Origin of the sequence: Streptococcus caballi DSM 19004 (assembly GCF_000379985.1) — a bacterium.
GTDB lineage: Bacteria > Bacillota > Bacilli > Lactobacillales > Streptococcaceae > Streptococcus > Streptococcus caballi.
This window is the reverse complement of record NZ_KB904062.1, coordinates 102829-218171: the sequence shown is the minus strand read 5'-3', so window position 1 is coordinate 218171 and position 115343 is coordinate 102829. Positions and strand designations below refer to the sequence as shown.

At 40.7% G+C, this 115343-nt stretch carries 110 protein-coding genes, 1 tRNA gene and 5 pseudogenes (1 of these 116 running past the window's edge); 102 read left to right on the top strand and 14 right to left on the bottom strand.

What is annotated here, in order from left to right; all coding sequences use genetic code 11:
- From A3GS_RS0101055 to A3GS_RS0101030, 6 genes are all read left to right on the top strand, one after another.
- Positions 1 to 122: the 3' portion of a TVP38/TMEM64 family protein gene (locus A3GS_RS0101055; RefSeq protein ID WP_018363578.1), read on the top strand. It extends 559 nt beyond the left edge of the window; only the last 122 of its 681 coding nucleotides appear in the window; its start codon lies beyond the left edge, outside the window; the stop codon is at positions 120 to 122.
- A gap of 7 nt (positions 123 to 129) precedes the next feature.
- Complete coding sequence (locus A3GS_RS0101050; RefSeq protein WP_018363577.1) at positions 130 to 396, top strand: chorismate mutase; 267 nt, start codon at positions 130 to 132, stop codon at positions 394 to 396.
- Between the two features lie 14 nt (positions 397 to 410).
- On the top strand, positions 411 to 1631 hold the full coding sequence (locus tag A3GS_RS0101045) for a voltage-gated chloride channel family protein (RefSeq protein WP_018363576.1): 1221 nt from the start codon (positions 411 to 413) through the stop codon (positions 1629 to 1631).
- 134 nt (positions 1632 to 1765) lie between these two features.
- Entirely contained in the window at positions 1766 to 2113 is a 348-nt protein-coding gene (gene rplS / locus A3GS_RS0101040) for a 50S ribosomal protein L19 (protein WP_018363575.1), read from the top strand.
- A gap of 49 nt (positions 2114 to 2162) precedes the next feature.
- Positions 2163 to 2234, top strand: a tRNA-Arg gene (locus A3GS_RS0101035).
- Between the two features lie 332 nt (positions 2235 to 2566).
- Entirely contained in the window at positions 2567 to 3781 is a 1215-nt protein-coding gene (locus tag A3GS_RS0101030; RefSeq protein ID WP_018363574.1) for an FtsW/RodA/SpoVE family cell cycle protein, read from the top strand.
- A gap of 52 nt (positions 3782 to 3833) precedes the next feature.
- Here A3GS_RS0101030 and A3GS_RS12140 read toward each other — a convergent pair.
- A pseudogene (locus A3GS_RS12140) lies at positions 3834 to 5185 on the bottom strand (IS3 family transposase).
- 142 nt (positions 5186 to 5327) lie between these two features.
- On the opposite strand from A3GS_RS12140, the gene A3GS_RS0101015 reads away from it, so the two are divergent.
- From A3GS_RS0101015 to hisE, 15 genes are all read left to right on the top strand, one after another.
- Entirely contained in the window at positions 5328 to 5888 is a 561-nt protein-coding gene (locus A3GS_RS0101015; RefSeq protein WP_018363571.1) for an HAD-IA family hydrolase, read from the top strand.
- Complete coding sequence (gene gyrB, locus A3GS_RS0101010) at positions 5888 to 7840, top strand: DNA topoisomerase (ATP-hydrolyzing) subunit B (protein ID WP_018363570.1); 1953 nt, start codon at positions 5888 to 5890, stop codon at positions 7838 to 7840. Before A3GS_RS0101015 ends, gyrB begins: the two co-directional genes overlap by 1 nt.
- 87 nt (positions 7841 to 7927) lie before the next feature.
- On the top strand, positions 7928 to 9652 hold the full coding sequence (ezrA, locus tag A3GS_RS0101005; protein WP_018363569.1) for a septation ring formation regulator EzrA: 1725 nt from the start codon (positions 7928 to 7930) through the stop codon (positions 9650 to 9652).
- Between the two features lie 398 nt (positions 9653 to 10050).
- Positions 10051 to 11106, top strand: coding sequence for a histidinol-phosphate transaminase (gene hisC, locus A3GS_RS0101000; protein WP_018363568.1), 1056 nt, complete (start codon positions 10051 to 10053; stop codon positions 11104 to 11106).
- Positions 11103 to 12086, top strand: coding sequence for an ATP phosphoribosyltransferase regulatory subunit (locus tag A3GS_RS0100995; protein WP_018363567.1), 984 nt, complete (start codon positions 11103 to 11105; stop codon positions 12084 to 12086). The genes hisC and A3GS_RS0100995 overlap by 4 nt, the downstream gene beginning before the upstream one ends.
- Positions 12079 to 12726, top strand: a complete 648-nt coding sequence (hisG, locus tag A3GS_RS0100990; protein WP_018363566.1) for an ATP phosphoribosyltransferase — start codon at positions 12079 to 12081, stop codon at positions 12724 to 12726. The genes A3GS_RS0100995 and hisG overlap by 8 nt, the downstream gene beginning before the upstream one ends.
- The gene (gene hisD, locus A3GS_RS0100985) at positions 12723 to 14006 is read left to right on the top strand and encodes a histidinol dehydrogenase (protein ID WP_018363565.1); all 1284 of its coding nucleotides are present in this window, start codon (positions 12723 to 12725) and stop codon (positions 14004 to 14006) included. The genes hisG and hisD overlap by 4 nt, the downstream gene beginning before the upstream one ends.
- Positions 13993 to 14640, top strand: coding sequence for a phosphoserine phosphatase SerB (gene serB / locus A3GS_RS0100980; RefSeq protein ID WP_018363564.1), 648 nt, complete (start codon positions 13993 to 13995; stop codon positions 14638 to 14640). The genes hisD and serB overlap by 14 nt, the downstream gene beginning before the upstream one ends.
- Complete coding sequence (locus tag A3GS_RS0100975) at positions 14637 to 15275, top strand: RpiB/LacA/LacB family sugar-phosphate isomerase (protein ID WP_018363563.1); 639 nt, start codon at positions 14637 to 14639, stop codon at positions 15273 to 15275. The genes serB and A3GS_RS0100975 overlap by 4 nt, the downstream gene beginning before the upstream one ends.
- Before the next feature lie 2 nt (positions 15276 to 15277).
- Positions 15278 to 15862: an imidazoleglycerol-phosphate dehydratase HisB gene (gene hisB / locus A3GS_RS0100970; RefSeq protein ID WP_018363562.1), complete on the top strand. Its 585-nt coding sequence runs from the start codon at positions 15278 to 15280 to the stop codon at positions 15860 to 15862.
- The gene (gene hisH / locus A3GS_RS0100965; RefSeq protein ID WP_018363561.1) at positions 15859 to 16470 is read left to right on the top strand and encodes an imidazole glycerol phosphate synthase subunit HisH; all 612 of its coding nucleotides are present in this window, start codon (positions 15859 to 15861) and stop codon (positions 16468 to 16470) included. The genes hisB and hisH overlap by 4 nt, the downstream gene beginning before the upstream one ends.
- Before the next feature lie 139 nt (positions 16471 to 16609).
- Entirely contained in the window at positions 16610 to 17329 is a 720-nt protein-coding gene (gene hisA, locus A3GS_RS0100960) for a 1-(5-phosphoribosyl)-5-[(5-phosphoribosylamino)methylideneamino]imidazole-4-carboxamide isomerase (RefSeq protein WP_018363560.1), read from the top strand.
- A gap of 3 nt (positions 17330 to 17332) precedes the next feature.
- The gene (hisF, locus tag A3GS_RS0100955; RefSeq protein WP_018363559.1) at positions 17333 to 18091 is read left to right on the top strand and encodes an imidazole glycerol phosphate synthase subunit HisF; all 759 of its coding nucleotides are present in this window, start codon (positions 17333 to 17335) and stop codon (positions 18089 to 18091) included.
- On the top strand, positions 18088 to 18417 hold the full coding sequence (gene hisI, locus A3GS_RS0100950; protein ID WP_018363558.1) for a phosphoribosyl-AMP cyclohydrolase: 330 nt from the start codon (positions 18088 to 18090) through the stop codon (positions 18415 to 18417). Before hisF ends, hisI begins: the two co-directional genes overlap by 4 nt.
- Before the next feature lie 1148 nt (positions 18418 to 19565).
- Entirely contained in the window at positions 19566 to 19880 is a 315-nt protein-coding gene (gene hisE / locus A3GS_RS0100940) for a phosphoribosyl-ATP diphosphatase (protein WP_018363556.1), read from the top strand.
- Between the two features lie 364 nt (positions 19881 to 20244).
- On the opposite strand, the gene A3GS_RS11250 is transcribed toward hisE, so the two are convergent.
- Entirely contained in the window at positions 20245 to 20574 is a 330-nt protein-coding gene (locus tag A3GS_RS11250; protein ID WP_240430878.1) for an NUDIX domain-containing protein, read from the bottom strand.
- Positions 20571 to 20714 (bottom strand): NUDIX hydrolase, encoded by a 144-nt coding sequence (locus tag A3GS_RS13000; protein WP_240430877.1) that lies wholly within the window; start codon positions 20712 to 20714, stop codon positions 20571 to 20573. The genes A3GS_RS11250 and A3GS_RS13000 overlap by 4 nt, the downstream gene beginning before the upstream one ends.
- A gap of 70 nt (positions 20715 to 20784) precedes the next feature.
- Between A3GS_RS13000 and A3GS_RS0100930 the strand changes: the two genes are divergently transcribed.
- The gene (locus tag A3GS_RS0100930) at positions 20785 to 21903 is read left to right on the top strand and encodes a glycerate kinase (protein ID WP_018363555.1); all 1119 of its coding nucleotides are present in this window, start codon (positions 20785 to 20787) and stop codon (positions 21901 to 21903) included.
- 12 nt (positions 21904 to 21915) lie between these two features.
- On the opposite strand, the gene A3GS_RS0100925 is transcribed toward A3GS_RS0100930, so the two are convergent.
- Positions 21916 to 22371, bottom strand: a complete 456-nt coding sequence (locus A3GS_RS0100925) for a YueI family protein (protein ID WP_018363554.1) — start codon at positions 22369 to 22371, stop codon at positions 21916 to 21918.
- A gap of 263 nt (positions 22372 to 22634) precedes the next feature.
- Here A3GS_RS0100925 and eno point away from each other — a divergent pair, with 263 nt between their 5' ends.
- Positions 22635 to 23933 (top strand): surface-displayed alpha-enolase, encoded by a 1299-nt coding sequence (gene eno / locus A3GS_RS0100915; RefSeq protein ID WP_018363552.1) that lies wholly within the window; start codon positions 22635 to 22637, stop codon positions 23931 to 23933.
- A 230-nt stretch (positions 23934 to 24163) separates the two neighbouring features.
- A pseudogene (gene tnpA / locus A3GS_RS11245) lies at positions 24164 to 24596 on the top strand (IS200/IS605 family transposase).
- 137 nt (positions 24597 to 24733) lie between these two features.
- Here the strand turns inward: tnpA and A3GS_RS0100900 are convergent.
- Together A3GS_RS0100900 and A3GS_RS0100895 are read right to left on the bottom strand one after the other, a co-directional pair.
- The gene (locus tag A3GS_RS0100900) at positions 24734 to 25300 is read right to left on the bottom strand and encodes an NAD(P)H-dependent oxidoreductase (protein ID WP_018363551.1); all 567 of its coding nucleotides are present in this window, start codon (positions 25298 to 25300) and stop codon (positions 24734 to 24736) included.
- Positions 25297 to 25893: a TetR/AcrR family transcriptional regulator gene (locus tag A3GS_RS0100895; RefSeq protein WP_018363550.1), complete on the bottom strand. Its 597-nt coding sequence runs from the start codon at positions 25891 to 25893 to the stop codon at positions 25297 to 25299. The genes A3GS_RS0100900 and A3GS_RS0100895 overlap by 4 nt, the downstream gene beginning before the upstream one ends.
- 114 nt (positions 25894 to 26007) lie before the next feature.
- On the opposite strand from A3GS_RS0100895, the gene hemW reads away from it, so the two are divergent.
- From hemW to A3GS_RS0100875, 4 genes are all read left to right on the top strand, one after another.
- The gene (hemW, locus tag A3GS_RS0100890) at positions 26008 to 27138 is read left to right on the top strand and encodes a radical SAM family heme chaperone HemW (RefSeq protein ID WP_018363549.1); all 1131 of its coding nucleotides are present in this window, start codon (positions 26008 to 26010) and stop codon (positions 27136 to 27138) included.
- Between the two features lie 3 nt (positions 27139 to 27141).
- The gene (locus tag A3GS_RS0100885) at positions 27142 to 27870 is read left to right on the top strand and encodes an acyl-ACP thioesterase domain-containing protein (protein WP_018363548.1); all 729 of its coding nucleotides are present in this window, start codon (positions 27142 to 27144) and stop codon (positions 27868 to 27870) included.
- Positions 27871 to 27954: 84 nt separating this feature from the next.
- On the top strand, positions 27955 to 28725 hold the full coding sequence (locus A3GS_RS0100880) for a TIGR01457 family HAD-type hydrolase (protein ID WP_018363547.1): 771 nt from the start codon (positions 27955 to 27957) through the stop codon (positions 28723 to 28725).
- Positions 28715 to 29368, top strand: coding sequence for a TIGR01906 family membrane protein (locus tag A3GS_RS0100875; RefSeq protein WP_018363546.1), 654 nt, complete (start codon positions 28715 to 28717; stop codon positions 29366 to 29368). Before A3GS_RS0100880 ends, A3GS_RS0100875 begins: the two co-directional genes overlap by 11 nt.
- A gap of 433 nt (positions 29369 to 29801) precedes the next feature.
- Here the strand turns inward: A3GS_RS0100875 and A3GS_RS11240 are convergent, their stop codons facing one another.
- Complete coding sequence (locus tag A3GS_RS11240) at positions 29802 to 29984, bottom strand: transposase (RefSeq protein ID WP_018363545.1); 183 nt, start codon at positions 29982 to 29984, stop codon at positions 29802 to 29804.
- 27 nt (positions 29985 to 30011) lie between these two features.
- Complete coding sequence (locus tag A3GS_RS0100860) at positions 30012 to 30218, bottom strand: hypothetical protein (protein ID WP_018363544.1); 207 nt, start codon at positions 30216 to 30218, stop codon at positions 30012 to 30014.
- Positions 30219 to 30730: 512 nt separating this feature from the next.
- On the opposite strand from A3GS_RS0100860, the gene gorA reads away from it, so the two are divergent.
- From gorA to A3GS_RS0100805, 11 genes and pseudogenes are all read left to right on the top strand, one after another.
- Positions 30731 to 32083: a glutathione-disulfide reductase gene (gene gorA, locus A3GS_RS0100855; protein ID WP_018363543.1), complete on the top strand. Its 1353-nt coding sequence runs from the start codon at positions 30731 to 30733 to the stop codon at positions 32081 to 32083.
- Between the two features lie 560 nt (positions 32084 to 32643).
- Entirely contained in the window at positions 32644 to 32880 is a 237-nt protein-coding gene (locus A3GS_RS0100850; protein WP_026216213.1) for a DUF1146 family protein, read from the top strand.
- Positions 32881 to 32941: 61 nt separating this feature from the next.
- Positions 32942 to 34213 carry a UDP-N-acetylglucosamine 1-carboxyvinyltransferase gene (gene murA, locus A3GS_RS0100845; RefSeq protein ID WP_018363541.1) on the top strand — a complete coding sequence of 424 codons (1272 nt, stop codon included), beginning with the start codon at positions 32942 to 32944 and terminating at the stop codon, positions 34211 to 34213.
- 1 nt (position 34214) lies between these two features.
- Complete coding sequence (locus A3GS_RS0100840) at positions 34215 to 34403, top strand: DNA-directed RNA polymerase subunit beta (protein WP_018363540.1); 189 nt, start codon at positions 34215 to 34217, stop codon at positions 34401 to 34403.
- A gap of 31 nt (positions 34404 to 34434) precedes the next feature.
- On the top strand, positions 34435 to 35313 hold the full coding sequence (locus A3GS_RS0100835) for a DNA/RNA non-specific endonuclease (RefSeq protein ID WP_018363539.1): 879 nt from the start codon (positions 34435 to 34437) through the stop codon (positions 35311 to 35313).
- Between the two features lie 274 nt (positions 35314 to 35587).
- Positions 35588 to 36628 carry a phenylalanine--tRNA ligase subunit alpha gene (gene pheS / locus A3GS_RS0100830; RefSeq protein WP_018363538.1) on the top strand — a complete coding sequence of 347 codons (1041 nt, stop codon included), beginning with the start codon at positions 35588 to 35590 and terminating at the stop codon, positions 36626 to 36628.
- A gap of 3 nt (positions 36629 to 36631) precedes the next feature.
- Positions 36632 to 37153 (top strand): GNAT family N-acetyltransferase, encoded by a 522-nt coding sequence (locus A3GS_RS0100825; protein WP_018363537.1) that lies wholly within the window; start codon positions 36632 to 36634, stop codon positions 37151 to 37153.
- A gap of 295 nt (positions 37154 to 37448) precedes the next feature.
- Positions 37449 to 39854 (top strand): phenylalanine--tRNA ligase subunit beta, encoded by a 2406-nt coding sequence (pheT, locus tag A3GS_RS0100820; protein WP_018363536.1) that lies wholly within the window; start codon positions 37449 to 37451, stop codon positions 39852 to 39854.
- A 99-nt stretch (positions 39855 to 39953) separates the two neighbouring features.
- Positions 39954 to 40451: a YkgJ family cysteine cluster protein gene (locus A3GS_RS0100815; protein ID WP_018363535.1), complete on the top strand. Its 498-nt coding sequence runs from the start codon at positions 39954 to 39956 to the stop codon at positions 40449 to 40451.
- Between the two features lie 74 nt (positions 40452 to 40525).
- Positions 40526 to 40831: pseudogene (locus A3GS_RS12605) on the top strand (ABC transporter permease); the annotation flags it as partial.
- Positions 40832 to 40852: 21 nt separating this feature from the next.
- Entirely contained in the window at positions 40853 to 41491 is a 639-nt protein-coding gene (locus A3GS_RS0100805) for a TetR/AcrR family transcriptional regulator (protein ID WP_018363533.1), read from the top strand.
- A 454-nt stretch (positions 41492 to 41945) separates the two neighbouring features.
- Here the strand turns inward: A3GS_RS0100805 and ypfJ are convergent, their stop codons facing one another.
- A complete protein-coding gene (gene ypfJ, locus A3GS_RS0100800; RefSeq protein WP_018363532.1) occupies positions 41946 to 42851 on the bottom strand; it encodes a KPN_02809 family neutral zinc metallopeptidase in 906 nt (301 codons plus the stop codon).
- 243 nt (positions 42852 to 43094) lie between these two features.
- Between ypfJ and A3GS_RS0100795 the strand changes: the two genes are divergently transcribed.
- Positions 43095 to 43721, top strand: coding sequence for a nitroreductase family protein (locus A3GS_RS0100795; protein WP_018363531.1), 627 nt, complete (start codon positions 43095 to 43097; stop codon positions 43719 to 43721).
- 563 nt (positions 43722 to 44284) lie between these two features.
- Complete coding sequence (pynA, locus tag A3GS_RS0100790; protein ID WP_018363530.1) at positions 44285 to 44971, top strand: pyrimidine 5'-nucleotidase PynA; 687 nt, start codon at positions 44285 to 44287, stop codon at positions 44969 to 44971.
- A gap of 32 nt (positions 44972 to 45003) precedes the next feature.
- On the opposite strand, the gene A3GS_RS0100785 is transcribed toward pynA, so the two are convergent.
- Entirely contained in the window at positions 45004 to 45510 is a 507-nt protein-coding gene (locus tag A3GS_RS0100785; RefSeq protein WP_018363529.1) for an HdeD family acid-resistance protein, read from the bottom strand.
- Positions 45511 to 45700: 190 nt separating this feature from the next.
- Here A3GS_RS0100785 and A3GS_RS0100780 point away from each other — a divergent pair, with 190 nt between their 5' ends.
- The 19 genes and pseudogenes from A3GS_RS0100780 to A3GS_RS0100695 all read left to right on the top strand — a co-directional run bounded on the left by A3GS_RS0100780 (position 45701) and on the right by A3GS_RS0100695 (position 64085).
- Positions 45701 to 47551 carry an APC family permease gene (locus A3GS_RS0100780; RefSeq protein WP_018363528.1) on the top strand — a complete coding sequence of 617 codons (1851 nt, stop codon included), beginning with the start codon at positions 45701 to 45703 and terminating at the stop codon, positions 47549 to 47551.
- Positions 47552 to 47742: 191 nt separating this feature from the next.
- Entirely contained in the window at positions 47743 to 49095 is a 1353-nt protein-coding gene (gene gdhA, locus A3GS_RS0100775) for an NADP-specific glutamate dehydrogenase (RefSeq protein ID WP_018363527.1), read from the top strand.
- Between the two features lie 201 nt (positions 49096 to 49296).
- Positions 49297 to 49440, top strand: coding sequence for a GNAT family N-acetyltransferase (locus A3GS_RS13265; RefSeq protein ID WP_018363526.1), 144 nt, complete (start codon positions 49297 to 49299; stop codon positions 49438 to 49440).
- A gap of 186 nt (positions 49441 to 49626) precedes the next feature.
- Complete coding sequence (locus A3GS_RS11230) at positions 49627 to 50130, top strand: phosphoglycerate mutase family protein (RefSeq protein WP_205617695.1); 504 nt, start codon at positions 49627 to 49629, stop codon at positions 50128 to 50130.
- Positions 50131 to 50347: 217 nt separating this feature from the next.
- Complete coding sequence (locus A3GS_RS12995; RefSeq protein WP_420805149.1) at positions 50348 to 50539, top strand: GNAT family N-acetyltransferase; 192 nt, start codon at positions 50348 to 50350, stop codon at positions 50537 to 50539.
- A 115-nt stretch (positions 50540 to 50654) separates the two neighbouring features.
- A complete protein-coding gene (locus tag A3GS_RS0100755; protein ID WP_018363523.1) occupies positions 50655 to 51065 on the top strand; it encodes a peptide deformylase in 411 nt (136 codons plus the stop codon).
- Positions 51066 to 51238: 173 nt separating this feature from the next.
- Positions 51239 to 51679, top strand: a complete 441-nt coding sequence (locus tag A3GS_RS0100750) for a MarR family winged helix-turn-helix transcriptional regulator (RefSeq protein ID WP_018363522.1) — start codon at positions 51239 to 51241, stop codon at positions 51677 to 51679.
- A gap of 3 nt (positions 51680 to 51682) precedes the next feature.
- The gene (locus tag A3GS_RS0100745) at positions 51683 to 53497 is read left to right on the top strand and encodes an ABC transporter ATP-binding protein (protein WP_018363521.1); all 1815 of its coding nucleotides are present in this window, start codon (positions 51683 to 51685) and stop codon (positions 53495 to 53497) included.
- Positions 53487 to 55265: an ABC transporter ATP-binding protein gene (locus A3GS_RS0100740; RefSeq protein ID WP_018363520.1), complete on the top strand. Its 1779-nt coding sequence runs from the start codon at positions 53487 to 53489 to the stop codon at positions 55263 to 55265. Before A3GS_RS0100745 ends, A3GS_RS0100740 begins: the two co-directional genes overlap by 11 nt.
- 150 nt (positions 55266 to 55415) lie before the next feature.
- Complete coding sequence (locus A3GS_RS0100735; protein WP_018363519.1) at positions 55416 to 56378, top strand: zinc-binding dehydrogenase; 963 nt, start codon at positions 55416 to 55418, stop codon at positions 56376 to 56378.
- 2 nt (positions 56379 to 56380) lie between these two features.
- Positions 56381 to 56830 (top strand): MarR family winged helix-turn-helix transcriptional regulator, encoded by a 450-nt coding sequence (locus tag A3GS_RS0100730; protein WP_018363518.1) that lies wholly within the window; start codon positions 56381 to 56383, stop codon positions 56828 to 56830.
- A pseudogene (locus tag A3GS_RS12990) lies at positions 56823 to 57383 on the top strand (ABC transporter permease); the annotation flags it as partial. The gene A3GS_RS0100730 and the pseudogene A3GS_RS12990, both read left to right, overlap by 8 nt.
- Positions 57384 to 57482: 99 nt before the next feature.
- Entirely contained in the window at positions 57483 to 58403 is a 921-nt protein-coding gene (locus A3GS_RS12985; RefSeq protein ID WP_026216211.1) for a glycine betaine ABC transporter substrate-binding protein, read from the top strand.
- A gap of 27 nt (positions 58404 to 58430) precedes the next feature.
- Positions 58431 to 59189 carry an ABC transporter ATP-binding protein gene (locus A3GS_RS0100720; RefSeq protein WP_026216210.1) on the top strand — a complete coding sequence of 253 codons (759 nt, stop codon included), beginning with the start codon at positions 58431 to 58433 and terminating at the stop codon, positions 59187 to 59189.
- Positions 59182 to 59808: an ABC transporter permease gene (locus A3GS_RS0100715; protein ID WP_018363515.1), complete on the top strand. Its 627-nt coding sequence runs from the start codon at positions 59182 to 59184 to the stop codon at positions 59806 to 59808. The genes A3GS_RS0100720 and A3GS_RS0100715 overlap by 8 nt, the downstream gene beginning before the upstream one ends.
- A gap of 145 nt (positions 59809 to 59953) precedes the next feature.
- Positions 59954 to 60583 carry a GTP pyrophosphokinase gene (locus A3GS_RS0100710; RefSeq protein ID WP_018363514.1) on the top strand — a complete coding sequence of 210 codons (630 nt, stop codon included), beginning with the start codon at positions 59954 to 59956 and terminating at the stop codon, positions 60581 to 60583.
- Complete coding sequence (locus A3GS_RS0100705; RefSeq protein WP_018363513.1) at positions 60584 to 61276, top strand: response regulator transcription factor; 693 nt, start codon at positions 60584 to 60586, stop codon at positions 61274 to 61276.
- Positions 61269 to 62495: a sensor histidine kinase gene (locus tag A3GS_RS0100700; RefSeq protein WP_018363512.1), complete on the top strand. Its 1227-nt coding sequence runs from the start codon at positions 61269 to 61271 to the stop codon at positions 62493 to 62495. The genes A3GS_RS0100705 and A3GS_RS0100700 overlap by 8 nt, the downstream gene beginning before the upstream one ends.
- Before the next feature lie 195 nt (positions 62496 to 62690).
- Positions 62691 to 64085, top strand: a complete 1395-nt coding sequence (locus A3GS_RS0100695; RefSeq protein WP_018363511.1) for an amino acid permease — start codon at positions 62691 to 62693, stop codon at positions 64083 to 64085.
- A 557-nt stretch (positions 64086 to 64642) separates the two neighbouring features.
- On the opposite strand, the gene A3GS_RS0100690 is transcribed toward A3GS_RS0100695, so the two are convergent.
- Positions 64643 to 65488, bottom strand: coding sequence for an aldo/keto reductase (locus A3GS_RS0100690; RefSeq protein WP_018363510.1), 846 nt, complete (start codon positions 65486 to 65488; stop codon positions 64643 to 64645).
- Positions 65478 to 66398, bottom strand: coding sequence for a LysR family transcriptional regulator (locus A3GS_RS0100685; RefSeq protein ID WP_018363509.1), 921 nt, complete (start codon positions 66396 to 66398; stop codon positions 65478 to 65480). Before A3GS_RS0100685 ends, A3GS_RS0100690 begins: the two co-directional genes overlap by 11 nt.
- 236 nt (positions 66399 to 66634) lie before the next feature.
- Between A3GS_RS0100685 and A3GS_RS0100680 the strand changes: the two genes are divergently transcribed.
- The 22 genes from A3GS_RS0100680 (at position 66635) to A3GS_RS0100580 (ending at position 91334) form a co-directional block, all read left to right on the top strand.
- A complete protein-coding gene (locus A3GS_RS0100680) occupies positions 66635 to 67780 on the top strand; it encodes an amidohydrolase (RefSeq protein WP_018363508.1) in 1146 nt (381 codons plus the stop codon).
- Positions 67773 to 68825 carry an iron-containing alcohol dehydrogenase family protein gene (locus tag A3GS_RS0100675; RefSeq protein ID WP_018363507.1) on the top strand — a complete coding sequence of 351 codons (1053 nt, stop codon included), beginning with the start codon at positions 67773 to 67775 and terminating at the stop codon, positions 68823 to 68825. The genes A3GS_RS0100680 and A3GS_RS0100675 overlap by 8 nt, the downstream gene beginning before the upstream one ends.
- A gap of 3 nt (positions 68826 to 68828) precedes the next feature.
- Entirely contained in the window at positions 68829 to 70001 is a 1173-nt protein-coding gene (locus A3GS_RS0100670; RefSeq protein ID WP_018363506.1) for an aminotransferase class I/II-fold pyridoxal phosphate-dependent enzyme, read from the top strand.
- An 11-nt stretch (positions 70002 to 70012) separates the two neighbouring features.
- Positions 70013 to 71338, top strand: coding sequence for an MmgE/PrpD family protein (locus A3GS_RS0100665; RefSeq protein WP_018363505.1), 1326 nt, complete (start codon positions 70013 to 70015; stop codon positions 71336 to 71338).
- 13 nt (positions 71339 to 71351) lie between these two features.
- Positions 71352 to 71903: a GNAT family N-acetyltransferase gene (locus A3GS_RS0100660; protein ID WP_018363504.1), complete on the top strand. Its 552-nt coding sequence runs from the start codon at positions 71352 to 71354 to the stop codon at positions 71901 to 71903.
- Complete coding sequence (locus A3GS_RS0100655) at positions 71893 to 72582, top strand: amino acid ABC transporter permease (protein WP_018363503.1); 690 nt, start codon at positions 71893 to 71895, stop codon at positions 72580 to 72582. The genes A3GS_RS0100660 and A3GS_RS0100655 overlap by 11 nt, the downstream gene beginning before the upstream one ends.
- Positions 72569 to 73336, top strand: coding sequence for an amino acid ABC transporter ATP-binding protein (locus A3GS_RS0100650; RefSeq protein WP_018363502.1), 768 nt, complete (start codon positions 72569 to 72571; stop codon positions 73334 to 73336). The genes A3GS_RS0100655 and A3GS_RS0100650 overlap by 14 nt, the downstream gene beginning before the upstream one ends.
- Before the next feature lie 15 nt (positions 73337 to 73351).
- On the top strand, positions 73352 to 74701 hold the full coding sequence (gene purB / locus A3GS_RS0100645) for an adenylosuccinate lyase (protein ID WP_026216209.1): 1350 nt from the start codon (positions 73352 to 73354) through the stop codon (positions 74699 to 74701).
- A 19-nt stretch (positions 74702 to 74720) separates the two neighbouring features.
- Positions 74721 to 75530, top strand: coding sequence for a transporter substrate-binding domain-containing protein (locus A3GS_RS0100640; RefSeq protein WP_018363500.1), 810 nt, complete (start codon positions 74721 to 74723; stop codon positions 75528 to 75530).
- A 187-nt stretch (positions 75531 to 75717) separates the two neighbouring features.
- Entirely contained in the window at positions 75718 to 76164 is a 447-nt protein-coding gene (locus A3GS_RS0100635) for a MarR family winged helix-turn-helix transcriptional regulator (protein WP_018363499.1), read from the top strand.
- Positions 76165 to 76377: 213 nt separating this feature from the next.
- The gene (locus A3GS_RS0100630; RefSeq protein ID WP_018363498.1) at positions 76378 to 78129 is read left to right on the top strand and encodes an ABC transporter ATP-binding protein; all 1752 of its coding nucleotides are present in this window, start codon (positions 76378 to 76380) and stop codon (positions 78127 to 78129) included.
- A complete protein-coding gene (locus tag A3GS_RS0100625; RefSeq protein ID WP_018363497.1) occupies positions 78129 to 80006 on the top strand; it encodes an ABC transporter ATP-binding protein in 1878 nt (625 codons plus the stop codon). Before A3GS_RS0100630 ends, A3GS_RS0100625 begins: the two co-directional genes overlap by 1 nt.
- 566 nt (positions 80007 to 80572) lie before the next feature.
- Positions 80573 to 81541 (top strand): thiamine pyrophosphate-dependent dehydrogenase E1 component subunit alpha, encoded by a 969-nt coding sequence (locus tag A3GS_RS0100620; protein WP_018363496.1) that lies wholly within the window; start codon positions 80573 to 80575, stop codon positions 81539 to 81541.
- 35 nt (positions 81542 to 81576) lie between these two features.
- A complete protein-coding gene (locus tag A3GS_RS0100615) occupies positions 81577 to 82575 on the top strand; it encodes an alpha-ketoacid dehydrogenase subunit beta (RefSeq protein WP_018363495.1) in 999 nt (332 codons plus the stop codon).
- 98 nt (positions 82576 to 82673) lie between these two features.
- Entirely contained in the window at positions 82674 to 84071 is a 1398-nt protein-coding gene (locus A3GS_RS0100610; RefSeq protein WP_026216208.1) for a dihydrolipoamide acetyltransferase, read from the top strand.
- A gap of 30 nt (positions 84072 to 84101) precedes the next feature.
- The gene (gene lpdA, locus A3GS_RS0100605) at positions 84102 to 85853 is read left to right on the top strand and encodes a dihydrolipoyl dehydrogenase (protein WP_018363493.1); all 1752 of its coding nucleotides are present in this window, start codon (positions 84102 to 84104) and stop codon (positions 85851 to 85853) included.
- Between the two features lie 201 nt (positions 85854 to 86054).
- Positions 86055 to 86282: a hypothetical protein gene (locus A3GS_RS12600; protein WP_156808848.1), complete on the top strand. Its 228-nt coding sequence runs from the start codon at positions 86055 to 86057 to the stop codon at positions 86280 to 86282.
- Between the two features lie 32 nt (positions 86283 to 86314).
- Entirely contained in the window at positions 86315 to 86500 is a 186-nt protein-coding gene (locus A3GS_RS12120; RefSeq protein ID WP_040807261.1) for a hypothetical protein, read from the top strand.
- 73 nt (positions 86501 to 86573) lie between these two features.
- Entirely contained in the window at positions 86574 to 86687 is a 114-nt protein-coding gene (locus A3GS_RS13215; RefSeq protein ID WP_338062730.1) for a hypothetical protein, read from the top strand.
- Positions 86688 to 86874: 187 nt separating this feature from the next.
- A complete protein-coding gene (locus A3GS_RS11960; protein WP_018363491.1) occupies positions 86875 to 88788 on the top strand; it encodes a CAP domain-containing protein in 1914 nt (637 codons plus the stop codon).
- A 404-nt stretch (positions 88789 to 89192) separates the two neighbouring features.
- Positions 89193 to 90182 carry a lipoate--protein ligase gene (locus tag A3GS_RS0100585; protein WP_018363490.1) on the top strand — a complete coding sequence of 330 codons (990 nt, stop codon included), beginning with the start codon at positions 89193 to 89195 and terminating at the stop codon, positions 90180 to 90182.
- A gap of 336 nt (positions 90183 to 90518) precedes the next feature.
- Complete coding sequence (locus A3GS_RS0100580) at positions 90519 to 91334, top strand: hypothetical protein (protein WP_018363489.1); 816 nt, start codon at positions 90519 to 90521, stop codon at positions 91332 to 91334.
- A 49-nt stretch (positions 91335 to 91383) separates the two neighbouring features.
- Here A3GS_RS0100580 and gatD read toward each other — a convergent pair whose 3' ends face one another.
- A complete protein-coding gene (gene gatD / locus A3GS_RS0100575) occupies positions 91384 to 92172 on the bottom strand; it encodes a lipid II isoglutaminyl synthase subunit GatD (RefSeq protein ID WP_018363488.1) in 789 nt (262 codons plus the stop codon).
- On the bottom strand, positions 92172 to 93515 hold the full coding sequence (murT, locus tag A3GS_RS0100570) for a lipid II isoglutaminyl synthase subunit MurT (RefSeq protein WP_018363487.1): 1344 nt from the start codon (positions 93513 to 93515) through the stop codon (positions 92172 to 92174). Before murT ends, gatD begins: the two co-directional genes overlap by 1 nt.
- Positions 93516 to 93614: 99 nt before the next feature.
- Between murT and cdaA the strand changes: the two genes are divergently transcribed.
- The 20 genes and pseudogenes from cdaA to A3GS_RS0100465 all read left to right on the top strand — a co-directional run bounded on the left by cdaA (position 93615) and on the right by A3GS_RS0100465 (position 115117).
- Positions 93615 to 94463: a diadenylate cyclase CdaA gene (gene cdaA, locus A3GS_RS0100565; protein ID WP_026216206.1), complete on the top strand. Its 849-nt coding sequence runs from the start codon at positions 93615 to 93617 to the stop codon at positions 94461 to 94463.
- Entirely contained in the window at positions 94460 to 95416 is a 957-nt protein-coding gene (locus tag A3GS_RS0100560; RefSeq protein WP_018363485.1) for a CdaR family protein, read from the top strand. Before cdaA ends, A3GS_RS0100560 begins: the two co-directional genes overlap by 4 nt.
- A gap of 60 nt (positions 95417 to 95476) precedes the next feature.
- Positions 95477 to 96829, top strand: coding sequence for a phosphoglucosamine mutase (glmM, locus tag A3GS_RS0100555; protein ID WP_018363484.1), 1353 nt, complete (start codon positions 95477 to 95479; stop codon positions 96827 to 96829).
- A 492-nt stretch (positions 96830 to 97321) separates the two neighbouring features.
- Positions 97322 to 97840 (top strand): ribosome maturation factor RimM, encoded by a 519-nt coding sequence (gene rimM, locus A3GS_RS0100550; RefSeq protein ID WP_018363483.1) that lies wholly within the window; start codon positions 97322 to 97324, stop codon positions 97838 to 97840.
- Positions 97830 to 98567 carry a tRNA (guanosine(37)-N1)-methyltransferase TrmD gene (gene trmD / locus A3GS_RS0100545; RefSeq protein ID WP_026216205.1) on the top strand — a complete coding sequence of 246 codons (738 nt, stop codon included), beginning with the start codon at positions 97830 to 97832 and terminating at the stop codon, positions 98565 to 98567. The genes rimM and trmD overlap by 11 nt, the downstream gene beginning before the upstream one ends.
- A 51-nt stretch (positions 98568 to 98618) precedes the next feature.
- Positions 98619 to 99128 (top strand): GrpB family protein, encoded by a 510-nt coding sequence (locus tag A3GS_RS0100540; RefSeq protein WP_018363481.1) that lies wholly within the window; start codon positions 98619 to 98621, stop codon positions 99126 to 99128.
- Entirely contained in the window at positions 99129 to 100130 is a 1002-nt protein-coding gene (locus tag A3GS_RS0100535) for an NAD(P)/FAD-dependent oxidoreductase (protein WP_018363480.1), read from the top strand.
- Positions 100131 to 100581: 451 nt separating this feature from the next.
- Positions 100582 to 101574 (top strand): tryptophan ABC transporter substrate-binding protein, encoded by a 993-nt coding sequence (trpX, locus tag A3GS_RS0100530; protein WP_018363479.1) that lies wholly within the window; start codon positions 100582 to 100584, stop codon positions 101572 to 101574.
- Positions 101575 to 101734: 160 nt separating this feature from the next.
- Complete coding sequence (locus tag A3GS_RS0100525; RefSeq protein ID WP_018363478.1) at positions 101735 to 102604, top strand: ABC transporter permease; 870 nt, start codon at positions 101735 to 101737, stop codon at positions 102602 to 102604.
- Positions 102601 to 103359 (top strand): ABC transporter ATP-binding protein, encoded by a 759-nt coding sequence (locus A3GS_RS0100520; RefSeq protein ID WP_018363477.1) that lies wholly within the window; start codon positions 102601 to 102603, stop codon positions 103357 to 103359. Before A3GS_RS0100525 ends, A3GS_RS0100520 begins: the two co-directional genes overlap by 4 nt.
- Positions 103360 to 103549: 190 nt before the next feature.
- Positions 103550 to 105211, top strand: coding sequence for a ribonuclease J (locus A3GS_RS0100510; RefSeq protein ID WP_018363475.1), 1662 nt, complete (start codon positions 103550 to 103552; stop codon positions 105209 to 105211).
- 87 nt (positions 105212 to 105298) lie between these two features.
- On the top strand, positions 105299 to 106093 hold the full coding sequence (locus A3GS_RS0100505; protein WP_018363474.1) for an alpha/beta hydrolase: 795 nt from the start codon (positions 105299 to 105301) through the stop codon (positions 106091 to 106093).
- A gap of 314 nt (positions 106094 to 106407) precedes the next feature.
- The gene (locus tag A3GS_RS0100495; RefSeq protein ID WP_018363472.1) at positions 106408 to 107121 is read left to right on the top strand and encodes a M57 family metalloprotease; all 714 of its coding nucleotides are present in this window, start codon (positions 106408 to 106410) and stop codon (positions 107119 to 107121) included.
- 10 nt (positions 107122 to 107131) lie between these two features.
- Complete coding sequence (locus A3GS_RS0100490) at positions 107132 to 107515, top strand: hypothetical protein (protein ID WP_018363471.1); 384 nt, start codon at positions 107132 to 107134, stop codon at positions 107513 to 107515.
- 772 nt (positions 107516 to 108287) lie between these two features.
- Positions 108288 to 112421 carry a type II CRISPR RNA-guided endonuclease Cas9 gene (cas9, locus tag A3GS_RS0100485; RefSeq protein WP_018363470.1) on the top strand — a complete coding sequence of 1378 codons (4134 nt, stop codon included), beginning with the start codon at positions 108288 to 108290 and terminating at the stop codon, positions 112419 to 112421.
- Entirely contained in the window at positions 112421 to 113287 is an 867-nt protein-coding gene (cas1, locus tag A3GS_RS0100480; protein WP_018363469.1) for a type II CRISPR-associated endonuclease Cas1, read from the top strand. Before cas9 ends, cas1 begins: the two co-directional genes overlap by 1 nt.
- Positions 113284 to 113628: a CRISPR-associated endonuclease Cas2 gene (gene cas2 / locus A3GS_RS0100475; protein WP_026216204.1), complete on the top strand. Its 345-nt coding sequence runs from the start codon at positions 113284 to 113286 to the stop codon at positions 113626 to 113628. The genes cas1 and cas2 overlap by 4 nt, the downstream gene beginning before the upstream one ends.
- Positions 113618 to 114280, top strand: a complete 663-nt coding sequence (csn2, locus tag A3GS_RS0100470; RefSeq protein ID WP_018363467.1) for a type II-A CRISPR-associated protein Csn2 — start codon at positions 113618 to 113620, stop codon at positions 114278 to 114280. The genes cas2 and csn2 overlap by 11 nt, the downstream gene beginning before the upstream one ends.
- Positions 114281 to 114561: 281 nt before the next feature.
- Positions 114562 to 114734: pseudogene (locus A3GS_RS12115) on the top strand (type II toxin-antitoxin system HicA family toxin).
- Positions 114728 to 115117: a type II toxin-antitoxin system HicB family antitoxin gene (locus tag A3GS_RS0100465; protein ID WP_018363466.1), complete on the top strand. Its 390-nt coding sequence runs from the start codon at positions 114728 to 114730 to the stop codon at positions 115115 to 115117. Before A3GS_RS12115 ends, A3GS_RS0100465 begins: the two are co-directional and overlap by 7 nt.
- The last annotated feature ends 226 nt before the right edge of the window (positions 115118 to 115343 follow it).

Below are 115343 nucleotides of genomic sequence, written 5' to 3'. Positions count from 1 at the left end.
TCTATGCCCTAGGCGGCGATGCTATTATCGCTGGAAATGTTAAGCGTCTCTTGATCTTGTTAAGTATTGTTGTACTAGCCTATCTACTTGTGATGCTGTTCAAAAAAAGAAAAAAGGAATAGAATAAAGATGGATTTAAACCTCATTCGTCAGGATATTGATGCCTTGGATAAAGAATTGGTGGCGCTGCTGGAAAAACGCATGGACTTGGTTACTCGGGTCACGGCCTTTAAGAAAGAAACGGGAAAACCGATCTTAGATACGGCGCGTGAAGAAGCAGTGCTGGCAAAAGTTGCCAGCCGCGTTGTCAACAAAGACTTTGAAGATACCATTGTCAACACCTTTGCGGACATCATGAAGAACTCCCGTGATTACCAGCAGTCCAAGTTGAATTGAGAGAGAGTGCCGGCATGAATTTAAAAAATATTAAAGAGAGCACAAGACCCTCTTCTCTTGTTTATGTACAGCTGGTTTTCTCAGCTATCTTGGTAGGGCTGGCTGTCGGGGTCGTTGATACCATTTTTGGTCGGACACTTTTGTGGCTGGGAGATGTGAGAAGTCAGTATTTTCCTTACCTGATTCCTTTTTTGGGGCTAGCCGGTTTGGTGATTGTTTATCTTTATCAGCGATTTGGTGGGAAGGCCAGTCAAGGCATGGGCTTGGTCTTCAAGGTTGGTCATGAGGAAGATGACGAGATTCCTCTGCGCCTCATTCCGCTGGTAACCCTGACAACCTGGTTGACTCATTTATTTGGTGGTAGTGCTGGCAGAGAAGGTGTTGCGGTTCAGCTAGGTGCTGCCCTTTCTCATCATCTCAGTCGCTATATCAAGGTGCCCAATAAATCCCAGATTTTCTTGCTGACAGGGATGGCAGCTGGTTTTGCAGGACTATTTCAAACACCCATAGCAGCTGTATTCTTTGCTCTTGAAGTCCTTGTTCTAGGCAATCTAAATCTAGTAGCTCTGCTGCCTGCGGTGCTAGCTTCCTTTGTTGCTAGCTGGACCTCGCACGCCTTGGGACTGGAAAAATTCTCCTACCTTGTCTCGACATATCTCACTATGGATGCTGTGACTTTTTCCAAAATGGCAGTGCTGGGTTTGATTTTTGGTCTGGTCGGGTCACTCTTTGCTTCTTTTTTGGCCTATGCCAAACAAAAGGCCACACTGGTCAAAAATCCCTACTACCGTATTTTGGCAGGAAGTCTTGTTTTAAGCGCGATTTTCTTCCTGCTCTTTAAAGGGCGTTATTCTGGTTTGGGAACTAACCTGATTGATGCGGCTTTTGGCGGACAGCCTATTTTTGCTTACGATTGGCTTTTTAAACTGATTTTGACTGTTCTGACACTTTGTCTAGGCTTCCAAGGCGGTGAGGTAACGCCACTCTTTGCTACTGGGGCGTCTCTGGGAGCCTTCTTGGCAGGCTATTTTGGTTTACCAGCAGAGCTGGTGGCTGCAGCGGGCTACATCAGTGTCTTTGGTGCGGCGACCAACACCCTCCTAGCCCCTATTTTCATCGGAGGAGAGGTCTTCGGCTTTGCCAACACCCCTTACTTTTTCATAGCGGTGGTTTTTGCTTATTTGGTTAATTGCAGAGCTTCTATCTATGCAGGGCAAAAAATCCGCGAAAATTGAAAATATTGTTAGCTTTGACTTTACAGCGCCAGCCATTTTTGATAAAATGTTAAAAGTGTGTAATGGACACACGAAAATAACCGCTAATCCGCTGGGACAAGCACCTTATGATTAGTAAGATAGGAGAAAAATAAATGAATCCATTAATCCAAAGTTTGACTGAAGGTCAACTTCGTACTGACATCCCATCATTCCGCCCTGGTGACACTGTCCGCGTTCACGCGAAAGTTGTTGAAGGTACTCGTGAACGTATTCAGGTCTTTGAAGGTGTGGTTATTTCACGCAAAGGTCAAGGGATCTCAGAAATGTACACAGTTCGTAAAATTTCAAGCGGTATCGGTGTAGAACGTACTTTCCCAATCCACACTCCACGTGTTGATAAGATTGAAGTAATTCGCTACGGTAAAGTCCGCCGTGCTAAACTTTACTACTTGCGTGCCTTGCAAGGTAAAGCTGCACGTATCAAAGAAATCCGCAAATAATTTGATTATTTCGGTAAAGGATCTGTCCTCGTGGCAGATTTTTTCATAAGACCCCTTAGTTCAATGGATATAACAACTCCCTCCTAAGGAGTAATTGCTGGTTCGATTCCGGCAGGGGTCATGGTAAACAGCTTCTGAGCCTTGGTTTTCAAGGCTTTTTTTGGTTACTAGCTAATAACATCTCCAAATCGTGACAGTTGAAAATACCTTAAGACTGATAGAATGAATGCTTACAGCATCATGAATTCTTAGCTTGTTTTCGCAAGTCATTTTCATCAGAAAGCACCCCAAATCTTAGATTTTTTGTCTACCTTTCGGGGTACTTTTATTTTTCATGAGCTTGTATTTATTGGGAATTATTGGAAACAATTTCAGAATAAAGTCTGTTTATTTTTGGTTCAGTCAAGTCAAAACGTGGTATAATATTTTCTATCAGAAATTAAAGGATATGTTATGGCGAAAAAGAGATATTCAATTGATAACAGGATTGATTATTCAATAATTCTACCTGTTTTTTTTCTACTCCTGATAGGATTGGCAGCACTTTATGTCGCGACCTTGCATGATTATGCATCTAGTTTGGGCACTGTCATGATACAGCAGGTGGCTTGGATTGTTTTGGGAGTGATAGTTGCCTTTGTTGTTATGCTTTTCAATACAGAGTTTTTATGGAAATTGACGCCCTATCTCTATGGATTAGGGCTATCCTTGATGATATTGCCTTTGGTTTTTTACAGTCCAGAATTAGTTGCTTCGACAGGCGCCAAAAACTGGGTGACCATTGGTTCAGTGACCCTTTTTCAGCCGTCAGAATTTATGAAAATCTCTTATATTTTGATGTTGGCTAGAATCACGGTTTCCTTCCAACAAGGGAAAGATCGTGAGATGCTTCAAGATGATTGGAAGTTGCTGGGTTGGTATTTTCTTGTAACGCTGCCTGTTATGCTTTTTCTGGGACTACAGAAGGATTTGGGAACGGCTTTGGTCTTTCTGGCCATTCTAGCAGGGATGATCGTCGTTGCGGGAATTTCTTGGTGGATTATCTTGCCAGTTGTCTTGGTCGCAGGTTTGAGTCTAGGAATCTTCCTGTTTATCTTTTCTACCGATCAGGGGAAGACTTTCCTCCATCAGCTTGGAATGGATACTTATCAGATTAACCGGATTGCTGCTTGGCTAGATCCTTTTAGTTATGCCAAAACGATCGCTTACCAGCAGACGCAGGGCATGATTTCGATTGGGACAGGTGGCTTGACAGGGAAAGGTTTTAATCAATTGGATTTGTCAGTTCCGGTCAGAGAAAGTGACATGATTTTCACTGTCATTGCTGAAAATTTCGGTTTTATTGGTAGCGCAGCAATTTTGATGCTGTATTTGCTTTTAATCTACCGTATGTTGCGCGTGACTTTTCTGTTCAATAATCGTTTTTATACCTTTATTTCAATAGGCTTTATCATGATGATCCTCTTTCATATTTTTGAAAATATCGGTGCGGCTATAGGAATTTTACCGTTGACTGGCATCCCCTTGCCTTTTATTTCCAAGGGTGGTAGTTCCTTGATTTCTAACTTGATAGGTGTGGGCTTGATATTATCCATGGCTTACCAACGTGAAAAGGCTAATGAGCTAAAGATAAACGCCAAAATGAGTCGCCGCCGCAAGTATAACTAATAGATAAAAGAACTGCTGGATGTACTGACCCCGAAAAGTTAGACCAAAAATATTAGTGAAAGGATTTAGTTCTGTATTGAACAGGACTAAGTCCTTTTAGTTTTGCTTTAATGCGTTTATTGTTGTAGTAAAAAATATAATCAGTGATAGCTTGCTCTAGTTGATCCAGAGACTTGAAAGTCTTCTCAAAGCCATAAAACATCTCTGTTTTCAAGATACCAAAGAAGGATTCCATCATGCCGTTATCCGTGCTTGTCCCTTTTCTAGACATAGATGGACGTATGCCTTTGCTGTCAAGAAAATGATGGTAGGCCTCATGCTGGTACTGCCAACCTTGGTCACTATGGAGGATGGTATTTGGGTAAGCTGCTTCAGGAAAGGACTTCTCAAGCATGGACTTGACCTGCATGAGGTTGGGAGAGCGGGACAAGGTAAAATCAATAATTTCGCTATTATAGCCATCCAGAACAGGCGACAGATAGAGTTTTTCAGAGCCATTTGGCAGAGCGAACTCCGTCACATCTGTATAGCACTTCTCAAAAGGTTTCGCCCCCTCGAAGCTGCTGTTAATCAGATTAGGAGCTTTCTTGCCCACGTCCCCTTTATAGGACTTGTATTTCTTACGCTTACGGATGCGAGCTGACAAGCCTAGCAACTGCATCAGGCGCTGCACCTTTTTATGATTGATAACATAGCCACGGTTGCGCAACTCCAGGTAAACTCTTCGATAGCCATAATTGCCCTTGTGTTCCCCAAAGATAGCTTGGATATCCGCTTTTAGTGCTTTGTCTTTGTCCTCTTTAGCCAGTTGTTTGAGCTGGTAATAGTAGGTGGCACGAGCTAACTTAGCTATTACTAGAAGGAGGTCTAGTCGGAATCCTCTATCAGCCAATTCTCTAACGATTTGAGCCTTTCGCGCGCTAAGGCTTCGTCCCTTAAACGAAGCTCTTTCAACTTTTTTAGGTAAGCTACCTCAGTGCGTAAGCGTTCATTTTCCTCCTGAAGTCTCCCCAACTCCGTCATCTCTTCTCAGGTCTTCTTTGGTTGACGCCCCATTTTTGGTGGCCTCCCTCTTGTTTTCTCAACAATAGTATACCCGTTTTTCTTGTATTGTGCTATCCAGTTTGGAAGAGTTCCACGATTTGGCAAGGTATAGGCAAGTGAGACGGAGAGAGCTGACTGCTTATCAAGAAGTACTTTGTCAATCATTTCCTGCTTGAGTTTTGGAGAATAATAGGTGTTCTTTCCTTTCTTGACAATGTTTATTCCATACCTATCGATCAGTCGAAGCATATATTGGATAACAGATTCTGCAATATTAAACTGTTTTGACAAGGACTTGATAGACTGACCACTTTGACGTAGTTCATAAATCTTGATTTTATCTTCATAGCTCAATTTCATAAAAATAACACCCCAAAAGTTAGATTTTTTCTGTCTAACTTTTGGGGTGCGGTTCACCAGCAGTTCTTTTTTACTTTTAAAATACAGGCATAGGACGTTTTGATGCTATAAAAATTTGCAGAAATGTGCTATAATTGAGAGTATGAATTATCATGACTATATTTGGGATTTGGGTGGCACCTTACTGGATAATTATGAATTGTCAACCCAAGCATTTGTAACAACCTTAGCATCTTTTGGCATCTCAGCTGAGCATGATAGTGTTTACGAGAAATTAAAAGACTCAACGGCTGTTGCAATTGCTTATTTTATTCCCAACCAACCGACTTTTTTGACCAGTTATAAGAAAAATGAGGCTAAACTGCTGGAGTATCCCATTTTGATGGAGGGAGCTCAGGAGATTTTGGCTAAAATAGTTGCTCAGGGAGGCCGAAACTTTTTGGTTTCTCACAGAGATGCTCAAGTGTTTTCCTTGATTGAAAAAACAGGTATTGCCGGTTATTTTACTGAAGTAGTGACATCGGCTAATGGCTTTGCTCGTAAGCCTAATCCTGAAAGTATGCTGTATTTAAAAGAAAAATACCATATTGTCAGTGGTTTGGTTATTGGTGATCGTGATATTGATTGTCAGGCTGGTCAGGCTGCCGGGCTGGACAGTTTGCTTATTGATGGAAAAAAATCCTTATTGGAGATAGTAAAATAATGGTAGAAGAAGATAAAAATATGGAAGAATTGGCACAGGAGTACGATGCCAGTCAAATTCAAGTTTTAGAAGGTTTGGAAGCCGTTCGTATGCGTCCAGGAATGTATATCGGATCAACTTCAAAAGAAGGTTTGCACCACCTTGTTTGGGAAATCGTGGATAATTCTATTGATGAAGCCTTAGCAGGTTTTGCGACTCACATTGAGGTTTTTATTGAAGAAGATAATTCAATTACAGTTATTGATGATGGACGCGGTATTCCAGTTGATATTCAGAAAAAAACAGGTCGTCCAGCGGTAGAAACAGTTTTTACAGTGCTTCATGCCGGTGGTAAATTTGGCGGAGGTGGCTACAAGGTTTCAGGTGGTCTGCACGGTGTAGGCTCCTCTGTTGTTAATGCCTTGTCAACTCAGTTAGATGTGCGTGTCCATAAAAATGGAAAAATCCATTATCAAGAATACCGTCGCGGTGTGGTCGTTGACGATTTGACTGTTATCGGAGATACAGACCGTCACGGAACAACAGTTCACTTCACACCAGACCCAAAAATCTTTACTGAAACAACTGAATTTGATTTTGATAAATTAGCCAAACGTATTCAAGAATTGGCCTTTCTTAACCGTGGCTTGCGTATTTCGATTACGGATAGACGTTCAGGTTTGGAACAGAGCAAACAATTCCATTATGAAGGCGGTATTGCAGAGTACGTCCAATTTATCAATGAAAACAAAGAATCCATCTTTGATCAACCTATCTACACAGAAGGTGAAATGGACGGCATCTCTGTTGAAGTTGCTATGCAGTACACAACTGGCTACCATGAAACAGTCATGTCTTTTGCCAATAACATTCATACCCATGAAGGTGGAACGCACGAGCAAGGTTTCCGTACCGCATTGACCCGGGTTATCAATGATTATGCTAAGAAAAATAAAATTCTTAAGGGAAATGACGACAACTTATCTGGTGAGGATGTCCGTGAAGGCTTGACGGCGGTTATCTCCGTTAAACACCCAAATCCTCAGTTTGAAGGACAGACCAAGACTAAGTTGGGCAATTCAGAAGTGGTGAAAATTACTAATCGTCTTTTCAGTGAAGCCTTCAGCCGTTTCCTTTTGGAAAATCCACAAATTGCTAAGAAAATTGTGGAAAAAGGCATTCTAGCATCAAAAGCGCGTATTGCTGCTAAGCGTGCGCGTGAAGTAACCCGTAAAAAATCAGGTCTTGAAATCTCAAACCTCCCTGGTAAGTTGGCTGACTGTTCATCGAATAATGCTGAAATGAATGAGCTTTTCATCGTTGAAGGAGATTCTGCTGGAGGCTCCGCTAAGTCAGGGCGTAACCGTGAATATCAAGCTATTCTACCAATTCGTGGTAAAATCCTTAACGTTGAAAAAGCCAGCATGGATAAAATTCTTGCTAACGAAGAAATTCGCAGTCTCTTCACAGCTATGGGAACAGGTTTTGGTGCTGATTTTGATGTTACTAAAGCCCGCTATCAAAAATTGGTCATCATGACCGATGCTGATGTCGATGGAGCCCATATTCGCACCCTCTTGCTAACCTTGCTCTATCGATTTATGCGCCCTGTTCTGGAAGCAGGCTATGTTTACATTGCGCAACCACCAATTTACGGTGTTAAGGTTGGTTCTGAAATCAAGGAATATATTCAACCAGGAAATAATCAAGAAGAAGAGTTGCGCTTGGCTTTGGAACGTTATAGTGAGGGGCGTTCCAAACCAACTGTTCAGCGTTACAAAGGTTTGGGAGAAATGGATGACCACCAATTATGGGAAACAACCATGGATCCTGAAAATCGTTTGATGGCTCGAGTTTCTGTAGATGATGCTGCTGAAGCTGACAAGATTTTTGATATGCTCATGGGAGATCGCGTAGAACCTCGTCGCGAGTTTATCGAAGAAAATGCCGTTTATAGTACGCTTGATATTTAATAAGGATTTTTTTGAAAATAGCGTAGAAGTATGGTATACTCTTATAGTTACAGAGTATTTTACGAAAAATATTTGAAGGAGTTTAAGATGTCAAGCGGAATTATCCTGCTGCTTGTGGCGATAGTCCTTATCGTGATTATTGCTTATTTAGTTGGCGTTATTGTACGAAAGAGAAATGACTCGTTGATTACACAGTTGGAGGAGCGAAAGCAAAAACTGTTTGATTTGCCAGTCAATGATGAAATTGAAGCTGTTAAAAATCTGCATTTGATTGGGCAAAGTCAAAATACTTTTCGTGAATGGAATCAAAAATGGGTAGATTTGACACTAAACTCATTTTCTGATATTGAAAATCATATTTTTGAGGCTGAAAATCTTAATGACTCCTTCAATTTTATCCGTGCCAAACATGAGATTGATAGTGTTGAAAGTCAGCTAAATCTGGTTGAGGAAGATATCAAATCAATTCGCGATGCGCTTTCCGTCCTCAAAGTTCAGGAAGAAAAAAACAGTGCTCGTGTTAGCCATGCCTTAGATTTATATGAGCATCTTCAAGCTTCTATTTCTGAGAAGGAAGATAATTTTGGAACGACCATGTCAGAAATCAGCAAGCAATTGGAAAACATTGAAGCTGAATTTTCTCAATTTGTGACTCTTAATTCGACCGGTGATCCAGTTGAGGCGGCTGAAGTATTAGATAAGGCAGAGGAACATACGATTGCTCTTGGCCAAATTACTGAGCAAATTCCTGCTATCGTTGCTAAGCTAGAAGATGATTTTCCAGATCAACTAGATGACTTAGAATCAGGTTACCGCCGTCTGCTAGAAGAAAACTATCACTTTGTTGAAAAGAATATTGAGAAACGTTTCCAAGATATTCGTGATGCTATTCGTGGTAATTCTTCTGAATTGATTAGTTTGGATTTAGACCGTGCTCGTGATGAAAATGAGCATATTCAAGAAAAAATCGATCTCTTGTATGAATTGTTTGAACGTGAGATTGCAGCTCACAAGCTTGTCATCAAGAATAAGAAAATTATTCCAAAATATTTGGAGCATGCTAAAGCCAACAACCAACAGCTTTTGTCAGAAATCAATCGTTTGTCACATAAGTATATTTTAGGTGAAAATGAAGGGTTGAGCGTTCGTTCATTTGCAAAGAAATTGGATGAAATTGAAGAAAATATTCTGCCAATGATTACTGATTTTGATAATCAAGAGAAAGCATTTTCAGAATTGCAAATTATTTTTGACAAAACGGTCAAAGATTTAGGAGAGGTTGAAAAAGGTCAGCTGGAAGTCTTTGAAACGGTCAAAGATATTGAAAAGATTGAATCGACAGCGCGTGCTAAATTGGATGATTATGTTAACAAATTGCATATGATTAAGCGTTATATGGAAAAACGTAATCTTCCAGGCATTCCACAAGATTTCCTAAGCACTTTCTTTACGACAAGTTCCCAATTGGAGCTTCTTATGGATGAATTGAGTCGAGGGCGAATCAATATTGAAGCTGTTTCTCGTTTGACAGAAGTGGCTACAGCTGCTATTGCTAATTTGGAAGAAACAACTTACCAAGTTGTTCAAGATGCAGAGTTGACCGAACAATTGTTGCAGTATTCAAATCGTTATCGTAGCTTTGAGCCAGGCGTTCAAACAAGCTTTGAATTAGCTTTGCGTTTATTTGAAGTTGAGTATAATTATAAAGCTTCCTTTGATGAAATTTCATACGCGCTTGAAACTGTTGAACCAGGCGTGACAGATCGGTTTGTTTCGTCATACGAAAAAACGCGTGAACCGATCCGTTTCTAACAAACGATTTATAATAAATAGGACTTAAACCAAGTTATGGTTTAAGTTTTTTTGTGAATAAATATAAAATTGAGATTATCGCTTGCAATTTTCTGAATTTTCATGTAAAATATTCCTAAATATGAAATCGTTGAGAGAAAAAGTCTAAGACAACAGACAGAGAGTGCCCATAGGTGAGAAGGCATGCAATACTTAGACGACACATTCTTGAGTGTACATGCGAAATCGCGAGAGTGTAGTGTGTGACGGGTTGTTCCGTTAAAGGCTGGGAGTCTTATACTGACTTCGTGAGAGTAAATGGGTGACTATTTACTGAATTAAGGTGGAACCACGCCTCAAGCGTCCTTGCAAGTTTTTTTGCAAGGACTTTTTGTTTCTCAATAAAGAAAGGAATCATTATGACAAAGATCAAAGGTTTACGTGACATTGAACCTTATGTGGCTGGTAGCCAGCCTAAGGAAAAGAATATCATCAAATTAAATACTAATGAAAATGCCTATGGACCAAGTCCGAAGGTTGGTCAAGCACTTACTCATTTTGATGTCCATGATTTGAGAAAATATTCAACCTTGGATCAAGAAAATTTGAGGATAGCTTTGGGGAAACAATTAGGGGTGGATCCTAATCAAATTATTGTAGGAAATGGCTCTGATGACATTTTATCAATGGCTTTTCTGTCTTTCTTTAATTCTGCTGAACCTGTTCTTTTCCCAGACTTAACCTATGGTTTTTACAAGGTCTGGGCGGAGCTTTATCATATTCAGTATCATGAAATGCCGCTCAATGAAAAGTTTGAAGTTGAAGTTGCAGACTATTTTGCGGATAATGGCGGCATTGTCCTTGCCAATCCCAACGCTCCGACAGGTATTTTCAAGCCTTTAGATGAAATTGAAAAAATCATCCAAGCTAACCAAGATGTGGTAGTTATTGTGGATGAAGCTTATATCAATTTTGGTGGACAGACGGCCCTGCCTTTGCTAAAAAAATATGATAATCTTTTCATTACACGAACCTTTTCCAAGGATGCTTCTCTGGCTGGCTTACGTGTAGGCTATGGTATCGGAAGTCCTAAGCTTATGGCAGTTATCAATGCTGTTAAAAATTCAGTTAACCCTTATAATGTAGACAGCATTGCTGAATGTTTAGCGATAGCAGCAGTGGAATCCTGGGATTATTATGACAATACATGTCAGAAAATTATGGAGAGCAGAGATTGGTTTAGCGATGAATTAAAAGCAATTGGATTTCAAGTTTTGCCAAGCACAGCCAATTTTATCTTGACCAGACCAGCAGGAATAAGTGCTGAAGATTTGTTTAATTATTTGCAAAGTAAGCAGATCTACGTTCGCTATTTTCCAAAAGTAGAGCGCATCAAGGATTATTTACGGATTTCCATTGGTAAACAAGAAGAGATGGAGAAGGTCATTACGACCATACAGGAGTTATTGCCATGAAGAAGACAACATTACCGACAGGTATGCATGACAAGCTTTTTAAGCGAGCGCGTGCCATGTATGAAATTGAGCACAATATCAGCGACTTGCTGATTGCTAAGGGCTTTAATCGGATTGAGACACCAACTTTGGAACATTTTGAGGTCTTTAATGATTCGGTTAGCTCCAATACTTACAATTTATTTGACAAACAGGGAGATCTGCTTAGTTTACGACCTGATATTACCAGCCAGATTGGACGCGTTATTGCTTCTACTCGGGTCAACACACCGATTAAATTTTCTTATTCTGGCAAGGTTTTTAATTACAATGAAGAAATGCGTGGTCTGGCTAATGAGCATACACAGGCTGGTATTGAAATTGTAGGTTATCCGGTTAAGGAAGCACTTAGCGAAGCAATTCTAGCTGCCAAGGAAGCCTTGGATGTTGCCAAAGTCAAATCTTATCAGTTTGAATTTTCTCATGCAGCCATTTTACAGCAGGTTTTTGAAGAATTAGAGCTAGACAAGGACAGCGCTATCCGCTTATCAACAGCTATTCGAGATAAAAATATTACAGGACTCAATGAATTTACCAAGGCACATCCCAGTGCATTTGATGTCTTTATTAAGAACCTGCCGTATCTTTTTGGGGAAAGTGATGAGGTTATTAGCAAGGCCCGTCAACTGGTTTCTCATGAGGGGATTTTGTCAGCGCTTGATGATATTGAAGAGTTGACTACTTCTCTTGAAATCAGTTTAGGAAAAGTGACACTTGATTTGGGCCAGTTATCACAAATGCCTTACTACACGGGAATTATGTTTAAAGTATTTGGTGAAAAGGTGCCCGATGCCTTCGTGTCTGGTGGTCGCTATGACAAGCTCTTTGAACGTTTCGGTGCTACTGAACTGAGCGCAGTTGGCTGGGCAATTGATGTGGATTCTATTTACCAAGCCATTCATGACGATTTGCATTATGAAGGAGGAATTGCCAATGTCTAATCAGATTACCATTGCTCTAACCAAGGGTCGCATTGAAAAATCAACGGTTGAGCTGCTTGAGAAAGCTGGTTTTGACATGTCTTTTATGGAAGACAAAGGGCGTAATCTTATTTTTGAAAGCCCTGATAAGATGTTTCGTTTTCTTTTAGTCAAGGCACCAGATGTGACAACTTATGTCCGTCATGGGGTGGCAGATTTAGGAGTGGTTGGCAAGGATGTTCTCATGGAACACCCATTGGGTTATCTAGAAATGTTGGACCTCAATTTTGGGCTTTGCAAATTTTCAGTGGCATCAACTGATGTCTACCAGCCACATGACCATAAGCGCAAGCGTATTGCTACCAAATACCCGACGGTAGCCAAGGAACACTTCAATAGAAAGGGAGAAGATGTGGAAATTATCTCTATCCAAGGTAGTGTAGAAATTGCGCCAGTCATTGGCCTAGCAGATGCTATTGTGGATATCGTTGAGACTGGATCTACTTTGGTGGCCAACGGACTCAAGGTTTACGAGGATATTTGCCGCATATCAGCTCGACTGATTGTCAATAAGGCTGCGCTGAAAAATAATCCTGAGCTCATGCCTTTTATTGAAAAAATTGAATCTATTGTCGGAAATGAGGAGGTTGCTTTTAAATGAAACGTTTAACCGGAAGTAATGAAGAAATTTCAAAGATTTTGTATCAGGAGCAGCTGGAACTCAGCCGTCAGAATCTAGATGTTGAGGATACTGTTCGAACTATCGTAGAGGATGTTAAAAAGCGCGGAGATGAAGCTCTTCGTGACTATTCAGCTAAATTTGATAAGATTGAACTAACAGATTTTGAAGTGGGACAGAACTTGATTGACCAAGCATTTGCAGAGGTGGACAAGGAGGTTTTGACCGCGCTTGAGAATGCAAAGGCTAATATTGAAAGTTATCACCGTCAGCAGTTGGAGACAGGCTTTGAAGATCAGCCGTCAGACGGAGTTATTCGCGGTCAGATTATTCGTCCTATTGAGCGGGTTGGAGTTTATGTTCCAGGCGGGACAGCGGCTTATCCGTCGTCTGTTCTCATGAATGTCATTCCAGCTAAGATTGCAGGTGTCAAGGAAATCATCATGATTACACCGCCACAAGAGCATTTTGTTCCTGCTATTTTGGTGGCAGCCAAGTTAGCGGGTGTGGATAAGATTTACCAAGTCGGCGGTGCGCAAGGTGTTGCAGCTTTGGCTTATGGTACAGAAAGTATTCCTCAGGTGGATAAGATTACAGGACCAGGCAATATTTTTGTTGCAACAGCTAAGAAACAGGTCTTTGGTCTGGTCGGAATTGATATGATTGCAGGACCGTCTGAAATCGGCGTCATCGCTGACAGTACGGCCATTCCCAAATACGTTGCAGCTGATTTGTTATCTCAAGCTGAACATGACAAGCTTGCTCGTGCTATCTTGGTGACAGATTCGAAGAAATTGGCTGACGCCGTGGAAGTCGAAATAGAAAAACAACTTTTAGAATTGCCACGTCAGGAAATCGCACGTGCTTCAGTGGAAAATAATGGCCGTATCATCATTGCACCAGATGCAGACAGTATGTTTGACCTTATGAATCAGGTGGCTCCAGAGCACTTGGAAATTGCTATGGAAAATGCTTATGACTATCTGGACAAAGTGCAAAATGCAGGTTCTATCTTTCTCGGCCACTATACCAGTGAACCAATCGGGGACTACTATGCTGGCGCTAACCATGTTCTTCCCACAACAGCAACCAGCCGTTTTTCATCTGCGCTAGGAGTTCACGACTTTGTCAAGCGAATCCAGTACACACAATATAGCAAGGCGGCGGTTAACAAGGCTGAACATGACATTACCACCTTGGCTTATGCGGAAGGTCTGCAGGCTCATGCTAAGGCAATTGAGGTGAGAAATGGCAGAGATTAAAGGACTTTTAGTTATGGATGTGGACTCAACTCTCATCCAAGAAGAAGGAATTGATTTACTGGGCGAGGAAGCTGGTGTCGGTTCACAGGTTGCGAACATCACTGAGCGTGCCATGCGGGGCGAGTTGGATTTTAGGCAGGCGCTGGATGAACGCGTCGGTCTGCTCAAAGGACTTCCTGAAAGCATCTTTGACAAGGTTCTGGAGTGTATACATTTTACACAGGGGGCTAAGGAACTGGTAGACGAGTTGCATCGTCGTGGCTTCAAGGTAGGTGTGGTCTCTGGCGGTTTCCACGAGACAGTGGATAAATTGGCAGAGCGTTTGCAGCTGGACTACGTGCAAGCTAATCGTTTAGAGGTGATTGACGGAGTGCTGACAGGGCGCGTGCTGGGAGAAGTAGTGACCAAAGAGGTCAAGAAAGCCAAGCTCCAAGAATGGGCAGCAGAAAACGGGCTGACGCTGGACCAAACCATCGCCATGGGTGATGGCGCTAATGACCTACCCATGATACAAACAGCAGGCATAGGCATCGCCTTTTGTGCCAAGCCAATTGTCAGACAACAAGCCCCTTACCAAATCAATGAAGCAGATTTGTATAAAGTGATTGAGATAGTGGACGAGAAAAAAATATGAAAATAGCTATTATTCAAGGCTCAACTCAAATTGACAAAAATGAAACTCTGGTCAGAATAACTAAAAAGGTTGTGGAACCTTTGGGACATGAGGTGGTCAACTTTGGTGCTTTTGAAGAGGAAGAAAACTATTCTTACACAGAGGTTGCCTTGATGATTTCCTTTTTGTTGTCAAGTCAAGCTGTGGATTTTGTGATTACAGGCTGTTCATCTGGACAAGGTATGGCTCTAGCCTGTAATGCCTTGCCAAATGTGATCTGTGGCTTTGTTCAAAATCCACAAGATGCCTTTCTATTTGGACGTATTAATGATGGAAATGCTGTGTCTTTTTCTTTGGGATTAGGATATGGCTGGTTGGGGGAACTCAATTTAGAATACAGTATTGAAAAGTTATTTGATGGGGAATTTGGCATTGGTTACCCAGCAGAGGTTGCTAAACGTAAAATAAAAGAGACCAAACGCGTCCAGCTCTTTAATGCAGTTGCCAAGAAAAGCGTGGTAGATTTATTGACTGCCTTGGATAAAACATTTTTGAACAAAGTTTTATCTAAAAATGACCTCATTGATTACATTTTTGAAAATGGTCAAGATCAGGCCTTGAACAAAGAACTTAAACAGTTACGATCAGGAGAATAAATATGAGACAAGCAAGCATTGAACGTAATACATTTGAAACCAAAATCAAGATTAGTTTGAACTTAGATGCACAGGAGCCAGTGGACATTGACACGGGTGTTGGCTTTTTTGATCACATGCTGACCCTATTTGCTCGACACAGCCGTATTTCGCTGGTGGTTAAGGCAGATGGTGACCTTCACGTTGACAGCCATCACACAGTGGAAGATGTAGGTATTGTCCTCGGTCAAGCATTGAAGGAAGCACTAGGTGACAAAGCGGGTATCAATCGTTATGGGACAAGTTTTGTTCCTATGGATGAAACCCTGGGCATGGCTAGCCTGGATTTGTCAGGACGTAGCTATCTGGTTTTTGACTGTGAGTTTACTAATCCAACCCTAGGCAATTTCGATACAGAGTTGGTAGAAGAGTTCTTCCAAGCGCTGGCTTTTAATGTACAGATGAACCTGCATTTGAAGATTTTGCATGGTAAAAATAATCACCACAAGTCAGAAAGTCTTTTTAAGGCAACTGGCCGTGCACTTCGCGAAGCTATCACTATCAATCCAGAGATTCACGGAGTCAATTCGACAAAGGGGCTGTTATGAAATTAATCGTCATTGACTATGATGCCGGCAATACTGCAAATGTCTTACGTGCTTTGAACAAGCTTGGTGTAGAGGCAGAATTGTCAGCTGATAGAAATAAAATTTTAGCAGCAGACGGTCTCATTTTGCCAGGTGTCGGCGCTTATCCGACAGCCATGGCAGAACTGGAAAAGCGTGGGTTAGTCACTGCTATCAAAGAAGCGGTAGCTGCTGGCACACCGCTTCTGGGCATTTGTCTGGGCATGCAAATTTTGACGGAAAAAGGCTTGGAGCACACAGAAACAGCTGGTCTTGGCTTTATTCCAGGAATTTGCCGTGAGATTCCTATCAAGATAGACATGCCGGTACCTCACATGGGCTGGAATGATTTAACTATACAGCAGGAAACTCCTCTGACAGATGACTTGGAAGGGCAGTCAGTTTATTTTGTACACAGTTACTTCACGGATGTCCCAGATCAATTCATTGATGTCACAGCTGACTATTCTATCAAAGTACCAGCTATGATTCACAAGGATAATGTTTATGGAGCTCAATTTCACCCTGAAAAATCAGGCGATGTGGGTTTAGGCATTCTGGAGAAATTTGTGGCGTTGTGTGATAAATAGAAGAATACAAGAGAAAGGATAAGCTCATTCAGAATTTTTGATTGAGCCGTGCTTATCTAGTGAGAAATAAAGGAGGTGATCTTGAGTTTCAAGAGTCGCCAAGTTTCACTAGAAGTGAAAAGCACTGGGTATCTTAGATATGCAAATTTTACCTGCAATTGATATTAAGGATGGAGAGGCAGTTCGTCTCTTTAAGGGGGATTTTGCCCGGAAAACGGTCGTTAATTCTGATGTTCTGGGACAGGCACGTATTTTTGCGGATGCAGGCATTAAGTTTATCCATGTGGTAGACTTGGACGGTGCACTGGATGGTCGCGCGACCAACCGTGATTTAATTGCGGCGCTAAAGGTGGCGACAGGTCTTGGTGTTGAGGTCGGTGGTGGCATTCGCACGCTAGAGCAGATTGCTGATTATCTTGCGGTAGGCATTGACCGCGTTATCATTGGTTCAATGGCCGTCAAGGATCCTGCTTTTGTCAAAACTGCTCTAGAGCAGTTTGGGGCAGATAGAATTGTGGTTGGTATTGATGCTAAAAATGGCTATGTGGCGACAGAAGGATGGCTGGAAACCAGTACAGTTGACTACATCAGCTTGGCCAAGGAAATGGAAAAAATGGGTGTCAGTCTCTTTGTTTATACTGACGTTGACCGTGACGGCACCCTGACGGGACCCAATTTTGCCCATTATGAACGTCTAGTTGCTGAACTTACAACCGCTAAGGTCATTGCATCAGGTGGCATTGCAGAGCTCAGCGATTTGACAAAGCTCCAAAAAATTGGAGTTGCCGGTACTATCGTGGGTAAGGCCTATTACAGTGGCAATATCAACCTAGATCAACTGAAAGCTTTTGAGGACTAGCCTATGTTAAAAAAAAGGATTATCCCTTGCTTAGATGTTAAGAATGGTCGTGTGGTTAAGGGGGTCAATTTTGTCAATCTGGCAGATGTCGGTGATCCCGTTGACTCAGCACGCGCTTATTATGAAGCTGGTTGCGATGAACTAGTCTTTTTGGATATTACCGCAACCCATGAAGAACGTGACACCACTGTTGATATGGTTCGGCGCGTAGCTGATCAAGTCTTTATCCCCTTTACGGTCGGCGGCGGCATTCGTACGGTTGAAGACATGAAAAAAATGCTCAAGGCAGGTGCGGACAAGGTGGCTGTTAATTCCTCAGCCCTAGCCAACCCTCAACTTATCAAAGACTGTTCGGAGAAATTTGGCAATCAGTGTGTCGTCGTTGCCATTGATGCTAAAAAGCAAGACGATGGTAGTTGGCATGTTTATGTGGCTGGTGGAAGAAAAGACACTGGCAGGGAACTGCTCGACTGGGCTAAAGAAGCTGTCAGTCTGGGGGCTGGTGAGATTCTTTTGACTTCTATGGATAAAGATGGCACCAAGTCAGGCTTTGATATAGATATGCTAAATAGCGTGGCTGCGGTTGTTAATGTGCCCATTATAGCGTCGGGCGGTGCAGGCAATATTGCCCACATGGTGGAAGTTTTTCAGAAGACCCCTGCAACGGGTGCCTTGGCAGCTTCTATTTTCCATTATGGAGAGGTGGCGATTGCAGATACCAAAAAAGCTGTGGCAGCTGCTGGAATTGAGGTGAGATTATGACAGGCATAAAACTCGATTTTGCCAAGCAAGGCGGACTCATTCCTGTTATTGTAACGGATTATCAGACGGGACAGGTTCTCATGCTGGCCTATATGAATGAGGAATCCTATCGTCTGACACTTGAAACCAAGCAAATGCACTATTGGAGCCGTTCCCGAAATGAACTCTGGCATAAGGGTGCGACTTCCGGCCATTATCAACATGTCAAATCCATCAAAACCGATTGCGACCAAGATACCTTGCTCATCTCCGTTAAACAGGATGGCGCAGCCTGTCACACAGGAGCTTATAGCTGTTTTTTCAATGAGATTTATCCTTTAAAGTGAGGAGAAAAGAAGTATTGAAGAGAGGTGTCAAGGTTATTTGGAGTTTTTATTGTGATTAGCAGCTTTGTTGCCAGTGTTTAGTATAGCTTCCCTACTTGTGATAGGAGCTCTGACAGTTCGAATTTCAGTGATTACTGATTCTATTTTGCTACTCACTGGTGGGAATACTTTAGAGTTTCTTGTAATTATTACCTTGCTGATATTATTGGCAATTGATGAAGTCTAAAAAGGTATTAACTGCTGGCTCTGATAAATGGATATAGCTCTTTTTGTCATCAGCAGTGTCATATTTTTTATTAGTAAGTATATAAGGTGATAATCTACCAGTTATTTTTCTGTGTTATCTACCAAGAACAGGTGATTGCTCAATTTAAAGTTTATTTTGAAAAGAGTAAGAAGGTTTTTGTTTAACCTATTTGATATAGTCTATTTATGGATAATTGGTCATATTGATGAGCTAGATAGACTCGGTATCAGTCAATGAATTTTGCATTTTTAAGAAGCTTACGGGTACCGGAATTGTTCTTCTTGGCCTTACTATTTACAAAAACAGTACCATATTAAGGTTCATTCTGATAGGACATTAATAATGGCTTATGTATTCAATATGTTTTGGTTGGTCATGCAAGTATTCTTGCTTGCGATATTGAGATTTCAGATTAAAAATTCAAATATTACCAATATATTATTGATATTTGCTTATGCTCACTTGTAAGTGTCTATTATTGGAACAATTCATATATTTCATTTGAATTAAAAGTTGATGAAAAAATAATCTGTTTTCAACGATAATATTAGTCTCAGTTGCTTTCATTGCGACTGTATTATTAGATTTAAAAGAGAATAAGGCTATTGATATATTATCCTGTTTTTTGCTAATTTTAATTCCAGTATTTATTGGAGGACTAGATTCAGAAATGGTCATAATCAAAATACCTTCAAGCTGTTTATAATTGCTATTCTAAAAAAGTGTTTAGGCAGTAATCACAACATCTCATAACCAGTCGTTCATTTTGAGCAACATCAATTTTGCTAGTGATTGCTTTAGTATGCGGCCTCATATTGTCTAAACTTTGGATTCACTACTTTAAAATATATATTTCAACCCTAAAAATGGGTATTTTCAAAAGAAAAGGAGAGAACATCACATGATTGAAACACTTTATAAGGAAGCACAAAATCGTAAACAATATCCCAAGGAAGGATCTTATACCAACTATCTTTTTGACAAAGGTTTGGACAAAATTCTTAAAAAAGTTGGGGAGGAGGCGACGGAAGTAGTCATCGCTGCCAAAAATACAGACAAGGATGAGATTGCCAATGAAACCGCCGATGTGCTCTACCATCTAGCAGTGATGTTAGTAGAAACCGGTGTAACTTTGGATGATGTAGAAGCAGTTCTTCAATCACGTCAAGGTAAGCAATCCAATGTTCATGATCGCAAAAAAATCACTGACTACTAATCCTTATGTCATATCCAAATAAAAAGCAAGCGAGAGTGATTAGCTTTAGGGCAATGAATCTCCGGCTTGTTTTTAGTTTTCTGTTATGCAAATAAATGTTTGATTAGTTTGATTTAAAGATTGGGTGACTTTCTTTTATTCAACTTAAATCCATTTGTTTTTGCCTCTACTTCATTTGGTAAAGCCATAAACTTTTTGAATTTGTGATGACCTCAAAGGAAGTAGAGCTAGGACTAGGTGTGTAAACAAGTTAACTGAAATAAATTTTATTTGCCTAATCTTGGTAATAAATCAAGCGAGAAGGAGAACAGGGAGTGGAGAGTTGACCATTTTATCAGTGCTTGTCTCCCTATTCTCCTTTTATTCAGTCTTTCAATAACTCAACTTGTCTAGGTATGACTAGGTGATTGGCAATAAAATATGTTAATTGCTCTAAGGGCACCCAACAATAATCTGTTGTTTCCTCTTCTTGCAAGCGCACAGCTGATTTTGGACAATCGGCTGTGGCAATAAAGCAGGCGTCTTTACGATATAAATTCCTATCCAGGAAGGTTAGAGTTAAAGGGGTGATGCCGGTCTCTTCCTCCAATTCACGCAAAATAGCTTCCTCCGTGCTTTCACCTGCTAATGCAGAGCCACCAGCACTAGCCTCAAAATAATTAGGGTAACTAGGCTTGTTTATGTCGCGTTTCATAAAAAGATGTGCTCATCGACATGCTGAACGAGGACTTCAACAACCAGATGATAGAGGCCATCAGGTAGTGGCCGTTGGCCACGTGTAAGATATCGACCTGTTTTCTCACCATTTTCCAAATAAGCGTCCCATTTTTCCATTGTATGCCCTCCTTTTACTAGAAAAAATTATATAATAAAAGTGAGGAAAAGCAAGTAAAGGAGGTTTTTTATGCATATCGTTATTGCACCTGATTCTTTCAAGGAATCTTTGTCGGCTTATGAGGTTGCTCAAGCACTTAAGATTGGATTTCAGGAAGCACTGCCAGAGGCAACTTTTGACCTCATTCCTCTTGGTGATGGCGGCGAAGGCACTATGGATGCTCTCATTGATGGTCTCAATTTAAGCAAACACAAGTTAATAGTGACAGGGGCTTTAGGAGAGGATGTTGAAGTGGACTATGCTAGTGATAGTCAGCTTGCTGTTTTTGAGATGGCAGCTATCTGTGGTCTAGGAAAGGTTCCTAAGGAGGCGCGAAATCCTCTGACACTACGGACTGAAGGTGTTGGACAGATGATTAGTCACTTGATTAAACAGGGTGTCAAGGAAATCATGATTGGTGTAGGTGGTTCAGCGACTAACGATGGCGGTATTGGTATGGCAGCAGGACTTGGCTACCATTTCTTTGATGAAAATGGCAGAATTGTAGAGCCGATTGGAGAAAATTTAGGAAAAATCCGAAAAATGACTAGCCCATCATTAGATTTAAGTCGAGTTAAACTTACCATTATTACGGATGTCAAAAATCCCCTCTGCGGCCAATCAGGGGCTACTTACACCTTTGCAGCTCAAAAAGGATTGACAGAGGACCAGTTTGGTCAGGTGGATCAAGCTATGGCGTCATTTTATCAATTAGTTAATTCAGAAGTTCTTTCGTTAGAAGGTGCAGGCGCAGGAGGAGGTATGGCGGCAGGCCTAGTGACCTTTGCTAACGGACAGATCGTTTCGGGAATTGATGCAGTGCTAGATGTACTTGATTTTGATAGGCATGTGCAAAATGCAGATTTAGTGATTGTAGGCGAAGGTCGCATGGATAAACAAAGTTTGGCTGGGAAGGCTCCCATTGGTGTGGCCAGACGGACACCAGATGGCATTCCAATCATTGCCATTTGTGGAAGTTTGAAGGAGGATTTACCTGCCTTTCCTATTGAAAATATTATAGCAGCTTTTCCTATCATTGCAGGTGTTGATAGTTTGGAAAATACACTGGCACACGCTAGACTAAATCTCATTCGAACGGCACAAAATATAGGGAATCTTTTACGAGAAATAGAAAAAAGCAAATCCTAATGGACTCGCTCCTTAATGAAATAATTTTTTCCAAAAAGATTTTTTTTCAGTTGAAGTTTGTAGTAACTTTCCCTCAAAATACTGTGGGTAGAGCTGTTTTACATTAGTTTCTTCTAGGTTCTCAGCAAGGTCGGTATGTACAATGATACCGAAAGGCGAGTCGGCTTTACTCTCATCTATAATTGTCGCGGTTATATCTAGTTTTTGTGCTACTTTCATGTAAGACATTTGAGCTGTCAAGGACAATTTAGAAGAGATCTTTAGAATGACGGTGTCATACTTGTCTTTTTGTTCGGCTAAAATACTTTCAAAATTTTTTATAAGATTTGCTTGTTGTGCATCTTCAAACAGAATACTGAGAACAACACGCTCTGCAAAAGTCCCAAAATATTTACGTTGCTCGTCAGGATTGAAGCGTTTTTCACCACTAGTAGCCTGCATCACCTTTTTATCGATTATCTTTTCCATAAGTCACCTCAAGATTTATATCTTTGATTATACCTTATTTTGTTTTAAATTGCTGTGTGGGAGATTATGAAACAAATTACAGAATATCTTGAAAATACTTTGGTAGTTTTCATGATTTTAACAGATGATTTTGGCGACAAGATAAGTTTAATATTGGTGGTTGGAAAAGCATTTTCATTAATTTCGTTTTTAATTTGCTTAAAGCCCAAGATTGTGGTATTATTAACATGTAAAAATATTAAACTCATAAGGAGAGTAACATAATGTCAATTATTACTGATGTTTACGCTCGCGAAGTCCTTGACTCACGCGGTAACCCAACACTTGAAGTAGAAGTTTACACTGAATCAGGTGCTTTCGGACGTGGTATGGTTCCTTCAGGAGCTTCTACTGGGGAACACGAAGCAGTTGAACTTCGTGATGGTGACAAATCTCGTTATAACGGTCTTGGAACTCAAAAAGCCGTTGACAACGTTAACAATGTTATCGCTGAAGCAATCATCGGTTACGATGTACGTGATCAACAAGCTATCGACCGCGCTATGATCGCTCTTGACGGTACTCCAAACAAAGGTAAACTTGGTGCCAACGCTATTCTTGGTGTTTCTATTGCTGTAGCTCGTGCAGCCGCTGACTACCTTGAAGTGCCACTTTACAGCTACCTTGGTGGTTTCAACACTAAAGTTCTTCCAACTCCAATGATGAACATCATCAACGGTGGTTCTCACTCAGATGCTCCAATCGCTTTCCAAGAATTCATGATCGTGCCTGCTGGTGCGCCTACATTCAAAGAAGCTCTTCGTTGGGGTGCTGAAATCTTCCACACACTTAAGAAAATCCTTAAAGAGCGTGGCCTTGAAACAGCTGTTGGTGACGAAGGTGGATTCGCTCCTAAATTTGATGGAACTGAAGATGCTGTAGAAACAATCATCAAAGCTATCGAAACAGCTGGTTACAAACCAGGTGAAGAAGTCTTCATCGGATTTGACTGCGCGTCATCAGAATTTTACAAAGATGGCGTTTATGACTACACTGTATTTGAAGGTGAAACAGGTGCTAAACGTACCGCTGCTGAACAAATTGATTACCTTGAAGAATTGGTTAACAAATACCCAATTATCACTATCGAAGATGGTATGGATGAAAATGACTGGGATGGTTGGAAAGCTCTTACTGAACGTCTCGGTAAACGTGTTCAATTAGTTGGTGACGACTTCTTCGTTACAAATACTGACTACCTTGCTCGCGGTATCAAAGAAGGTGCAGCTAACTCAATTCTTATCAAGGTTAACCAAATCGGTACTTTGACTGAAACATTCGAAGCTATTGAAATGGCTAAAGAAGCTGGATATACTGCCGTTGTATCACACCGTTCAGGTGAAACTGAAGACTCAACAATCGCTGACATCGCAGTTGCAACTAATGCTGGACAAATCAAGACTGGTTCATTGTCACGTACAGACCGTATTGCTAAATACAACCAATTGCTTCGTATCGAAGATCAACTTGGTGAAGTTGCTGAATACCGTGGTTTGAAATCATTCTACAACCTTAAAAAATAATCGTTGATTTAACAACGTCTTAAAGACCTTAGCTATTATGCTAGGGTCTTTTATTATGGCTTTCTTATTTTTCTCTACGAGAAAAATAAGAAAGCCACCAGCATAGCTGGTGGCTGACAAGGCTTTGAGCTTCCATTTCTTTTTCCTGTTATAATCTGATTAATTGTTCAAGTTAGATAATGGAGTAAAAAATGGCTAAAACCAGCTACAGTTTATCACATACAAAATAGATGTGCTCTATCCATATAGTTTTCACACCTAAGTACCTCAGAAAATCCATTTACTACAAAATTAGGCAGGACTTAATTAAATATTTCCGTCACCTATGTCAATACAAGGGCGTGGAAATCATTGAGGGACATATGATGCCAGATCATGTTCATATGCTCGTCTTGATACCACCAAAACTTTCGATTTCCGATTTCATGGGGTATTGAAAAGTAAAAGTGCTCTCATGATATTTGATAAATACGCTAATTTAAAATATAAGTATGGAAATCGAAAGTTTTGGGCTAGAGGCTACTATGTGAGTACCGTTGGACTGAACGAAAAGACGGTAGCAAAATATATTCAAGAGCAGGAGAAAAATGACATCGCACTTGATTCTTGAGTGTCAAAGAGTATGAAGATCCATTTTCAGATGGCAGTTTTAGAACAAGATAAAAGCCCGTTGTTACGGGCATTAGTCAAGTAATCATAGCACTAACCTGAACGAAGTTCGGCGAACATCTTTAGACGTCGCTGGAGGAAAACGGCTTATAGCCGGTGTACAAGCCACCCGTTTTCACGGGTCGTTATGACTATAGCTGACTTGCCTGTGTGGCGATTTTTTCCAGCATCTTTTGACGTTTTTTCAAATCAATGCCTCTCAGATGAGCAAGTGAGGTTAGCTTACAAGGCTTGATACCGCACATGCTAAAAATTTGCCTTTTCAATACCTTGCCATAATCTTGGACAAAAGGAGTGAGAAAGCCTGGTGTATTGTGCGTCGTGATGATCCAAGCGGTCTTACCATTAAGGTGTCCAGCCATCCCCATCTTTTTGTAGGAATAGGCAAAGCCAGAAGCGAAGACACGGTCAATGAAGCCCTTTAGAATGGCTGGCATGCCACTCCACCAGACTGGGAAGATAAAGATAAGTTTATCTGCCCAAGTAATAAGGTCGCGGTAGGTTTGAGTATCAGGATCTACGGCCATATCTCGACGACGATGATCTTCATCAAAATAGAGCACAGGATTAAACTTTTCGGCATAGAGATCCAAAAGTTTGACAGTATGCTTGAGGTCTAAGTGATCTTGGACTTGCTTAAGAATAGCACCATTAAAACTCTTGTGATTTGGGTGTGCGTAAATGATTAGAATATTCATCTTTGGCCTCCTTTGATGTAAATGTTTAACATTTGTTCAATAATTTCCTGAATGTCTTGCTGGGTGAAGTTGTCGCCGATGGGACTTTTAATCAAGACACTCAGTCCAGAAATGAAACTCCAAAAATGAATAAGGGTATCAGTTTCGTTGCTAATTAGCTGTTTTTCTTGGCGCAGCCTAGTTACAATATCTTTAAAATGATCAAATCCAGGCAGGCTCGTTGTGGTGATAATGGTTTCTGAGGTGACTTTCATGTAATTGAAAGGATACTTGATAAATAGCGCTTCAAAGTGATAGGGGTTGTCTTGCGCAAAAACAACAAAATTCAGTCCCATTTGAATAAGCTGTTCTCTGGCAGTTGTGAAATTGTCAATATTTTTAGTGACTGCACTGTTATAACTATCTGAAAGGCGGCTGAGGACAACCTTTAAGTAACCTTCTTTACTTTCAAAATGTTTGTAGGGAGTTCCATGAGTTACCCCACAAGCTCTGGCAACAGTCCTGAGCGATAGTTGATCAATGCCATGTTTTTGAATTTCTTCAACTCCAGTTTGAATGAGCTTTTCTTTTAATTCAGGGGTATTTCGCTTCATGTTTACTCCTTTTATTGTTTCAACAAGTATACACTGTCTACTTTTTCTTGTCAAGACAAAAAGTTTTTAACTTAAAATACCTCATTTCTTTTTGAAAAATGTTAAAATAAGAGCATGTTAAAAAAACCAACGTCTGCTTATGTGCACATTCCGTTTTGCACACAAATCTGTTATTATTGTGACTTTTCAAAAGTTTTTATTAAAAATCAGCCTGTGGATGCTTATTTGCAGGCTCTCATTCGTGAGTTTGAGAGTTACGAGATTAGCCAGTTGCGGACGCTTTACATCGGCGGAGGAACACCGACAGCCATCTCGGCTGAACAACTGGACTTTCTGCTCAGCCATTTGACTAAAAATTTGAATTTAAGTAAGTTAGAGGAGCTTACCATTGAAGCTAATCCTGGTGACTTGACGCCTGAGAAAATAGCGGTGCTGGAAAAATCATCGGTTAACCGTGTGTCCTTGGGTGTGCAAACTTTTAACAACCGTCACCTCAAGCAAATTGGGCGCGGCCATAATGAGGCTCAGATTTATGAGAGCGTTGACCGATTGAAGGCGGCAGGTTTTGATAATATTTCCATTGATTTGATTTATGCTTTGCCTGGTCAGACCATGGAGGACGTTCGTGAGAATGTGGCTAAGGCCCTGGCACTTGATATACCTCACTTGAGTTTGTATAGTCTGATTTTAGAACACCACACCGTTTTTATGAACAAAATGCGGCGCGGTAAGCTCAATTTGCCAACGGAAGATTTAGAAGCGGAGATGTTTGACTATATCATTTCTGAAGTGGAAGCTCAGGGTTTTGAGCACTATGAGATTTCAAACTTTACTAAGCCAGGTTTTGAAAGCCGCCACAACCTCATGTATTGGGATAATGCAGAATATTATGGTGTGGGTGCAGGAGCATCGGGCTATCTTGATGGCATTCGCTACCGCAATCGAGGTCCTATTCAGCACTACCTTAAAGGTGTAGCCGAGGGTAATGTCCGCTTGTCTGAGGAAGTTCTAACCAAGGAAGAAATGATGGAAGAGGAACTTTTCCTTGGCCTTCGGAAAAGAACAGGCGTGTCCATCAAGCATTTTGAAGAAAAATTCGGCCTCTCCTTTTCAGACCGCTATGGTGAAGTCGTGGCAGAATTACAAGAACAGGGATTGTTAGTACCAGATAAAAATATTGTTCGAATGACTAAAAAAGGTCTCTTTTTGGGAGACAATGTTGCTGAAAAATTTATATTGGAGTAAAACATGGCATTAACTTATCGAGAAGCTTATCAGGTTCCCTTTTACGAATCTGATGTCAATCAAAATATGAAGTTGCCTCAACTGCTTTCTTTGGCACTACAAATTTCGGGCAAGCATTCCTTAAAATTGGGCGTTAGCGATGATGTTATTTTCAATAAATACAACCTAGTTTGGATTATTACTGAGTATGATATTGAAATTGACCGCCTGCCCAAGTATGCTGAGACTATTGAGATTGAGACAGAAGCGATAGCCTACAATAAGCTGTTTTGTTACCGCGACTTTAGAATTTTTGGTCAAGATGGCCAACAAATCATGACTATTCATTCCACTTTTGTACTGATGGATTTTGATACGCGCAAGGTTCATACTGTTGTGGATGATATTGTCAAAGTCTATGAATGTGAAAAGATCAAAAAAATTATCCGAGGTCCAAGGTACAGCCAGCTGGATAATCCGACAGAAACTCTTTACCATGTCCGCTTTTTTGATCTTGATATGAATGGTCATGTCAACAATAGCAAGTATTTTGAGTGGCTTTATGAAGTGATGGAGTTAGACTTTCTAAGTCAACATGTACCTCATCGCATCCACCTCAAATATATCAAGGAAATTCATTATGGCACTGATATCCATTCTTGTGTGGAGATGGATGGCTTGACTAGTAAGCATGAAATCAGATCAGAAGGTGGCCTCCACGCTCAAGCTATAGTTGACTGGAAGGTAAAATAGTGAGCGGATGCTTGTTCTTCAAAGGACAACCATTGGTAGTCGCAGATAGATTGTTAGTAATAAATTTTAGAAAAGGATGAACCAATGACCTATAAAGGATATTTGATTGATTTGGATGGCACTATTTACAAGGGGAAAGACCGTATTCCAGCAGGGGAGCGTTTCATTGCACGCCTACAAGAAAAGAAAATACCTTATCTTCTAGTGACCAACAACACAACGCGTACGCCTGAGATGGTTCAGGAAATGCTGAAAGGTTTTAATGTTAAGACGCCTCTGCCAACAATTTATACAGCGACTATGGCGACTGTGGATTATATGAAAGATATGAACCGCGGTAAGACAGCCTATGTTATCGGTGATGTGGGGCTTAAACAAGCCATAGCTGAAGCTGGTTTCGTGGAAGACACGGAGCATCCAGCCTACGTGGTAGTCGGTTTGGATTGGGAAGTAACCTATGACAAATTGGCTATCGCGACACTGGCTGTTCAAAAGGGTGCTCTCTTCATCGGTACCAACCCAGACCTCAATATTCCAACTGAGCGTGGTCTTATGCCAGGCGCAGGTTCTATTATCAAGCTGATTGAAGTAGCCACGCGCGTGGAGCCTGTTATTATCGGAAAACCAAAGGCTATTATCATGAATAAGGCCTTGGAAGTTTTGGGTGTTGAGCGTAATGAAGCCATCATGGTGGGTGATAATTACCTAACGGACATCATGGCAGGTATCAAAAATGACATCGCAACCTTGTTGGTGACAACAGGTTTTACTAAGCCAGAGGAGGTGTCAACGCTGCCAGTTCAGCCTGACCATGTCTTGGCTAGTTTAGATGAGTGGGATTTCGATGAAAATTAGATGGTGGACTTTTACAACTTGGCTTTGGCTTTTATCGGTGGCCGTTTTACTGACCATTTATCTGGCCTGGTTCATTTATCCACTAGAAGTTTCCTATCTGGGTTTAGAAAAGGTCGTCTTTTTGACAAAAAAGACTATATTGAGCAATTTTAACATCCTCATGAACTACCTAACTAATCCTTTCGCCCATCGTTTATCCCTGCCTGCTTTTCACTCCTCAAAGAGCGGTCTTAAGCATTTTGCGGATGTTAAGCATCTCTTTCATCTAGCGCAGGCCGTCTTTGTCCTTTTGTCCCTCCCTACTTGGCGTTTTTTGAAAAATAGCAGAGCAGAAAAATCACTTTTCCTCCATCAGAGAGTATTTATAACAGCAGCATTAGCTCCGATTATCATCGGTCTAGCAGCGCTTTTGACAGGTTTTGATACCTTTTTTACCCTTTTTCATCAAGTGCTTTTTCCAGGAGACTCTTCTTGGCTCTTCAATCCAGCGACGGATCCTGTCATCTGGATCCTGCCTGAAGAATTTTTCCTGCACTGTTTCCTAGTCTTCTTTGTCATTTATGAGCTTATCATGCTTATCCTCGTTTTCAAGGGTAAAAGAGAGTTGAAGCAACGCCTACGAGCTAAGGAGGACAGCCAATGAAAAACTCTACCAAATTTTGAATCTTATCCGGATTCTCTCCCTTCTAGTCGGTGGGAGATTTTTCTCACCTGATTTATTGACTGATGATATCTTCTTCGTTCTATTATTAGCTCTGCTGATTATCAACTAAACACTCTGTATCTCTCTATTATAAAAGAAGAAGTTGTAAATAAGTATCCGCTTATCCTCAACCGAAAAATCGTTTTTGGGTGGTGTTTTAATACTTGAAATATATGGGAGAGGCAGCTCCTCTGGAGTTACAGCTTGATTTTGTTGATTCTCTTTATTTTATCTCTTTATCAGCTGAAGTGGATTAGTTTGTCTAGTAAAGAGAGAATCAGAATGATTTTCTAAAGTCTTGCATTCGTACGATTTACAGCCAAATTGGTTCATGATTTGGATGATATAGAATCAATCAAGAACGATTTTCGCGTTAGGAAAACAGCAATTTAGCGATGCAATAGTAGGAGCCAAACATGACTATAGTGATGACTTTGATGCGGCTATGAACCTTGTGGAAATAGCGTATGAAGTGTTTTTTGATGACAGCCTGAGTGCGTCCATCGAGGATAGCGATAATTTTGCTATAATCGAAATCTTGTGCAATAAAACTCATCTTTCCTTCCTTAAAAGCATACTAATCTCACGACATATTCTCGGCTAACCAAGTTAAATCTGTCCTGTACTCAAAGCGCTCTAGCTGGCGGTAAACAGTTGAGACAGAAACGGACAGGTCATCAGCAATCCTGATCATGGCTTCATGGCTCATAAGTTTCTCAGTGATTTTGTGATTAATGATGTTGGAAATCTGATGCTTTTCTATGATCAAAGAGGTCTTAGCGACAGCCATTTTCCTACAAGATTTACACTTAATTAAGACGGATGAGCACTTTGAAACCAATCATCTTGAGGTAGGGAATTTTGTAGGAACTTTGGAAGTTGTTCTAGTCCATTTTTTCTTGACAGGCAGAGCACTGAGGTACATAGTAGTCTAGTTTGGCATGATCTTCTTGATGAATGGAGAGTTGGTCATATTTTTTATCCAAAGTGATATTGGGTCTTTGATGTCAATCAATTTTTGATATAACCTAGCAGTTCCATATGACTCTTTCTAGTGAGTTGTTTGAACGTTTTTCATTATAAGTCATATGGGATTTCTTTATACATTTTAAAAGCTCCATAATATCTAAATGAGATTTACCCACTACAGACATTATAGAGTCAAATTAGTAAGTTAAAACTATGATGCTATTCAGGATTTTTGGCATTTTAACTGATTGGTACAATTTCCATATCAGATAATTGCGGCAGCCCTTCTTTTATGATACAGTAGGATTATTATTGACTACGAGGAGAAGTAAAATGGTAAAAGAATATGATTACATCGTCATCGGTGGCGGTTCTGGTGGAATTGCTTCCGCTAATCGTGCGGCGATGCATGGAGCTAAGGTTGTTTTGTTTGAAGGCAAGGAAGTTGGGGGTACTTGTGTCAACGTAGGTTGTGTTCCTAAAAAGGTGATGTGGTATGGTGCTCAGGTTGCCGAAACTATCAATAATTATGCTGCTGATTATGGCTTTGACCTGACAACAGATGCTTTTAATTTTGATGTGCTTAAGGCTAATCGTCAGGCCTATATTGACCGCATCCACGCTTCTTACGAGCGTGGTTTTGACAGCAATGGGGTTGAGCGTATTTATGATTATGCGACTTTTGTGGATACTCATACAGTCGAAGTGGCAGGTGAGCTTTATACCGCTCCACATATTCTCATTGCGACAGGGGGACATGCTCTTTACCCAGATATTCCTGGAGCCGAGTACGGTATTACCTCAGACGGCTTCTTTGAATTAGATGCTGTGCCAAAGCGTACAGCTGTTGTGGGAGCAGGTTATATCGCTGTTGAAATTTCTGGTGTGCTGCATGCGTTGGGGAGCGATACGCATCTCTTTGTTCGTCAAGACCGTCCTCTGCGCACCTTTGACAAGGAAATCATCAAAACCTTAGTTGATGCTATGGAGGAAGATGGTCCTGAACTACATACTTTTTCTGTTCCTAAAGAAGTTATCAAGAATGAGGATGATAGTTTGACCCTTATCTTGGAAAATGGTGAAGAATACACGGTTGATACGCTTATCTGGGCCATTGGTCGCCGTCCCAATGTGATAGGCTTCGGCTTGGAAAAAACAGGCGTTGAACTCAACGACAAGGGCTTCATCGCTACTGATGAATTTGAAAATACTAACGTTGAAGGCATCTATGCGCTGGGCGATGTCAATGGAAAATTAGAACTTACACCAGTTGCTGTTAAGTCTGGTCGCCAGCTGTCAGAACGTCTTTTTAACAATAAACCAAATGCTAAGATGGACTACAAGGATGTGGCTACTGTTATCTTCAGCCATCCTGCCATCGGTTCTGTTGGTTTATCTGAAGAAGCAGCCATTGCTAAATTCGGCCAGGAAAATATCAAAGTCTATCGCTCAACCTTTACCTCAATGTACACGGCAGTGACTAGGCATCGTCAAGCTTGCAAGATGAAGTTAGTGACCCTTGGTCAGGAAGAAAAGGTGATTGGTCTCCACGGTATCGGATACGGAGTAGACGAGATGATTCAGGGCTTTGCTGTTGCTATCAAGATGGGAGCAACAAAAGAAGATTTTGACAATACAGTCGCTATCCACCCAACTGGCGCCGAAGAATTTGTTACTATGCGTTGATGAATAAAAAAGAACAGTGCTGAACGTCACCTCAAAAGTCAGACGATAAATTGATCTATGGATTTAGTTCTGTATTGCACAGGATTAAGTCCTCTTTATTTTGTTTTAAGGTGCTTGTTACTGCAATAAACAATGTCCCTGTAATGGATTTCTTCAAGTATATGTCATCAAAGACCAGCTGATTTTTTAACATCTTTGCATCGTACGATGAGAGTTACCATATCAGAATTTAATTTTTGCATGTTGCAACGGAGACTGTTAGAGTTAAAGCTAGTTTTCATATGTTACGACGAGGCTTGTCAGAGTCAAAAATGCTATCGCACGGTGGGATTGAGTTTTATGGGTCAGAACAAGCCCGTCAAATAATGGAAGCGAGTTTATAAAACTAGCAAAAGTCCATCTAATGGTAGGAGCAAGTTTTATCTGGTCGGCTGTTATTACTTTCAGCTTAGTATTTGATTTTGACCAGAGTTTTTTATAGGTATTATCTAAAAAGGCACCAGTATTTCCAGTCTCGTTGGTAAATGGCTAAGTGTTCTTAATTTTGGTATAATATTTCCATGGAATTATTATCGAGTATGGTGACCTTGTTGAGTCACATGATTTTTATTACGATGGTGCATCAGCTTTTGTTGAACACTTTTGATTGGGCTAAGTTTCTCAAATCACCCCAAGAAAATGTGGGGCGTTTGCGAGTTTTCCTGATTTTATTGAGTATTGGCTTGGGTTATTTAGTTAGTCACTTTATGTTGGAAATCATCACTGTTTGTCAGACCATTTTTACAACGCTTCATTAAGACAGTAAAGGTCAAACTATGGTATAATCTTATTACGAACATTTAAGAAAGCGAGAAAATTGTGGATAAAATCATAATTGAAGGAGGCAATACACGCCTACAAGGTGAGGTAACGATTGAAGGTGCTAAAAACGCTGTTTTGCCGCTATTGGCAGCGACTATCTTGCCGACTCAAGGAAAAACTATTTTAAGAAATGTACCAATTTTGTCTGACGTCTTTACCATGAATAATGTGGTTCGCGGCTTGGATATCAAGGTTGATTTCAATGAAGATCAAAATGAGGTGGTTGTTGACGCTTCTGGTGATATTCTGGATATTGCTCCTTACGAATACGTTAGCAAGATGCGTGCTTCCATCGTTGTTTTAGGGCCGATTTTAGCTCGAAATGGTCATGCTAAGGTCTCTATGCCTGGCGGTTGTACCATTGGTAGCCGTCCCATTGACCTCCACCTTAAGGGCTTGGAGTCTATGGGAGCTAAGATCACTCAGTTTGGTGGCGATATCACAGCGACAGCTGACAAATTAAAGGGGGCACATATTTACATGGATTTCCCATCTGTGGGAGCCACTCAAAACCTTATGATGGCAGCTACTCTGGCTGAAGGGACGACTGTCATTGAAAATGCTGCGCGTGAACCAGAAATCGTTGACCTAGCTACTTTGCTTAACAAAATGGGCGCTAGGGTCAGGGGAGCAGGGACAGAAACCTTGACCATCACAGGTGTTGACCAGTTGCATGGTACAGAACATGATGTGGTTCAAGATCGTATTGAAGCAGGAACATTTATGGTTGCTGCAGCTATGACATCTGGTGATGTTTTGATTAAAGATGCTGTTTGGGAACACAATCGTCCTTTGATTTTGAAACTTAAAGAAATGGGCGTTGAAGTAACCGAGGAAGAAAGGGGAATTCGTGTTAAATCAGATACAGCCAAATTAAAACCTGTTACAGTGAAAACCCTCCCTCATCCAGGTTTCCCAACCGATATGCAGGCTCAGTTCACAGCCTTGATGGCCGTTGTCAATGGTGAGTCGACGATGATTGAAACAGTTTTTGAAAATCGTTTCCAACATTTGGAAGAAATGCGCCGCATGGGCTTACACTCAGAAATTCTGCGTGACACGGCCATGATTCATGGTGGTAATGACTTGCAGGGAGCACCTGTTATGTCAACAGACCTGCGTGCCAGTGCAGCCTTGATTTTAACAGGGATGGTGGCCAATGGAACAACTGTTGTCGGTAAATTGACCCATTTGGATCGTGGTTACTATAAATTCCATGAAAAATTAGCTAATTTAGGAGCTTCTATCAAGCGAGTAAGCGAGGCCTAAAATGAATACTGGTTGGCGTTATGTTCTCAAGCAATGTCTCTTGGTTCTTTTAGTCGCTGTCCTCTGTGTCCTCTTCTTGGCCATCGGGCTTATGTTGGGTTACAGTGTGTTTGGCGATGGGAAGAATCCCTTCTCCATCTTATCAACGGAAAAGTGGGTGTCAATTATCAATAAATTTACAGGAAAGTAGGCTTGACCTACTTTTTCTATGAAAGGAAATAATGGCTAAGAAAAAAAAGACACAGAAATCCATCTGGTCAACAGTGGCAGTCCTTGTGACCCTGTTAGTTACTTTTATCGCTACCAGCGATGTGTTGCCTAAAGATAATCCTATTAAGCAAGTGGCAACGAGACTGGTTAGTCAGGACAAGAGGGCTCAGTCAAGGCGTATTTCTCATGTCAGTAGCGACAGTTCAGACAAAACACCGTCTAAAGCGCTAGCTTCAAGCGTCTTGAGCTCATCTGTCAAGGAACAATTGGGGGCAGACATCACATGGAATGAAGCGGGAGCTTTTATCATCAATAATAATAAAACCAAACTTGATGCCAAGGTATCTAGCCAGCCTTATGCTAATAATCGAACTAAGACTGTGCAGGGGCAGACAGTGCCATCGGTTGCCAATGCTCTGCTGGCAAGGTCAACGCGCCAATATCGTAATCGCGAGGAGACGGGAAATGGTTCGACTTCGTGGACGCCAGCGGGGTGGCATCAGCTACACGACTTGTCGGGGGCTTATGACCACGCTATTGACCGGGGGCATTTGTTGGGTTACGCTTTGGTTGGTGGTTTGAGAGGCTTCGATGCCTCAACCAGTAATGCTCAAAACGTTGCGGTTCAGACGGCTTGGGCTAATCAGGCCAGCAGTCCGGAGTCAACGGGGCAAAATTACTACGAAGGACTTGTCCGTCGGGCTCTTGATAATAATAAACGTGTCCGTTACCGTGTTACTCTGATTTATGATGGGGACAATCTCATTGCCAGTGGCAGTCATCTGGAAGCCAAGTCTTCAGACGGCAGTTTAGAATTTAATGTTTTTGTTCCCAATGTGCAGAATGGCTTGACCATTAATTATTATTCGGGGGAGATCAAGGAGAACTAAAAGCCTACCTTGTCAAAATTCTAATTTTTTGCTAGAATAGAATCAATTAAATACTGTTCTGTGAGACTAGTAGCTTTATGGCAATCTGTCAGGGAATGTTGGTCGTGGACTGGAAGCCAACTAGATGAAAGTTTAGTGAATTCACTCACTAAAGGAACACTAATTGAGGTCTGATTATCAGATAAAAACGGATGGTACCGCGTGTCAACGCTCCGACAATGGAGTTTTGGCACGTTTTTTTGTTAGTTAGCTATTCAAATTTTTTGGAGGGAAAATGGATTTACAAGCACAATTGGAAGAGTTGAAAGTTTCGACTCAAGCAAAATTGAAAGAAATGAACGGTAACCACGCTAAGGAATTGCAAGATTTGCGTGTTTCTGTTTTGGGTAAAAAGGGCTCTTTGACAGAGTTACTTAAAGGGCTGAAAGATTTGTCAAACGATCTTCGTCCTGTTGTCGGCAAACAAGTCAATGAAGTGCGTGATGTCTTAACACAAGCCTTTGAAGAGCAGGCTAAAATTGTTGAGGCTGCTAAAATCAAGGCGCAGCTGGAGTCTGAAAGTATCGACGTGACCTTGCCAGGCCGTCAAATGAACCTCGGTCACCGTCATGTTTTGACACAAACTAGCGAAGAAATTGAAGATATATTCCTAGGCATGGGCTTTCAAGTGGTTGATGGTTACGAAGTTGAACAAGATTATTACAATTTTGAACGTATGAATTTACCAAAGGACCATCCTGCGCGTGATATGCAAGATACTTTCTACATCACTGAAGAAATTTTGCTTCGTACACACACTTCACCAGTCCAAGCGCGTACCATGGATAAGCACGATTTTTCTAAGGGGCCTTTGAAGATGATCTCACCAGGGCGCGTTTTCCGTCGTGATACTGATGATGCAACTCACTCGCATCAATTCCACCAAATCGAAGGTTTGGTTGTCGGTGAAAGTATCTCGATGGGGGATCTTAAAGGGACTCTTGAGTTGATTTCACAAAAAATGTTTGGTGCCGACCGCAAAATTCGTCTTCGCCCATCTTATTTCCCATTCACTGAGCCATCTGTTGAAGTTGATGTATCATGTTTCAAATGTGGTGGTAAAGGCTGTAACGTCTGCAAGAGGACTGGATGGATTGAAATCCTTGGTGCTGGAATGGTTCACCCAAGTGTTTTGGAAATGTCTGGTGTAGACTCAGAAAAATACTCTGGCTTTGCCTTTGGTCTAGGTCAAGAACGTATTGCCATGCTTCGCTATGGCATTAACGACATCCGTGGCTTCTATCAAGGGGATGTTCGCTTTACAGAACAGTTCTAAGTCATGGCTGAAATCAGTTTTAAACGAGCTGGACTTGAGGATGTTGATGCTCTCCAAGCCATAGCTATTCAAACCTATGGTGAAACCTTTGGAAATGAGAGTTCTGAAGAAGACTTGGCAAGATTTTACCAAGAAACCTATGCCTTGTCAGTCTTGGAAGCAGAAGTTGTACATCCAGAATCGGAAACCTACCTTGTCTATCTTGGTGAAGACTTAGCTGCTTATCTCAAAGTCAATTGGGGTGATGCGCAGACAGAGCATGAATTGAAGAGTGCTTTTGAAATCCAACGGATTTATGTTCTAAGAGCTTTTCAAGGCCAGGGACTAGGTAAGGCAACCTTCACATTTGCCATGGACCGAGCTTATCAATCAGGCTTGGATTGGGTTTGGCTAGGCGTGTGGGAATTTAACTATAAAGCCCAAAACCTTTACGAATCCTTCGGTTTTGTAAAATTCTCCGAACATCAATTCATTGTCGGAGAACAAGTAGACACCGACTGGCTACTCAAAAAACGTTTGAAGTAGTGGTCTAAGGAAGAAAAACTCACTTAGCTTAATCGCAGCAACAGCGCGAACAAGGTGAGCGCAAGTAAAAATAATTTTTCTTTGTAGTGGAATGACTAGCAATAACAAAGTAATGATTAGTTGTGAAAAAACTCGAAATCTCAGCCCTTAGTTTAGGGATATTTTGGCGTCTTGAAAATGTTATCAAAGGTGCTAGAGAGAAAAGTCTAGTTTTGACCATTCATCCGTTGTGAGTCGCTTGCTTCCGCCACGACAAAAGAAAAGTATCAAAAGAATAAAGACAGAAAGAGATTACATGTTAGTATCATACAAATGGTTAAAAGAATTGGTCGATGTGGATGTCACAACGGCTGAACTTGCTGAAAAAATGTCAACAACAGGTATTGAAGTTGAAGGTGTGGAAACACCGGCTGAAGGCTTGTCAAAATTGGTCGTAGGGCACGTTTTATCATGTGAAGATGTGCCCGAAACACACTTACACCTTTGCCAAGTGGACACTGGTGATGAGGAACCTCGCCAAATCGTCTGCGGTGCGCCAAATGTTAAAGCAGGCATCAAGGTTATCGTTGCTGTACCAGGTGCTCGCATCGCTGACAACTACAAAATCAAAAAAGGGAAAATCCGTGGCATGGAGTCTCTTGGGATGATTTGCTCGTTGCAAGAGCTTGGCTTGCCAGACAGCATTATTCCAAAGGAATTTTCAGATGGTATCCAAATCTTGCCTGAAGATGCTGTTCCTGGCGATAACATTTTCCCATACCTTGATTTGGATGACGAAATTATCGAACTTTCCATCACGCCAAATCGTGCAGACGCTCTTTCTATGCGTGGGGTAGCCTATGAAGTAGCTGCTATCTACGGCAAAGATGTGCATTTTGAAGAGAAATCAGTGATAGAAGTAGCTGATAAAGCGGCTGACAAAATTTCCGTTGCTATTGAATCCGACAAGGTCTTGACTTACATGGCCCGCGTGGTCGAAAATGTGACCGTTAAACCAAGCCCGCAGTGGCTTCAAAATAGGCTCATGAATGCAGGTATCCGCCCAATCAATAACGTGGTCGATGTCACTAACTATGTGCTTTTGACTTACGGACAACCAATGCACGCCTTTGATTTGGATAAATTTGATGGCTCTGCCATCGTGGCGCGTGAGGCTATCGCAGGTGAGAAACTTGTGACACTTGATGGTGAAGAACGTGAATTAGTTGCTGGTGACTTGGTGATTACGGTTAATAACAAGCCTGTTGCTCTTGCCGGCGTCATGGGCGGTCAATCAACTGAGATTGATGAAACTTCTAAAAATGTTGTCCTTGAAGCAGCAGTCTTTGATGGCACATCAATCCGTAAAACAAGTGGCCGTCTCAATCTTCGTTCAGAAAGCTCGTCACGCTTTGAAAAAGGCATCAACTATGCGACTGTTGCAGAAGCTCTTGACTTTGCAGCTGCTATGTTGACTGACTTGGCTGGTGGTCAAGTCCTTGCTGGTCAAGTGGCTGCAGGTTCTGTACCGACTGAACCAGTCCAAGTCTCAACAACGCTGGACTATGTCAACACTCGCTTGGGAACTGAATTGACATACGCTGACATTGAAGATGTTTTTGCCAAACTTGGTTTTGGTGTGACAGGCGATGCGGAAAAATTCACTGTTTCTGTACCGCGTCGTCGTTGGGATATTTCAATCCAAGCTGACTTAGTGGAAGAGATTGCTCGTATTTACGGCTATGAAAAACTTCCAACTACACTTCCAGAAGCTGGTGCTACTGCTGGTGAATTGACCGTGACACAAAAGCTCCGTCGCAGAGTGCGTACGATTGCTGAAGGTGCTGGTTTATCAGAAATTATCTCTTATGCTCTGACAACACCTGAAAAAGCCGTTGAATTTACAACAGTTCCTACAAATGTGACCGAGCTCATGTGGCCAATGTCTGTTGAACGCTCTGCTCTTCGCCAAAACGTTGTATCAGGTATGCTGGATACGGTAGCCTACAATGTCGCTCGTAAAAATAGCAATCTTGCTATCTACGAAATCGGTAAAGTCTTTGAACAACCAGGTAATCCAAAAGAAAAATTACCAAATGAGGTTGAAAAATTTGCCTTTGCTCTTACTGGCTTGGTTGCTGAGAAAGATTTCCAAACCAAAGCAACGCCAGTTGACTTCTTCTATGCTAAAGGTATTGTGGAAGCCTTGGCTGCCAAACTTGGATTGACATTTGACTTTGTCGCTGAAAAAGGTTTGGCAAGCATGCACCCAGGTCGTACAGCAGCTATCTTGCTAGATGGTCAAACGGTTGGTTTTGTAGGGCAAGTGCATCCGCAAACAGCTAAAAACTACAATGTTCCAGAAACTTATGTGGCTGAAATCAATTTGACTGCTGTTGAAGCAAACTTGAGTAATGACCATGTCTTTGTTGAAATCACTAAATTCCCAGCAGTTTCACGAGATATCGCCCTGCTTGTCTCAGCAGAAACAAGTCACAAGGATATCGTTGAAGCTATCAAGGCTGCTGGTGTGAAACGTTTGACTGGCATCAAACTTTTCGATGTTTATGCAGGAAGTAACATTGTCGCAGGCTTCAAATCAATGGCTTACAGTTTGACCTTCCAAAATCCAACTGACAACTTGACTGATGAAGAAGTCGCTAAATACATGGAAAAAATCACCAAAGCTTTGACAGAACAAGTCGGAGCAGAGGTGCGCTAAGGTAAAAATCCGCCTTTTGAGGTGGATTTTTTGCTCACCTGATGAGATAGCTATTTTATGCTATAATGCTAATAAGTTACTTTACTTAGAAAGAAGCCTATGACACAAACGATAGATATTGAGAGATACCATGACTTAGCCCTGCAAAAGCAGAAGGAGCACCGAAAATTTCTGGCGAGTCTTAAGAAGAAATCACCTAAGAATCTGGACAAGCTAGTACAGGAAATTCACACGGAGGTTTTTAATGAGATTGATTGTACCAAGTGCGCCAATTGTTGTAGGACGCTGGGGCCTGATTTTACGGAGGCTGACATTACGCGCATTGCCAAACATTTTCGCATGAAATTACCAGTCTTTGAGGAGATATATTTGAAAGTTGACGAAGACGGTGATAAGGTTTTCCAGGCCATGCCTTGTCCTTTTCTGGGGCCAGATAATCTCTGCGACATCTATGATGTTCGTCCCAAGGCCTGCGCAGCCTTTCCCCATACAGACCGCAAGAAAATTTACCAAATTAACCACCTAACGATTAAAAATACCCTCTTCTGTCCCGCAGCCTATCTCTTTGTAGAAAAGCTGAGCGAGCGCATGAAGTGAGTTGGGAAAGCCAGAAAGAGAGCGATGGGAATATTTACGCCATAAACCATCAAACCAAGTTAGTTGAACTCTAACTTGGTTTTTCTTTTTTATTGTCTACTTTAGCTAAGTCTGAATTCCAAATGATGCAGTTTATTCCGATTGTTGTCATTCCACAACTCTTTTTCTCAGGTCTCATTCCGTTAGATAGTATGGCGGATTGGGTGCAAGTACTTGGAAAATTCCTCCCCTTATCCTATTCAGGTCATGCTCTCACTCAAGTTATGCTTTGGGGTAAGGGTTGGTCAAGTATTGATGCAGACTTAGGGGTTCTCTTAATTTTCCTACTCACTCTGAACATTTTAAATGTATTTGGGTTAAGACGGTATCGTAAGGTATAATAATTTTGTAAGGAGACTATTATGGTAGAAAAATTCCATTTTCCAACTTATGCTGAACAATTAGAAACTTTGAAAATGCCTGCAGGACGTAGGAAAGCCATGCTGGCCGGTATTAAACTGTTTGCAAAGCAAGGCTATCATGCCACCTCAACTGTGCAAATTGCTCAGGAGGCTGGCATTAGTCAGGCCACTATTTTCAAATATTTTAAGACCAAGGAAGACTTGTTATTAGGCATCTGTGAGCCAATGGTTGAGTTGGTTGGTCGTCCTTTCATTGACAAACTAACAAGTCTTTCAGACTTAGAGGATATGATTCACTTTTTTGTTCGAGATCGCTATGCCTTTGTTTCTGCTAATATTGATCTTGTGAAAATTGTTTCTCAGGAAATCTTTATTTCATTTGGTCTTCGTCAGATCATCCTAAAAGATTTTCAAAAGGTTTTCCTTGATACTCATCAACTTATCGCCAACTTAAGAAAGAATAATCCAACTATAGCTAAAGACCTCTCTGACCTAGATATTATCAGAATCTTTGTCGGCCCACTTTTTACCTATATTGTTCAACGTCACTTTCTTAATATTCCGAGTCAGGATGAAAACAGAGACTTAGAATTAGTTGAAAGACAGGTTTTGCAAAGTTTAATAGATTTGAGAAACTAGGGAATCCTTGCTCTTCTTGTGCACTGGCTCAACCAGAAAAATTTACGCTACTTTGCATTTTTCATCCCACCTTAAAAGTAGAATAGTGACTTGTCAAACTTAAAGCCATACTCATTTACTCTTTCTGCTAGCTTGCCTCTTTTTGAACAGGACTTATCTGAGAAGCTGACCATTAGCCGGAGCTTTGAATTTGTTGATCAAAATTTTTGACGGGTAGCCTCAATCTTGAATCTGCTCATCAAAAGTTTGCTGGGCTGCTGCAAGTTTTGAATCTGTTCGTCAGAATTTTTGATGGGCCACTATACCTCTGAAACGACTTGTCTGAGTTTGCGAATGGCTATTAGTTGGGCAGGACATAGCATAGATAAAGAACAAGAGCGCTGATATTTCAGTGCTCTTGTTCTTTATCTATTTGTATTAGGCTGTTTGGATAGTGAATTTGGCTTGCTCTGCTTTATGGATTGGTGGTGCTGAAAGTGTCACCGTGCTCAATATCCCCGTATTGATAGCCTCGTTGGAACCAGTGCTGACGTTGCTCAGATGTGCCATGGGTGAAACTGTCAGGCACACTGTAACCGTAAGCCTGTTTTTGCAAGGTGTCATCTCCGACCGCATTGGCAGCGGTCATGGCTTCTTCAAAATCGCCCTTATCCAAAATGCCTTGTCCTTGCACATAGTGTGCCCAAGCACCTGCATAGTAGTCAGCTTGCAGTTCTAGGCGAACGTTAAGAGCGTTGGCCTCTTTTTCGGACAAGCTTTGACGGTCTTGATTATATTTTGCCATAGTACCTAACTTGGTCTGGATGTGGTGGCCAATTTCATGAGCGATGACATAGGCCATGGCAAAATCTCCCTTAGCTCCGTATTTGTTGCCCAAGTCATTATAAAATGAAATGTCCAGATAAACCTTCTTGTCGCCTGAACAGTAGAAAGGTCCCATGGATGCCTGTCCCTGCCCGCAGGCCGTCTGGATGGAATCCGTATAAAGGACCAACTTGGGATCTTGGTAGGCGTCAAGTCCTTCCTTTTCAAACTCCTTTGTCCAGAAGTCTTCAGTTGATCCCAGCACTTTAGAGACAAATTCAATCTGCTCCTTAGTCGCCTGACTGTCTGATTGTTGACTGACATTGGTAGACTGGTAATGATTGCTAGTTTGACTGCCATTGAAAATGCCTGACAGTCCGCCACCTCCTAGCGCCAGCAGGATAAGCAGAACAAGCAGTTTAGTCTTCCAACCTCCACGCATAAAGAGTAGCTGTAAAATGGGAAAACCAGCTCCGCCATTGCCCCCAAAAGACCTGCCAGATTCTCCGCGGCGATCCTCAACATTTGAACTTTTTCTTAAATCATCAATCTTCATTTGGAACTCCTCTGTTTTTCTCCTTCTATTATAGCCTAAGTTGGTATTTTTGTGCACCCAGTCGCTTGCTGTCCTTAGATTGATGAGAAAGTCTTTTTTTGACGCCGCATTATTGTTCAAAAGAATTTGCCAATCTTTATTTGAAAAGGGTATTAGTCAAAATCTTTGACAAATTTTCTGATGAGGTTTAGAATAGAAGACTGTCGTGCGCGACTATTTTTAATAATGGAAGGAGCTAGTAGTATGCTGACAAATGATTTTAAAGAGATTATATTTGGTCGCAAGTCTGTTAAGGTTTATGATGAAAAAGTCAAGATAAGTAAGGAAGAGATGTTGGAAATGCTTGATGAGGCCTTAACAGCACCATCTTCTGTTAATCTGCAACCTTGGCGCTTTGTCGTGGTGGACAGTGATGAAGCTAAAGCAATGTTGCGTCCTTTGGTCCGTTTTAACACCAAGCAAAATGATACTTCAGCAGCCATGATTTTGATTTTTGGTGATTTACAGCCACAAGAATACACAGATGCTATTTACGACCGTGCCGTAGCTGAAGGGAAGATGCCTAAGGAAGTACGTGACTATCAGGTTGCTGCCATCAAACCGATGTATGACCAATTGTCACAGGCTCAAATGCGTGAAGTGGTCAAAATGGATGCCAGTCTAGCAGCCATGCAGCTAATGCTGGTGGCGCGTGCTCATGGCTATGACACCAACCCCATGACAGGATTTGACCCAGAACACATGGCAGAAACATTCGGTCTTGACGCTAACCGCTATGTTCCCGTCATGATGCTATCTATCGGTAAAGCCAAGGAAACAGGCTTTGACTCTGTTCGGATTCCAGCTGAAAAAATCACCACTTTCAAATAAGGATAAGGCGAAAGTAAGCTGGTAAGCTGTTTCGCCAACTCCAACAATAAACACAAGCCAGCCCGCACCTTCTTGTGCTGATTGACTTGTGTTTTTTACTGTGTAAAATGTTGTCCTCCGAGAAATAGCTAGTGCCAAAACTTACTAGGACTTGACTGACTCTTATCAAAATCAGATTACTCAGTAGCAATGAAAATCTGCAATGGGTTAAAAATCACTATTGAGTAGCTGTTTGATAACATAAGGTTAAAATATCTAATCCAAATAAAGTGATTGCCTCTTCCTTGTTCGAGGAATCTCAGCCAAACAGACCATTTCTGGATACTTGTTGGTGGATGGGAAATCAATCTGAACAGTTTTGGAAAGGAGAAAATGGGACGGCTAGGAGCGGACCAATATCTTTTTGATTCTTTGAATGAGTAAAGGTGATTTGTTATAATGTCAGTAGAGTCATCTTCACAAAAGATTAATCATTATGGTGAGCAGACAACCTGCCAATTTCAGATCAGACTCTATGTTTGCCAAAATCCCAAAGATATTTTGGCAGAAGAGAAAGGAAAACGATGTCTTACAAATTTCTACTATTCGACCTTGATCACACCTTGCTGGATTTTGATGCGGCGGAGGATGTGGCATTAACCGAGCTTTTGGCAGAGGCGCGTGTGGACGATATTGAAGCCTACAAGGACTTCTATATTCCCATGAACAAGGCTCTCTGGGATGATTTGGCATTAAAGAAAATTTCTAAGAAAGACTTGGTCAATACTCGCTTTTCTCGTTTGTTTGCTCATTTTGGGCAGGAAGTGGATGGCAAGGCTTTTGCCTATCGTTATCAAGATTTTCTTAGTCAGCAGGGGCAGACCTTGCCTGGCGCTACGGATTTGTTGGCAGAATTGGCTGAGCAAAATTACCAGATTTTTGGTGCGACAAATGGCGTGGCCAAGATTCAAAAAGGGCGCTTAGCTAATTCGGATATTGCTCAGCACTTTGAACACATTTTTATTTCGGATGAGGTGGGTGCCCAAAAACCAGATACTGCTTTCTATCAAGCGGTAGCTTCTGGTATCACTGCTTTTGATCAGAAGCAGGCTCTCATGGTTGGTGATAGCCTGATTGCTGATATCCAAGGGGGAAATAATGCTGGCATAGACACCGTCTGGTACAATCCTGCATCCAAAGAAAATAGCAGCTCTGCTATTCCCACTTATACCATCAAGAATTATCAAGAGCTTAAGGCTCTTCTAAAATAAAAGGCGCAACCTCAAGGCTGCGCTTTTTTCTTTTAGCGAAGGGTGAAAAAGGTGTAGATAGATGAGATGCCAATGGCGATGAAAAGCAGTCCGACAAAACGTCCGATGATAGCTGCAGTCAGGATAGGTTGACCGAGTAAGACAAGACCAAAGATAATGGCGATGATGGCAGAGCCCAAAGAAGCCCCAGCTCCAGGGAAGCCTAGCCTTCTCAGTTGCAGACCGCCAAATAAACGCAAGAGGCCGCTAAGCAGTACCCAATAGGCTAAGATAGTGATGACCGCACCTGATAAAGAGAAGGCTGAGCTTGATAGCAAGATAAAGCCAAAGACGATAGACAGGATATTTTGGACAAGGAACCAAAGGCTGCGGTATTCTTTATCTGTTGTGAAATAGGCCATGAGCCCAGTAATACCAGAGATGAGGACGAAGAGAGCTAAGAACCAGCCAACCGTTGCTACTGTCACCAAAGGGTTAGTAAAGAGGTAAAAACCAGCAAGACAGGCTATAATTCCTGCCAACAAAGGAAACCATTTCATGATTATTCTCCATTCATTAGTGTTTTTATTCATTATAGGAGTAAATTAAGGAAAAGTCAAAATTTTCTTGATGTTTCTATAATCTGAATTATTAAATAAGGGTTACAAATCACTGTCTAGGGAGATAAAATATTGTCAAATGAGAAAAATAGGATTATAATGAATCGTTTTTATTTCAAAGGAGATATTTATGGTGATTGAAAGCCTAAAAAAACTATTTATTGGTAGCCCATTAGCATCAGTTGATGATTCAGATGAAGGACACTTGTTGACTAAAACACAAGCTCTGGCTATGTTATCTAGTGATGCCCTGTCTTCCATTGCATATGGTCCAGAGCAAGTGGTCTTGGTTTTGTCAGCTGTCTCAGCAGCTGCTATTTGGTGGTCTCTCCCAATTGGCCTTTTGGTCTTGATTTTACTGGCTAGTCTGACTATTTCTTACAAGCAGGTCATCCACGCCTACCCTAAGGGTGGGGGAGCCTATGTCGTATCAACTGAAAATTTATCCCCAACCATGGGATTGATTTCTGGGGGAAGTCTACTTGTCGATTATATGTTGACAGTAGCGGTCTCCGTCTCTTCTGGTGCTGATGCGCTGGCATCAGCTTTTCCCATCCTCAAGCAGCATACGCTTTTAATTGCTATCTTCTTGGTTTTGTTGCTGATGGTCATGAATCTCAGAGGGCTGCGAGAATCGGCTACGTCCTTGATGATTCCTGTTTACCTTTTTATTGTCAGCACGCTTTTTTTGATAGGTTATGGTGGCCTTCAAATTTTAACAGGTCATATTGCTTATCATGCGACAGCACATGTTGGTCAGGCTGTTTCAGGAGTATCCGTTTTCTTGTTATTGAGAGCCTTTACGAGTGGTTCGGCTTCTCTGACAGGGGTAGAAGCTATTTCAAATGCTGTTCCTTTCTTTAAAAAACCAAAAGAGAAAAATGCGGCGGCTACTTTAGGTATCATGTCGCTGATATTGGCTATTATGTTTGCGGGAATAACAGGCTTGAACTACTGGTTTGGCATTATTCCTTCAAATGATGTGACGGTCTTGGCTCAGATTGCTCAAAAAGTCTTTGGGCAATCAGTAGTCGGAAATGCCCTCTTTTACATTTTTCAATTGTCGACGGCTTTGATTCTGGCTGTTGCTGCTAACACTGGCTTTTCTGCTTTTCCAATGTTGTCATTTAACATGGCTAAGAACAAATACATGCCACACATGTTTATGGAAAAAGGGGCTCGTCTAGGTTACTCTAATGGTATTATCACCCTAGCAGTTGGAGCCATTGCCTTGCTCTTTATTTTTGAAGGCTCAACTGAACGCTTGATTCCACTTTACACCATTGGGGTCTTCATTCCTTTTGCTTTGTCACAAACTGGCATGGTTCGTCATTGGAAAAAGACTATCGGTTCAGCTTATTTGAAAAAATCCATTGCTAACATTATCGGAGCCTTCATCTGTTATGTCATCATCGGTATTTTACTTATTTTCAGACTTGGTGATATTTGGCCTTTTTTCCCAATTATCATCGCCTTACTAGTCGTGTTTAATTCTATCCGTCGCCACTATGAAAATGTCGCTTTGCAGCTTCGTCTGACAGAGGATATCAAGCATATTCACTACGATGGCAATACCGTGCTCATTTTGGTTGGCAATGTGACACAAGCCAGCATTCGGGCAGTAAATTATGCTAAAAGTATTGGTCAAACCGTGGTGGCTATGCACGTTTCAACCTTGGAGACCGCTGAAAAAGATAAGGAAATCCAAAAAGAATTTAAGGAATATTTCCCGGATGTGCATTTTGTTAATATTGACTCAGACTATAGAGATATTATTAATCCGACGGCTCAGTTTGTTGAACGGATGACTAAGGTAGCAACGGCTAAGGGACAAACCATGACAGTCATTATTCCTAAATTTATTCCAAAGCATCCTTGGCAAAATATGCTTCATAATCAGATGAGTTTACGTTTAAGAGCAAAATTAAGATGGCATGAAGATATTGTTATTGCGACCTACACTTACCATTTGAAAAAATAATTGACTCCTAGTGCCACAGTTTTGTCATGAAAGAAGAGGGAGAGATAAAAAGATTTGTTTAAGGGCTGCTGATTTACCAGCAGCTCTTAATTTGTTTTAGAAGAAAAAATACTTGACAGAAATATTCAGAAAATTTATAATATTCTTTGTAATTTAAATTACGACTTTCAATTTTCGGAGGAAATAGATATATGACAACAGGTAAAGCATATGTTGATGGCGTTTTTGCAAAAGTAAAAGCACAAAACAGTCATGAACCAGAATTTTTACAAGCAGTCGAAGAAGTGTTCCAGTCATTGGTACCAGTATTTGACAAATATCCAAAATACATCGAGGAAAATCTTTTGGAACGTTTGGTAGAACCAGAACGTATCGTTTCTTTCCGTGTTCCTTGGGTTGATGACAAAGGTCAAGTACAAGTCAACCGCGGTTTCCGTGTGCAGTTCTCATCAGCTATTGGTCCATACAAAGGTGGTCTTCGTTTCCACCCATCAGTAAACCAATCTATCATTAAATTCCTTGGTTTCGAACAAATCTTTAAAAACTCATTGACTGGTCAGCCAATCGGCGGTGGTAAAGGTGGATCAAACTTCGATCCTAAAGGTAAATCAGATAACGAAATCATGCGTTTCTGCCAAAGCTTCATGACTGAATTAAGCAAGCACATTGGTGCAGACACTGACGTTCCAGCGGGTGATATTGGTGTTGGTGGACGTGAAATTGGCTACCTCTACGGTCAATATAAACGCCTTCGCAACGAATATACTGGTGTTTTGACTGGTAAAGGTTTGACTTGGGGTGGTTCACTTGCCCGTACTGAAGCAACTGGTTACGGTGCTGTTTACTTTGCTGAGCAAATGCTTAATGCACGTGGCGAAAACTTTAATGGTAAAACAGCAGTTGTTTCAGGTGCTGGTAACGTAGCTATCTATGCTATTGAAAAATTACAAAGCCTCGGAGCTAAAGCAGTCACATGTTCTGATTCATCTGGTTTCGTTTATGACCCAGACGGAATTGACGTTGACTTATTGAAAGAAATCAAAGAAGTTAAACGTGAACGTATCATTAAATACGCAGAAGCTCGCCCAAATGCAACCTTCACACCTGCTGGTGGTGAAAAGACCGTTTGGTCTGTCAAAGCTGACTTAGCTTTCCCATGTGCAACACAAAATGAATTGAGCGAAACAGATGCTGAAACACTTGTTGCTAACGGCGTCATCGCCGTTTCAGAAGGTGCTAACATGCCTTCAACTTTGGGAGCTATTGATGTCTTCCTTAAAGCTGGTGTATCGTTTGGTCCCGCCAAAGCAGCAAACGCTGGTGGTGTAGCCGTTTCAGCTCTTGAAATGGCACAAAACAGTGGACGTACATCATGGACATTTGAAGAAGTTGATGCTAAGCTCTATGATATCATGAAAGGTATCTATGAAAACTCAGCAGCTGCAGCCAAAGAATTTGGTCAAGAAGGCAACCTTGTTGTCGGTGCCAATATCGCTGGTTTCCTTAAAGTTGCTGAAGCAATGTCAGCACAAGGTATTGTCTAACTAACTTTTGCCTCTCAATAAAATAATAATGGAAGAAGTTCTACGGAGCTTCTTTTTTGATATAATAAGCTTATGATGTACAAAACTTTTGGCTCTGAACAACTAGATCGAATAAAGGAGATATACAGTAAGATGGGCTGGACGAGCTATCTTGGAGCTAATGATGTGTTAGCGTGAGCCTTTGAGCAGAGTTTAGATGTTTTGGGCGTTTTTGACCGAAATTTTCTAGTTGGCTTTATTCGTTGCGTTGGCGACGGCGGATATATTTTGCTGATCCAAGATTTGATTATTGCAAAAGCTTATCAAAAGCAAGGCTTGGGCAGCAAATTATTTAAGGCTATTTAGGAAAAATATGCTCATGTTCGCATGTTTCAAGTGAATACTGATTTAGAAGATGAGGTTGACAACCATTTTTACCAAACTTTTGGCATGAAAAAGTTAGAGGAAGGGCACATGGTGTCTTATTGTAGGTGAGAGATAAAACATATTATAACAGTTCAACATCCCCAATCTGTTCACCATACTAATGGTATGGTTGGTTCATGGACGGATTGGGATTTGTCAGATTTTGGAAAACATCAGGCAGGACTGATTGCTGAAAAATTATCTAAAGAATTAAATGGTCGGTCCGTCAAACTATTTTCTTCAGATCTAAAACGTGCAGTTCAGCCTGCTCGGATTTTAGGAGACAAGTTGTCAGTTCAACCCATTTTGAGAACGGAATTGAGAGAAAGAAACTTGGAAAGTTGTTGCGGTCAATCTGTCACTTGGTTAAAAGAAAATCTTGAATGTGAAGAAAAAACAGTTGATGACAAGCTATTTTCTGATGCAGAAAGCCGACGAGAGGGTTGGCAGCGGCTATTTCCTTTTTATGAAACAGTCATGTTGAGTGAAGACAAGTGGACAATCATTGTGTCACACGGGGATTTGCTCAGCATTTGGAATGCTATGTTTATGAAGTTGCCTGTTGAAAGTCTGAATAACTGTCAACTTTTTGGTTACTCTGAGGTGTTACTTATATATTTGAAAAAATGATGGCAGTCGTGTGGTGAAAAGACTTAGTGATTTGCCTTATTTGGAGGCAAAATGATACCATTTTTTACAGGCAATTTCCAACTGAGTGAAAGAAAGTTTAAATGGTAACGATAAAAAAGACAAGGGGGAAAGATGCTCAAGCGATACTAGATGTTTGCAAGCAAGTTGGTTGAAAAATAGACAATCTTTCTTTTTACTTGCTGAGGAAGCATGAGAGATTGTTGGAACATGCAACTGTAGCGCCTTTAGAAAATTACGCTTGGCTCATCGTGCTGAGATTGGTATTTCAGTCAAGAAAGATTACTTGGGGAAAGGCATTGGCCGTCAACTCCTGATGGAGACGATTGCTAAGGTGCGCCAAGCAAACATAAAGCTTCTGTCACTTGAAGTAGGCAGTGATAGTAGTTGAGCAATTCATTTGTATGAAAGTCTAGGGTTTCGGTATATTGGGACTTTCAAAGATTTTATGGCAATTGATGGTCAAGCTATTGAGTTTATCATCATGATATTAGAATGGAGCAAAAATGATTAAACCAATTGTAAAAGACACTTTCTTTCTCAGTCAGTCATCTGTGGAGGCAAGTAAGGCTGATTTGTATTTAGCTGAGGATTTGCAGGATACGCTTGAAGCTAACAAGGAACATTGTGTTGGCATGGCTGCTAATATGATTGGAGTTAAGAAGCGAGTCATCATCGTTAATATGGGAATAGCCAATCTGGTTATGTTCAATCCTGTCATGATAGGAAAATCCCTACCTTTTGAGACTGAGGAATCTTGCTTGTCCTTGACGGGGTCAAGGAAAACGCTGCGTTATCAGAAGATTGACCTTAGCTTTTTTGATAAGCACTGGCAGAAACAAACCTTGACTTTAACTGGCTTTCCAGCTCAAATTTGCCAGCATGAACTAGACCATTTAGAAGGTATTATCATTTAATTTTCAAAAACAGCCTCAAACAAACGTTGATATATCAATGTTTGTTTTTATTTTCAGAAAATAGTTGAAAAAATAGGCAGAAGCGAAGCTTTTTTCTTGACAATAGTTCTCATAGAAACTATAATGTATTCTACAAGAATGAATCTTGGTATTTTTCAGAAAGTGAGGAAAAGATGTACAGAAAAGATCCGTTTTCACAGTTTAGGGATTTTATTAATCTAATTGAAAATCGTGTTCATGCTCTTGCGGAAAGTTATGATATTGAAAAATTAGCTGGACCACAAGGGCGTGTGGTAATGTATCTTCGTGATAATTCTGATAAAGAAATTTATATCAAGGACATTGAGAAGAGACTAAAAATTTCAAAGTCAGTTGCTAGTAATTTGATTAAGCGGATGGAGAAAAATGGTTTTATTCAAGTTGTTCCGTCAAAAGAAGATAAGCGTTATAAGCAAGTCGTTTTGACTGAACTTGGTAAAACAAAAACTCAAAATATTCAAGATTTTCATGATGAAATGCATAAGCAAATCTTAGCTGGTGTTAACCGTGAGGATCTAGAAGCTTCGTTTCGTGTCTTTGCCCGCATTTCGAAAAATTTAGAAAAAAAGGAGTAGTGCATGTTAAAAGTTTTAAAACGATTGAACGCAAAAGAAATCATCATGATTTTGCTTGCGGTAGCTTTTGTCTGCTTAAATGTTTATCTGGAACTGAGGATTCCAGATTATATGTCGGATATCACAAGGCTTCTCTCTACTAAGGGAACAACAGTCAAAGATATTTTCGCTTGGGATGTTGATGCCCCAGGAATGCGCATGATTCTTCTGTCTTTAGGAAGTTTCTTGTCATCAGTTGTTGTTGGTTTCATGGCTGCGCGTGTGGCTGCCAGTTTTAGCACACGTCTGCGCGATGATGTTTTCCATAGTGTCATGAATTTTTCAGATGCAGAAATTAAAAAATTCTCCATTCCAAGTTTGCTGACACGTACGACCAATGATATCACGCAAATTCAGCTGGTCTTCACCATGGGTATTCAAGTGATTACCAAGGGACCAATCATGGCCATTTGGGCTGTTACTAAAATTGCTGATAAAAACCATAACTGGCTCATGGCGCTTTTGGTGGCCATTGCAGTCCTTCTGGTTATGTTATCGTTTCTCCTGATTGCGGTGATGCCAAAACAACGCATGATTCAAAAACTGACAGATAAACTTAACAGTATCACCCGTGAATCTCTGACGGGTCTTCGTGTTGTTCGTGCCTATAATGCGGAAAATTATCAGGATGCTAAATTTGCTAAAGCTAACGATGAGGTCACCAATCTCAACTTGTTCATTGGCCGTTCAATGGCAATGTTGACCCCGGTGATGACATCCATTTCAAGTGGACTGACCTTGGCTATCTATTGGATTGGTGCTTACTTGATTGAAGATATTGCTATTCCAAAGGATCCGACAAAAATTGCATCTGCTATGTCGGATAAAGTGGCTGTCTTCTCTGATATGATTGTTTATTCATCATATGCCATGCAAGTTGTCATGGGCTTCATGATGATGGTTGCTGTTTTCTTCATTCTTCCACGTGCAGTGGTTTCTGCTGGCCGTGTGAATGAAGTTCTGGAAACAAATTCATCTATTCTGTATCCTGAAGATAATCAAGCAACTCCAACTGAAAAAGGTTCAGTTGAATTTAATAATGTTTCCTTCCGTTATACGAAGAATTCTGAAGCGGTTTTGGAACATGTTTCTTTCAAGGCTAAGGCTGGTCAGACAGTTGCCTTCATCGGTTCAACGGGTTCTGGGAAATCAACCTTGGTTAACTTGATTCCACGTTTCTACGATGCTACGGAAGGTACCATCAAAGTTGACGGCCTTGATGTTCGTCAATACGACCACGACACGCTTCATAAAATTGTCGGCTACATTCCGCAAAAAGCTGTGCTCTTTAGCGGAGACATTAAGAGCAATATGGATATGGGGCAAAGTAATGAGTCACCATTGGATGATGCGAAAATCTGGGATGCTCTTGATTTAGCTCAGGGCCGCACTTTTGTCGAAATGAAAGATGGTAAACTCAATAGCCATGTGGCTCAAGGTGGACAAAACTTCTCTGGTGGTCAAAAACAACGTTTGGCCATTGCTCGCGCACTGGCTCGCAAACCAGAAATCCTTATCTTTGATGATTCTTTCTCAGCGCTTGATTATAAGACTGACCGTATTTTACGTCAACGTCTGGCTGAACGCACCAAAGATATGACAAAATTGATCGTTGCCCAACGTATCTCAACCATCATGGATGCAGATCAGATATTGGTTCTGGATGAAGGTAAGGTAGTCGGTCAAGGTACCCACGAAGAATTGCTTGCAAACAATGAAGTTTACCAAGAGATTGCTTACTCTCAATTGTCTAAGGAGGAATTAGAAAATGGAAAATAAGAAAAAAGCATCTTTCTATAACAGAATGAAGCCTTATATCAAAGGATTCCAACTTCCTTTCATCCTTGCGGTTATTGGGGCTATCATTTCTGCAACCATTACGGTCATCGGACCAGATAAGTTAAAGGAAATCACAAACCTTATCACTGATGGTTTGAAAATGTCATCTGACGGCACTTTCCCAGGTATTAATCTGACTAAGGTCGGCAATGTTGCCGTAACCTTGGTTGTTCTCTATGTTATTTCTGCAGTGGTTGGTTATATGCAAAGTTTTACCGTTGCAACCATCGTTCAACGTTTTTCACAACGCTTACGCCGTGCCATTCAAACAAAGATTGACAAGGTACCGCTCAATTATTTTGATAGTCATTCACAAGGTGATACGCTGTCTCGTGTCACCAACGACGTTGACTTGCTTGGTCAATCCCTCAACCAAAGTTTGGGAACCTTGGTCACCTCAACAATGCTCTTGTTTGGTTCCATCTTCATGATGTTCCATTCCAATGTCAGCATGGCATTAACAGCTATTGGTTCTGTTTTGCTTGGCTTTATTCTTGTCATGGTCATTATGGGCTCTTCACAACCTCTCTTTAAACGCCAACAAAATAATCTAGCAGCAGTCAACGGCTATGTCGAGGAAATCTATTCGGGTCACAATGTTGTGACAAGTTACAATGCTTCAGAGGAAACCAGCTCTGCCTTTAAAAAGCTAAATACCAATTTGTACCAAACTATGTGGCAGTCTCAATTTCTTTCTGGAATTATGATGCCCTTGATGATTTTTATTGGTAACTTTGGTTATGTGATGGTCTGTGTGGTTGGTGCTATCAAGGTAATTAACGGTGATATTACTATGGGTGATGTCGTCGCCTTCATGACCTACGTGCGTATCTTCTCACAACCCTTGTCTCAAATTGCTCAAGCTTTCACCCAACTTCAATCAGCAACAGCTGCCATGAATCGTGTCTTTGAATTCTTGGAAGAAGAAGAAATGGAAGATGAGTCTGCTAAGACTAAGCAATTGACAAATGTCAAAGGTCAAGTTGAATTTAATGATGTTTTCTTTGGTTATTCTAAAGATAAAACCATTATCCATGATTTTTCAGCTGTGGCTAAACCTGGTCAAAAGGTCGCCATCGTTGGTCCAACGGGTGCTGGTAAGACGACTATTGTCAACCTGCTTATGAAGTTCTACGAAATTGACAAGGGTAGCATTTCCATAGACGGTGTGGATACACGTCTCATGAAGCGTGAAGAAGTGCATGATCAATTTTCAATGGTACTTCAGGACACTTGGCTCTTTGAAGGAACCATCAAAGAGAACTTGATTTATAATCAAAAGCAGATCACAGATGAGCAGGTTGTGGCAGCAGCCAAAGCTGTTGGTGTCCATCATTTCATTAAGACCTTACCGAAAGGTTATGATACCTACCTGGATGACTCTGTCACCTTGTCGGTCGGTCAAAAGCAATTGTTGACCATTGCGCGTGCTCTCTTGAAAGATGCTCCGTTGCTTATCTTGGATGAAGCAACATCATCTGTAGATACGCGTACCGAAGAACTTATCCAAAAGGCTATGGACAAGTTGATGGAAGGGCGTACTAGCTTTGTCATTGCTCACCGCCTGTCAACTATCCGCAATGCGGATTTAATCCTTGTGATGAAAGATGGTAATATCATTGAGCAAGGTAACCATGATGAACTAATGACACAAAAAGGTTTCTATGCCGATTTGTACAACAGTCAATTTACAGAAAGTGCTGCTTAAAGTCAGTCCCCAAGGGTAACTTGGGGTTTTTTTGAATTCGAAAACTATTAGCTATGAATTACTGGTTTTAATTAGTCAAAATATTTGACTACTAGCAAAATATGGTTTATACTAAAAAAGTAAAAAGATTTGACTAATTTAGGAGAGGGTATGAAAGCAGTAGTGGTGAGTCGTCCAGGTGGCGTTGATGTTTTAGAAATTAAAGATGTCGATAAACCCCAGCTCAAGGATGGTTGGAGTCTAGTAAAGGTTAAAGGATTTGGGATTAACCATTCTGAGATTTTCACGCGTCAGGGGCTATCTCCTAGCGTGTCTTTTCCACGTATTTTAGGGATTGAATTGGTGGGGGTGATTGAGGAAACAAGTGAGCCTGACCGCTTTTCAGTAGGCCAACGTGTGGTCGCTATGATGGGAGAACTTGGACGTGCCTATGATGGTGGTTATGCCGAATATGCCTTGGTACCCAACAAGTTTCTCTATCTTGTTGATACAGACTTGGAATGGGCTGATTTTGCCAGTGTGCCCGAAACCTACTATACGGCTTTTGGGTCTTTGAAAAATCTTAAACTTGAAGCAAGTGATAAGGTTTTGGTCCGAGCGGGGGCAAGCGGTGTCGGACAGGCCTTTGTAAAATTGGCTAAAGGACAATTTCCAAATTTGAATATCGTTGCTTCGGTTCGTCACTTGTCCAAAAAAGATTCATTATTGGCTTCTGGATTTTCAGATGTTATTCTGGAAAAGGATGGTAAATTGCAGACAGCAGAAAACTTTAGTAAGATTTTAGAATTGGTTGGTCCAGCAACCATTTCGGACTCACTGGCCCATTTGCAAGAAGGTGGCATTGTCTGTTCGACAGGTCAGTTGGGAGGTAAATGGTATCTAGAGAATTTTGACCCTATTGAAAAGCTGTGGAACAATGTTTATTTGACCACCTTTGCATCTGGAAATATTACTCAAAGCAAGTTGCAGGAACTGTTTGACTTTATCAAAACCTATGACATTGCAGTTGGTCCAGAGAAAATTTTTAAACTTGAGGACATTCAACAAGCTCATGCTTATTTGGAAAGTTCGCATGCTTTTGGAAAAGTTATTGTTTTGAATGAGGAGGAATAAGAGTGGTTACAAATGCAAAAAAATACGCACGTTTGCGCGATGAACAGTTTTCCTTATTTGAAAATTACGCTAGAAAACATGGCATGAATGGTAAGAGTCTTTTGATTTTTTTGTGGATTTATCATAATCCTAACGGGATAACTCAGGAATCTATTGCTAAGCGAACTTTTTCAAGTAAGCAAGTGATTCAGGCCATCGTTAAAAACTATGTCAGCAAAGGTTGGCTTTATCTAGAGCCTAGTCAGCTTGACCGCCGTAAGAAGCTGGTCAAGCTGACGGAATTAGGACTTGATCGCGCGAAAAGATTATTGCTCCCTCTTGATCGCTACGAAGAAGAGGCCATGCAGGCTTTATCACCGGCTCAGCAAGAAGTGCTACTTGAGGCTACTCAATTATTTTCGCAGAAGCTCATGGATCTCCTAGAAAGTCATGAGGTATCCGTAGATGCTTAATCAAATCGGTACTTATTTCGCCAAGAATAGCAGTGATTACTGGGCGTATGTCTGGCAACATGTCAGTTTAAGTGCACAGGCCTTGTTTTTGGTACTGCTCATTGCTCTTCCCTTGGGTTATGTCTCCTACAAACATCCTAAAATGAAGCAACTGGCTACGCTTTTGACACAAGGGTTGCGCGTGATACCCAGTCTCGGTGTCTTATTTATCCTTATCCCCCTCCTTGGAGTGGGACATTGGCCTGCGCTGATTGCCTTGGTTATTCTAGGTATTCCGCCAGTCCTGCTCAATACGATTGTCGGCTTTGAGGAAGTTCCCGATGACCTGATGGAGACAGGCTTTGGTCTAGGGATGACTGAGGGACAGCGTCTTTGGCGTTTGCAAATTCCCCTAGCCCTGCCCCATATCTTAAACGGTATTAAGTTGGCTTTGGTAGAAATCATCGCTAGTGCTACCCTAGCCACCTATATCGGAGCCGGTGGCCTGGGAAACTTAATTTTTACAGGTTTAGGACTTTATCGTTATGATCTGCTCTTGATTGGTGGTGGTTCGGTAGCTCTGCTATCTTTCGTCAGCATGATAGGGCTGGACCTGCTTATTAAAAAGGTCAGTCCTGCTAAACAAAAAGAAAATAACATTGGAGAAGAGAAAATGAAAAATAGAAAAGTATTGCTAGGCAGCCTCCTAGCCATTATCGTACTTGCCGTAGCTGGTTTTGTCCTCTTTAATAAGCAGTCCTTAAACAAGACCGCTGCTAACAAGAGCACAACCATTCGTATGGGCTCTAAGGATTTTACTGAAAACTTAGTGGTGGCGGAAGTTTATGCTCTTGCCTTAGAAGACAAGGGCTATAAGGTTGATCGTGTGTCCAATATTTCTAGCTCCCTTATCCATAAGAGCCTAACCAGCAATGAAATTGACCTCTATCCTGAATATACGGGGACTGGTCTTCTGTCTATCCTCAAAGGCAAGATGCAGACTGACCCTGAAAAGGTTTATGAAACAGTCAAAAAAGGCTACGAGGATAAATTTAAGGTGACTTGGTTGGATTATGCTAAGGCTAACGATGGTCAAGGATTGGTTATCCGCACACAAGTGGCTAAGAAGCTGGGTATTAAAACTATTTCTGACCTACAAAAGCATGCCAGTGAATTGCGCTTTGCCTCCCAAGGTGAATTTGACCAACGTGAGGATGGTATTCCTGGATTGACTAAGGCTTATGGCAATTTTTCATGGAAATCTTCTAAAGTTTACGACAACAGTCTTAAGTATAGTATTTTAGAAAACAATGAAGCAGATGTGACGCCAGCCTATACGACTGAAGGTCAGCTGGTCAACACCGACAAATTCACTCTTCTAGAAGATGACAAGCAATTTTGGCCACCTTATAACTTAGCTCCCGTTGTTCGCGATAGTGTTCTAAAAAACAACCCTGACATCAAGGAAATTTTGAATAAAGTTTCTAAAAAATTGGACACTAAGACGGTAACCCAACTCAATGCTCAAGTAGATGTAGATGGCAAGGAGTATATCGACGTCGCCAAGACCTTCTACAAGAGCATCAAGGACTAGAAAGGCAAACTAATGACTGATAAGACCATGATTCACTTTGACCATGTCACCAAGACCTACAATGGTAGAGCTGTGGTAGATGACATTAGCCTTGATATTAAGGAAGGCGAGTTTATCACCATCCTAGGCACCTCGGGTTCGGGCAAAACGACCACACTCAAGATGATCAATCGCCTGATTGAGCCGAGTCAAGGGAAGATTTTTTTTGATGGAAAGGACATAGCAGAGCTAGATGCGGTGGCTCTTCGCCGTCAGATTGGCTATGTTGTGCAGCAGATTGGTCTTTTTCCACACCAGACTGTCGCAGAAAACATTGCGACAGTTCCTAAACTGCTTAAGTGGGATAAGGCACGTATTGATACCCGCGTCAGAGAATTGCTGGCGCTGGTTCAACTGCCTTACAAAGACTTTGCAAACCGCTACCCCGCCCAATTATCAGGTGGTCAGCAGCAACGGATTGGTGTTGCGCGTGCCTTAGCTGCAGATCCAAACGTCATGCTCTTTGACGAACCTTTTGGGGCTATAGATGCTATTACGCGTGGTGATTTGCAAGATGAACTGCTGACGATTCACCGCAAATTAAATGACAAGACTTTTGTTTTCATTACGCATGATATTCATGAAGCTTTCAAGTTGGGGACACGCGTCTTGATTATGGATGAGGGGAGAATTTGTCAGTTTGATAAGCCGCAAGCTATTCTCGCTCATCCTGATAGTGAGTTTGTCAAGAAACTGATTGATACAGCTAAGGCGCAGGAGAAACTGTGGGAGATGAGCCATGATTGATTACGTTAAAACATCGTCGGACAAGCTCATTCAGGCGACCATAGAGCATTTGGAAATATCACTTTTGGCTCTTCTAATAGCTTTGGTCTTTGCCTCTGTTCTGACTATTTGCCTACTTTTCAATCCCAAGATTCGCCAGTCCTCGGTTTACCTGCTGTCTCTGCTCTATGCCATCCCTAGCTTTGCTCTTTTTGCCTTGCTCATTCCTTGGACAGGTTTGGGACGGCGGACAGCTATCGTAGTCTTGGTTGTTTATGCCCAGTACATGCTGGTTAGGACTTTCTTAGCAGGACTAACTCAAGTGGACCAGAGTGTTCTGGAAGCAGCGATTGGTATGGGCATGACCAGATGGCAGCTTCTTTGGAAAATTCAGCTGCCACTGGCACAATCCTCTGTCTTTGCGGGCATACGTTTGGCAGCTTCCTCCATTATTGCTATCGCAACTATTGCCTCAACCATTAATGCAGGGGGGCTGGGAACGATTCTCTTTGATGGTTTACGCACTATGAGTATGGCTAAGCTCCTCTGGGGAATTCTCCTAACAGTAGCACTTAGTCTGCTAGCCAACCTAGTTCTTTACCTACTCGAAGAACTCTTTAAAAATGATACAGTTATTTAGTTTATCTTTTTAAAAGCAAGCTAAAGCAATTATAGATTCTCTCAACCAGCTGCCTAATGGGTGGCTGATTTTCTTATTGGTCTATTTTAGTTTCTTACAAGGAATTTTGCTATAATAGAATTACTTTGTATAGTAAGGAAATGTTATGGAAAATACAATTTACGGTGCCTACGCAGACAATCTCCCTGTGATTTTAGAGGATTTCAGCAGCCGTATCAAGGCTGAAAACAAGAAAAGGAAAGAAGAAACAGGCTACAAGCTTTTTGAGCATTTTATCGCGCGAGTTAAGTCAACTGACAGTATGGAAGAAAAGTGTATCAGAAAGGGCTTACCAGTCACAACCTACTCAGCTCTCAAGCTTATTCGGGATAGCATTGGTATGCGTATTGTTTGTGGTTTTGTAGATGACATTTATCAACTGGTGGAGCTCATTCGTTCCTTTGATGATTGTAAGATTATCGCTGAGAAGGATTATATTCAAAATGCCAAACCTAATGGCTATCGTTCTTATCACCTTATCTTGGAAATTGAGACACCTTATGAGGACTGCTTGGGTAACAAGCCTGGTAAGTATTTCATTGAGATTCAACTGCGCACCATTGCCCAAGATTCTTGGGCTAGCTTGGAACATCAGATGAAGTACAAACATGACATCAAGGATCCTAAGCGGATTGTCCGTGAGCTCAAGCGCTGTGCAGACGAATTAGCATCCTGTGATTTGACCATGCAGACCATCAGAAACCTCATTCAGGACAGTTCAAAGGAGGAGGAGTAGATGAAAATTTTGATTGCAGAAGATGAAGTGCAGATGAACCGCGTGCTGACAACAGCTCTGACACATGAAGGATATGATGTGGATTCTGTTCACGATGGACAGGCTGCGGTTGACATGGCTAAGGACAATGCCTACGATGTTATGGTCATGGACATCATGATGCCCATCAAAACAGGTGTCGAAGCCGTTCAGGAAATTCGTAATATGGGCAATCAGTCCCATATCATCATGCTGACGGCTATGTCAGAAATAGATGACCGAGTTAACGGCCTTGATGCGGGAGCGGATGATTATTTGACTAAGCCTTTTTCTCTAAAAGAATTACTGGCGCGGCTGCGCTCCATGGCCCGCCGAGTGGATACAAGTTTCACTTCAAATGTCCTGAGGGTTGGCACGGTCACTTTGAATGTTGGTGAGCAGGAGCTATCCGGTAATAATACGATCCGTCTGGCTGGCAAGGAATCTAAAATGTTAGAATTCTTCATGCTTAATGCAGGCAAGAAATTATCCACCGAACAACTCTTCCAGCACGTTTGGGCTAAGGATGATGACCAAGATATTGACAGTGGCTATGTGTTTATTTATGTGTCTTACCTTCGTCAGAAACTGAAAGCTATCGGTGCCAATCTCGACATTATGGGTGAAGAAAATGGTGACTATGAACTGGTAGAAGTAGGTAAGAAGGATGTTTAGAAGACTTCGTATTAGCTTTATTCTAATTGCTACCCTAGCAGTTTCTGCCTCTCTCTTTCTCTTTTCTAGTGTACTTAATTCAACTTACTATCTCAATAATGAGCGCCAAATTACTCGGGTCTTAAATCTACTGACAGATAACGGTGGTGAATTATCTTATAATAGTAAGACTTCAAGCCAGCTGGGCGTTAATTCGGAAGATGGTCTCTATCAGTACCGCTATTTCAGTTTTGTCTTTGATAAAAATGGCCAACTGCAGCGAACCTCAACTGATCGGATTGCTTCTCTTAGTAGAGAAGACATCGGTGCCATTGCTCAAAAGTTGGCTAATTTAAGCGATGATATTGGGACTCTAACTCTGGGTGAGACAACCTATTCTTATCAAAAATCTGATTTTGGGAAAGGACAGACACTCATAGTTGTCCTTGATAGCAGCCAGTATTATCGGGAGACCAATCATCTCATTCACTTGACCTACCTTATGTCGGGAATAAGCTTTATTCTTTTTGCTTTGATCTTTACTCTTTTCTCAGGCAAGGTCATCAAGCCCTTTGTTCGTAATTATGAAAAGCAACGCCGCTTTATCACCAATGCTGGGCATGAATTGAAAACACCTCTGGCCATTATTTCTGCTAATAACGAACTGGTTGAACTTATGAATGGCGAATCCGAGTGGACCAAGAGTACTGCTGACCAAGTCACGCGTTTGACAGGACTCATCAATGGTCTGGTGAGTTTAGCACGGCTGGAAGAACAAGCAGAGGTCACTCTGACTGACTTGGATTTTTCAGCCATTGCGGAGGATGCTGCCGAAGATTTCAAAGGACCTGTAGTCCGAGACGGTAAGATCTTCAAAATGCAGATACAGCCAGGCATTCATGTCAAGGCGGAAGAAAAATCGCTCTTTGAATTGGTGACTTTGCTGGTGGATAATGCTAATAAATACTGTGATCCCGAAGGAACCGTCCAAGTCAAATTGACCAAGAACAGACTAAAAAGAGCCCGTCTAGAAATTTCCAACACATATGCCGCAGGCAAGGACGTTGATTATAGTAAATTCTTTGAACGCTTCTATCGTGAAGATGAATCCCACAACAATCAAAAAAAATCAGGCTATGGCATCGGTCTCTCCATGGCGCAAAGCATGGTCAAACTTTTCAAGGGCAGTATTTCTGTCAACTACAAAGACGACACCATCACCTTCGTCGTACTTCTATAAATAGCAAACAGGGCAAGCTCATATGGGCTTGCTTTATCGTTGCCTCAATTAAAGAAATTGAGAAGAGAAGACCGACTTGTCTTTTTGGCAAACTTTACAAATGGGTCATCTTGTGATAAAATCTAAAATATTTTAGATTTTAATTTTTCTAAGTTAATCCTAACTTGAGAAATGATTTATTAGATTGGAAACGTTATGTCTCAGAAAGAACAAGATTATCAAGACAAGCCAGATGAGCTTGAAAATGGGATGGTTCGTGGCTTGCAAAATCGTCATGTTCAGTTGATTGCTATCGCTGGTACCATTGGAACAGGACTTTTTCTTGGAGCAGGTCGTTCCATTAATTTAACAGGTCCATCTATTATCATCGTTTACCTCATTACAGGTGTCTTCATGTTTTGGATGATGCGGGCTATTGGCGAAATGCTTTATCAAGATCCTGACCAGCACACCTTTATCAACTTTATTACGAGATATATCGGCAAGGGTTGGGGGTATTTTGCTGGCTGGTCCTACTGGATTTCTTTGATTTTCCTTGGAATGGCGGAGATTACGGCTGTCGGTACCTATGTCCAGTACTGGTTTCCTAGCTGGCCGTCTTGGCTCATTCAGTTAGTCTTCTTACTCCTCCTCAGTTCGGTCAACTTAATCGCAGTACGCGTCTTTGGTGAAGCAGAATTTTGGTTTGCCATGATTAAGATCGTAGCCATCTTGGCTCTGATTGCCACAGGAATTTTTATGGTCTTGACTCATTTCAAAACGCCTGTCGGACATGCCAGCCTGGCTAATATTTCAAATCATTTCCAACTCTTCCCAAATGGTTGGACTAAGTTTATCATCGCCTTCCAGATGGTTTTCTTTGCTTATCAGGCTATTGAATTTGTCGGTATCACAACATCTGAGACGGCAAATCCTCGCAAAGTCCTTCCGAAGGCCATTAAAGAGATTCCCATGCGGATTGTTATCTTCTATGTTGGCTCTCTGATTGCCTTGATGGCTATTTTGCCTTGGCGAAATCTGCCAATAAATGAATCACCTTTTGTCGCCGTCTTTACCTTGGCTGGTTTCAAATGGGCAGCAGCAGTGATTAACTTTGTTGTCCTCACGTCGGCAGCTTCATCTCTAAATTCAACGCTCTATTCGACTGGACGTCACCTGTATCAGCTGGCCAATGAATCGCCAAATAAGATGATGCTCAAATGGAAGCTCAACAAACTGTCTCGCACGGGCGTACCAAGCTATGCCATTATTTTATCAGCCATTGTTATTGCTATCTCAGCTCTGATTAATATTATTCCTGGAGTATCCGATGCCTTTTCATTGATCACGGCCTCTTCTTCTGGAGTCTACATTGCCATTTACGCTTTAACAATGATTGCTCATCAAAGATACCGCAAGTCGGCAGACTTCATGCCAGATGGTTTCTTGATGCCAGCCTATAAAATCTTAAATCCGTTTACCCTTGTCTTCTTTGCCTTTGTCTATCTAACACTCTTTATGCAAAGTTCAACCTACATTGGGGCCATTGGTTCCCTCGTTTGGATTATTTGCTTCGGTGTTTATAGCCATCTAAAATTCAAAGGTGAGTAAGAAAAGGTTATGTTGAAACACTTTCACAATTGTGAAGGTGTTTTTTTGATGAATCTTAGCTTTTCTAAGTGGACATTGGTTAGAATGAATATTTAAAGTAGGAAATTCCAGCAGGAATTGGTTAGAATAAAGGGCCAGAGTGGAAAATTCCAGCTGGTATTAGGTAGCATTGGGATTTAAGTCTCCATTTCTATGTGGTGATTTCTAGATTGAGGCTACAAATGGGAATGGTATCAGTGATAAGGTTCAGAATAGCACGCTTCATCAACCGTTGTAGAGTGATTACGACTAATAAAAGCCTTAAGGGTCTAAAAATTAATAAGAATAGAGTGCTGAAAGCCTTAACCAGCCTAATATCTAATGACAAGGGACTTTTAAGAGAGTCACTTGGTTCATTGTCAGCAATAACAGGTTTTCAAGGAGAGTGTTGCTCATCGCTGTTTGAGAAGATGAGCTTTCGAGAGCGCTAAGCTCTTTTTTTCTTAAAATAAAGTATTGGTTAGCCCTTTAACTAAGACAAGAAAAGAGATGGTCATACTAACCATCTCTCTATGTGATTAAATCTTATAGTCTAATAGGTGTTTGATGCGTTGAGGATCCTCATTTGGGCCGTAGTTGTCAGGGAAGCGGTCAAGAGATTTGATTTGGTCAAGGTCTTTTTGATCTAGCTGGAAGTTAAAAATATCACTATTCTCCTGCATACGTTCTTTATGAACTGATTTAGGAATGGTGAGAATGTCGTTTTGGACTTGCCAGCGAAGAATAACTTGTGCCACAGTTTTATCATGTTTTTCAGCTATGCTATTGAGCGCAGCGTCTTTAAAAATGTCATCTTTACCTTGATTAAAAGGGATCCAAGCCTGAGTTGCCGTCCCAAAGAGGTCGTTGGCAGCCTGAATCAGCGGGTGCTGTTTGTAAGGGTGTAGCTCAATCTGGTTAATGGCGGGGATGATCTCTTGTTGAAGGGCAAAATCGGCCAGACGTCCTGTTGAAAAGTTGGAAACACCAATGGCACGAACTCGTCCTTCCTTGTAGAGCTCTTCCATAGCGCGCCAAGCACCGTATAGGTCTCCGAAAGGTTGATGAATGAGGTAAAGATCAAGATAATCAGTACCCAATTTTTGAAGACTGTCTTCAAAAGCTTTTCTGGTCGCCTCATAGCCCAGCTGGCTAATCCACGCTTTACTGGTGACAAAAACATCTTCTCTATTTAAGCCAGAAGATTTAATGGCTCTTCCGACGGCTTCTTCATTTTGATAGAGAGCAGCAGTATCAATGAGACGATAGCCTGTTTCGATAGCCTCTTCGACAGCTTTTTGACAGTCATTTTGGTCAAATAGTTGCCAGACACCAAATCCTAATTTGGGGATTTGGACGCCGTTGTTTAGTGTTTTATATTCCATGAGAACCTCCATTCTGACCATATTCTGCCAGACTTTCCCTGACTTTGTCAATAAAAGCAGAGCTGATATCAGAAGGCTTTTTACTCTTATGGCTGACATAACCAAGCGTATGACGAGGACTATCCTTTAGTGGAATGAGAATAATCTGTTCTTTGATGAAGCTGTTGATAATACCGAGACCTGATGCGTAGGCATTTGAAGCACAGAGCAAATTCATAACCGTCCCACGGTCATTACTATACATAATGTTTTGCTTGTCGTGGACTTCCAAGGGATCTTCATCAAAATTAAGCCCTGATTTCTCCTGACGAAATCGTACCTGACTGTATCCCTCTAAGTCTTCTTCTCTAATTGCCTTTTTATTGGCCAGAGGATGCCCTTTTCTCAGGAAGATCTGGGTTGGAAAATCGCCCAAAGATGTGAATGTCAAGTCTTGATTGCTGAGGGAACGTTCAAGAATATGCTTATTATCTTCATCAAGGTAGATGATGCCCAAGTCACTTTCGAAACTAGCCACACTTTCCAAAATTTTCTTGGTCGTGGTCTCGATGAGTTGGAATTCTTGATGACTATCCTGAAATTGTTGAGCTATACTGGCTAGCGGCAAGGACAAAAAGTCGTAGTGATGAGAAGCAACAGTGAAACTTTTCTTGAACTGACTGTGATAGCGCTCCTCTAACAAATCCAGTTCGCCGATAATACGTTTGGCATATTTTAGAAAGTCGAAGCCGTCTTCCGTCAGGCGCGTGCCTGTGTTAGAGCGGACAAAGAGCTGTACACCCAATTCAATTTCTAAGTCTTTGATGGAGCTGGATAGGTTAGGCTGGGTGACATACAGTTTTTTGGCTGCCTGACTAAAAGACCCCATCTCAGCCACCACCTGCACATAACGACATTGCTGTAAATTCATAAAAATCCCTCCTCATCTAAACTAATTGACCCCATTATAACAAAAGACACAGCCTGCATCAGTAAAATTCTGATAGGAAAAACCAAAGCCGTGATAAGAATTTTTTATGGCTAGTTATAAGATTTCTGTTCACTATAAGCAAATTTTATAGCGACTCATAAAAAATATAGATTATACAAGCTTTCTAGGAGATGATAAGATAAATGCAAGTAAAACGAAAGGAATAAGGAGAGATAGTGACAGAAGAATTTTATGAAAAATTAAAGCGAATAAGGCATTATATCCATCAACATCCCGAAATTTCAGAAAAGGAATATGAAACAACGGATTATATCAAGAATTATCTCAGAGAATTAGGGATTGAACCTCTTGATTATCCTCTTAAAACAGGGGTCGTTGCTGAGATTGGTTCGGGTCATCCGATTATCGCTCTTCGCGCTGATATTGATGCGCTACCGATTGTTGAAAAAACTGGGCTTGATTATGCGAGTGAAAATGGTGCTATGCATGCTTGTGGGCATGATTTTCATCAGACGAGTTTACTAGGTGCAGCGGAAATCCTGAAACAGCGTGAAGGTGATATTAAAGGAACGGTTCGTTTGATTTTTCAACCTGCAGAAGAAAATTTTCAAGGTGGTCATCAAGTAATTGATGCTGGAGGTATTGAGGGAGTTTCAGCTATTGTTGGTTATCACAATAATCCTCATTTAAAACCAGGACAACTTGGACTTCGGTCGGGTGCCATTATGGCAGGTGTTGAACAGTTTGAAGTGACCGTAAAAGGTGTCAGCGCCCATGCTGCAAGACCTGATTTAGGTGTTGATACGGTTCTTGTCATCACGACTATTATTAATAACCTGCAAAACATCATTTCACGGACAGTATCGCCTTTCCAATCGGCAGTTTTATCTGTTACCCACATTGATGTTGGAAATACTTGGAATGTTTTGCCTGCTGAAGGATTTTTTGAAGGAACTATCAGAACCTTTGACCCTGAAGTTCGTCTATCAGTGATTGACAAGTTTACCAAGGTGGTTCAGGCAACTGCGGAGCAGTTTGGAGCAGAGGTAGACATCGTTTGGGGTAATTCACCTAAGGTGACTTTTAACGACGCAACTATCACACCTTTGATTTTTGAAAATTCTAAGAAGTTTGCGGAAGTCCTTGAAACCTTACCATCAACGGGTGGTGAAGATTTCGCTGCTTATCAGGAAAAAATTCCTGGTGTCTTCGCCTTTGTTGGTTCAAATGGAGCAGAACAAGCACCAGACTGGCATCACGATGACTTTATCGTACGTGATGAAGCCTTACCAGTCGCGGTTAATTATTTTGTAGAAAGTGCTCTTTATTTGTTGGAGTATTATGGAGAAAGCAATGCCTGAAAAAACAATCCGCATGAGTCCTGCTGAATACATCAATGAAAAAGGAATTTTAAAACAATTACCTCAATTGCTAGAAAGGCATGGTGTCAAAAATCCGGTTGTATTAACCGATGAGACAGTTTATCCAATTATTGAAGAGTATTTACCAGATGGCTTTTTAAAACGTTATCCAGTTGAATTTTTTGGTGGATATTGCACCTTTGAAGAAATTGAAAGATTGACTAAAAAGTTTCAAAATTATGATGCACTACTTGCTTTTGGTGGAGGGCAATTGATTGACACTGCTAAAGTTGTCTCTGATAATTTAACCATTCCAATTTTTAATAGTCAAACTGTACCTTCTAATTGCGCAGCAATTACTACTAAAAGTATTATTTATTCGGCAGAACATGAAAAAATAGCTAATGTTCGACATAAAAAAGCTGTAGATGTTGTTCTGCTAGAACCAGATATCTTGATAAATGCACCAAAAGAATATATTTTATCTGGAATTGGTGATACTTTAGCAAAATACTATGAAATTAGACGGCGTATCACAAATGATAAACTGGATAGTGTTACCTCAAGGATAGGACGTTTCTTTATCGAATTATGTCGTGAAGAAATTCTGAAAATTACTGATTTAGAGGAAATTAGCGAAAAGGATTTAATTAACTTATTTGATACTATATTCCTTGTTGCTGCTTCTGTGGATGGTATTTCTGATCTTGATGGTCGAAGTGTTCTAGCCCATGCTTTCTATAATGCTTATGTTAAAATTCAACCGCATTATAAAAAGACCCATGGTGAGGCAGTAGCTCTTGGAAGTTTGTTTCAAATTATCATTGAAGGGGAAGAATCAGAACATTTACGTCAAGAGATTGAGTCTTATCACAGGGCCATTGGACTTCCTTTAACACTTAGAGAACTAGATTTAACTGCGGATAGTGAGCTAGATGAGCTTGCAGCTTATATTACTCGAAAATCTGATGTGCGAGTTCAGTCAGTTTTCCCTGATTTGGAATTAGATAGAGTTCGTTTAGCTTTAGAAGAAATTCGAGGTTAATTTATGAAGATTGAAGGAGCAGAGCGAGTTCAAGTAAGGTCGAAACATTTTACATCCTATCAGCAAGAACAAATCAGAAAATTAAAGCAACAAGGTAAAAATGTTATCAACCTTGGAAGAGGGAACCCTGATCAGGAAACATTTCCAAAAATTATAAATCGTTTAAAAAGTGCGATAGATGAAGTTGCGAATCAAGGATACCCACCTTATGGCGGAAAAGTAACCTTAAAGAAAGCAATTATCAAATTTTATGATGATGAATATGGAGTAAAACTCACAGAAGATGAGGTAACCATTTTTAGTGGTTCTTTAGCTGCTTTAACAGCTCTACCGATGTCTTTAGTAAATCCAAATGACATTGTTTTGACTCCAAATCCAGCATTTTTTGGATATGATTCTGGTATAAAAATGGCGAGTGCTTCTAGTTATCCACTTCCTTTAACGAAAGAAAATAATTATCTGCCTGAATACGACCTTATTCCTAACGACGTGTTAGAAAAGGCTAAGTTGCTATTTCTAAATTATCCCAATAACCCTACGGGAGCTGGGGCAACAAGTGATTTCTTCAAAAGAACTGTTGAGTTTGCTCGAAAGAATAATATCGTAGTAGCTCATGATTTTGCTTACTCTGATATTAGTTTTAAAAGTAAATCTCCAAGTTTTTTACAAACTGATGGTGCAAAAGAAGTTGGTATAGAAATTTATACTCTTTCTAAAACATTTAATATGGCAGGGTGGAGAATTGCCTTTGCTGTAGGTAATAAGCAGATTATCAACCTATTAAAAGGTTATATTAGGGCATCTGTTGGTGGAACTTTTGGAGCAGTGCAAGATGCTGCTATCTACGCATTGTTAAACTCACAAAGTGAGCGAAAAGAGCTTCGTAATCTGTATAAATCTCGTAGAGATTTAGCTTATAATCTTTTAAAAGCAGCAGGTTTTGATGTCGTTGATTCTGAAGGAACTTTTTTCTTGTGGTTTAAATTACCTAAACGCTTTTCTGATGATGTTTCTTTTGTTGATTCACTTTTATTTGAAAAGCAAGTTGCTTTAATTCCTGGTTCTACATTTGGCAAAAATGGAGAAGGCTATTTGCGATTAAGTCTAGTTTCTGATTTAGGATACATTGAAGAAGGAATTCGTCGTCTCATTAATTTTGTAAATGAAAATGGTTAGAAGGTAAACGAATGAATGTAACTAAACAAATCGTAGAAGTGCTCCAAAAGGATATAAGTCAGTCCTCACAATACAAAGAATCGTTAAATGTTTCCAAAATTGCCTTTTTAGATTATATTGCAAGTTATTCTGCGGGATTACAGTCGCCTAAGAATCAAGAAATAGTCAAGGATTTGGCAAGTAGTGAAGGTACTGATCAAATTTTGTTAACGTCCTACAGCACATCTAGAGTTCAATTAGCACTAATTTTAGGGTACCTGGCACATTATGAAGATTTAGATGATGTTCAAGCGAATTTCCGAGGTCACCCAAGTGCAGTTATTTTCTCAGCTCTTCTATCCGTAAGTGATAAAAATGACAGTTTTAAAAGGATGTTAGAGTCCTACATTCAAGGAGTCGAATTTGCTGGGAGACTTGGACAACAATTTCAACCTCATCATGTTAATCAAGGTTGGCATTCGACTGCAACTATTGGTTGCATAGCAGCTGCTGTTGCAATAGGCTACTATAAAAAAGCTTCAATAAATGACTTTACTTGCCTATTATCTCTAACCACCAGCCAGGCAACAGGTTTTTTATATCAAGAAGGAACTGATGGTAAGCCCTTGAATGCAGGTTTTGCAGCAAGGAATGCTGTTCAAGCTTATGAGCTTGTGAAAGTGGGTATGACGGCTTATGATGATATTTTCTCTTACTATAAAGGTTGGGCTCAAATAATAAATCAACAGCGTTTAGATGTTGATAGGCTGTTAGAAAATTGGTTAGAGCCTTCACAAATTTTATCTCCTGGTCTGTGGTTTAAACAATATCCGTTTTGTTCAGCAGCCAATGGAGGATTTGATTTAGCTCAAAAAGCATACAAATTAGGATTAAGAACGGCAAATATTTCGAAGGTAGATGTGCATTTTACTTCTACTGGAGATAAGGCGCTTACATATCAATATCCTAATATTAACCTTGAAGGAAAATTTTCAATTGAATATATCTTATGGTTAACATTAGAAAAAGGAAGTGTTGATCTGACAGATTTCACAGAAGAAGAAACTTCAGATGATTTTTTAAATTTTGCTAAAAAAGTGGTACGACATCATGATTTAGAGAGTGATAATACTACGCGTCCAGTACGTTTAGTAATTAGAGAAGCTGACAAAATAAAGTTTGATCGGTTAGAACAACATCCTAAAGGTTCTCCTAATAATCCTTTGTCACCTAAAGAACTCTACCTTAAGTTTAAAAGGCTAACGGAAGGGCATTTAGACGAGTTTTATCGTTATGTGATGACTGATGAAATTACTAATACATCGGAAATTTTTGAAAGATTGTCAAAAAACTATTAGAAGGAGATGTGATATGACATATCAAGTGTTATCTGATAACTTTCTTGAAGAGCTAACGTCTTTATACCATAAAGCGTATGCTGAAAATGAAAAGTTAGGAATTCATTTTAAAGCTGGTACAATCAGTACTTTTGAAGTTTCGCAAGCTGTTCAAGCATCTCCAATTTTTATTAAAACGGTTGATAATCAAATTGTTTCAACTATTTCTGTAAGGTTGCCTTGGTCAGAAAACCCTGGTCCGTTCTCTCTACCTCATTTAGGGTGGATTGCAACGGATCCTGAGATGCAGGGACATGGGTATGCTAAGAATTTGATTACGGAAGTTATTGAAGATTACATTGTAAAGGATTTAAAGGCTCCTGCTGTTACTTTAGGTACAGCACTAGAACATCCTTGGCTAATTGAAACCTATAAAAAAATGGGATTTCAATATTTAGATGAAAAACAGTTATTTTCTGACCATAAAACAGTTTATCTAATTAAAATTTTTAATAGAGATGCTCTTTTAAAAGTTAAGAACGAAAATCTGCAAGCTCTACTAAAGGAGAATAAAAATGAATTTTAGTTGGGAATATTTCTTTGAATTATTTCTAAAATTACCTGCTTACATACCAGTAACTATTTTTATTGCCATTTTTTCTATGATTTTGGCAATTTTAGTAGGAGCTTTGATGACATGGTTTCAGTTATCAGGTCATAAATTTTTGAAATACTTTGCTAATACTTATATTTCTTTATTTCGTGGCATGCCCACCCTTGTTCAATTATTTTTGATTTTTTATGGACTACCTCAACTATTCCCGGTTTTCCAAGGGATGACAGCTATTACTGCGGCTATTGGCGGACTAGGTTTAAAACAGTCAGCATATTTGGCTGAAATCTTTAGAGCAGCTGTAAATTCAGTTGATAAAGGGCAAGTAGAAGCAGGTCAAGCACTTAACATTCCTGGGTGGAAAATTTTCATACATGTTATTTTACCTCAGGCAACATTAAATGCCCTGCCTGCTACTGGTAATACATTTGTTAGTTTACTAAAAGAAACATCGTTAGTATTCACATTAGGAATAACAGAACTATTTGCACATGCAAAAATGGTTGCGGGTGGTTCATTACGTTACTTTGAAACATATCTAGCTGTTGGTCTTCTATACTGGATTATGATTATCATCTATACTTGGTTGCAAAGTATTTTTGAAAAAGATTTAGCAGCACCATATAGGAGGTCAGTAGATGAGTCTAATTGAGTTGAAAAATTTGGAAGTTAGGATAGGAAATAAAGAAATTCTTAAATCTATCAATCTTTCTATTGAAGCTGGAACGGTTACAGCTTTTGTTGGACCGAGTGGTTCAGGGAAAACAACTCTGTTAAGAACCATAAATCTTCTCCAACTGCCCTCTTCAGGAACATTAAAAGTTGGAAATACAAAAGTGACTGGAGGAAAAATTTCAAAAAGTGATATTCATGATATCCGCAGTCACTCTACTATGGTATTTCAACAGTTTAATCTTTTTAAGAATTATACAGTCTTACAAAATGTTGTCCAACCCTTAATTTTAAGTGGACGCTTTTCTAAGAAAGAAGCAGAGACTGTTGCCCATGCATCTTTAGAAAAAGTAGGATTAGCGGCATTTGAAGAACAGTATCCAGTAACATTATCTGGAGGGCAACAACAGCGGGTAGGTATCGCCAGAGCTATTGCGTTTAAACCTGACATAATTCTTTTTGATGAACCAACTTCGGCTCTTGATCCAGAAATGGTTGATGGGGTATTGCAAGTTATTGCAGCTTTAGCAAAAGAAAAGATTTCAATGATTTTGGTAACTCATGAGATGGAGTTTGCTAGAAAAATTGCTGATAATGTTGTTTTTATTGAAAATGGAGAAATTTTAACACAAGGACCAGCTAATTTGTTGTTATCTAACGATAGTAGCCACGATCGAGTTCGTTCTTTTGTTAGCTCGCTATATCGTGGTTCATTGGAAAGTTCAGCATTGTAGGAAGAGGGAGAAAAAGTGACTAGTGTTTTAGATTCTATATTGATGCAAAATAATTTTTCAACTCCTGAGATTAGAGCAATCTGGAGTGATGAAAATAAGATTTCTAAACAATTGAAAGTTGAAGCGGCTCTTGCCAAAGTAGAAGGCGAGCTGGGAGTCATTCCAGAAACAGCAGCAAAAAAGATTGTCGAAAAAGCTAAAGTAGAAAATTTTGATCTTTTATCCTTACAAAAGGAAAGTGCTGAAAAGCGTCATTCTTTAATTGCTTTAATTCATGCGCTCCAATCAGCTGTAGGAGCTGAAGAGGGTGAATTTGTACATTATGGTGTTACAACTCAAGATATTGTTGACACTGGCATAATGTTGCAAACTAAGGAAGCATACAATATTATCAAAGATCATTCTGAAAAGTTAATTCGAACATTAGCGGTTTTGACTAAGGAACATCGTTCAACCATTATGATGGGACGAACACATGGTATTCATGCTATTCCAATTACTTTTGGTTTTAAATTGGCAATCTGGCTGGATGAATTATTACGAAGTCAAAGAAGGCTAGACCAGCTTTTAGATAATGGTGTATTTGTTGGTAGTATTAGTGGTGCAGTAGGTACTTATGCGGCATTTGCTGGTAGAGGTGTTGAAATTGAAAAACTAACATTATTTGAACTGGATCTCTCTGTTCCAAATATTTCATGGCAACCTTCGCGAGATAGATTTTCAGAATTTGCTACAACTCTTGGAATATATTCAGGGACACTGGGGAAAATTGGTCGTGAACTTTTTACACTCATGAAGACTGAGATAAATGAGATCCATGAGCCTTTCCGTAAAGGAGAAATTGGTTCGTCTACAATGCCTCAAAAACGCAATCCAGCTCTAATAGAAGGACTTGCAAGTTTAACTCAACCTGTCTTTTCGGATGTAAGTCTTACGTTACAATCTATGCTAATTGATGGTGAGCGCGATGCTATTCATTGGCGTAATGAATGGGTGGTCTTGCCAGAAATCACTAGCTATTTGGATGCACAAATTGTTAACTTAACTTACATACTATCTGAGCTTGATGTTAATGTTGAGCAAATGCGGAAGAACCTTGAGATACAGGGGACTCTTCCCTATTCAGAACGTATTATGTTTGAATTAGGTAAAGTCGTTGGTAAGCAGACCGCTCATGAACTTGTTTATCAAGCAGCAATGACATCTATAGAAAATCACGAAGATTTTATTCACCTATTATACAAAAATTCACAAATTAGCTCGAATTTTAGTTGGGAAGAGGTTAATTCTTGGACTATACCAGAAAATAATATTGGAGAAAGTCTATCTAAGGTTGATCACATTTTGTCACAAGTAAATATTTAATTTAGAGGGAGATTTTATTATGCGAAAAAAATCTATTATTGGTATTATTGCCGTCATTATTATTGCTATCATTACTTACTTTGGTTATCAAACTGCGTCGGGAGGAAATAGTTCTTCTAAATCCAGCTCTTCATCAGATACACCTGTGTTAAAAGTTGCAACAACAGGTGTGAGTTTCCCTGGTTCATATAAAGACGATGATGGAAAACTAACTGGATTCGACGTGGAAGTCATCAAAGCGGTAGCTGATAAAATTGGATATGATGTAGATTTTAAAACTACTAGTTTTGATGGACTTTTCGGTCTTTTAACTAGCCATAAAGTAGATGTAGTTGCAAGTTCCATTGCTATCACAGATGAACGTGAAAAAACATACGATTTCTCTACCCCTTACGCAACTTTCCAATATGGTGTTGTGACAAAATCTGATTCTGGTTTAAAATCGGTAGATGATTTGAATAACACTACTATTTCAGCAACTGTTGGTTCTAATCAAATCAATGTTCTTCAGAATTTTAACTCAACAATTCAAATTCAAACATATGATGATCGTGAAGCAGCACTTTCAGCAGTAACAAATGGACAAGTAGATGGTTATTCAAATGCTAAAACGATTTTATCTGCTATCATTGCTCAGAAAGGGTTGGATTTAAAAATTCTTGATGGAGAAATTGAAGAAGAAAACATTGCTATTGCATTTAATAAAGGTGAAGATGAAAAACTTCAAGAAAAAGTCAATAAAGCTCTTGTGGAACTTCAAGAGGACGGGACTATCGCAAAACTTTCGGAAAAATTTTTCTCAGGTATTGATGCAAGTTATCAAGGGTAATTATATTTATATCTAACCAGCCCATAGGCTGGTTTTTTATATGACTTCAAGTCCGCTACGCACCCTGTGGAGCAAGACAAATCATGCCCACCCTTTTGACGGATGTGTATGATTTATTCAATAGCCTGCTATTGACTTTTAGTTAAAAAGCTTTATAATAGCTAATAGAGTTTTGAGGAGGTGTTGAATGGAAGTGAAAAATGCTCCTTACGGTTGGTTGATTAAGCGGATTGCCAATCAAATGGAACAAAATATGAACCAATTCTTAAAGCCTTATAATACTACTAGCATGCAATCATGGGTGCTTTTATATTTAGGTGATTTGGATCGTTGTTTAACTTTCAAGGAGTTGGAAAAGCAATTTGAAGTTTCTCAGCCAACTATGGTGGGAATTTTGTCTCGCTTGGAGCAAAAGCAGCTAGTCGTGATCAGTACGGATGAGCATGATAAACGTATTAAAAAAGTACGTCTGTCGTCATCGGGCGCGAATTTGATTGCGGGCTTGCGCCAGCATTTGAAAGTGTCAGAAGAGGATATCATTGCCCATTTCACTAGAGAGGAACAAAAAATATTCCATGCTCATTTGGAGAAGGCCTATCAAAATATTGTAGAAAAAGATGGAGAAAGGAAGTAGGAGTGAGGCTTGCTCTTTTAGACTAATACTCATTGACAATCAAAATGATACATCGCTGACTCTAGCTTGCCCTACTTTGGAGGAAAGCCTTGCTTTCCCCTAGGGTGTATTAAATCTAGCGGTAGCAGATTAAACTAAGAAGTCGTCTTGTCAACTTTTGATTTTCTTTACCTATAAAGTCTGCTAGAGTACTACTCACAAGGTATCTTAATTATGATAAAAGTATTGCTGGCTCAGGTCAAAGAATACAAAAAAGCATCGCTCTTGTCGCCTCTATTTGCGGCTCTGGAAGTTTTCTTTGACGTTTCTGTGCCCTTTGTGATTTCCCTGCTCATTGACCAAGGGATTCAGGCTGGCAGGATGAATATGGTTCTGCTATATGGTTTGCTTATGCTGGTTCTAGCCTCTTGTGGGTTGACCTGTGGTTATTTGGCGGGGAAATATGCTGCGCAGGCTTCGGCTGGTTTTGCAGCCAATCTGCGTGAAGGCATGTATGAAAATATTCAGACCTTTGCCTTTTCAAATATTGATAAATTCAGCACAGCTGGTCTGGTCACTCGTATGACAACGGACGTGACCAATGTCCAAAACGCTTATCAAATGATTATTCGCGTGGTTGTGCGGGCACCGCTGACCATCATTGTTAGTATGATTATGTGTTTTGTGGTAGACCAGCAACTTAGCTTGATTTTCCTGGCAGCTGTTGTCTTTCTTGGTCTAGCTCTTTTCGTGGTTATCCGCAAAGCTATGGGCACCTTCCGCTACGTCTTTCGCAAATATGATGACCTCAATGCTAGTGTTCAGGAGAACATTTCAGCCATTCGTGTGGTCAAGGCCTTTGTCCGTGAAGACCACGAAAATACCAAATTTACCAAAGCTGTTGAAAATATTTACAAACTTTTCGTTAAGGCTGAAAAGATTATCATCATGAATACACCAATTCTCATGACAACCATTTTTTCATGTATCATCTTGTTGTCTTGGTTCGGTGCTCAATTTATCGTTGTAGGCAGTTTGACAACGGGTGAATTAACCTCACTCTTCTCCTATGTCTTTGCAATGATGATGTCGCTCATGATGTTGTCCATGATTATGGTTATGATTTCCATGAGTTTTTCAAGCGCAGAGCGTATTTCTGAAGTGTTGACTGAGCAGGCTGACATTGTTAATCCTGCTCATCCAGTCATGACAGTGGCAGATGGAAGCATTGAGTTTGATCATGTGCACTTTTCATACAAACACGGTAATGCCGAAGAAGTTTTGTCTGATATTGATCTGTCTATTAAATCGGGTGAGGTTATCGGTGTCATTGGTGGAACAGGCTCAGGAAAGACTTCCTTTGCTAACTTAGTTTCTCGTCTTTATGATGTGGACAGTGGTAGTGTTTTGGTTGGGGAACATGATGTGCGTGATTACGACCTTGAGGTTCTCCGTGATCAGGTGGCGGTTGTTCTTCAAAAAAATGTCCTCTTTTCAGGAACGATTCTTGACAACCTGCGTTGGGGAAATGAAAATGCAACTGAAGAAGAATGTATAGAAGCCTGTCGCCAAGCCTGTGCAGATGAATTCATCGAGCGTTTCCCAGACAAGTATAATACTTGGATTGAGCAAGGCGGTAGTAACGTGTCAGGTGGCCAAAAGCAACGTCTCTGTATTGCCCGCGCCTTACTTAAAAAACCAAAAGTCTTGATTTTGGATGATTCAACCAGTGCAGTTGATACGGCAACAGATGCCAATATCCGCCGCGCATTTGAAGAATCTATTCCTGGAACGACTAAAATTATCATCTCCCAACGGATTTCAAGTGTTGAACAAGCTAGCCGTATCTTGGTACTTGATGATGGTAAAATGACAGGATTTGCCAGCCATGATGAATTGTTGAAGACCAATGATATTTACCGCGACATCTACAATGTCCAACAAGAAGCTAGCGGTGATTTTGATGAGGAAGGAGGAAATAACTAATGCCACAAGAAATAAAAGTTGTTAATAAGCAGGCTACGCTCAAACGCGTCTTGGCTTATGTTTTTAAATACTACAAAGGCCGTTTTCTCCTCGTCCTTATCTTGATTTTGCTATCAGCACTCTGTATGCTGCGTTTTTCACTCTTCATGCAGACCCTGATTGATGCCTACATTACACCGCTGATGGCCAGCAGTCATCCCGATTTTTCAGGTCTGGGCATGGCTATCCTCAAGCTTACCCTGGTGGGAGCAGTCGGTGTCCTCAGTACTTATTCTTTCAACCGTCTCATGGTTTATGTCGGGCAAGGAACCATGCGTCGTATTCGGATTGACCTTTTCACCCACATGGAGAGTCTTCCCATCAAATACTTTGATACCCATGCACACGGTGACATCATGTCCATCTATACCAACGACGTTGACACCCTGCGCCAGCTCATTAGCCAAAGTATTCCGCAGGTGGTCAATTCTAGCTTTTCAATCGTAACGACGCTAGTTGCCATGACTGTCCTCAATATTCCGCTGACCCTGCTGTCAGTCGCTATGGTCTTTGTTCTCCTTTTTGTGGCAAGGAAAATAGCTGCGCAGTCTTCCAAGCATTTCCACAAACAGCAAAATGATTTGGGGACTGTCAACGGATTTATCGAAGAAATGATGGAAGGACAGAAGGTCATCAAGGTTTTCAATCATGAAGAAGATGCTAAAGCTGACTTCAGAAAATTAAATCAAGAACTGCGTATTAGTGCCACAGATGCCAACATTTATGCCAACATCCTCATGCCAATCTCAGCCAACATTGGTCATATTTCCTATGTCCTTTGTGCTATGCTAGGTGCGGTCTTGGCTCTCAATGGCTATGCAGGCTTGACGCTAGGAACCTTGGTGTCCTTCCTGACCCTAAACCGCAGTTTCACCAACCCTATTACACAAATCAGCCAGCAAATTAACAGTGTCATCATGGCCATGGCCGGTGCTGACCGTGTCTTTGCGCTCATGGATGCTGAACCTGAAAAGGATGAAGGTTATGTTGACCTAGTCAACGCTGTGGAAGATGAAGCTGGTTACATCCAAGAATCTGAAAAACAAACAGGTCTTTGGGCATGGAAACATCCCCATCAAGATGGCAGCGTCAGCTACCATAAATTAGAAGGTGCTGTAACCTTCACTGATGTCACCTTTGGTTATAACGATGACAAGATGGTTCTTCATGATATCAATCTTTTTGCTGAGCCAGGTCAAAAGATTGCCTTTGTCGGATCAACTGGTGCTGGTAAGACAACCATCACCAATCTGATTAACCGTTTCTACGATATCCAAGAAGGTAAAATTCGTTATGACGGCATCAATATTGAAAAAATTAAAAAGCCAGCTCTGCGTCGTAGTCTAGGAATTGTTCTTCAGGACACGCATTTGTTTACAGGAACGGTTATGGACAATATTCGTTACGGTCGTTTGGAAGCGACAGATGAGGAATGCGTGGCAGCAGCAAAATTGGCCAATGCCCATGACTTCATCAAGCGCCTGCCAGACGGCTATGAAACTGTCTTGACAGGCGATGGTGGCAGTTTGTCACAAGGTCAACGTCAGCTTTTAGCCATTGCGCGTGCTGCAGTTGCCAATCCGCCAGCTCTGATTTTGGATGAAGCAACATCCTCTATCGATACCCGCACGGAAGTTCATGTTCAAGAGGGCATGGATGCGCTGATGAAGGGGCGTACAACCTTTGTTATCGCTCACCGCTTATCAACGGTTCGCAACGCTGATTGCATTATGGTGCTGGAACAAGGTCGCATCATTGAACGTGGTAATCACAACGACTTGATTGCTCAAAAGGGTCGCTATTACCAACTCTATACTGGTAATGCTATCAGTGAATAAGAAAGAAGAGTCAGGACAAGGATATTTTATCAAGGCCAACTCGCAAATAGCTAAAAAGCAACGAATTTAAGGTCATTGCTTTTTCTGTGCGCTAACCCAATTTTCTTCCAGCTATTTTGTTTTAGTTCGAGCTAGCATTTGCGAAGATTAGCTATTACATTTTTAATTCGGTTTATCATCCGTGAAAAAGTTCACTGGATTTTTAATTGAATTTATTATCTATGAAGTTGGCCAGTTTAAAATTGTGTCAAATCATCTTTCGAGGAAGTTAAAGACTCATTAATCTACTTTGTGAAAATTATATTTTATAATACAGTTAAAAACTGTTATAACCTGTTACACCAATGGAAGAAAGCGGTTCAATTATTTGCGGATTGTGAAATTTTATCATAGAATGAAGGTGTAATACTCAAGAGAAATCAATCTTAACAAGGCGGCTTCTTAGTTAAAACTTCTGATGTTAAAAACGGGAAGAGTAGATCTTTTCTCAAATGTATGGCAAGTTGAAGTCAATAATGTATAATTTTGATTTTCAAAGAGTGTAATCGAATTAGTGGAGGAAAATTATGGTAACACTATCTAAAGAACAACATTTGGATATGTTTCTCAAAATGCAACGTATTCGTGATGTCGATATGACATTAAATAAATTGGTTCGTCGTGGTTTCGTTCAAGGTATGACACACTTTTCAGTCGGAGAAGAAGCGGCTTCTGTTGGAGCTATTCATGATTTGACTGACCAGGATATTATTTTTTCAAATCACCGTGGACACGGTCAGACCATCGCTAAAGGAATTGATCTCAATGCCATGATGGCCGAGTTGGCTGGTAAGGCGACGGGTTCTTCCAAGGGACGTGGTGGCTCTATGCACTTAGCCAATCTTGAAAAAGGAAATTATGGTACCAATGGTATTGTCGGTGGTGGCTATGCCTTGGCTGTCGGCGCTGCCTTGACTCAACAATATGAAAATACAGGAAATATCGTCATCGCTTTTTCAGGAGATTCGGCGACCAATGAAGGTTCTTTCCATGAATCGGTCAACCTAGCAGCTGTTTGGAACTTGCCAGTTATTTTCTTCATCATCAATAACCGCTATGGTATTTCAACAGATATCACCTATTCAACCAAGATATCCCATCTTTACTTGCGTGGTGAGGCTTACGGTGTGCCTGGCTATTATGTTGAAGACGGTAATGATGTGGTGGCTGTTTATGAAACTATGCATGAAGTTATTGATTATGTGCGTGCTGGCAATGGTCCAGCTATCGTTGAAGTCGAGTCTTACCGCTGGTTTGGTCATTCGACTGCAGATGCGGGTGTCTATCGTACCAAAGAAGAAGTGGACACATGGAAAGCCAAAGATCCGCTCAAGAAGTACCGCGCTTATCTGACGGAAAATGGCCTTGCTTCTGACCAAGAATTGGATGCTATTGTAGAGCAGGTAGCTCAGGAAGTTAAGGATGCGGTAACCTTTGCCCAAGACAGCCCAGAACCAGATATGTCAGTCGCTTTCCAAGACGTCTGGGTAGACTAATACCATTATATGAATCATTGAGGAGAAGATAGATTATGTCAGAAACAAAAGTAATGGCCTTGCGTGAAGCCATTAACCTTGCTATGAGCGAGGAGATGCGCAAGGATGATAAAATTTTCTTAATGGGTGAAGACGTCGGCATCTATGGTGGAGACTTTGGAACGTCCGTCGGAATGCTGGCTGAATTTGGTGGCAAACGTGTCAAAGATACCCCTATCTCAGAAGCTGCTATCGCAGGTGCTGCTGTCGGAGCAGCGCAAACTGGTCTGCGCCCTATCGTTGACCTGACTTTCATGGACTTTGTGACTATTGCCATGGATGCCATTGTCAACCAAGGGGCTAAGGCTAACTATATGTTCGGTGGTGGCTTGAAAACACCTGTGACCTTTCGTGTGGCCTCAGGTTCAGGAATCGGCTCTGCTGCCCAACACTCACAATCTTTAGAAGCTTGGCTGACCCACATTCCAGGCATCAAGGTGGTAGCGCCTGGAACAGTCAACGATGCTAAAGGACTGTTGAAGTCAGCCATCCAAGATAATAATTTGGTTATCTTTATGGAGCCTAAGGCACTATACGGGAAGAAAGAAGAAGTCAATCAAGACCCTGATTTCTACATTCCACTGGGTAAAGGTGATGTGAAACGTGAGGGAGATGATTTGACCATTGTGAGCTATGGCCGCATGCTGGAGCGTGTCTTGCAGGCTGCAGAAGAAGTGGCTGCTGATGGTATCAATGTTGAAGTGGTTGACCCCCGGACACTCATTCCGCTTGATAAGGACTTGATTATTGAATCGGTCAAGAAAACAGGCAAACTGATGCTGGTTAATGATGCCTACAAGACAGGTGGATTTATTGGTGAAGTCGCTACAATCGTCACAGAAAGCGAGGCCTTTGATTATCTGGATCATCCAATCGTTCGTTTAGCAAGCGAAGATGTACCCGTCCCTTATTCACGTGTTTTAGAGCAGGGGATTTTGCCAGATGTCGCCAAAATCAAAGCTGCCATTTACAAGATGGCAAACAAGGGAAATTAAGCCCCAACCTCCATACGACTAGAAAGGAGTTAGAATCAGTCGAAAGCAGGCTGCAAGAATGAAAAAAGATGTGCTTTCAGACTGTTCTTAGTATAATTATGGCTGTCGAAATTATTATGCCAAAGCTTGGCGTTGACATGCAGGAAGGCGAAATCATCGAATGGAAAAAGCAAGAAGGTGATGTGGTTTCCGAAGGTGATATTCTTTTGGAAATCATGTCCGACAAGACCAATATGGAACTGGAAGCCGAAGATTCTGGTATTCTATTGAAAATTATTCACGGTGATGGTGATGTGGTGCCCGTGACGCAGGTCATTGGCTATCTAGGAGAAACAGGCGAGGAGATTGACCTAGCTAATCAAGCAGCGTCAGCTCCTTCACAAGAAAAATCTAAGGTGCAAGTAGTGTCTGTACCTCAAGCTGACGATACATCGTCAGTTCCCCCTCAAGAACCAGTTACCCAAGGAAGGCAAGGCTCTGTTCGTGCGACTCCAGCTGCGAGAAAGTTAGCCAAAGACTTAGGGATTAACCTCAGTCAGGTTGTAGGAACGGGGCCGAAAGGTCGTGTCCACAAAGAAGATGTTGAAAACTTTGAGGCTGCTCAACCAAAAGCCTCACCACTTGCTGCCAAGATGGCCCATGAAAATGGTATTGACTTAGCTAGTGTTGTAGGTTCAGGCTTCCGTGGCAAGATTATGAAAGAAGACATCTTGGCCCTACTGGGGACTTCCCAACCTGAGGCTATTCAAGAACTTCCAGTCGCTGTCAAGGAAGAAAAAGCTGAATTGCCAGAAGGTGTTGAAGTCATCAAGATGTCTGCCATGCGTAAGGCTGTTGCCAAGAGTATGGTTAATTCTTACCTGACTGCACCGACCTTCACGCTTAACTATGACATTGACATGACGGAAATGATTGCTCTACGAAAGAAATTAATTGAACCAATCATGGCTAAGACAGGTTTCAAAGTGAGTTTCACAGACTTAATTGGTTTGGCTGTTGTAAAGACCTTGATGAAGCCAGAGCACCGTTACCTCAATGCTAGTCTTATCAATGATGCGACGGAAATCGAACTGCATCAGTTTGTTAATATTGGTATTGCAGTCGGTTTGGATGAAGGACTTTTAGTGCCTGTCGTGCATGGTGCAGACAAGATGAGTCTATCAGACTTTGTGGTGGCCTCAAAGGATGTTATCAAAAAAGCTCAGACTGGCAAACTCAAATCAGCAGAAATGTCAGGTTCAACCTTCTCCATCACTAACTTGGGCATGTTTGGGACCAAGACTTTCAATCCAATCATCAACCAACCAAACTCAGCTATTCTGGGCATTGGGGCAACGATTCCGACACCAACTGTGGTAGATGGTGAGATTACCATCCGTCCAATCATGGCCATGTGCTTGACGATTGACCATCGCATTGTAGATGGCATGAATGGTGCTAAGTTTATGGTTGACCTCAAGAACTTGATGGAAAATCCGTTTGAATTGTTGATTTGATAGAAAAAAATTAGTAATTAAGGAGAAAACATGGCTACTGAAATTATTATGCCCAAACTTGGTGTTGACATGCAAGAAGGCGAAATCATTGAATGGAAAAAACAAGAGGGTGATGTTGTCAATGAGGGAGACATCCTTCTTGAAATCATGTCAGATAAAACGAATATGGAACTAGAAGCAGAAGACTCTGGTGTCCTCCTAAAAATCACTCATGGTAATGGTGATGTGGTGCCTGTCACTGATATTATCGGTTATATCGGTGCAGAAGGAGAAATTTTGGCAGAAGAAAGCCAAGATGTTCCAGCGGCAACTGCTAGTGACCTCAAGGCTGCCGGTCTAGAGGTGCCAAGTGCACCAGCTTCTGATACTCCTAAGCTAGCTCCACAAGCAGACCTAGCAGACAATGAATATGATATTGTGGTTGTCGGTGGTGGTCCTGCCGGCTACTATGCAGCCATTCGCGCTGCTCAGTTGGGTGCCAAGGTTGCTATCGTTGAAAAATCAGAATTTGGTGGTACCTGCCTCAATGTTGGCTGTATTCCAACTAAGACCTATCTGAAGAATGCTGAAATTCTTGATGGTCTCAAGATTGCTGCTGGCCGCGGGATTAATCTGGCCTCAACTAATTACACTATTGACATGGATAAGACTGTTGCATTCAAAAATTCAGTTGTCAAACAATTAACGGGCGGCGTACGGGGATTGCTTCGTGCTAACAAGGTCACTGTCTTTAATGGTTTGGGAAATGTTAATCCAGACAAGACAGTAACCATAGGTTCTGAGACTATCAAGGGTCGCAACATCATCTTGGCAACAGGCTCTAGAGTATCACGTATCAATATTCCTGGTATCAACTCATCTTTGGTGTTGACATCGGATGATATTCTTGACTTGCGCGAAATGCCTAAGTCACTGGCTGTCATGGGCGGTGGTGTAGTCGGTATCGAGCTTGGTTTGGTCTGGGCTTCCTATGGTGTTGATGTGACGGTCATTGAAATGGCTGACCGCATTATTCCAGCTATGGATAGGGAAGTCTCTCTCGAGTTGCAAAAGATTTTGGCTAAGAAGGGCATGAAAATCAAGACATCCGTTGGTGTGTCAGAAATCGTTGAAGCCAACAACCAACTCACTCTCAAACTCAATAACGGTGAAGAAGTCGTGGCAGAAAAAGCTCTGTTATCTATCGGACGTGTCCCACAATTGAACGGTCTTGAAAATCTCAACCTTGAGATGGAACGCGGTCGCATCAAAGTCAACGATTACCAAGAAACCTCAATCCCAGGGATCTACGCTCCTGGTGACGTCAATGGAACCAAGATGTTGGCGCACGCAGCCTTCCGCATGGGTGAAGTTGCTGCTGAAAATGCCATCTGGGGCAATGTTCGCAAGGCCAACCTTGAATATACCCCAGCTGCCGTCTATACTCATCCAGAAGTGGCTATGGTCGGTCTTACCGAAGAAGAAGCACGCGCCAAATATGGTAATGTCCTTGTTGGCAAGTCAAGTTTTGCTGGCAATGGCCGAGCTATCGCCTCCAACGAAGCTCATGGATTTGTCAAAGTCATCGCAGACACTAAATACCATGAAATACTTGGTGTTCACATCATTGGACCTTCCGCTGCTGAGCTCATCAACGAAGCTGCAACTATCATGGAAAATGAATTAACTGTTGATGAACTCCTTCGTTCTATCCATGGACACCCAACTTTCTCAGAAAACATGTACGAAGCATTCGCAGATGTTCTGGGAGAAGCTATTCACAACCCACCAAAACGCAAATAAGGTGTAAAACTCGTTTCTGTTTTTGTTTCTTTTTCAAAAAGTTAGAAAGAATCATTGTGAATAAATTGAAATAGTTCCTCAACAGGATATCGTTGAGGGACTATTTTTAGAATTACCTCAAATAAGCTAAAAATCTTTTCGTTTTTTAAAATAATTTAATTGTTAGAATATCTAAGAGGTTCTTATAAAAAAGAAACGTGCTTGGTTTACATCCTTGTTGTCATGGATTTGTTGGCAGCGGGTGCGTACTCTGCTTTGCCTGAGGACAGTTCAGTCTCCACAACCACAGGGTCAAGTTCAAGTGCGGTGACAGAAGCATCAAGTGCTCCATCATCAACAACTACGACAACCGAAGTGTCGTCAAGTTCATCACAGGCTCAATCTTCCTCAGCTATAACAATACAAGTCTACCATTTACTGTGTCAGTAACTTGGTCAGACGGTTTTCAATCAAATGAAAAAGTGACGTGGACTTCAGCTAACTACACAAATGAAAGTAATAAGGCTAAAGTAGTGACTTTGACAGGAATAATTGCCAATACCAGTCTCAAATCAAAAGCAACAGAGATAGTTCATGAAATCAAGTCAGTATCTAACGTGTCTGTTTCAACAGCCACTGTTTCAGTGATCAAGAAAGTAAAGCACTAACCCCATGCACCGACTTTATAATCTAAACTCGGGTAAACATTTCTACACCAAAAATGCCGCTTAGAAAGATTATCTGGCTAGCATCGGATGGAAATACGAAGGTGTAGCTTGGTATGCACCAGTTTTAGGAAATTCAGTCTATCGTCTTTACAATCCAAATGCTAAGCAAGCAGGCTCACATCATTAATACCCTCAACAAAGGGGAAAGTGACGACCTGACAGCCCTTGGCTGGAAGTTTGAAAGTATCGGTTAGTATGCTGTCAAATAATTTCAAAGAGAACTTTGGCTCTCTTTTCCTTTTTGAATCAGTGTTTGCGATTTTCCCTAAAACATGGTTTAATAAAGTTAGAAAATACAGTCACTAGGAAAGTCTATGAAAAGAATTGAACGTTTTTCCCTTCGGAAAGTAAAAATCGGTTTGGTGTCAGTCTGCCTGCTGTCTCTGCTTTGGATTGCTGACGCAGTGCAGGCGGATGCTAATGTTGTCAGCAACCCTCAATCAGCGACAACTCTCCAGTCTCAGTCTAGTCAGGCAACATTTGTCTCAAATTCAGATAGTCAAGACCTATCAACCCCAAGCACAGTAGTCAGTCCAGACACTTTGCTTCCTACTGACCCTATGACAAATTGTGAGCCAAGCCCTGTACATGGCTCAGCAGCTCAACCTGTTATCTCATCTGCTTTAGGAAGTCAGCCCGCCAGCTTGGCAGGACAAACAATGGGTCAATCCGCTTCATCAAAGCAGTCAAATCCTACAAGTCCTGCGCAAAACGCACAAGTTGCTAGTCCAGCAGTAGCAAGCAGCGGCCAGCCTGATCAGACGCAGACGGTATCTAGTCATTCAGCGACATCCCTTGATTTAAATACAGATTATCAGCAATCTGTCCTTAGTCAAGCTGGGAGCAATCAGGTTAGTGTAAATCAAACTCAACCAGCTGACATTGAGAATCTAGCCAGTCAAACTCCGCCGTTTCGTCCAGCACAGGGCAATGTTGATGCTGCTGCGACAACATTTGCCAGCCTTGATGGGACATACTTGGCCATAAATAGTCAGGTTTTACTGAACAGGCTCAATGCCATCCGTAAGGAAGCATTTGACGAGGGCCTAGTGGCAGAATATGTCCCCCTCAAATGGTCCTTCGAGCTAGAAAAACTTGCTCAGACTAGAGCAGCAGAAGCCACCGTCAAGCAATCCCATACCAGACCAAATGAATTTTACACTTTTTCTAACAGCACTGAGGATGGTTTTAGCGCAGCAGGAGAAAATCTGGCTTGGAATTTCCGTCGCGGTTTTGACAGTACTGTCCGTGCCACCGAGCAATTCTACGAAGAAAAACCTGACTACCTCAACTACCTCAAGACAGGAGTGGAGACCAAGCAAATTGGTCACTACATGGCTATGATTGACCCTAACTACCGCTATGTGGGTATCGCAACTTTTTACGCCAACTCTGGCTACTTTTTCACCACTACAGCGCAGCAATTTTCCGACCAAGAGCTCCTAACCGAGAAGCAGAGCCAACTCTCAGGTCGCTTCCAGCAAGAACTGCAAGTGTCTGAAAATGGTCTGACCAATCTGAAACTTAGCCTGACCTCACCCCTGCTAAAGGTCAAAGAGGCTGGTCAAGCCCAGCTGACCGCCGATCTATTGGTTACTGGTTTTCAGACTGGAACTCTCCCCGCCAAACTTAGCCACATTGATTGGTCCAGCTCCGATACCAGCATTCTTAGCATTGACTCCAAAGGGGGGTATCTTGGAAAAAAGGCAGGGCAGGCCACGTTATTTGCTAAAGTTGCCAATTTTATCCTGTCCCAGTCAGTTCTCGTTCAGCTACCGCCGCAAGTCCAAGTTTTGGCCAAACAGCTGACTCAGCTACAGGTGAATGAAAATTCAATAAACCGCAAGCTGATGTCTGCTAGCTACCGCCCTAGAGAGTACAGCTCTTTTTCAAACTTTTTCTATAGTCCAGTTAATAGGACTAGCGACCATCTAACCCAGCTGACAGATGACATCCAGCTCAGCTTAAATCTGCTCCCAGTCTATGTTCTCTATCATCCCCTTACTCACAAGGCTTTCTACACCTGCGATTGGAAAGAGCGAGCATACCTTCTGGAGTTAGGTTGGCAAGATGGCGGCATTGCTTGGTATGCTCCAAGCAATGGTTTGCCAGTTTACCGTCTCTATCACCCTACTTTGGGGCAACATTACTACACAGACTCCCTAACCGAGCTCCAAGACCTGCAAGACATGGGCTGGCGCTATGAGGGTATCGCTTGGTATCAATAAAACGAGGAGTAAGTTAGCTTAGTCTTAACTCACTGTTTTGATTTCATCAGAAATTAAAACAGTTTAATCTCCCCAGGCCTTTGCCACCTACTACAAAAATGCAAATGCCCAGTTGTGGGGCAGCTGCTTTTTTATATTTTGTAGGAAGGCAATTGAGGAATTACCTAGTTTTTGGCATTTTTTCGAGTATCTGTTAGCATTGCTGAAAAGTTCAGATTATTTGAAAAGTAAGTAGATATCTCGCCCGATTAAAGAAAGATTAGACAGTAGAGTTATCAAAAACATATCCAAGAGGCAAAATCCTTTGGAATTTCGCCTCTTTTTGCTACAATGAAAAAAAGCTCTTTCATCAAGCTTTTATTAATCAGTGGGGTTTCTACCCATGCCTCAAAGGAGTCATCATTATGAAATATATTGTCAACACTTCCCACAATCCAGCCTACAATATCGCTCTGGAAGCCTATGCTTTCCGCGAACTCATGGACGAGGATGAGCTTTTCATTCTCTGGATTAATGAGCCTGCTATCATCATCGGCAAGCACCAAAATACTATTGAGGAGATTAACAAGGAGTACACCGATGCTCATGGCATCCACGTCGTGCGCCGTCTGTCAGGAGGTGGCGCTGTTTACCACGACCTCAACAACCTCAACTACACTATTATTTCCAATAAATCGGATGAAGGAGCCTTTGACTTCAAGACCTTCTCCCAACCTGTAATCGCCACTCTTGCGGACCTTGGTGTCAAGGCAGAGTTCACTGGCCGTAATGACCTTGAAATTGATGGCAAGAAATTCTGTGGCAATGCGCAGGCTTATTATAAGGGGCGTATGATGCATCACGGCTGCCTGCTCTTTGATGTGGACATGACCGTTTTGGGGAATACTCTTAAAGTTAGCAAGGACAAGATTGAGTCTAAAGGGGTCAAATCAGTTCGTGCCCGCGTGACAAATATCCTAGACCAATTACCAGAAAAAATCACCGTACAGGAATTTTCAGACATGATTTTGGAAAAAATGAAAGAAACCTATCCCGACATGACTGAGTATGTGCTATCAGACGAGGAGCTGGCTAAAATTCAAGCATCAGCTGACCAGCAATTTGGCACATGGGACTGGACTTACGGCAAGTCACCAGAATACACCATCCGCCGTGATGTTCGCTATCCAGCAGGTAAAATCAGCACCTTTGTCAATGTCGAAAACTCTATTATCACCTCTATCAAGATTTACGGAGACTTTTTCGGTGTCCGCGGCGTAGAAGACATTGAAAAGCTCCTTATCGGCAGCCGCTACGAACATAGCGACATCCTATCCAAACTCCAAACTATTGATATTAGCCAGTATTTCTCACGCATGACAGTAGAAGAAGTTGCCAAGGCAATTGTTGCCTAAATAATAAAAATGAAGTTGGAAAGCACAACCAACTTCATTTTTTAGTTTATGAGCAAAACAAGACTGTCAAAGGGTTTGACGAGCCACCGTCAATCGGGCAATGCTTGCCTCACTTTTTTTCAATCCCTATCAACAAATATTGAAATCTAGTTTCCAGTTCTTTAGAGTTTGCAGCATTTCTGGAGACTTATGGCAATTTGTCAATAAGAGTAGGATAAAGTGCCTGCTTATCGTTAGATTCATTGGGCAAATTCTTTCAGGAAGATTGTTATACTAAGTACAACAGGTATTGCTTTAACAAGCAATACCTAATACCATTAGCCTAGGAGAAAAATGATGGCACAAGAGAAGAATTATGAGGTTTTGCTGCAAACCTTGAATGCAGCTAGTCAACTTCCATTAGTAAAGACTAAACGAGATGACTTTTTGAAATCTCGTTTTAAAGACGATGAGCATCTTGACTATATTTTGGAAAATGGACCGCAGTCGGTTTACACCAGCGCTAGCCTACGAAAGATTGCTGACCAGATTATCAAAGAAATGACGACAAAAACATCAGCTATTTCATTTGCAGCAGGATTACCTGGGAATCCTTTAATTGCAGTTGCTGCTGGTGGAGCTGATGTCGTACAGTATTTCGGATTTGCTTTGAACATGGCTCAACAAATTGCTTACCTTTTTGGTGAGGATGACTTGTTTAACGGAGATAGTAATGACTTATCAGAAGAAGCAAAAGTCAGAATTATTGCCTATTTGGGAGTTATGTTTGGTGCCGCAGGATCGGCAGCACTATTGACCAATGTTTCCAAGAAAGCGGGTGTGACGATTGGGAAGCGAGTTGCCGCTAAAGCTTTGACTAAAACGACTTGGTATCCTTTGATGAAAAAGGTTGGCTCAGCAATGGGAGCTAAGGTCACTAAAAAAACGGTTGAAAAGACAATTACGAAGTCTGTTCCTCTGATTGGTGGCGTGATTTCAGGAGGACTAACTTATGTGACCTTTAGACCCATGGGAGGCAAACTGGCAGATACGTTGGTTCAGGTCAATGAAGGCAGTCTTCAAGCGGATCCTGATTTAGAATTAAATCCTAATTTTGTAGCAGTTAGAGATAATGTTATTGACGCAGACTTTGAAGAAACTAGCTCTAAATAAGTATAAAAGCGAAAAGATTGATTAAATCTCTTCGCTTTTTTGTATTTCTCTATTTCTCAAACTCGGCCTTGCTCTTAACATCACCGTATTCTTCAGGAATTTCCTGAGAGAGGATGTCTTGGTAGCTTGGCAGGCTGATGTCTTGACCGTATTTATTGCGCAAAGCAGTGGTTACCAAGCGGTAGGCTAGGTTGGCATTGCGGGAGAGGATTGGCCCGTGGAAGTAGGAGCCAAAGACGTTTTTGTAGTGAACACCCTCGGTGCCATCTTCCTTATTGTTGCCGTTGCCGTAAACGCAGACACCCAGCGGTTTCTCGTCGCTTGAGAGGAAGGTGCGACCTTGGTGATTTTCAAAGCCATAGTAGGTTTCATCAAATTCATCGTTGTGAATTTTAATATCACCTATATAGCGGTTGTTTTCCTGATTTAGCGTGTAGTGTCCCATGACGCCGATGCCATCAACCTTGACTCCGTTGGCCTGCACATAGTATTGCCCTAGCAGTTGGAAGCCACCGCAAATGGCTAGCAGCACCCCATTATTTTCGATATATCGGGCAATGGCAGAGCGTTTAGCAGGCAAGTCCTGGGCAACGATGGATTGTTCGTAATCCTGTCCGCCGCCAAAGAAGACTAGATTGTAGTGGTCAGGATCAAAATCATCTCCCATGGAAACAATATCAACGGTCATTTTGGCGCCTAGCTTTTCTGCCACGTACTTCATCATGAGGACATTACCATTGTCACCGTAAGTGTTCATAAGATTTCCGTAGAGGTGGGCCATGTTGAGCTCGTAGATGTAATCCTTGTTAGCAGGAGATTGCAAAGAAGTGTAGGTCATTAGTTCATCTCCTTTCCGACAGCGTGCTTGCTGGCTAAAATCTCACGGAATTCTAGCATGGCTGTATAGGTGGCTAAGATGTAGGCATGATCGGTCTTTTGCTTTTCAATCAAATTCATAATGTCTTCTAGCTTTTCAGCTTGATGAATCTTATGCTCTGGGTAGCCAGTCACACGCAAGCGACGGGCGATTTCAGAGTGGCGAACGCCACCTGCATTGATTTCAGTGATGTTCATGTCATTGATCGCTTCAAAGTTAGCATCCCAAATCCAGCTGGTATCAATCCCGTCAGCATAGTTGGCATTGAGCAGGACCGACAGGCTAAATGGGTAAGGTGCCAGCTTAATCATTTCCAAGGCCTGACTAGCACCGACCGGATTTTTGATGAGCACTAGTGTACAAGATTTGTCACCAATCTTAAAGCTTTCTTGGCGGCCAAAGACAGCGCGTGACTTGTCAAATCCAGCCTTGATTTGTGCTGGCTCAACGCCGAAAAATTCAGCAACGGAGACAGCAGCTAGAGCGTTGTAGATATTGTAGAGACCGCCTACATTGATTTTATAGCTCTGCCCATCAATGACAAACTCAGACGTGGTATTGGTAATCTTGGTCAGCTCAGTCAAGGCATAATCCAGTTGAGGACGGTGGAAGCCGCAGTTCTCACAAATGTAGTCACCTAGGTTAGCATAGGTGTTGAGCTTGTATTTGAGAATACCATGGCAGTTAGGGCAGAGGATACCTTCGGTATTGTAATGTGCCAACTTAGGCTGACTCTTCTCTGTATCAAAACCGTAGTATTTGACAGGATTAACAACCTCTTTAGAATTGAAGAGCGGGCTGTCACCATTAGCCAAAATAGTGGCCTTGGGAGCGTTGGCTGCGCCGTCCAAAATCATCTGGTAGGTGGTGTAAATTTCACCATAGCGATCCATCTGGTCACGGAAAATATTGGTGAAGACGAAGAGACTTGGTGTGATATACTTGGTGATCTTTGGCAAACTGGCCTCGTCAATTTCCAGTACTGCAATTTTCTTGCCTGATTTAGCCTTTTTAGCAGTCAAAAAAGTAGACACAATTCCTGTAATCATGTTGGCACCGCTGGGGTTAGTCACGACCTCTCCAAAAGCTTCCTTGAGAATCCCAACCGTCAGTGCAGTCGTCAAGGTCTTCCCATTAGTCCCTGTCACCACAACAATTTCATAGTCTTTAGCAATTGTGTCTAGAATGTCCTTGTCAAATTTGAGAGCAAGACTGCCTGGATAAGTAGAGCCACGCCCCATCTTGCTTAAAATAAAATGTGCAGACTTGCCAGCCGCAAGCCCCATAAAAGTCTTAATCTTCATGCTCTTATTTTATCATAAAAAATCGGTTTCTTGACAAAGAAAAACTCTTTGAAAAGTGATATAATATTTTTTAGTAAAAGATGAGAGAAGCGATATTGTATGAGAAATTTAATGGCTATTGATGCAAAATACTGGGAATCACTCTTCCAAAATCCTTGGACATTGTTGATTCATGTGCTAGATATTTTAATTGTTGCCTGGTTTATTTACCGTTTAATAAAAGCCTTAGCTGGTACCAAAATCATGTCCTTGGTGCAAGGTGTCATTTTATTTATTTTAATGCGTTTTATAGCTGAGTTCATTGGTTTTACCACCATTACCTACCTGATGAATCAGGTTATCACCTACGGCGTCATCGCGGCTGTGGTTATCTTTGCTCCTGAGATTCGGACAGGTTTGGAAAAATTTGGTCGAACAGCCCAAGTTTTCACCCAAAGGCCTCAGATCAGTAATGAGGAAAAATTGGTGGATGCCCTAGTCAAATCAGCTGCCTACATGAGTCCGCGTAAGATTGGCGCCCTCATTTCAGTTGAGCGTACACAGACCCTGCAGGAATACATTTCGACAGGAATTCCTCTGCATGCGGATATTTCCAATCAACTACTAATCAATATTTTCATTCCTAATACGCCTCTGCATGATGGTGCCGTCATTATCAGTGGCAATAAGATCGTTTCAGCCTGTTCCTATCTGCCCTTGTCTGAATCAACGTCCATTTCTAAAGAATTTGGGACGCGACACCGCGCAGCTATTGGCTTATCTGAAAATTCAGATGCCTTGACCGTTATTATTTCTGAAGAAACAGGTGGCATCTCTATTGCTCAGAAGGGCGAATTCCTGCACGACCTATCTTTGGAAAATTTCGAAGCTATCTTGCGTGCCCAGTTCATCCATGAAGAAGCTGATAAGCTACCTTGGTATAAGAGAATTAATTGGAGGAAAAAATGAACAAAATGTTAAGGAGTAAGTTTTGGCTTGTTCTTGTATCTATTTTTCTTTCCGTGCTTTTATTTCTGACGGCAACTGCCAGCAATTACAATAAAACTGGTCAGCAAGTCTCAAATGCGACAGAAACTTTTACCCACACCTTAAAAAATGTACCTATTGACATTAAGTATGATAGTGATAAGTATTTCATCAGTGGCTATTCTTATGAGGCTGAAGTCTATCTGACTTCTATTAATCGCGTTAAATTAGATTCGGAAATCAACAGCGATACACGTAGTTTCAAGGTGGTGGCTGACTTGTCCAATGTTCAACCCGGCACCACGACTGCCAAGCTTAAGGTGACTAATTTGCCTTCAGGAGTAACCGCAACTGTATCGCCTGATAATATTTCTGTAACAATTGGAAAGAAAAAGTCAAAAAAATTTAAAGTTGAGGGCAAAGTTAATTCGAATCAACTCGCCACAGGTTATGAAATTAAGAATATGTCAACAGGTCTTCAGGAAGTCGAAGTGACCAGTGACGAGATGACTATCTCACAGGTTGATCATGTTGTAGCCAGTCTACCCGATGACCAAATTTTGAGTGGAGATTACAAGGGTAAGGTGCCCCTTCAGGCTGTCACTGCTGATGGAACCTTGCTTGCCAGTGTTGTTAATCCCGCTCATACGACCCTATATGTTAAGGTCAAGAAATTAACCAAGGTGGTTCCTGTCTCTCTCAAAGCAGTCGGAAAAATGAACGACAAGTTGTCTGATATTGACTACCAATTGAGCCAAGATACGGTGACTATCTCGGGTAGTCAAGAGGCCTTAGACAAAATTAACCAGATTAATGCTGAAGTAGATATTTCAAATGTTACAAGAGACACAGTTAAGACGGTCAACCTATCTGCCGATAATGTCATCATTGAGCCATCAGTCTTGTCTGTTCGGTTGACAACTAAGAAAAAATAATAGATAATGACAAAGAATATGAATGGAGGTTGCGATTTTTCGCAAGGATAATAACTAATTATGGGAAAATATTTTGGTACTGACGGTGTTCGTGGTGAAGCAAACGTTGAATTAACGCCGGAGATGGCCTTTAAACTTGGTCGTTTCGGTGGTTACGTTTTAAGCCAACACGAAAACAGACGCCCACGTGTCTTCGTCGCACGTGATACACGCATCTCTGGTGAAATGTTGGAGTCAGCTTTGGTAGCTGGTCTCCTCTCAGTAGGGATTGAAGTTTATAAACTAGGCGTCTTGGCTACACCAGGTGTTTCTTACCTTGTTCGTACGGAAAATGCTAGCGCTGGGGTTATGATTTCAGCCAGCCACAATCCTGCTCTTGATAATGGGATCAAGTTCTTCGGTGGCGATGGTTTTAAATTGGCTGACGATCAGGAATTGGAGATCGAGGCACTTTTGGATGCTGATGAAGATACTCTACCACGTCCATCCGCTGAAGGCCTAGGAACGGTGGTTGATTACCCAGAAGGTCTCCGTAAATATGAGAAATTCTTGGTCTCAACAGGCGTTGATTTGGAAGGCCTGAAGGTTGTTCTTGATACAGCAAACGGCGCTGCTTCAACTACAGCCCGTGACATTTTCTTAGATCTGAACGCAGATATTACTGTTATCGGTGAAAAACCAGATGGCCTTAACATCAATGACGGTATCGGTTCAACTCACCCAGAGCAATTACAAGCCAAGGTGACAGAAGTCGGTGCGGCTATCGGTTTAGCCTTTGATGGCGATAGTGACCGTCTCATTGCTGTCGATGAAAACGGGCAAATTGTTGATGGTGACAAGGTAATGTACATCATCGGTAAATTCTTGTCAGAAAGAGGTCTTCTGGCTAAAAATACTATCGTTACAACTGTTATGTCTAATCTTGGTTTCCATAAGGCACTTGATCGCGAAGGCATCAACAAAGCTATCACTGCTGTTGGTGATCGCTACGTGGTTGAAGAAATGCGTAAGTCAGGTTATAATCTAGGTGGCGAACAGTCAGGTCACGTTATCATCATGGACTACAATACTACTGGTGATGGTCAGTTGACAGCTATTCAGTTGACCAAGGTCATGAAAGAAACTGGCAAGAAGTTGTCCGAATTAGCAGATGAAGTCACCATCTACCCACAAAAATTGGTCAACATCCGTGTTGAAAATAGTATGAAGGACAAGGCCATGGAAGTTCCAGCTATTGCGGCTATCATTAAAAAAATGGAATCTGAGATGGCAGGCAATGGTCGTATCCTAGTTCGTCCAAGTGGTACAGAACCTTTGTTACGTGTCATGGCAGAAGCACCAACTCACGAAGAAGTGGATTATTATGTTGACACAATCGTAGATGTTGTTCGTGCAGAAATCGGTTTAGATTAATTATCTATGATAAGAAAGCATCGTGTTGACGGTGCTTTTTTTGCGGCTCATTGTCAGCTGTAGTCGGTTGACTGATAGCTAGCAACGTTAGAGAATCAAATTGGTTGTCTTTCTGTTTGTCTCTTTTGGATTTTTAAGAGACAAGCTAAAACGGTCTCTACCTGGAGTGTTTTACTATTCAAAGAGAGGATAATCCGCTTCTTGAAGTCTGCATCTTCCTAAAGCCAAAGGCATTTTGTTTAATGACTTTAATAAGGTTGCTGATTATCCCAGTTTGGCATGGTATTCTCGATAAGTGAAGAATTATTACATTTTTTATCAAAAGTGATATTTTGCCGTTAATGCGGGCGAATATTTGATATAATCTTGCAGGTCCATATGAGTCTTTCTAAGTAGTCTTGATAGCTTTCATTTCTTTTTTGTTAAAATGACGGTTTAAATTTAATAGGAAAAATGGTAGAATAGTTAGGATTAAGAAAAATTGGAGAGAATATGACTCATTTTAATGTAGGTAAGATTGTCAATACGCAAGGTCTGCAAGGGGAAATGCGTGTCCTGTCCGTGACAGATTTTGCTGAAGAGCGCTTCAAAAAAGGCACAAAACTCGCTCTCTTTGATGAAAAAGATCAGTTTGTTATGGAAGTTGAAATTGCCAGTCATCGTAAGCAGAAAAACTTTGATATTGTTAAATTCAAGGGCATGTATCATATCAATGACATTGAAAAATTTAAAGGTTTTAGTCTAAAAGTCGCTGAGGAAAATCTATCAGAACTTGATGATGGAGAGTTTTATTATCATGAAATTATCGGACTAGATGTTTATGAAAATGATGTTTTGATTGGTCAGATTAAGGAAATCTTGCAACCTGGTGCTAACGATGTTTGGGTTGTGAAACGCAAGGGAAAACGCGATTTGTTACTACCTTATATTCCTCCAGTGGTACTTGAAGTGGATATTGCCAATCATCGTGTTGATGTAGAAATTATGGAAGGTTTGGATGATGAAGATTGATATCCTGACCCTTTTCCCAGAAATGTTTGCACCGCTTGAGCATTCTATTGTTGGCAGGGCTCAAGAAAAAGGACTTTTAGACATCACCTATCATAATTTTCGTGAGAATGCTGAAAAGGCACGTCATGTGGACGATGAACCTTATGGTGGTGGCCAAGGGATGCTTTTGCGAGCGCAGCCCATTTTTGACACTATTGAAAAAATTGCTGACAAAAAGCCACGGGTCATCCTTTTGGATCCTGCTGGTCGCAAATTTGATCAAAGTTTTGCTGAAGAATTGGCTCAGGAAAATGAGTTGATTTTTATCTGTGGGCACTATGAAGGTTATGATGAGCGCATTAAAACCTTGGTGACTGATGAAGTGTCATTGGGTGATTTCGTTTTGACGGGAGGAGAATTGGCTGCCATGACTATGGTAGATGCGACAGTTCGTCTCATTCCGGATGTTATCGGCAAGGAAGCTAGCCATCAGGATGATTCGTTCTCCTCTGGACTGCTTGAGTATCCTCAGTACACCCGTCCCTATGATTTCCGTGGCATGAAGGTGCCCGACATCCTTATGTCAGGTCATCATGAAAAGATTCTCCAGTGGCGTTTGGAACAAAGTTTGCGCAAGACCTTGGAACGTCGTCCAGATTTATTGGAAAATTATGTCTTTAGCGAGGAAGAAGAGGCTATTTTTAAGAAGATTCTCGCAGAGAAAGGCATGAATTCTAAAAAGATGTGATATAATAGGAGACATGCGGACGATATGTCTCTTTATTTTTGAGGAGGTTTTATGCGGACGGAAAAGGTGATTGTTCTTCCTTACCAAAAAAGTTGGAAAGATGATTTTGAAAAAATTGCGCAAGAATTGCATGCTACTCTTGACAAACTAGCTATCAGTATTGAACATGTAGGAAGCACATCTGTTGAAGGATTAGCAGCAAAGCCAATCATTGATATTGATGTTGTCATCTCATCAGAGGATTTTCCAGCTGTTGTTAAAGGCTTGGCTGCTATTGGGTATCAGCATGAAGGTAATTTAGGGATTGAAGGTAGGGACGCCTTTACATATTCTGGTAAAGAGCATTTGCAAAGCCATCATCTTTATGTTTGTCCTGAAAATTCACTCGAGTTGAAACGCCACCTTGCTTTTCGTGATTATTTGCGTACCCATCCTGATGCTGTTGCAACTTATGGAGCAATTAAAATAAAGGCAGCGCAGCTATTTCCCAAAGATATCGAGAGCTATATGGCTTATAAATCGTCAGTTATCGAAGAAATTTATAAGGAGTTGAAAGAATAAATGTTTGACAATCAAGAAATATACGATATTACAATTGTTGGTGGTGGACCTGTTGGCTTGTTCGCTGCTTTTTACGCTGGTCTTCGTGGAGTTTCCGTCAAAGTGATTGAAAGCTTGTCTGAGCTTGGCGGTCAGCCAGCTATCCTCTATCCAGAGAAGATGGTTTATGATGTGCCAGCCTTTCCAGCTATTCCAGCAGGTGAGTTGGTTGATAATCTAATTGAGCAGCTCAAGCGTTTTGAAGACCGCACCACTATTTGCCTTAAAGAAGAAGTTCAAACCTTTGAGAAAAAGGATGGTATTTTCACCATTCAAACCAACAAAGCGCAGCATTTTTCTAAAACTATAATTATCGCTTGTGGTAACGGGGCCTTTGCTCCACGTCCGTTAGGACTTGAGGGCGAAGAAGACTACGCTGATAATAATCTTTTCTACAATGTTCACAAACTCGATCAATTTGCGGGTCAGAATGTGGTCATCTGTGGCGGAGGTGACTCAGCTGTTGACTGGGCTAACGCTCTTGATAAGATTGCATCTAGTGTGACACTTGTTCACCGCCGTGATGCCTTCCGCGCTCACGAGCACAGCGTTGAGGTGCTCAAAGAGTCTGGTGTTAAGATTTTGACACCATATGTTCCCTTAGTGTTGACTGGGGAAAATGGCAGAGCGACTAGCTTAACCGTGCAGAAAGTTAAGTCTGATGAGACAGTCGAGTTACCTCTGGATGCTCTGATCGTCAGCTTTGGATTTTCCACTTCAAATAAAAACCTCAAAAACTGGAATATTGATCACAAACGTTCAAGTATCAACGTGTCACCACTTTTTGAAACTAGCCAAGAGGGGGTTTATGCCATCGGTGATGCAGCCCAATACGAAGGCAAGGTTGACTTGATTGCGACTGGTTTTGGTGAAGCCCCAACAGCGATCAATCAAGCTATCAAGTACATTTATCCAGACAGCGACAACCGTGTCGTTCACTCAACATCGCTAATTAAAGATTAAACTTAACAGCCACCGACTCTAAATTGGTGGTTTTTTGCTCTCGGATAAATACTCTGCTGATGAAATTAATTACTGGCGTTTGTCTATGAAATCCAGAGAGTGTGTGGATTTTGTGAAAGATGTTGGAGTCTTAGGTGGGCTGATTGTTTAGAACATAGTTGATATTTTTCAAAAATATTCAAAAACGCTTGCAATTTTCAGAATTTAGTATATAATTATAAGCAAAACAAAGAGAGGAAGACTAAGATGACAAAGATTAAACACCTTACAAATTGGCAAAGATGGCGTAGGTAAAGTTGTGTTTATGTGTGCATAGATACGACTTTTGGTGTACTTCTAAAAAGGTATCTATGCGCTAGTCTTAGTTCATAATCAGCGCGTAGTCAATTAGACTAGGTGCTTTTCTTTTTAGATTTTTCCAAGAAGAAATTAAGATTAAAGGAGATAAATGATGAAAAACAAACGTTTAATAACTATTTTGGTAATTCTAGCGGTTCTTGTTATAGTTGGAATTTTAGTACCAACGATGAGTAAAAAGTCAAGCAAGAAAACAGAAGTTAAAGCCGCTAAGGTCGGAGTTTTGCAGTATGTTACTCATGAGGCGTTAGATACTATTTACAAAGGTATCAAGACAGGATTAAAAGAAGAAGGCTATTCTGGTAAAAAGGTAGATATTGAATTTCTTAATGCTGAAGCTGATCAAAGTAAGATTGCGACCATGAGCCAAACACTGGTTAATCATAAAAATGATGTCTTGATTGGGATTGCTACACCAGCAGCCCAAGGATTAGCTAATGCCAGTAAAGAGATTCCCGTCGTTATGGGAGCTGTTACCGATCCTGTCGGTGCTAAGTTGGTCAAGAACTTGAAAAATCCTGGTGGCAACGTGACTGGGGTGTCTGATAAAACGCCGATTGAAGCTCAACTTAAATTGGTTAAACAGTTAACACCTAAAGTTAATACTATTGGTATCATCTACTCTAGCAGCGAAGATAACTCGAAATCTCAAGTGGAAGAATTTAAGACCTTAGCTGACAAACTTGGCTATGAAGTGGTTGAATATTCTGTACCATCTACCAACGAAATTGCAACAACCATGAATGTCATGTTGCCAAAGGTTGATGCTGTATGGATTCCACTTGACAACACCATTGCCAGTGCTTTCTCAAGCGTTGTCTCTGCTGCCAAAGACGCCCAAAAGCCAATCTATCCAAGCGTTGACACTATGGTTTCAGAAGGCGGGCTGGCCTCAGTTGCCATTGACCAATATCAACTCGGTGTTGAGACGGGTAAAATGGCTGCGCAGATTCTCAAAGGGAAAAATGTTTCTAAAATGTCAGTTAAGGTTATGAAAGAAGGAACACCAGTAGTCAATGAAAAGGTTGCTAAAGAATTGGGAATCACTATTCCAGAAGAGATTCTGGATAAAGCAGACAAGAAATAAGCTGGTTGATTTTTGACTTTATCAGATTTGGAGCTAGTTGGGACAAGTTTTGACTGACTAGCTCTTTTTATCTGAATAGAAAATTTCTGAAAATTATGATAAAATACAAGAAATGTTTACCGAAATCGGTTAACAATCTCTAAAAGTAAGGTAGGATAATATGATTATTTCAACCATTTCTCAAGGATTGCTTTGGGCGGTGCTTGGTCTGGGTATTTTTATGACCTTTAGGATTTTGAACTTTCCCGATATGACGACAGAAGGTTCGTTTCCGCTCGGTGGTGCAGTCGCTGTGACTTTGATGACCCAAGGAGTCCATCCGCTACTTGCAACCTTGGCGGCAGTGTTAGCAGGCTGCGTAGCAGGTTTAGTGACGGGTCTTCTTTATACTAAAGGAAAAATTCCAACACTTTTGGCAGGGATTTTGGTTATGACCTCTTGTCATTCCATCATGCTCATGGTCATGAAGCGGGCTAACCTTGGCTTGTTGGATGCCAAAACCTTACAAGATGTCCTCCCTTTTTCAGAAAGTATCAATCTTTTACTAATCGGTCTTATCTTTGTGTCCTTAGTTATCGGTTTGATGATTTATTTTTTAAATACTCGCCTAGGACAAGCCTACATTGCTACTGGTGACAACAAGGACATGGCTAGAAGCTTTGGGATTAACACTGACCGTATGGAGCTCATGGGATTGGTTTTGTCAAATGGGCTAATCGCTCTTGCTGGCGCCCTAATCAGCCAGCAAGATGGCTATGCTGATGTTTCAAAGGGGATTGGGGTCATCGTTATTGGCCTTGCCAGCATTATCATCGGAGAAGTTGTTTTCTCAACCAATTTAACCATGCTGGAGCGCTTGATTGCCATCGCTATCGGTTCCATTGTTTATCAATTTTTAATTTTGGCAGTTGTGGCACTTGGTTTCAACACCAACTATCTTAAACTTTTCAGCGCTATCGTCTTGGCTATCTGCCTCATGGTGCCAACTTTGAAAAATAAATTCTTTAAGGGAGTAAAAGTGTCACGATGAAAAAAATTGTTGAATTGAAAAATGCTACCGTGCAGGTCAATAATGGCTTTGATGAGTTAAAAACAATTCTGGACGATGTTAGTTTGGACATTTATGAGCATGACTTTCTCACCATCCTCGGTGGAAATGGTGCGGGAAAGTCAACCTTGTTTAATGTTATCGCTGGGACACTTATGTTGACCAGTGGAAGTATTTCCATTATTGGTGAAGATGTCACGTATCTGCCTGCTGAAAAACGAGCCAATCATTTGGCGCGTGTTTTCCAAGATCCTAAGATGGGAACAGCACCGCGGATGACAGTGGCGGAAAATCTGCTCATCGCCAAGTATCGTGGTGAGCGACGCGGCCTAGTTTCTCGTAAGCTTAACTCCTTCAAAGATGAATTTCAGCGTCTTGTAACCAAAACAGGAAACGGTCTTGAGAAACATTTGGATACACCGACAGGCCTCTTGTCTGGTGGTCAGCGTCAAGCACTCAGCCTTTTGATGGCGACGCTTAAGCGTCCAGAACTTTTGCTTCTGGATGAACATACCGCAGCTTTGGATCCCAAAACCAGTGTGTCTCTGATGAACTTAACAGATGAATTTGTCCGTCAAGAAAAATTGACAGCGCTCATGATTACCCACCATATGGAAGATGCTCTTAAGTATGGTAACCGTCTCATTGTCATGAAAGATGGAAAGATTGTCAAAGATCTCAATGCTCAGCAGAAGGCGAAGATGCAGATTGCTGACTACTACCAATTTTTTGAATAAATAACAGAAGCCTAACTAAGCAGTTGGGTTTTTCTATTGATGTTGCTTTTTGCTTTTTCAAGTAATTCAAGCTATAATAAGAGAGTATGCAAGGAATTGCAACCGCAGTAATTCGACTGCTGGACCAGTGCCCTGAAGTGTTGGCTGGCAGGACCGTTTGTATGAAAATAAAATCTTTAAAGGAGACAGAATGAGCGATATTAAAATTATTGCGCTTGGGGGTGTCCGTGAAAACGGGAAAAACCTCTATGTTGTTGAAGTCAATGAGTCCATTTTTGTGCTTGATGCAGGTTTGAAGTACCCTGAAAATGAGCAACTGGGTGTTGACGTTGTCATTCCAAACTTGGACTATCTGATTGAAAATAAGGATCGTGTGCAAGGAATTTTCTTAACACACGGTCACGCGGATGCCATCGGAGCTCTACCCTATATCATTTCAGAAATCAAGGTGCCCGTTTTCGGCTCACCCTTGACGATTGAACTGGCCAAGCTTTTTGTTAAAAATAATACTAACGTCAAGAAATTTAATAATTTCCATGTGGTAGATGCAGAGACTGAGATCGAATTTGCTGACGCTGTGATTTCATTCTTTAAGACGACTCACTCTATTCCAGAAAGTTTGGGGATTGTAGTTGGGACAGATGAAGGTGACATCGTCTATACAGGTGATTTCAAGTTTGACCAGGCCGCACGTCCATACTACAAGACTGACTTAGCACGTCTGGCTGAGATCGGAAATGAGGGTGTTCTTGCTCTCTTGTCTGATTCTGCCAATGCAATCAGTACGACACAAACAGCTAGCGAATCAGAAGTTGGCTCTGAGATGGATGATGTCATCGCCAATGCAGAAGGTCGTGTCATCGTAGCAGCAGTAGCCTCTAACCTGGTTCGTATTCAACAAGTTTTTGATTCAGCTGCGGATCATGGCCGTCGCGTTGTTTTGACTGGTTTTGATGCGGAAAATATTGTCCGTACAGCCATTCGCATGAAACGCCTGCGTTTAGTTGATGAGAAATTAATAATCAAGCCAAAGGATATGCCTAAGTTTGAAGACCACGAACTCATCATCTTGGAGGCCGGTCGTATGGGTGAACCTATCAATAGCCTGCAAAAGATGGCTGTTGGCCGTCACCGCTATGTGCAAATCAAAGAAGGCGACTTGGTTTACATCGTTACAACGCCTAGTATTTCTAAAGAAGCAGTTGTGGCGCGCGTGGAAAACTTGATTTACAAGGCAGGTGGTTCTGTCAAACTCATCACTCAACATTTACGTGTGTCTGGTCATGCCAATGGTCGCGACTTACAGCTTATGATCAACCTGTTACGTCCAAAATACCTCTTCCCGATCCAAGGGGAATACCGCGACCTAGCTGCCCATGCTGAATTAGCGCAAGAAGTGGGCATGTATCCGGAGAATATCTACATCATGAAGCGCGGAGACATCATGGTTCTGAGCAAGGAAGGCTTCTTACACGAAGGAGGTGTACCTGCTAGTGATGTTATGATTGATGGGAATGCCATCGGCGATGTGGGTAATATCGTCCTCCGTGACCGCAAGGTCTTGTCAGAAGATGGGATCTTTATCGTAGCCATTACGGTCAATAAAAAAGAGAAGAAAATCGTTTCAAAAGCGAAAATTCATACGCGTGGATTTGTCTATGTCAAGAAGAGTCGCGATATTCTACGTGAATCGGCTGAACTGGTCAATACAACAGTTGAAAATTATCTGGCTCAGGATAGTTTTGACTGGAGCGAACTGAAAGGCGCTGTCCGCGATGACATCAGTAAGTTCCTTTTTGAACAAACTAAACGTCGCCCAGCCATTTTGCCGGTAGTGATGGAAGTTCGCTAATTGTTTTAAACAATCAATTGCTGGTTAAGTTAGCAGATACTAAATGGAAAGGTGGGATAGGCCTGCCTTTTTATGAAAGGAGAAGAAATGGCATTTTTCAAGATCGAATACAATTCAAAAGCACTTGGCATGGAGCGCCAAGTCAATGTCATCTATCCGGATGCGACAGAAATCTCGGCAGATGAGGTAACTGATACTGACATTCCTGTCCTGTACCTCTTGCACGGTATGGGGGGAAATGAAAATTCCTGGCAAAAGCGAACTAATATTGAACGTTTGTTGCGTCATACCAATCTCATTGTGGTTATGCCTTCGACTGACTTGGCTTGGTACACAGATACAGCTTCTGGGCTCAATTACTATACGGCTATCGCAGAAGAATTACCGCAAGTTCTGCACCGCTTCTTCCCAAACATGACCCAAAATCGTGAGAAGACCTTCATCGCGGGACTTTCTATGGGTGGCTATGGTGCCTACAAAATCGCCTTGTCCACTGACCGCTTTTCACACGCAGCCTCCTTTTCTGGAGCGCTAGCCATTGGCCTTGATGGCAAAAATCCAGCTGACATTGTTGGAGAGTCGCAAGCTTACTGGCAAGGGGTTTTTGGTGATCTTGGCAATAGCAGAGCTTTAAAAGAGCATTATCTGACAACTTTGGCAGAGAGGTCTGATAAGAAGACCAAGTTCTATGCTTGGTGCGGCTATGAAGACTTTCTTTACGAAGCGAATGAAGTTGCTGTTGAAAAATTGAGGGCTGTAGGACTTGATATTGACTATCACAATGATCATGGCAAGCATGAGTGGTATTACTGGAATCAGCAGCTGGATAAATTGCTAGAATGGCTGCCGATCCACTATGTTAAGGAAGAACGATTGTCATAAGAATGGCTGCTGGCAAAGGAGAAAGTCTGATAAAACTATTGAAAAATCTATTAGTCATCTGTCAGCTACAAAAAGTGCTACGATGCCGAAAAAATGGGCTACAAGGTCATCAAGAAGGGGATGGTCCAATTCCTGTTCGGTTTGCAGGATTACATTATTATCTAAGATGAAAAGACTTGGACAATTTATTTTGTCCAAGTCTTTTTGGTGACATTTTGGTGTCAATCACTTTTTCCTTGTCTTTTATTTGAGGGGTTGTTATACTTAATGTCTATTAGTTTTAGGGCAAATTTTCAATGAAAGTGAGTTCTGTTATGAAACGTTTCTTTCGAGCTTTGTTTTTCTTTCCAAGATTGATGATCTCTATTATCTGGTCCTTGTTTTGGTTCCTAATCAGGCTTGTGATTGGTCTAGCTGTCTTGATTTTATTGCTAGTTTTCTTGGCTAAGAACAGTGATTCGTCATTAGCGCAGCGTTTTAATCAGACGGTCAACCAACTGACTTCTTACGTTTCTCATCATCAGGATCAGAGCTTGGCTCAAACGATGTCTGACCTAGCAACTGATGAAATCAGTCAGAAAAAGGGAGCGCGCTGGTCAGCAAATAGCGCCAGCATTTACATCAAAAGCTCCAACAAGACCTTAAGAAATGCCTATCAAGAGGCTATCGACAATTGGAATGCGACAGGTGTTTTTACGCTTAATTTAGTTACGGACGAGGAGAGTGCGGATATCGTTGCAACCGATTACTCGGACGGGGCGTCGCAGGCAGCGGGTATGGCAGAGACGGAGACAGACAGCCTAACTGGTCGGATCGTTCATGTGGATGTCAAGCTCAACACCTACTACCTGCTCAATACTAGCTACGGTTACAGTCAAGAGCGGATTACCCACACGGCAGAACATGAAATCGGTCATGCTCTGGGATTGGATCATGACGATAGTCAGAAGTCAGTTATGCAGTCGGCAGGCTCTTACTATGGTATCCAGTCGGTGGATATCGAAAAACTACAAATACTTTATTCATAAGGAGGGACGTATGAGAACATTAAGGAAAGCCATCAGTAAATACCCTGAACAGGTTTTTCTGTTCCTTTTCAACACTGGGGTTTTTGCCTGGCTCCAAACAACAGGCTCTATGATTGCAAGCAAGTTAGGATTTTCAGGTATCAAACCCGTAGCAGTTTTAGAGCGACTGCCAGATTGGCTCCACTTTGTAGCTGGGGACTCTCTAGAAAAATTGCAGAGCTTCTTTGGCAGTTGGGCACTGACTTGGCTGATTCTATCCATGAGTGTACTGATTATCATCCGCTTCATCAAAGGACTAGTCAAGTTTATTCTCTTTACAGCCATCATCGTCATTGGTGTTTTCCTCATCTTGCAAAATCAGCAGGTTCTACAAAATTTAAACCTAACCTTCTAACCAATTAATTTAAATACTAGTCAAAATGAAAGTCTACTGAACAAGTCTGAATAATAAAAAACGAATGATGATATCTAGTTGTATAAAACTTTTTATCATCCATTCGTTTTTTAGTTAACTATCGGAGAAAGCGAGAAGATGTTCTCTGTTACATTTTTAATGAAACTGACTTTTTCAGTGACTTCCAAAATGATTTGATGTTTTATCTGCCTCTGAAATAGGCTGGTAAAGGGCACAAGTTTTTTGAAACCGCTTGAATTTCTAAGAAAAAGGTTGTACAATGAAACAGATAGTTTGAGGATAGAAATAAAAATTAGAGCAAGAAAAAAGCGCCGATTCGGCGCCCACTTTTTACAAAGTTGGATACGGACAAAGCCTTATTTTAACTCGCTGTGTTGTTTCGAATAGTTCCAACAAATTTATTATATAATAATTACTTATTATTTACAAGTGATATTATATAGAAATTGTTAAAGCTATAAAACGCACAACTCTAAAACTAAAAACATAACCACTCTATATTCTAACAAATTTTAGTTAGTAATTATATTAATTTTTGTAATATCAAGATTAAAAATATATGCTATAATTTAAATATAAGCTGTTATGTTTTTAAGGGGTTATTTTTTAGAGGAGTTTAAATTTGATAAGGAAAAATTGGTGATTTTAACGGAGTTATTGAAACTACTGAAAAGTTTTATTGATTTAATTAAAGCGTTGATCTTATAGTATTTTTCGTAAATTTAAACTTTATTATAAGAGGAGGAAAATTATGACTAAGAAAAATTATTCAATCGGACTTGACATAGGTACCAACAGTGTAGGTTGGGCTGTGATTACTGATGATTACAAAGTTCCAGCTAAAAAGATGAAGGTTTTAGGAAATACTGATAAAAAGTATATCAAGAAAAACTTACTTGGTGCTTTATTATTTGATAGTGGCGAAACAGCTGAAGCGACTCGTTTGAAACGTACAGCTCGGCGTCGTTATACGCGCCGTAAAAATCGCTTACGTTATCTGCAAGATATTTTTACTGAAGAAATGGCAAAAGTTGATGATAGTTTCTTTCAACGTTTAGATGAGTCCTTTTTGACAGATAATGATAAAAATTTTGATTCACACCCAATCTTCGGTAATAAGGCAGAAGAAGATGCCTATCATCAGAAATTCCCTACAATTTATCATTTAAGAAAACATCTTGCAGATTCAACTGAAAAAGCAGATTTACGCTTGGTTTATCTGGCTTTAGCACACATGATTAAATTCCGTGGACATTTCTTAATTGAGGGTGAATTGAATGCTGAAAATACAGATGTTCAAAAACTATTCACTGATTTCGTAGGAGTGTATGATAGAACATTTGATGATAGTCACTTATCAGAAATTACGGTTGACGCTGCAAGTATTTTGACAGAAAAAATTAGCAAGTCACGCCGTTTAGAAAATCTTATAAATAACTATCCAAAGGAAAAGAAGAATACTTTATTCGGAAATCTTATTGCTTTGGCTTTAGGATTACAGCCTAATTTTAAAACGAATTTCAAATTATCTGAAGATGCTAAATTGCAATTTTCTAAAGACACCTACGAAGAAGATTTAGAAGAGTTACTTGGGAAAATTGGAGACGATTATGCAGATTTATTTACTTCATCTAAAAATCTTTACGATGCCATCTTACTTTCAGGTATTTTAACTGTTGACGATAATTCAACTAAAGCGCCGCTATCAGCTTCGATGATTAAACGTTATGTTGAACACCATGAAGATTTAGAAAAGCTAAAAGAATTCATTAAGGCAAATAAATCTGAGTTGTATCACGATATTTTTAAAGATAAAACCCAAAATGGCTATGCGGGTTATATTGAAAATGGTGTCAAACAAGATGAATTCTATAAATATCTGAAAGGTATTCTAACGAAAATTAATGGAAGTGATTATTTCCTAGATAAAATTGAACGTGAAGATTTCTTAAGAAAACAAAGAACATTTGATAATGGCTCAATCCCACATCAAATTCATTTACAAGAAATGCATGCCATTTTACGACGTCAAGGTGATTATTACCCATTTTTAAAAGAGAACCAAGAGGAAATTGAAAAAATATTGACTTTTAGAATTCCTTACTACGTTGGTCCATTGGCACGAAAAGATAGCCGATTTGCATGGGCAGAATATCGTTCGGATGAGAAGATTACACCGTGGAATTTCGATAAGGTAATTGATAAAGAAAAATCAGCTGAAAAATTCATTACACGCATGACTTTAAATGATTTGTATTTACCAGAGGAGAAAGTTTTACCAAAACACAGTCATGTATATGAAACATTTGCAGTTTATAATGAATTAACAAAAGTTAAGTATGTTAATGAGCAAGGAAAAGACTCTTTCTTTGATTCAAATATGAAACAAGAAATCTTTGACCATGTCTTTAAAGAAAATCGCAAAGTTACCAAGGAAAAACTGTTAAATTATCTTGATAAAGAGTTTCCTGAATATCGTATTCAAGATTTAGTTGGACTTGATAAAGAAAATAAATCATTTAATGCGAGTCTTGGGACTTACCATGATTTGAAAAAGATTTTGGATAAATCTTTCTTGGATGATAAAGTAAACGAAGAAGTCATTGAAGATATTATTAAAACGTTAACTTTGTTTGAAGATAGAGAAATGATTCAGCAGCGCCTTCAAAAATATAGTGATATCTTTACAAAACAGCAATTGAAGAAACTTGAACGCCGTCATTACACTGGCTGGGGGCGTTTGTCATACAAATTAATTAACGGTATTCGTAATAAAGAAAATAACAAGACTATTCTTGATTATTTGATTGATGATGGTTCTGCTAATCGTAACTTTATGCAGTTAATTAACGATGATGCATTATCATTTAAACAAATCATTCAAGAAGCGCAAGTTGTTGGTGATGTCGATGATATTGAAACTGTTGTTCATGATTTACCTGGAAGCCCTGCTATCAAAAAAGGTATTCTACAAAGTGTCAAAATCGTTGATGAGCTAATTAAAGTGATGGGAGATAATCCTGATAATATTGTTATTGAAATGGCGCGTGAAAATCAAACAACTAATAGAGGAAGAAGCCAATCCCAACAACGTTTGAAAAAACTTCAGAACTCATTAAAAGAGTTAGGAAGTAATATTCTTAATGAGGAAAAACCGTCATATATTGAAGATAAGGTTGAAAATAGTCATCTTCAAAATGATCAACTCTTCCTTTACTACATTCAAAATGGTAAAGATATGTACACTGGTGATGAGTTGGATATTGACCATCTAAGCGATTATGATATTGACCACATTATTCCTCAAGCCTTTATTAAGGATGACTCTATTGATAATCGAGTACTAACAAGTTCTGCTAAAAATCGAGGTAAATCAGATGATGTACCAAGTCTTGGTATTGTTCGTGCTAGAAAGGCAGAATGGGTTCGATTGTATAAATCAGGACTAATCTCTAAACGTAAATTTGATAATTTAACGAAAGCCGAACGTGGTGGATTGACTGAAGCAGATAAGGCTGGCTTTATTAAACGTCAATTGGTTGAAACACGTCAAATCACAAAACATGTGGCACAAATTTTAGATGCTCGTTTTAATACAGAACGTGATGAAAATGATAAGGTGATTCGTGATGTGAAAGTTATTACTTTGAAATCAAATCTTGTTTCGCAATTTCGAAAAGAGTTTAAATTTTACAAAGTTCGTGAAATTAATGATTATCACCATGCCCATGATGCTTATCTTAATGCAGTGGTTGGAACAGCTTTGCTTAAAAAATATCCTAAATTAGCACCAGAGTTTGTTTATGGTGAGTATAAAAAATATGATGTCCGCAAACTTGTTGCCAAATCTTCTGATGACCATTCTGAAATGGGTAAAGCAACAGCAAAATATTTCTTCTATTCAAACCTAATGAACTTCTTTAAACGTGTCATAAGATATTCAAATGGTAAAGTAATAGTTCGACCAGTTGTTGAATATAGTAAGGACACTGGAGAAATCGCTTGGAATAAGCGAACTGACTTTGAAAAAGTTCGAAAAGTTTTATCCTACCCACAAGTCAATATTGTTAAAAAGGTTGAAACTCAGACAGGAGGATTCTCAAAAGAATCAATTTTACCCAAAGGTGACTCTGATAAATTAATTCCGCGTAAAACGAAGAAAGTTCTATGGGAACCTAAGAAATATGGTGGTTTTGATAGTCCAACAGTTGCTTATTCTGTTTTAGTTGTAGCAGATGTCGAAAAAGGCAAAACAAAGAAACTAAAAACTGTAAAAGAGCTAGTCGGTATTTCTATCATGGAACGCTCTTTCTTTGAAAAAAATCCAGTTGAATTTTTAAAAAATAAAGGTTATCAAAATGTTCAAGAGGACAAATTAATGAAACTTCCTAAGTACAGTCTTTTTGAATTTGAAGGTGGCAGAAGACGTCTGTTAGCTAGTGCCACAGAGCTGCAAAAGGGAAATGAAATAATGCTTTCAGCTCATTTAGTAGCATTACTTTATCACGCCCATCGAATTGGCAATTTTAACAGCGCTGAGCATTTAAAATACGTTAGTGAGCATAAGAAAGAATTTGAAGAAGTCTTATCTTGTGTAGAAAACTTTGCTAACGTATATGTTGATGTTGAAAAAAATTTAAGTAAAATTAGAGCAGCTGCTGATAGTATGGACAACTTCTCAATTGAGGAAATTTCAGATTCATTTATCAATTTATTAACATTGACTGCATTAGGTGCGCCAGCTGATTTCAATTTCCTTGGTGAAAAAATTCCACGTAAACGCTATAATTCGACAAAAGAGTGTCTAAACGCCACCCTCATTCACCAATCTATCACTGGTCTTTATGAAACACGTATTGATTTGAGCAAATTAGGAGAAGAGTAATGGGATGGCGTACGGTTATTGTTAATGAGCATTCTAAATTGTCGTATAAGAATAATCATTTGATTTTTAAAGATGCTTATCATACTGAAATGATTCATCTGGAAGAGATTGATATTCTGTTGCTTGAAACGACGAATATTGTATTGACGACGATGTTGATTGAACGTTTAGTTGAGAGAAATATTTTAATTATTTTTTGTGATGAAAAACGTTTGCCAACTGCAATGCTGACGCCTTACTATGGACGCCACGATTCTAGTTTACAACTGACAAATCAAATTGCTTGGGGGGATGATGTCAAATGTGATGTTTGGACAACTATTATTGCACAGAAAATATTAAATCAAAGCATGTATCTTGGTGAATGTTCCTTCTTTGAAAAATCCCAATCTATCATGAAGTTATATCACAGTCTAGAATCTTTCGATCCCAGTAATCGTGAGGGACATTCTGCAAGAATTTATTTTAATACCTTGTTTGGAAATGATTTCTCACGTGATCAGGATAATGATATTAATGCTGGTTTAGATTATGGCTATACTCTGTTGTTGAGCATGTTTGCGCGTGAATTAGTTGTTTGTGGTTGCATGACGCAATTCGGCTTAAAGCACGCTAACCAATTCAATCAGTTTAATCTGGCTAGTGATATTATGGAGCCATTTCGTCCAATTGTTGATAGAATTGTGTATGAAAATCGTAACGCTTCCTTTGTTAAGATTAAACGCGAATTGTTTACGATGTTTGATGAAACCTATTCTTATAACAATAAAGAAATGTTCCTAAACAATATTGTTAGTGATTATACGAAGAAAGTGGTCAAAGCTCTAAATCATGGTGGGAAAGGAGTTCCTGAATTTAGGATATGAGTTATCGATATATGCGAATGATTTTAATGTTTGATATGCCAACTGAAACAGCAGAAGAACGAAAAGCATATCGTAAATTTCGAAAGTTTTTATTGAGTGAAGGCTTTATCATGCACCAATTTTCGGTTTATAGCAAATTGTTATTAAATAATTCTGCCAATAAAGCTATGGTTGATAGGTTGCAAGCCAATAATCCTAAAAAAGGAAGCATCACACTTTTGACAGTGACTGAAAAACAGTTTGCTCGTATGATTTATTTGAATGGTGAGCGAAATACCAGCGTCGCCAATTCTGATAGACGTCTTGTATTTCTCGGAGAGGATTATAACGATGAAGATTAATTTTCCCATATTTGATGAACCAATTGAAATTCTTGATGCAACTATTTTAACGGTTGAGGATGTTACTGTATTTTCAAATCTTGTTAGGCAATTTTATTCTTATTCCGAAGAATGTGACTTGAAGTTGTTTGACGAGAGATTACGGTCTTTAAAAGTTTCAGAATTGCTTTTAGTGACAGATATTTTGGGATTCGATGTTAATTCACAGTCAATGCTGAAACTCATTCATGACGATTTGGAGAGTCAATTAAATGACAAACCAGAGGTGAAATCAATGATTGAGCAGCTGGCAAACACCATTACAGAGTTGCTCTCGTACGAATGTTTGGAAAATGAGTTGGACTTAGAATATGACGAAATTACCATTTTAGAACTTATTAAAGCTCTTGGTGTCAAAATTGAAACACAGAGTGATACTATTTTCGAAAAATGCTTTGAAATTCTTCAAGTTTACAATTATCTTAGCAAGAAGAAATTGTTAATTTTCGTTAATAGCGGAGCTTATTTAACTAAAAATGAAATGGAAAAATTAATAGAGTATATCAGGCTCTCAAATCAAAACGTACTTTTTCTAGAACCACGAAGACTTTATGATTTTCCGCAGTACGTATTGGATAGTGATTATTTTTTGATAGCAGAAAATATGAATTAAATACGTTAATAAGGGAGTGAGACAGAAATCAGTAATTTCCAAGAAATTCGATTTTGTCGTCTCACCCCCGTACAGAGTTGAGTAGGGGTGTAAAAACTGATTTATCAGCGTATTAGAACCCACTCAACTACTGCGTCCTGTCATTTATACTACAAAAGCGAAGAAGCTGAGCATCTTATCTCAGCCTCTTTTCTTATAATTTGGTGCATGCGCTTAATACGTAGATAATAAAGGAGTGAAGAGATGCGTCGTTAACAGGTAGAGGGTTAGCAAAGCTTGCTGTGTTAAAAGGTTGGAAAGAAGTTCGTGTAAAAGGGAGGACACCATCAGTTCAAAAAGGATGTAGTCTCCTATAAATTTTACGATTCCAATTCATGGAAACAAGGTGTTAGGAGCGGGTTTGGAAAAGAAAATTTTAAAAGACATAGGGCTACAAAGAAGGTTTTTATGTTAAAATCATACCCAGAAATTTTTCACAAAGAAGAAGATGGAAGTTTTGGGGTAGAATTTCCAGGATTTTGTGGTGGTACCGAGGGTGATGATGGCGAAGAAGCGATGAAAAATGCTCGAGAAATGTTAGAAAGCTCATTAGCTGCTTATCTAGATGAAGGATTAGAGCTTCTAAAGGTTGCTGATATGAGTGAATTATCAGTTGAGAATGGTTTTATTACTTTAATTCAAGCAGATCCTTCTCCATATTTAAAAAGTACCAAAGCTATTCGAAAAAACGTTATGGTTCCAGAATGGTTAATCAGATTAGCTGATAGAGAACATGTTAATTATTCAGAAGTTTTGACACAAACTTTAGAGAAAAAATATAGCTTTAAATTGCTATAAACGTTGTAAAATAAAGGATTTTGAGGTATAATATAGCTAAAAATAGTGAACTGTTCGAGGCTGAAGTCTAGCTGAGACGAATGGCGCGATTACGAAATTTCGTGAGAAAAAATGGTCCACGAGGTTTTAGAGCTGTGCTGTTTCGAATGGTTCCAAAACCTAAGAACAAGAAAGACCCTTGTATTGTTATGTTTTAGAGCTGTGCTGTTTCGAATGGTTCCAAAAC

Bases quoted from the DNA above. Each gene is read 5' to 3' on its own strand.
- A3GS_RS0101050 (WP_018363577.1), top strand. From the start codon at position 130: ATGGATTTAAACCTCATTCGTCAGGATATTGATGCCTTGGATAAAGAA.
- A3GS_RS0101045 (WP_018363576.1), top strand. From the start codon at position 411: ATGAATTTAAAAAATATTAAAGAGAGCACAAGACCCTCTTCTCTTGTT.
- rplS (WP_018363575.1), top strand. From the start codon at position 1,766: ATGAATCCATTAATCCAAAGTTTGACTGAAGGTCAACTTCGTACTGAC.
- A3GS_RS0101030 (WP_018363574.1), top strand. From the start codon at position 2,567: ATGGCGAAAAAGAGATATTCAATTGATAACAGGATTGATTATTCAATA.
- A3GS_RS0101015 (WP_018363571.1), top strand. From the start codon at position 5,328: ATGAATTATCATGACTATATTTGGGATTTGGGTGGCACCTTACTGGAT.
- gyrB (WP_018363570.1), top strand. From the start codon at position 5,888: ATGGTAGAAGAAGATAAAAATATGGAAGAATTGGCACAGGAGTACGAT.
- ezrA (WP_018363569.1), top strand. From the start codon at position 7,928: ATGTCAAGCGGAATTATCCTGCTGCTTGTGGCGATAGTCCTTATCGTG.
- hisC (WP_018363568.1), top strand. From the start codon at position 10,051: ATGACAAAGATCAAAGGTTTACGTGACATTGAACCTTATGTGGCTGGT.
- A3GS_RS0100995 (WP_018363567.1), top strand. From the start codon at position 11,103: ATGAAGAAGACAACATTACCGACAGGTATGCATGACAAGCTTTTTAAG.
- hisG (WP_018363566.1), top strand. From the start codon at position 12,079: ATGTCTAATCAGATTACCATTGCTCTAACCAAGGGTCGCATTGAAAAA.
- hisD (WP_018363565.1), top strand. From the start codon at position 12,723: ATGAAACGTTTAACCGGAAGTAATGAAGAAATTTCAAAGATTTTGTAT.
- serB (WP_018363564.1), top strand. From the start codon at position 13,993: ATGGCAGAGATTAAAGGACTTTTAGTTATGGATGTGGACTCAACTCTC.
- A3GS_RS0100975 (WP_018363563.1), top strand. From the start codon at position 14,637: ATGAAAATAGCTATTATTCAAGGCTCAACTCAAATTGACAAAAATGAA.
- hisB (WP_018363562.1), top strand. From the start codon at position 15,278: ATGAGACAAGCAAGCATTGAACGTAATACATTTGAAACCAAAATCAAG.
- hisH (WP_018363561.1), top strand. From the start codon at position 15,859: ATGAAATTAATCGTCATTGACTATGATGCCGGCAATACTGCAAATGTC.
- hisA (WP_018363560.1), top strand. From the start codon at position 16,610: ATGCAAATTTTACCTGCAATTGATATTAAGGATGGAGAGGCAGTTCGT.
- hisF (WP_018363559.1), top strand. From the start codon at position 17,333: ATGTTAAAAAAAAGGATTATCCCTTGCTTAGATGTTAAGAATGGTCGT.
- hisI (WP_018363558.1), top strand. From the start codon at position 18,088: ATGACAGGCATAAAACTCGATTTTGCCAAGCAAGGCGGACTCATTCCT.
- hisE (WP_018363556.1), top strand. From the start codon at position 19,566: ATGATTGAAACACTTTATAAGGAAGCACAAAATCGTAAACAATATCCC.
- A3GS_RS11250 (WP_240430878.1), bottom strand. From the start codon at position 20,574: ATGAAACGCGACATAAACAAGCCTAGTTACCCTAATTATTTTGAGGCT.
- A3GS_RS13000 (WP_240430877.1), bottom strand. From the start codon at position 20,714: ATGGAAAAATGGGACGCTTATTTGGAAAATGGTGAGAAAACAGGTCGA.
- A3GS_RS0100930 (WP_018363555.1), top strand. From the start codon at position 20,785: ATGCATATCGTTATTGCACCTGATTCTTTCAAGGAATCTTTGTCGGCT.
- A3GS_RS0100925 (WP_018363554.1), bottom strand. From the start codon at position 22,371: ATGGAAAAGATAATCGATAAAAAGGTGATGCAGGCTACTAGTGGTGAA.
- eno (WP_018363552.1), top strand. From the start codon at position 22,635: ATGTCAATTATTACTGATGTTTACGCTCGCGAAGTCCTTGACTCACGC.
- A3GS_RS0100900 (WP_018363551.1), bottom strand. From the start codon at position 25,300: ATGAATATTCTAATCATTTACGCACACCCAAATCACAAGAGTTTTAAT.
- A3GS_RS0100895 (WP_018363550.1), bottom strand. From the start codon at position 25,893: ATGAAGCGAAATACCCCTGAATTAAAAGAAAAGCTCATTCAAACTGGA.
- hemW (WP_018363549.1), top strand. From the start codon at position 26,008: ATGTTAAAAAAACCAACGTCTGCTTATGTGCACATTCCGTTTTGCACA.
- A3GS_RS0100885 (WP_018363548.1), top strand. From the start codon at position 27,142: ATGGCATTAACTTATCGAGAAGCTTATCAGGTTCCCTTTTACGAATCT.
- A3GS_RS0100880 (WP_018363547.1), top strand. From the start codon at position 27,955: ATGACCTATAAAGGATATTTGATTGATTTGGATGGCACTATTTACAAG.
- A3GS_RS0100875 (WP_018363546.1), top strand. From the start codon at position 28,715: ATGAAAATTAGATGGTGGACTTTTACAACTTGGCTTTGGCTTTTATCG.
- A3GS_RS11240 (WP_018363545.1), bottom strand. From the start codon at position 29,984: ATGAGTTTTATTGCACAAGATTTCGATTATAGCAAAATTATCGCTATC.
- A3GS_RS0100860 (WP_018363544.1), bottom strand. From the start codon at position 30,218: ATGGCTGTCGCTAAGACCTCTTTGATCATAGAAAAGCATCAGATTTCC.
- gorA (WP_018363543.1), top strand. From the start codon at position 30,731: ATGGTAAAAGAATATGATTACATCGTCATCGGTGGCGGTTCTGGTGGA.
- A3GS_RS0100850 (WP_026216213.1), top strand. From the start codon at position 32,644: ATGGAATTATTATCGAGTATGGTGACCTTGTTGAGTCACATGATTTTT.
- A3GS_RS0100840 (WP_018363540.1), top strand. From the start codon at position 34,215: ATGAATACTGGTTGGCGTTATGTTCTCAAGCAATGTCTCTTGGTTCTT.
- A3GS_RS0100835 (WP_018363539.1), top strand. From the start codon at position 34,435: ATGGCTAAGAAAAAAAAGACACAGAAATCCATCTGGTCAACAGTGGCA.
- pheS (WP_018363538.1), top strand. From the start codon at position 35,588: ATGGATTTACAAGCACAATTGGAAGAGTTGAAAGTTTCGACTCAAGCA.
- A3GS_RS0100825 (WP_018363537.1), top strand. From the start codon at position 36,632: ATGGCTGAAATCAGTTTTAAACGAGCTGGACTTGAGGATGTTGATGCT.
- pheT (WP_018363536.1), top strand. From the start codon at position 37,449: ATGTTAGTATCATACAAATGGTTAAAAGAATTGGTCGATGTGGATGTC.
- A3GS_RS0100815 (WP_018363535.1), top strand. From the start codon at position 39,954: ATGACACAAACGATAGATATTGAGAGATACCATGACTTAGCCCTGCAA.
- A3GS_RS0100805 (WP_018363533.1), top strand. From the start codon at position 40,853: ATGGTAGAAAAATTCCATTTTCCAACTTATGCTGAACAATTAGAAACT.
- ypfJ (WP_018363532.1), bottom strand. From the start codon at position 42,851: ATGAAGATTGATGATTTAAGAAAAAGTTCAAATGTTGAGGATCGCCGC.
- A3GS_RS0100795 (WP_018363531.1), top strand. From the start codon at position 43,095: ATGCTGACAAATGATTTTAAAGAGATTATATTTGGTCGCAAGTCTGTT.
- pynA (WP_018363530.1), top strand. From the start codon at position 44,285: ATGTCTTACAAATTTCTACTATTCGACCTTGATCACACCTTGCTGGAT.
- A3GS_RS0100785 (WP_018363529.1), bottom strand. From the start codon at position 45,510: ATGAAATGGTTTCCTTTGTTGGCAGGAATTATAGCCTGTCTTGCTGGT.
- A3GS_RS0100780 (WP_018363528.1), top strand. From the start codon at position 45,701: ATGGTGATTGAAAGCCTAAAAAAACTATTTATTGGTAGCCCATTAGCA.
- gdhA (WP_018363527.1), top strand. From the start codon at position 47,743: ATGACAACAGGTAAAGCATATGTTGATGGCGTTTTTGCAAAAGTAAAA.
- A3GS_RS11230 (WP_205617695.1), top strand. From the start codon at position 49,627: ATGGTTGGTTCATGGACGGATTGGGATTTGTCAGATTTTGGAAAACAT.
- A3GS_RS0100755 (WP_018363523.1), top strand. From the start codon at position 50,655: ATGATTAAACCAATTGTAAAAGACACTTTCTTTCTCAGTCAGTCATCT.
- A3GS_RS0100750 (WP_018363522.1), top strand. From the start codon at position 51,239: ATGTACAGAAAAGATCCGTTTTCACAGTTTAGGGATTTTATTAATCTA.
- A3GS_RS0100745 (WP_018363521.1), top strand. From the start codon at position 51,683: ATGTTAAAAGTTTTAAAACGATTGAACGCAAAAGAAATCATCATGATT.
- A3GS_RS0100740 (WP_018363520.1), top strand. From the start codon at position 53,487: ATGGAAAATAAGAAAAAAGCATCTTTCTATAACAGAATGAAGCCTTAT.
- A3GS_RS0100735 (WP_018363519.1), top strand. From the start codon at position 55,416: ATGAAAGCAGTAGTGGTGAGTCGTCCAGGTGGCGTTGATGTTTTAGAA.
- A3GS_RS12985 (WP_026216211.1), top strand. From the start codon at position 57,483: ATGAAAAATAGAAAAGTATTGCTAGGCAGCCTCCTAGCCATTATCGTA.
- A3GS_RS0100720 (WP_026216210.1), top strand. From the start codon at position 58,431: ATGATTCACTTTGACCATGTCACCAAGACCTACAATGGTAGAGCTGTG.
- A3GS_RS0100715 (WP_018363515.1), top strand. From the start codon at position 59,182: ATGATTGATTACGTTAAAACATCGTCGGACAAGCTCATTCAGGCGACC.
- A3GS_RS0100710 (WP_018363514.1), top strand. From the start codon at position 59,954: ATGGAAAATACAATTTACGGTGCCTACGCAGACAATCTCCCTGTGATT.
- A3GS_RS0100705 (WP_018363513.1), top strand. From the start codon at position 60,584: ATGAAAATTTTGATTGCAGAAGATGAAGTGCAGATGAACCGCGTGCTG.
- A3GS_RS0100700 (WP_018363512.1), top strand. From the start codon at position 61,269: ATGTTTAGAAGACTTCGTATTAGCTTTATTCTAATTGCTACCCTAGCA.
- A3GS_RS0100695 (WP_018363511.1), top strand. From the start codon at position 62,691: ATGTCTCAGAAAGAACAAGATTATCAAGACAAGCCAGATGAGCTTGAA.
- A3GS_RS0100690 (WP_018363510.1), bottom strand. From the start codon at position 65,488: ATGGAATATAAAACACTAAACAACGGCGTCCAAATCCCCAAATTAGGA.
- A3GS_RS0100685 (WP_018363509.1), bottom strand. From the start codon at position 66,398: ATGAATTTACAGCAATGTCGTTATGTGCAGGTGGTGGCTGAGATGGGG.
- A3GS_RS0100675 (WP_018363507.1), top strand. From the start codon at position 67,773: ATGCCTGAAAAAACAATCCGCATGAGTCCTGCTGAATACATCAATGAA.
- A3GS_RS0100670 (WP_018363506.1), top strand. From the start codon at position 68,829: ATGAAGATTGAAGGAGCAGAGCGAGTTCAAGTAAGGTCGAAACATTTT.
- A3GS_RS0100665 (WP_018363505.1), top strand. From the start codon at position 70,013: ATGAATGTAACTAAACAAATCGTAGAAGTGCTCCAAAAGGATATAAGT.
- A3GS_RS0100660 (WP_018363504.1), top strand. From the start codon at position 71,352: ATGACATATCAAGTGTTATCTGATAACTTTCTTGAAGAGCTAACGTCT.
- A3GS_RS0100655 (WP_018363503.1), top strand. From the start codon at position 71,893: ATGAATTTTAGTTGGGAATATTTCTTTGAATTATTTCTAAAATTACCT.
- A3GS_RS0100650 (WP_018363502.1), top strand. From the start codon at position 72,569: ATGAGTCTAATTGAGTTGAAAAATTTGGAAGTTAGGATAGGAAATAAA.
- A3GS_RS0100640 (WP_018363500.1), top strand. From the start codon at position 74,721: ATGCGAAAAAAATCTATTATTGGTATTATTGCCGTCATTATTATTGCT.
- A3GS_RS0100635 (WP_018363499.1), top strand. From the start codon at position 75,718: ATGGAAGTGAAAAATGCTCCTTACGGTTGGTTGATTAAGCGGATTGCC.
- A3GS_RS0100630 (WP_018363498.1), top strand. From the start codon at position 76,378: ATGATAAAAGTATTGCTGGCTCAGGTCAAAGAATACAAAAAAGCATCG.
- A3GS_RS0100625 (WP_018363497.1), top strand. From the start codon at position 78,129: ATGCCACAAGAAATAAAAGTTGTTAATAAGCAGGCTACGCTCAAACGC.
- A3GS_RS0100620 (WP_018363496.1), top strand. From the start codon at position 80,573: ATGGTAACACTATCTAAAGAACAACATTTGGATATGTTTCTCAAAATG.
- A3GS_RS0100615 (WP_018363495.1), top strand. From the start codon at position 81,577: ATGTCAGAAACAAAAGTAATGGCCTTGCGTGAAGCCATTAACCTTGCT.
- A3GS_RS0100610 (WP_026216208.1), top strand. From the start codon at position 82,674: ATGGCTGTCGAAATTATTATGCCAAAGCTTGGCGTTGACATGCAGGAA.
- lpdA (WP_018363493.1), top strand. From the start codon at position 84,102: ATGGCTACTGAAATTATTATGCCCAAACTTGGTGTTGACATGCAAGAA.
- A3GS_RS11960 (WP_018363491.1), top strand. From the start codon at position 86,875: ATGAAAAGAATTGAACGTTTTTCCCTTCGGAAAGTAAAAATCGGTTTG.
- A3GS_RS0100585 (WP_018363490.1), top strand. From the start codon at position 89,193: ATGAAATATATTGTCAACACTTCCCACAATCCAGCCTACAATATCGCT.
- A3GS_RS0100580 (WP_018363489.1), top strand. From the start codon at position 90,519: ATGGCACAAGAGAAGAATTATGAGGTTTTGCTGCAAACCTTGAATGCA.
- gatD (WP_018363488.1), bottom strand. From the start codon at position 92,172: ATGACCTACACTTCTTTGCAATCTCCTGCTAACAAGGATTACATCTAC.
- murT (WP_018363487.1), bottom strand. From the start codon at position 93,515: ATGAAGATTAAGACTTTTATGGGGCTTGCGGCTGGCAAGTCTGCACAT.
- cdaA (WP_026216206.1), top strand. From the start codon at position 93,615: ATGAGAAATTTAATGGCTATTGATGCAAAATACTGGGAATCACTCTTC.
- A3GS_RS0100560 (WP_018363485.1), top strand. From the start codon at position 94,460: ATGAACAAAATGTTAAGGAGTAAGTTTTGGCTTGTTCTTGTATCTATT.
- glmM (WP_018363484.1), top strand. From the start codon at position 95,477: ATGGGAAAATATTTTGGTACTGACGGTGTTCGTGGTGAAGCAAACGTT.
- rimM (WP_018363483.1), top strand. From the start codon at position 97,322: ATGACTCATTTTAATGTAGGTAAGATTGTCAATACGCAAGGTCTGCAA.
- trmD (WP_026216205.1), top strand. From the start codon at position 97,830: ATGAAGATTGATATCCTGACCCTTTTCCCAGAAATGTTTGCACCGCTT.
- A3GS_RS0100540 (WP_018363481.1), top strand. From the start codon at position 98,619: ATGCGGACGGAAAAGGTGATTGTTCTTCCTTACCAAAAAAGTTGGAAA.
- A3GS_RS0100535 (WP_018363480.1), top strand. From the start codon at position 99,129: ATGTTTGACAATCAAGAAATATACGATATTACAATTGTTGGTGGTGGA.
- trpX (WP_018363479.1), top strand. From the start codon at position 100,582: ATGAAAAACAAACGTTTAATAACTATTTTGGTAATTCTAGCGGTTCTT.
- A3GS_RS0100525 (WP_018363478.1), top strand. From the start codon at position 101,735: ATGATTATTTCAACCATTTCTCAAGGATTGCTTTGGGCGGTGCTTGGT.
- A3GS_RS0100520 (WP_018363477.1), top strand. From the start codon at position 102,601: ATGAAAAAAATTGTTGAATTGAAAAATGCTACCGTGCAGGTCAATAAT.
- A3GS_RS0100510 (WP_018363475.1), top strand. From the start codon at position 103,550: ATGAGCGATATTAAAATTATTGCGCTTGGGGGTGTCCGTGAAAACGGG.
- A3GS_RS0100505 (WP_018363474.1), top strand. From the start codon at position 105,299: ATGGCATTTTTCAAGATCGAATACAATTCAAAAGCACTTGGCATGGAG.
- A3GS_RS0100495 (WP_018363472.1), top strand. From the start codon at position 106,408: ATGAAACGTTTCTTTCGAGCTTTGTTTTTCTTTCCAAGATTGATGATC.
- A3GS_RS0100490 (WP_018363471.1), top strand. From the start codon at position 107,132: ATGAGAACATTAAGGAAAGCCATCAGTAAATACCCTGAACAGGTTTTT.
- cas9 (WP_018363470.1), top strand. From the start codon at position 108,288: ATGACTAAGAAAAATTATTCAATCGGACTTGACATAGGTACCAACAGT.
- cas1 (WP_018363469.1), top strand. From the start codon at position 112,421: ATGGGATGGCGTACGGTTATTGTTAATGAGCATTCTAAATTGTCGTAT.
- cas2 (WP_026216204.1), top strand. From the start codon at position 113,284: ATGAGTTATCGATATATGCGAATGATTTTAATGTTTGATATGCCAACT.
- csn2 (WP_018363467.1), top strand. From the start codon at position 113,618: ATGAAGATTAATTTTCCCATATTTGATGAACCAATTGAAATTCTTGAT.
- A3GS_RS0100465 (WP_018363466.1), top strand. From the start codon at position 114,728: ATGTTAAAATCATACCCAGAAATTTTTCACAAAGAAGAAGATGGAAGT.